103 protein-coding genes, 3 tRNA genes and 1 pseudogene (1 of these 107 running past the window's edge) are annotated in these 115343 nt (G+C 64.1%); 80 read left to right on the top strand and 27 right to left on the bottom strand.

The features are described from left to right. The 3 genes from ACIPUD_RS25940 to ACIPUD_RS25930 form a co-directional block, all read left to right on the top strand. A protein-coding gene (locus ACIPUD_RS25940; protein ID WP_018455119.1) for a GGDEF domain-containing protein crosses the window boundary here: on the top strand, positions 1-400 show its end. Its footprint begins 833 nt before the window's first position; the window shows 400 of its 1233 coding nt (coding positions 834-1233); its start codon lies beyond the left edge, outside the window; the stop codon is at positions 398-400. A gap of 57 nt (positions 401-457) precedes the next feature. After that, positions 458-694 carry a hypothetical protein gene (locus tag ACIPUD_RS25935; RefSeq protein ID WP_446481791.1) on the top strand — a complete coding sequence of 79 codons (237 nt, stop codon included), beginning with the start codon at positions 458-460 and terminating at the stop codon, positions 692-694. A 101-nt stretch (positions 695-795) separates the two neighbouring features. Beyond that, positions 796-1092, top strand: coding sequence for an antibiotic biosynthesis monooxygenase family protein (locus ACIPUD_RS25930; protein WP_018455117.1), 297 nt, complete (start codon positions 796-798; stop codon positions 1090-1092). A 6-nt stretch (positions 1093-1098) separates the two neighbouring features. Here ACIPUD_RS25930 and ACIPUD_RS25925 read toward each other — a convergent pair whose 3' ends face one another. Then, positions 1099-2235 (bottom strand): AI-2E family transporter, encoded by a 1137-nt coding sequence (locus ACIPUD_RS25925; RefSeq protein WP_039799329.1) that lies wholly within the window; start codon positions 2233-2235, stop codon positions 1099-1101. Between the two features lie 136 nt (positions 2236-2371). Here ACIPUD_RS25925 and ACIPUD_RS25920 point away from each other — a divergent pair, with 136 nt between their 5' ends. Both ACIPUD_RS25920 and ACIPUD_RS25915 read left to right on the top strand, forming a co-directional pair. Then, positions 2372-3076 (top strand): hypothetical protein, encoded by a 705-nt coding sequence (locus tag ACIPUD_RS25920; RefSeq protein ID WP_446481790.1) that lies wholly within the window; start codon positions 2372-2374, stop codon positions 3074-3076. 90 nt (positions 3077-3166) lie between these two features. Then, a complete protein-coding gene (locus ACIPUD_RS25915) occupies positions 3167-3940 on the top strand; it encodes a gamma-glutamyl-gamma-aminobutyrate hydrolase family protein (protein WP_018455114.1) in 774 nt (257 codons plus the stop codon). Positions 3941-4258: 318 nt separating this feature from the next. Here the strand turns inward: ACIPUD_RS25915 and glnA are convergent, their stop codons facing one another. Then, a complete protein-coding gene (glnA, locus tag ACIPUD_RS25910) occupies positions 4259-5668 on the bottom strand; it encodes a type I glutamate--ammonia ligase (protein WP_007603494.1) in 1410 nt (469 codons plus the stop codon). 149 nt (positions 5669-5817) lie between these two features. Further along, on the bottom strand, positions 5818-6156 hold the full coding sequence (locus ACIPUD_RS25905; RefSeq protein WP_007603495.1) for a P-II family nitrogen regulator: 339 nt from the start codon (positions 6154-6156) through the stop codon (positions 5818-5820). 381 nt (positions 6157-6537) lie between these two features. Here ACIPUD_RS25905 and ACIPUD_RS25900 point away from each other — a divergent pair, with 381 nt between their 5' ends. Further along, complete coding sequence (locus ACIPUD_RS25900) at positions 6538-8037, top strand: NAD(P)H-hydrate dehydratase (RefSeq protein WP_446481789.1); 1500 nt, start codon at positions 6538-6540, stop codon at positions 8035-8037. Beyond that, a complete protein-coding gene (locus ACIPUD_RS25895; RefSeq protein ID WP_085353367.1) occupies positions 8037-8477 on the top strand; it encodes a GNAT family N-acetyltransferase in 441 nt (146 codons plus the stop codon). Before ACIPUD_RS25900 ends, ACIPUD_RS25895 begins: the two co-directional genes overlap by 1 nt. Before the next feature lies 1 nt (position 8478). On the opposite strand, the gene ACIPUD_RS25890 is transcribed toward ACIPUD_RS25895, so the two are convergent. Next, entirely contained in the window at positions 8479-9783 is a 1305-nt protein-coding gene (locus ACIPUD_RS25890) for a multicopper oxidase family protein (RefSeq protein ID WP_446481788.1), read from the bottom strand. Positions 9784-9936: 153 nt separating this feature from the next. On the opposite strand from ACIPUD_RS25890, the gene ACIPUD_RS25885 reads away from it, so the two are divergent. From ACIPUD_RS25885 to ACIPUD_RS25850, 8 genes are all read left to right on the top strand, one after another. Then, positions 9937-10021, top strand: a tRNA-Leu gene (locus ACIPUD_RS25885). 173 nt (positions 10022-10194) lie between these two features. Beyond that, a complete protein-coding gene (tig, locus tag ACIPUD_RS25880) occupies positions 10195-11556 on the top strand; it encodes a trigger factor (RefSeq protein ID WP_085362115.1) in 1362 nt (453 codons plus the stop codon). A 331-nt stretch (positions 11557-11887) separates the two neighbouring features. Further along, entirely contained in the window at positions 11888-12523 is a 636-nt protein-coding gene (locus ACIPUD_RS25875) for an ATP-dependent Clp protease proteolytic subunit (RefSeq protein ID WP_007611005.1), read from the top strand. Between the two features lie 440 nt (positions 12524-12963). Further along, positions 12964-14235 carry an ATP-dependent Clp protease ATP-binding subunit ClpX gene (gene clpX, locus ACIPUD_RS25870; RefSeq protein ID WP_007603503.1) on the top strand — a complete coding sequence of 424 codons (1272 nt, stop codon included), beginning with the start codon at positions 12964-12966 and terminating at the stop codon, positions 14233-14235. Between the two features lie 321 nt (positions 14236-14556). Further along, positions 14557-16980, top strand: a complete 2424-nt coding sequence (gene lon / locus ACIPUD_RS25865) for an endopeptidase La (protein WP_018455109.1) — start codon at positions 14557-14559, stop codon at positions 16978-16980. 87 nt (positions 16981-17067) lie between these two features. Continuing rightward, positions 17068-17472, top strand: coding sequence for a GFA family protein (locus tag ACIPUD_RS25860; protein WP_018455108.1), 405 nt, complete (start codon positions 17068-17070; stop codon positions 17470-17472). A gap of 63 nt (positions 17473-17535) precedes the next feature. Next, positions 17536-17612, top strand: a tRNA-Val gene (locus ACIPUD_RS25855). A 128-nt stretch (positions 17613-17740) separates the two neighbouring features. Beyond that, the gene (locus tag ACIPUD_RS25850) at positions 17741-18601 is read left to right on the top strand and encodes a class I SAM-dependent methyltransferase (RefSeq protein ID WP_085353363.1); all 861 of its coding nucleotides are present in this window, start codon (positions 17741-17743) and stop codon (positions 18599-18601) included. Between the two features lie 127 nt (positions 18602-18728). Here ACIPUD_RS25850 and ACIPUD_RS25845 read toward each other — a convergent pair whose 3' ends face one another. The 6 genes from ACIPUD_RS25845 to ACIPUD_RS25820 form a co-directional block, all read right to left on the bottom strand. Further along, on the bottom strand, positions 18729-19691 hold the full coding sequence (locus ACIPUD_RS25845) for a cation diffusion facilitator family transporter (RefSeq protein WP_162496492.1): 963 nt from the start codon (positions 19689-19691) through the stop codon (positions 18729-18731). 2 nt (positions 19692-19693) lie between these two features. Beyond that, positions 19694-22912, bottom strand: a complete 3219-nt coding sequence (locus ACIPUD_RS25840; protein WP_247336876.1) for an efflux RND transporter permease subunit — start codon at positions 22910-22912, stop codon at positions 19694-19696. Continuing rightward, a complete protein-coding gene (gene ihpB, locus ACIPUD_RS25835; RefSeq protein ID WP_018455105.1) occupies positions 22905-23894 on the bottom strand; it encodes a divalent metal ion exporter adaptor subunit IhpB in 990 nt (329 codons plus the stop codon). Before ihpB ends, ACIPUD_RS25840 begins: the two co-directional genes overlap by 8 nt. Then, positions 23891-25165 carry a divalent metal ion exporter subunit IhpA gene (gene ihpA, locus ACIPUD_RS25830; protein ID WP_085353357.1) on the bottom strand — a complete coding sequence of 425 codons (1275 nt, stop codon included), beginning with the start codon at positions 25163-25165 and terminating at the stop codon, positions 23891-23893. The genes ihpB and ihpA overlap by 4 nt, the downstream gene beginning before the upstream one ends. A gap of 56 nt (positions 25166-25221) precedes the next feature. Continuing rightward, a complete protein-coding gene (locus tag ACIPUD_RS25825; protein ID WP_446481787.1) occupies positions 25222-25584 on the bottom strand; it encodes a hypothetical protein in 363 nt (120 codons plus the stop codon). A gap of 121 nt (positions 25585-25705) precedes the next feature. Further along, a complete protein-coding gene (locus ACIPUD_RS25820; protein WP_446481786.1) occupies positions 25706-25939 on the bottom strand; it encodes a hypothetical protein in 234 nt (77 codons plus the stop codon). Positions 25940-26289: 350 nt separating this feature from the next. Between ACIPUD_RS25820 and ACIPUD_RS25815 the strand changes: the two genes are divergently transcribed. Next, a complete protein-coding gene (locus ACIPUD_RS25815) occupies positions 26290-27183 on the top strand; it encodes a hypothetical protein (RefSeq protein ID WP_446481785.1) in 894 nt (297 codons plus the stop codon). Between the two features lie 59 nt (positions 27184-27242). Here ACIPUD_RS25815 and pepT read toward each other — a convergent pair whose 3' ends face one another. The 6 genes from pepT to ACIPUD_RS25785 form a co-directional block, all read right to left on the bottom strand. Then, positions 27243-28493, bottom strand: coding sequence for a peptidase T (gene pepT / locus ACIPUD_RS25810; RefSeq protein WP_446481784.1), 1251 nt, complete (start codon positions 28491-28493; stop codon positions 27243-27245). A 102-nt stretch (positions 28494-28595) separates the two neighbouring features. Then, on the bottom strand, positions 28596-28910 hold the full coding sequence (locus tag ACIPUD_RS25805) for an HU family DNA-binding protein (RefSeq protein ID WP_446481783.1): 315 nt from the start codon (positions 28908-28910) through the stop codon (positions 28596-28598). 193 nt (positions 28911-29103) lie between these two features. Beyond that, positions 29104-29180 (bottom strand) — tRNA-Asp (locus ACIPUD_RS25800). Between the two features lie 160 nt (positions 29181-29340). After that, a complete protein-coding gene (locus ACIPUD_RS25795) occupies positions 29341-29544 on the bottom strand; it encodes a hypothetical protein (protein ID WP_354209893.1) in 204 nt (67 codons plus the stop codon). Positions 29545-29685: 141 nt separating this feature from the next. After that, positions 29686-30981 carry a spinster family MFS transporter gene (locus tag ACIPUD_RS25790; protein WP_446481782.1) on the bottom strand — a complete coding sequence of 432 codons (1296 nt, stop codon included), beginning with the start codon at positions 30979-30981 and terminating at the stop codon, positions 29686-29688. A 60-nt stretch (positions 30982-31041) separates the two neighbouring features. Then, positions 31042-32232 carry an aromatic ring-hydroxylating dioxygenase subunit alpha gene (locus tag ACIPUD_RS25785; RefSeq protein ID WP_247375171.1) on the bottom strand — a complete coding sequence of 397 codons (1191 nt, stop codon included), beginning with the start codon at positions 32230-32232 and terminating at the stop codon, positions 31042-31044. Between the two features lie 180 nt (positions 32233-32412). Here ACIPUD_RS25785 and ACIPUD_RS25780 point away from each other — a divergent pair, with 180 nt between their 5' ends. The 29 genes from ACIPUD_RS25780 (at position 32413) to ACIPUD_RS25640 (ending at position 62100) form a co-directional block, all read left to right on the top strand. Beyond that, on the top strand, positions 32413-32928 hold the full coding sequence (locus tag ACIPUD_RS25780) for a MarR family winged helix-turn-helix transcriptional regulator (protein WP_018455095.1): 516 nt from the start codon (positions 32413-32415) through the stop codon (positions 32926-32928). Positions 32929-33127: 199 nt separating this feature from the next. Further along, on the top strand, positions 33128-35380 hold the full coding sequence (locus ACIPUD_RS25775) for a TonB-dependent siderophore receptor (RefSeq protein ID WP_446481847.1): 2253 nt from the start codon (positions 33128-33130) through the stop codon (positions 35378-35380). A 572-nt stretch (positions 35381-35952) separates the two neighbouring features. Continuing rightward, complete coding sequence (locus tag ACIPUD_RS25770; RefSeq protein WP_008136158.1) at positions 35953-36318, top strand: NADH-quinone oxidoreductase subunit A; 366 nt, start codon at positions 35953-35955, stop codon at positions 36316-36318. Further along, on the top strand, positions 36315-36896 hold the full coding sequence (locus ACIPUD_RS25765) for a NuoB/complex I 20 kDa subunit family protein (protein ID WP_026232875.1): 582 nt from the start codon (positions 36315-36317) through the stop codon (positions 36894-36896). The genes ACIPUD_RS25770 and ACIPUD_RS25765 overlap by 4 nt, the downstream gene beginning before the upstream one ends. Before the next feature lie 11 nt (positions 36897-36907). Next, positions 36908-37522 carry an NADH-quinone oxidoreductase subunit C gene (locus ACIPUD_RS25760; RefSeq protein ID WP_085384778.1) on the top strand — a complete coding sequence of 205 codons (615 nt, stop codon included), beginning with the start codon at positions 36908-36910 and terminating at the stop codon, positions 37520-37522. A 2-nt stretch (positions 37523-37524) separates the two neighbouring features. Next, positions 37525-38721, top strand: coding sequence for an NADH-quinone oxidoreductase subunit D (locus ACIPUD_RS25755; protein WP_007603549.1), 1197 nt, complete (start codon positions 37525-37527; stop codon positions 38719-38721). Continuing rightward, positions 38721-39683 (top strand): FkbM family methyltransferase, encoded by a 963-nt coding sequence (locus ACIPUD_RS25750; protein ID WP_162496315.1) that lies wholly within the window; start codon positions 38721-38723, stop codon positions 39681-39683. Before ACIPUD_RS25755 ends, ACIPUD_RS25750 begins: the two co-directional genes overlap by 1 nt. A 12-nt stretch (positions 39684-39695) precedes the next feature. Further along, positions 39696-40307, top strand: coding sequence for an NADH-quinone oxidoreductase subunit NuoE (gene nuoE, locus ACIPUD_RS25745; RefSeq protein WP_247370258.1), 612 nt, complete (start codon positions 39696-39698; stop codon positions 40305-40307). Continuing rightward, entirely contained in the window at positions 40307-40510 is a 204-nt protein-coding gene (locus tag ACIPUD_RS25740) for a hypothetical protein (protein WP_026232874.1), read from the top strand. Before nuoE ends, ACIPUD_RS25740 begins: the two co-directional genes overlap by 1 nt. A gap of 15 nt (positions 40511-40525) precedes the next feature. Beyond that, positions 40526-41851: an NADH-quinone oxidoreductase subunit NuoF gene (nuoF, locus tag ACIPUD_RS25735; protein WP_018455087.1), complete on the top strand. Its 1326-nt coding sequence runs from the start codon at positions 40526-40528 to the stop codon at positions 41849-41851. Positions 41852-41856: 5 nt separating this feature from the next. After that, positions 41857-43932 carry an NADH-quinone oxidoreductase subunit NuoG gene (nuoG, locus tag ACIPUD_RS25730; RefSeq protein ID WP_446481781.1) on the top strand — a complete coding sequence of 692 codons (2076 nt, stop codon included), beginning with the start codon at positions 41857-41859 and terminating at the stop codon, positions 43930-43932. A gap of 4 nt (positions 43933-43936) precedes the next feature. Continuing rightward, on the top strand, positions 43937-45004 hold the full coding sequence (gene nuoH, locus ACIPUD_RS25725) for an NADH-quinone oxidoreductase subunit NuoH (protein WP_018455085.1): 1068 nt from the start codon (positions 43937-43939) through the stop codon (positions 45002-45004). A gap of 14 nt (positions 45005-45018) precedes the next feature. Beyond that, on the top strand, positions 45019-45507 hold the full coding sequence (gene nuoI, locus ACIPUD_RS25720; RefSeq protein WP_026232873.1) for an NADH-quinone oxidoreductase subunit NuoI: 489 nt from the start codon (positions 45019-45021) through the stop codon (positions 45505-45507). 9 nt (positions 45508-45516) lie between these two features. Then, complete coding sequence (locus tag ACIPUD_RS25715; protein WP_018455084.1) at positions 45517-46155, top strand: NADH-quinone oxidoreductase subunit J; 639 nt, start codon at positions 45517-45519, stop codon at positions 46153-46155. Continuing rightward, complete coding sequence (gene nuoK, locus ACIPUD_RS25710; protein WP_007603558.1) at positions 46152-46460, top strand: NADH-quinone oxidoreductase subunit NuoK; 309 nt, start codon at positions 46152-46154, stop codon at positions 46458-46460. Before ACIPUD_RS25715 ends, nuoK begins: the two co-directional genes overlap by 4 nt. Before the next feature lie 61 nt (positions 46461-46521). After that, the gene (gene nuoL, locus ACIPUD_RS25705) at positions 46522-48621 is read left to right on the top strand and encodes an NADH-quinone oxidoreductase subunit L (RefSeq protein ID WP_247298475.1); all 2100 of its coding nucleotides are present in this window, start codon (positions 46522-46524) and stop codon (positions 48619-48621) included. Next, complete coding sequence (locus ACIPUD_RS25700) at positions 48622-50130, top strand: NADH-quinone oxidoreductase subunit M (protein ID WP_018455082.1); 1509 nt, start codon at positions 48622-48624, stop codon at positions 50128-50130. Between the two features lie 22 nt (positions 50131-50152). Continuing rightward, positions 50153-51589, top strand: coding sequence for an NADH-quinone oxidoreductase subunit NuoN (gene nuoN / locus ACIPUD_RS25695; protein ID WP_085353334.1), 1437 nt, complete (start codon positions 50153-50155; stop codon positions 51587-51589). A 1-nt stretch (position 51590) separates the two neighbouring features. Beyond that, positions 51591-52397 (top strand): biotin--[acetyl-CoA-carboxylase] ligase, encoded by an 807-nt coding sequence (locus ACIPUD_RS25690; RefSeq protein ID WP_085394843.1) that lies wholly within the window; start codon positions 51591-51593, stop codon positions 52395-52397. After that, positions 52397-54067 (top strand): ribonuclease J, encoded by a 1671-nt coding sequence (locus tag ACIPUD_RS25685; RefSeq protein ID WP_018455079.1) that lies wholly within the window; start codon positions 52397-52399, stop codon positions 54065-54067. The genes ACIPUD_RS25690 and ACIPUD_RS25685 overlap by 1 nt, the downstream gene beginning before the upstream one ends. Positions 54068-54079: 12 nt before the next feature. Beyond that, positions 54080-54484, top strand: a complete 405-nt coding sequence (gene mce / locus ACIPUD_RS25680) for a methylmalonyl-CoA epimerase (RefSeq protein ID WP_018455078.1) — start codon at positions 54080-54082, stop codon at positions 54482-54484. Positions 54485-54493: 9 nt separating this feature from the next. Next, positions 54494-54769 carry a DUF1467 family protein gene (locus ACIPUD_RS25675; protein WP_018455077.1) on the top strand — a complete coding sequence of 92 codons (276 nt, stop codon included), beginning with the start codon at positions 54494-54496 and terminating at the stop codon, positions 54767-54769. Positions 54770-54799: 30 nt separating this feature from the next. Then, positions 54800-55147, top strand: a complete 348-nt coding sequence (locus tag ACIPUD_RS25670; protein ID WP_446481780.1) for a hypothetical protein — start codon at positions 54800-54802, stop codon at positions 55145-55147. Positions 55148-55182: 35 nt separating this feature from the next. After that, on the top strand, positions 55183-56463 hold the full coding sequence (gene mtnK / locus ACIPUD_RS25665) for an S-methyl-5-thioribose kinase (RefSeq protein WP_446481779.1): 1281 nt from the start codon (positions 55183-55185) through the stop codon (positions 56461-56463). A gap of 133 nt (positions 56464-56596) precedes the next feature. After that, complete coding sequence (locus ACIPUD_RS25660; RefSeq protein ID WP_446481778.1) at positions 56597-58186, top strand: ABC transporter substrate-binding protein; 1590 nt, start codon at positions 56597-56599, stop codon at positions 58184-58186. Positions 58187-58246: 60 nt separating this feature from the next. After that, on the top strand, positions 58247-59170 hold the full coding sequence (locus ACIPUD_RS25655) for an ABC transporter permease (RefSeq protein ID WP_018455074.1): 924 nt from the start codon (positions 58247-58249) through the stop codon (positions 59168-59170). Beyond that, complete coding sequence (locus tag ACIPUD_RS25650) at positions 59167-59988, top strand: ABC transporter permease (protein WP_007603580.1); 822 nt, start codon at positions 59167-59169, stop codon at positions 59986-59988. Before ACIPUD_RS25655 ends, ACIPUD_RS25650 begins: the two co-directional genes overlap by 4 nt. Then, positions 59985-60965 carry an ABC transporter ATP-binding protein gene (locus ACIPUD_RS25645; protein WP_018455073.1) on the top strand — a complete coding sequence of 327 codons (981 nt, stop codon included), beginning with the start codon at positions 59985-59987 and terminating at the stop codon, positions 60963-60965. The genes ACIPUD_RS25650 and ACIPUD_RS25645 overlap by 4 nt, the downstream gene beginning before the upstream one ends. Continuing rightward, the gene (locus ACIPUD_RS25640; RefSeq protein ID WP_051112980.1) at positions 60958-62100 is read left to right on the top strand and encodes an ABC transporter ATP-binding protein; all 1143 of its coding nucleotides are present in this window, start codon (positions 60958-60960) and stop codon (positions 62098-62100) included. The genes ACIPUD_RS25645 and ACIPUD_RS25640 overlap by 8 nt, the downstream gene beginning before the upstream one ends. Here the strand turns inward: ACIPUD_RS25640 and ACIPUD_RS25635 are convergent. Continuing rightward, positions 62015-62638, bottom strand: a complete 624-nt coding sequence (locus ACIPUD_RS25635; protein WP_026232872.1) for a LysR family transcriptional regulator — start codon at positions 62636-62638, stop codon at positions 62015-62017. The two genes, ACIPUD_RS25640 and ACIPUD_RS25635, sit on opposite strands and share 86 nt — an antisense overlap. 129 nt (positions 62639-62767) lie before the next feature. Here ACIPUD_RS25635 and ACIPUD_RS25630 point away from each other — a divergent pair, with 129 nt between their 5' ends. Then, positions 62768-63160 (top strand): RidA family protein, encoded by a 393-nt coding sequence (locus ACIPUD_RS25630; RefSeq protein WP_026232871.1) that lies wholly within the window; start codon positions 62768-62770, stop codon positions 63158-63160. Positions 63161-63201: 41 nt separating this feature from the next. Continuing rightward, the gene (locus ACIPUD_RS25625; protein WP_204511342.1) at positions 63202-63906 is read left to right on the top strand and encodes an L-2-amino-thiazoline-4-carboxylic acid hydrolase; all 705 of its coding nucleotides are present in this window, start codon (positions 63202-63204) and stop codon (positions 63904-63906) included. Positions 63907-64232: 326 nt separating this feature from the next. Here the strand turns inward: ACIPUD_RS25625 and ACIPUD_RS25620 are convergent, their stop codons facing one another. The 4 genes from ACIPUD_RS25620 to ACIPUD_RS25605 all read right to left on the bottom strand — a co-directional run bounded on the left by ACIPUD_RS25620 (position 64233) and on the right by ACIPUD_RS25605 (position 68351). Next, entirely contained in the window at positions 64233-65261 is a 1029-nt protein-coding gene (locus ACIPUD_RS25620; protein ID WP_085353317.1) for an ABC transporter permease, read from the bottom strand. A 12-nt stretch (positions 65262-65273) separates the two neighbouring features. Beyond that, positions 65274-66776 carry a sugar ABC transporter ATP-binding protein gene (locus tag ACIPUD_RS25615; RefSeq protein ID WP_446481777.1) on the bottom strand — a complete coding sequence of 501 codons (1503 nt, stop codon included), beginning with the start codon at positions 66774-66776 and terminating at the stop codon, positions 65274-65276. A gap of 6 nt (positions 66777-66782) precedes the next feature. Further along, a complete protein-coding gene (locus ACIPUD_RS25610; protein WP_018455066.1) occupies positions 66783-67805 on the bottom strand; it encodes a sugar ABC transporter substrate-binding protein in 1023 nt (340 codons plus the stop codon). Positions 67806-67946: 141 nt separating this feature from the next. Continuing rightward, positions 67947-68351, bottom strand: a complete 405-nt coding sequence (locus ACIPUD_RS25605) for a globin (protein ID WP_446481776.1) — start codon at positions 68349-68351, stop codon at positions 67947-67949. Positions 68352-68827: 476 nt separating this feature from the next. On the opposite strand from ACIPUD_RS25605, the gene ACIPUD_RS25600 reads away from it, so the two are divergent. The 8 genes from ACIPUD_RS25600 to ACIPUD_RS25565 all read left to right on the top strand — a co-directional run bounded on the left by ACIPUD_RS25600 (position 68828) and on the right by ACIPUD_RS25565 (position 77801). Beyond that, entirely contained in the window at positions 68828-69202 is a 375-nt protein-coding gene (locus ACIPUD_RS25600; protein WP_085394838.1) for a DUF2946 family protein, read from the top strand. An 84-nt stretch (positions 69203-69286) separates the two neighbouring features. Then, the gene (locus tag ACIPUD_RS25595; RefSeq protein ID WP_446481775.1) at positions 69287-71494 is read left to right on the top strand and encodes a TonB-dependent receptor family protein; all 2208 of its coding nucleotides are present in this window, start codon (positions 69287-69289) and stop codon (positions 71492-71494) included. 122 nt (positions 71495-71616) lie between these two features. Continuing rightward, positions 71617-72135: a copper chaperone PCu(A)C gene (locus ACIPUD_RS25590; RefSeq protein WP_026232867.1), complete on the top strand. Its 519-nt coding sequence runs from the start codon at positions 71617-71619 to the stop codon at positions 72133-72135. A 32-nt stretch (positions 72136-72167) separates the two neighbouring features. After that, complete coding sequence (locus tag ACIPUD_RS25585; protein WP_018455060.1) at positions 72168-72686, top strand: YcnI family copper-binding membrane protein; 519 nt, start codon at positions 72168-72170, stop codon at positions 72684-72686. Further along, positions 72686-74248 carry a copper resistance CopC/CopD family protein gene (locus ACIPUD_RS25580; protein WP_446481774.1) on the top strand — a complete coding sequence of 521 codons (1563 nt, stop codon included), beginning with the start codon at positions 72686-72688 and terminating at the stop codon, positions 74246-74248. Before ACIPUD_RS25585 ends, ACIPUD_RS25580 begins: the two co-directional genes overlap by 1 nt. Before the next feature lie 153 nt (positions 74249-74401). After that, complete coding sequence (proS, locus tag ACIPUD_RS25575; protein ID WP_085353302.1) at positions 74402-75721, top strand: proline--tRNA ligase; 1320 nt, start codon at positions 74402-74404, stop codon at positions 75719-75721. Positions 75722-75811: 90 nt separating this feature from the next. Continuing rightward, the gene (locus ACIPUD_RS25570; RefSeq protein WP_007603606.1) at positions 75812-77092 is read left to right on the top strand and encodes a lipoprotein-releasing ABC transporter permease subunit; all 1281 of its coding nucleotides are present in this window, start codon (positions 75812-75814) and stop codon (positions 77090-77092) included. A gap of 7 nt (positions 77093-77099) precedes the next feature. After that, positions 77100-77801: an ABC transporter ATP-binding protein gene (locus ACIPUD_RS25565; RefSeq protein WP_018455056.1), complete on the top strand. Its 702-nt coding sequence runs from the start codon at positions 77100-77102 to the stop codon at positions 77799-77801. A 77-nt stretch (positions 77802-77878) separates the two neighbouring features. Here the strand turns inward: ACIPUD_RS25565 and ACIPUD_RS25560 are convergent, their stop codons facing one another. Next, positions 77879-78958, bottom strand: coding sequence for a zinc-binding dehydrogenase (locus ACIPUD_RS25560; RefSeq protein ID WP_446481773.1), 1080 nt, complete (start codon positions 78956-78958; stop codon positions 77879-77881). 107 nt (positions 78959-79065) lie between these two features. Here ACIPUD_RS25560 and ACIPUD_RS25555 point away from each other — a divergent pair, with 107 nt between their 5' ends. Continuing rightward, a complete protein-coding gene (locus ACIPUD_RS25555) occupies positions 79066-79839 on the top strand; it encodes a helix-turn-helix transcriptional regulator (protein WP_018455054.1) in 774 nt (257 codons plus the stop codon). 27 nt (positions 79840-79866) lie between these two features. Here ACIPUD_RS25555 and pdxR read toward each other — a convergent pair whose 3' ends face one another. Further along, the gene (gene pdxR / locus ACIPUD_RS25550) at positions 79867-81285 is read right to left on the bottom strand and encodes a MocR-like pyridoxine biosynthesis transcription factor PdxR (protein ID WP_085384787.1); all 1419 of its coding nucleotides are present in this window, start codon (positions 81283-81285) and stop codon (positions 79867-79869) included. 137 nt (positions 81286-81422) lie between these two features. On the opposite strand from pdxR, the gene ACIPUD_RS25545 reads away from it, so the two are divergent. Together ACIPUD_RS25545 and ACIPUD_RS25540 are read left to right on the top strand one after the other, a co-directional pair. Further along, complete coding sequence (locus ACIPUD_RS25545) at positions 81423-81884, top strand: carboxymuconolactone decarboxylase family protein (RefSeq protein WP_085353296.1); 462 nt, start codon at positions 81423-81425, stop codon at positions 81882-81884. Positions 81885-81974: 90 nt separating this feature from the next. After that, positions 81975-82613, top strand: a complete 639-nt coding sequence (locus tag ACIPUD_RS25540; protein WP_247370280.1) for an HD domain-containing protein — start codon at positions 81975-81977, stop codon at positions 82611-82613. Positions 82614-82648: 35 nt separating this feature from the next. Here the strand turns inward: ACIPUD_RS25540 and ACIPUD_RS25535 are convergent, their stop codons facing one another. Continuing rightward, positions 82649-83635, bottom strand: coding sequence for a hypothetical protein (locus ACIPUD_RS25535; RefSeq protein WP_247385798.1), 987 nt, complete (start codon positions 83633-83635; stop codon positions 82649-82651). A 605-nt stretch (positions 83636-84240) separates the two neighbouring features. Between ACIPUD_RS25535 and ACIPUD_RS25530 the strand changes: the two genes are divergently transcribed. Together ACIPUD_RS25530 and map are read left to right on the top strand one after the other, a co-directional pair. Continuing rightward, on the top strand, positions 84241-87390 hold the full coding sequence (locus tag ACIPUD_RS25530) for a GAF domain-containing protein (RefSeq protein WP_368507983.1): 3150 nt from the start codon (positions 84241-84243) through the stop codon (positions 87388-87390). Between the two features lie 78 nt (positions 87391-87468). Next, positions 87469-88218: a type I methionyl aminopeptidase gene (gene map, locus ACIPUD_RS25525; RefSeq protein WP_204511325.1), complete on the top strand. Its 750-nt coding sequence runs from the start codon at positions 87469-87471 to the stop codon at positions 88216-88218. A 147-nt stretch (positions 88219-88365) separates the two neighbouring features. Here the strand turns inward: map and ACIPUD_RS25520 are convergent, their stop codons facing one another. After that, on the bottom strand, positions 88366-88614 hold the full coding sequence (locus ACIPUD_RS25520) for a DUF3551 domain-containing protein (RefSeq protein WP_446481846.1): 249 nt from the start codon (positions 88612-88614) through the stop codon (positions 88366-88368). A 9-nt stretch (positions 88615-88623) separates the two neighbouring features. After that, positions 88624-88935, bottom strand: a pseudogene (locus tag ACIPUD_RS25515) (DUF3551 domain-containing protein); the annotation flags it as partial. Positions 88936-89187: 252 nt separating this feature from the next. Here ACIPUD_RS25515 and ACIPUD_RS25510 point away from each other — a divergent pair. From ACIPUD_RS25510 to fabZ, 16 genes are all read left to right on the top strand, one after another. Next, complete coding sequence (locus ACIPUD_RS25510) at positions 89188-89907, top strand: outer membrane protein (protein ID WP_446481772.1); 720 nt, start codon at positions 89188-89190, stop codon at positions 89905-89907. 454 nt (positions 89908-90361) lie between these two features. Continuing rightward, positions 90362-93859, top strand: a complete 3498-nt coding sequence (gene dnaE, locus ACIPUD_RS25505) for a DNA polymerase III subunit alpha (RefSeq protein WP_204511323.1) — start codon at positions 90362-90364, stop codon at positions 93857-93859. Between the two features lie 114 nt (positions 93860-93973). After that, positions 93974-94492, top strand: coding sequence for a hypothetical protein (locus tag ACIPUD_RS25500; protein ID WP_027518200.1), 519 nt, complete (start codon positions 93974-93976; stop codon positions 94490-94492). 112 nt (positions 94493-94604) lie between these two features. Then, a complete protein-coding gene (locus tag ACIPUD_RS25495; protein WP_085353578.1) occupies positions 94605-95345 on the top strand; it encodes a carbonic anhydrase in 741 nt (246 codons plus the stop codon). A 191-nt stretch (positions 95346-95536) separates the two neighbouring features. Further along, complete coding sequence (locus tag ACIPUD_RS25490; protein WP_446481771.1) at positions 95537-98011, top strand: caspase family protein; 2475 nt, start codon at positions 95537-95539, stop codon at positions 98009-98011. 219 nt (positions 98012-98230) lie between these two features. Beyond that, positions 98231-99220 (top strand): 30S ribosomal protein S2, encoded by a 990-nt coding sequence (locus ACIPUD_RS25485; RefSeq protein WP_007603625.1) that lies wholly within the window; start codon positions 98231-98233, stop codon positions 99218-99220. 131 nt (positions 99221-99351) lie between these two features. Beyond that, complete coding sequence (gene tsf / locus ACIPUD_RS25480) at positions 99352-100275, top strand: translation elongation factor Ts (protein WP_446481770.1); 924 nt, start codon at positions 99352-99354, stop codon at positions 100273-100275. 60 nt (positions 100276-100335) lie between these two features. Continuing rightward, positions 100336-101052 (top strand): UMP kinase, encoded by a 717-nt coding sequence (pyrH, locus tag ACIPUD_RS25475; RefSeq protein ID WP_018455040.1) that lies wholly within the window; start codon positions 100336-100338, stop codon positions 101050-101052. Positions 101053-101119: 67 nt separating this feature from the next. Next, entirely contained in the window at positions 101120-101683 is a 564-nt protein-coding gene (gene frr, locus ACIPUD_RS25470) for a ribosome recycling factor (protein WP_007603628.1), read from the top strand. A gap of 112 nt (positions 101684-101795) precedes the next feature. Continuing rightward, positions 101796-102554, top strand: coding sequence for an isoprenyl transferase (locus ACIPUD_RS25465; protein ID WP_085353284.1), 759 nt, complete (start codon positions 101796-101798; stop codon positions 102552-102554). Further along, positions 102551-103393 (top strand): phosphatidate cytidylyltransferase, encoded by an 843-nt coding sequence (locus tag ACIPUD_RS25460; protein ID WP_085353283.1) that lies wholly within the window; start codon positions 102551-102553, stop codon positions 103391-103393. Before ACIPUD_RS25465 ends, ACIPUD_RS25460 begins: the two co-directional genes overlap by 4 nt. Before the next feature lie 4 nt (positions 103394-103397). Continuing rightward, on the top strand, positions 103398-104621 hold the full coding sequence (gene dxr, locus ACIPUD_RS25455; RefSeq protein WP_247370284.1) for a 1-deoxy-D-xylulose-5-phosphate reductoisomerase: 1224 nt from the start codon (positions 103398-103400) through the stop codon (positions 104619-104621). Between the two features lie 44 nt (positions 104622-104665). Next, on the top strand, positions 104666-105817 hold the full coding sequence (rseP, locus tag ACIPUD_RS25450) for an RIP metalloprotease RseP (RefSeq protein ID WP_085353280.1): 1152 nt from the start codon (positions 104666-104668) through the stop codon (positions 105815-105817). 187 nt (positions 105818-106004) lie between these two features. Beyond that, positions 106005-108560 (top strand): outer membrane protein assembly factor BamA, encoded by a 2556-nt coding sequence (bamA, locus tag ACIPUD_RS25445; RefSeq protein ID WP_026232862.1) that lies wholly within the window; start codon positions 106005-106007, stop codon positions 108558-108560. A gap of 125 nt (positions 108561-108685) precedes the next feature. After that, positions 108686-109753 carry a UDP-3-O-(3-hydroxymyristoyl)glucosamine N-acyltransferase gene (lpxD, locus tag ACIPUD_RS25440; protein WP_085353279.1) on the top strand — a complete coding sequence of 356 codons (1068 nt, stop codon included), beginning with the start codon at positions 108686-108688 and terminating at the stop codon, positions 109751-109753. 41 nt (positions 109754-109794) lie between these two features. Continuing rightward, positions 109795-110211 (top strand): 3-hydroxyacyl-ACP dehydratase FabZ, encoded by a 417-nt coding sequence (gene fabZ / locus ACIPUD_RS25435; protein ID WP_050992707.1) that lies wholly within the window; start codon positions 109795-109797, stop codon positions 110209-110211. A gap of 6 nt (positions 110212-110217) precedes the next feature. On the opposite strand, the gene ACIPUD_RS25430 is transcribed toward fabZ, so the two are convergent. Then, on the bottom strand, positions 110218-110562 hold the full coding sequence (locus tag ACIPUD_RS25430) for a KTSC domain-containing protein (RefSeq protein ID WP_085353277.1): 345 nt from the start codon (positions 110560-110562) through the stop codon (positions 110218-110220). A 175-nt stretch (positions 110563-110737) separates the two neighbouring features. On the opposite strand from ACIPUD_RS25430, the gene lpxA reads away from it, so the two are divergent. From lpxA to ACIPUD_RS25410, 4 genes are all read left to right on the top strand, one after another. Continuing rightward, positions 110738-111529, top strand: coding sequence for an acyl-ACP--UDP-N-acetylglucosamine O-acyltransferase (gene lpxA, locus ACIPUD_RS25425; protein ID WP_446481769.1), 792 nt, complete (start codon positions 110738-110740; stop codon positions 111527-111529). A gap of 19 nt (positions 111530-111548) precedes the next feature. Beyond that, the gene (locus ACIPUD_RS25420) at positions 111549-112406 is read left to right on the top strand and encodes an LpxI family protein (protein WP_085384805.1); all 858 of its coding nucleotides are present in this window, start codon (positions 111549-111551) and stop codon (positions 112404-112406) included. Further along, on the top strand, positions 112403-113602 hold the full coding sequence (gene lpxB, locus ACIPUD_RS25415) for a lipid-A-disaccharide synthase (RefSeq protein ID WP_446481768.1): 1200 nt from the start codon (positions 112403-112405) through the stop codon (positions 113600-113602). Before ACIPUD_RS25420 ends, lpxB begins: the two co-directional genes overlap by 4 nt. A 240-nt stretch (positions 113603-113842) precedes the next feature. Continuing rightward, positions 113843-115198 (top strand): serine hydrolase domain-containing protein, encoded by a 1356-nt coding sequence (locus ACIPUD_RS25410; RefSeq protein WP_446481767.1) that lies wholly within the window; start codon positions 113843-113845, stop codon positions 115196-115198. The last annotated feature ends 145 nt before the right edge of the window (positions 115199-115343 follow it).

Genomic DNA, 115343 nt, shown 5'->3' with positions numbered 1-115343 from the left:
ACTGTTCTCGACCGTCGTCGTCAGCAATCTGCGCATCAGCGACATGTCGGGTCGCATCGGCGGCGAGGAGTTCGCCGCCCTCCTGCCGTGTTCGCTCGAGGAGGGCGTGCTGGTCGCTGAGCGCGTGCGCGAGGCCTTCGAGACCTCCGGCGTCGTCGTCGACGAGGGCCCGGTCGACACCACCGTCAGCATCGGCGTCGCCGGCGGTCCGGCCGGCACCGAGCTCGAAGTGCTGCTGGCCTCGGCCGACACCGCGCTCTACCAGGCCAAGCGCGGCGGCCGAAACCGCGTCGAGTCGGCGGAGGAGCTGCCACTGTCGCTGGAGAACTGGCGCCGCCAGAGCGCCGCGCGGATCGGCGTGCCCAACACGCAGTCCAAAGCGCAGCCGGCGACCGCCTAGGCAAAGGAGGCCTCGCGGTAATCCCCTGTTTACCATTCGATCCCTACCATTGCGGTCATGGAATCGATCCGTCGACGGAACCCGCAGACCGCCTTGATGTCGCTCGAAGCCGCGGCGACTTCGGCACGCGGCGGCTTCGCGTGCCTGTTCTCGACCGCGGACGAATACGAGAGCGCGCTGATCACCGAGCGCCGCGCCCAGGGGCGCTACACGCAAGGCCGCAATTACTGGCCGCTCGCGTTGTTCGCCGGTTGTGCGCTGATGGTGGTGGGCACCGTTCTGCTGCTCGCCTGAGTGATCTGCATTCTTGGACCGGGCAGGGCGCCGTTTCGGCGCCTTTTTCTTTGTCGCGGGCTGCGGTAGACACGCCCATCGAACAAAATGGGTGGAAACAGATGATCACCGAGATCGCGCAAATCGACGTCAAGCCGGGCAGCGAGAAGGATTTTGAGGCCGCCGTTGCCAAGGCGAAGGCCGCTTTCGGCCGCTCCAAGGGTTTTCACGGTTTCGAGCTGCACAAATCGATCGAGAAGCCGCAGCGCTATCGTCTGATGGTGAAGTGGGAGACGCTCGAGAACCACACCGTCGATTTTCGCGGCTCCGAGAATTTCACCGAATGGCGCGGCCTCGTCGGCCAGTATTTTGCGGCACCGCCTGAGGTGGAGCACACCGAAACCGTGCTCATCACCTGAGGCGGCTCAGGCCGCCTCCGCCAGAGGCGGCGCTTCATACGTCTTGAAATGGTCGATCACGACTTTGGCGATGGCGACCAGTGGCAGCGCCAGCGCCAGGCCCCAGATCCCGAACACGACGCCGAGCAGGATCTGGAACGCGAACAGCGTGGCCGGCGGAATGTCCAGTGCCTGCCGCTGCAGCAGGGGCGTCAGCACGTAGCTCTCCATGGCGTGGACGCCCATGAAGAGGAGAAACGCCGACAGCGCCGGAATCCATCCTGAGGCGAGGCTCGCCAGCACGACCACGACGCCGGCTATGATGGCGCCGACGGTCGGAATGAAGCCGAGCAGTCCCGCCTGAATCCCGAGAATGAAGGAGCCCGGGATGCCGATGATGAGAAGCCCGATCCAGGTTACCGCGCCGACCGCGAGCATGACGATCATCTGTGCGATCAGCCATCGTTCAAGTGTCTCGCTGACGCGGTCGATGATGACGGCCGTGCGCGCGCGATGTTTTGCAGGCGCGATGAACAGCAATCCCTCGCGATAGACGCTGGGTTGGGCGGCGAAGGCAACTCCCAGAAACAGCACGATGAAGATGTTTCCCACGCCGTGGATGGTGCCAAGCAGCAGCTTGAACGTCTGGCTCACGATCGCCCCGCCGCTGGAGGCAAGGGCGCCTGCGCCGGGTATTGCCCCGCGCGACGCCGTGCCGGCCGACGGCGTCGGCTCCGGTTGCGCGTCGGGAGACGAACCGGGTCCGGAGCTCCCGAAATCGAAGAAGCTGGTGTCGATGCCGTGATTGTCCAGGAATGATTTGACGTTGCCGATCTGGGATTTGATGGTTTTGCTGAGTCCCGCCGCCTGATCGGCGATGGTGGCGCCGCCGAGATATGCGATGCCCGCGAGCATCAGCGCGAGGGCCAAGCAGACGATCGCGAGCCGCAGCGTATGCGGAAGACGCGCGTGCCGGCCAAGCGCGTTGGTCAGCGCGTTGAGCCCAAGGCCCAGCAGCACCCCGGCGAAGATCAGGAGCAGGGTGGTCGCGAAGTACCAGGAGAACGCGAGCAGCACGGCGAACAGCACCACACCGATGCCGCCGACCGAAATGCCCCAAGCCAGATCAAAACGGGTCGGGGGTCGTTCATTCGGGAATGTGATCACGCAATGGCCTTTAGGTGGAACGGGGGGCACCCTTTCGACAAACACGCTTTTGATCAAGACCGCGTCAACGCGCTGGTTTGACGCTGCCGTATGAACGGTGCAGACCGACGAGGAGAGAACAGGTGGGGCGCGCTTGAGTTTCATCAGCAAATGGGTGGGTCTGCTCGGGCTTCTGGCCGTGCTCGTGATTGGCGACCAGATCCGGATCAATCGGCCCGGTCACAAATATCGCCTCGGGGTCGAGGTGACGACGCCTGACGGGATCAAGACCGGGTCGGGCATTCTGTCCGTCGTGCCCGATCGCGGCTATAGCCGGGGCGGCCGCACCACGATGCGCGGCGAGGCCGTGTTCGTCGACCTCGGCCGGGGAAAGAATGTGGTGGCATTGCTCGCGCATCAGCAGGGCGCGAAGCTCGATCTCGACGACATCAACTATGTCGCGCTCCGCGCTTATGGCGCTGCGCGAGGCAACCGCGTCTCGTTCAACGAGCTCAACCGGCAGACCGGCGTCGTCGCGGTGCAGGGCGACCTAATGCCCGTGCTGGTGAGCTTTGGCGATCCCCTGGACCCTACGACCGCGCGCCTTGTCGCCGGCGACCATGTGGAGGCGGTGCTGGGCGACGGTTACGCACTCCGTGGCCTTACCGCCGAAATAGTGCCCAACGGGCTTTGGCCGATCGATTTCGGTGGCGCGCTCGGGGAGCCCGTGACGCGCGGAATCGAGACGAAACTGCCCTGGTTGGCTGCGCCGGGCGACCCGGCGGCGACCGCGCTGAAGACCGCCGGCCTGCCCCTTGGCGGCGCGATCGTGGCCCGGGAGGCATTTGCGCGAAAATAGCATTGCCGTCCCGCGTACCCTTCTGTTGAATTTGTTCCACCCCAGGGGCATGTTTGGAGAATCGTCTTCGGCGAGAGGTCTGAACGGGAGATGAGAAAGCCGGTCGTCGGCGTGATCGGGAACGCCCATCGCGTTGAGAATCGATTTCAGGTCCAGATGGTCGGCGAGCGTAATCTGCGCGCCGTGGCCGAGGTTTCCGGCGGCCTGCCGGTGATGTTCGCGGGCTCGCCCGACATCACCGATATCGGCGCGCTGCTCGATACCGTCGACGGAATCGTGCTCACCGGCGCCCGCGCCAACGTCCATCCGACCCGTTTCAACGTCGATCCGTGTGAGGCGCACGAGCCCTACGACATCCACCGCGACGAGGTGGCGCTGGCGCTCTCGGTCGCCTGCGTTGCCCGCGGTATCCCGCTGTTCGGCATCTGCAGGGGCCTCCAGGAGATGAACGTCGCCTTCGGCGGCTCGCTGCATCCCGAGATCCGCGAAATCCCGGGCCGCATGAACCATCGCATGCCAAGGCTTGAGAATGGTGAGATCCATCCCGACCCGACAGTGGTGTTCGCCGATCGTCACGACGTCGATCTGACACCGGGCGGCGCGTTCGCGGAATTGCTCGGCTGTGACAAGATCAGGGTCAATTCGCTGCACGGCCAGGGCATCCTCGATCCCGGCAAGCGCGTGCTGATCGAGGGCATTGCCGAGGACGGCACCATCGAGGCGATCCGCATCGCGGAAGCCAAGACCTTTGCGCTCGGCGTGCAATGGCACGCCGAATACGACCCGCAGCACAATCCGATCAACCGAAAACTGTTCGAGGCGTTCGGTCAGGCCATGGTGGCGAAGCAGCGCGCGGCGGCGTAGCTGCGGGGCTGCGCCGAGGCCTATAAGGCTATCGATCGTTGCGACCGGCGGCGGAGGATTGGCGATTTTCGCAAACAGGCACGAGAACTAGTCTCCAGGATGGATTTCGCGGCGCTGAATGCATCCTGCGAATTACCAACAGCGCTCGCGATCTCTCGGGCGCAATAAACCAGATATCAAGAATTGATGCGCGCCAGTTTTCTCGATTCCGATTCGTTCTTTGAGAACGAAATGGAGTCAGACGCAGAACGAAACTCGATGACCACAAAAAAGGCGCCCCGAGGGGCGCCTTTCGTGCGTCGTGGTCGTTCGGGCCGCCTAGCCCGAATAGTACATCTCGAACTCGACCGGGTGCGGGGTCATTTCGAAGCGGGCGACTTCGGTCATCTTCAGCTCGATATAGGCGTCGATGAAATCGTCGTCGAACACGCCGCCGTTCTTCAGGAAGCCGCGGTCCTTGTCGAGGTTTTCGAGCGCCTCGCGCAAGCTGCCGCACACCGTCGGGATCTGCTTCAGCTCTTCCTTCGGCAGATCGTAGAGGTCCTTGTCCATCGCCGGACCCGGATCGATCTTGTTCTTGATGCCGTCGAGGCCAGCCATCAGCATCGCGGCGAAACCGAGATAGGGATTGGCGAGCGGATCGGGGAAGCGCACCTCGACACGCTTGGCCTTCGGCGAAGCAGTGTAGGGGATCCGGCAGGAGGCCGAGCGGTTGCGCGCGGAATAGGCGAGCAGCACGGGAGCCTCATAGCCCGGGACCAGACGCTTGTAGGAGTTGGTCGACGGATTGGTGAAGGCGTTGATCGCCTTGGCGTGCTTGATGATGCCGCCGATGTAGTGGAGGCAGGTCTCCGACAGGTCGGCGTATTTGTTGCCGGCGAACACCGGCTTGCCGTCCTTCCAGATCGACTGGTGCACGTGCATGCCCGAGCCGTTGTCGCCGAAGACCGGCTTCGGCATGAAGGTGGCGGTCTTGCCGTAGATGTGCGCGACCTGGTGGATGCAGTATTTGTAGATCTGCATGTGGTCGGCCATCAGCGTCAGCGTGTCGAACTTCATGCCGAGCTCGTGCTGGGCGGAGGCGACTTCGTGATGGTGCTTCTCGACCTTCACACCCATCTTGGCCATGGCGCCGAGCATCTCCGAGCGCATGTCCTGCACGGAATCCTGCGGCGGCACCGGGAAGTAGCCGCCCTTGGTGCGGACACGATGGCCGAGATTGCCGCCTTCATATTCGGTGTCGGAGTTGGTCGGCAGCTCCGAGGAGTCGAGGCGGAAGCCGGTGCTGTAGGGATTGGCGGAGAAGCGCACGTCGTCGAACACGAAGAATTCGGCTTCGGGGCCGACGAAGACGGTGTCGCCAACGCCCATCGACTTCACCATCGCCTCGGCCTTCTTGGCGATGCCGCGGGGATCGCGGTTGTAGGGCTCGCCGGTGGTCGGCTCGAGCACGTCGCAGGTGATGACCATGGTGGTCTCGGCGAAGAACGGATCGATCGTCGCGGTCACCGGATCGGGCATCAGGCACATGTCGGACTCGTTGATCGCCTTCCAGCCGGCGATCGATGAGCCGTCGAACATCGTGCCTTCGGCGAAAATGTCCTCATCGATCATGCTGATGTCGAAGGTGACGTGCTGCCACTTGCCGCGCGGATCGGTGAAGCGCAGGTCGACGTATTTGACGTCGTTGTCCTTGATCGATTTCAGGACGTCTTTGGCGGTCTTCATGCATACCCCTTTTGGCTCTGCGGGTCGGTTTCCAAACTTCGAGCGACCGTGTTCACGCTTCTTGAGGCGCGCGAGGCACAAACAAAATGAGGCCGCCGAAGCAGCCTATTTCTTGTCAGAATGTCGCAAAATGCGGGATAGCACCCGGCTCAGATAGCGTCCAGCCCGGATTCGCCGGTTCGGATGCGGATCGCCTCTTCGATGTTGGAGACGAAAATCTTGCCGTCGCCGATGCGCCCGGTTTGCGCGGCGCGGCGGATTGCGTCGATGGCGCGCTCTACCAGATCGTCGCCGATCACGATCTCGATCTTCACCTTGGGCAGGAAGTCGACGATGTATTCTGCGCCGCGGTACAGCTCGGCGTGACCCTTCTGCCGGCCGAAGCCCTTGGCTTCGGTGACGGTGATGCCCTGAAGGCCGACTTCCTGAAGCGCTTCCTTCACCTCGTCGAGCTTGAATGGCTTGATGATGGCTTCGATTTTCTTCACTGCGCGCCTCCCGGCCTTTCGAACAATAGCAACGTCTTCGTCAGGATGCGCTTTTCTTAACGCATGATCTTGTCTTCGCTATGCCGGGATCCCTGACCAATCCGGCAACAACGGCCGGCCACACCCTGATAAATGCCAGTGAGCACGACGAACCGAAGCGACTTCCGCGAAAGCAGGGTCTATGCCAAGTTGCAAATGCCCTGATTATTGGAGCGTTATCAGCCCTTTAACGTGCAGCTCTGATAGGTGGGCGCCGACCCGCACAAAATACCGCAGACTACGAAATAGGCAAACGGTTCAATATCTGTGCAGATCGTCGTTCCGCCGGATGGCCCGGTGCGGAACGTGCCTCTTGAAAAGGCTTTTGGACAGGGAAGTGGCATGGAAGTTCTGACCAACGCCGAAATGCAGCGCGCCGACCAGCTCAGCATTGCGGCAGGCACCCCCGGCTTCAAGCTGATGCTCAGCGCCGGTCAGGCGGTCGCCGAGGCCGCCCACGCGCTGGTGGAGGAGGGGCCAATCCTGATCGTGGCCGGCCCGGGCAACAACGGCGGGGACGGTTTTGTCGCAGCCGCCGAGCTCGCCGCGCAAGGCCGCGAGGTCTCGGTGATCCTGATGTGCGAGCGGGACCAGCTCCAGGGCGACGCGGCCTCGGCCGCGCGTGGTTGGAAACACCCGGTGCTCCCGTTCAACCCGCAGGCGATCGGGCGACCGGCGCTGATCATCGATGCGCTGTTCGGCGCGGGCCTCAGCCGTCCCGTCGAGGGCGAGGCGCGTGAGATGATCGAGGCGATCAACGCCAATGGTGCGCCGGTGCTCGCGGTCGACCTGCCGAGCGGCATCAACGGCACCAGCGCGGCCGTGCTGGGCGTGGCCGTGAACGCCGCCGAGACCATCACCTTCTTCCGCAAGAAGCCGGCGCATCTGCTGCTGCCGGGGCGCATGCATTGCGGTCACGTCCGCGTCGCCGACATCGGCATCGAGGCGCAGGTGCTGGACGAGATCGCGCCGCGGATTTTTGAGAACGATCCGGACTTCTGGGGCTCGGCCTTTCCGGTGCCGCGCATCGACGGCCATAAATACGCGCGAGGTCATGTGCTGGCGGTCTCGGGCGATGCGGCGGCGACCGGTGCGGCGCGGCTCGCCGCGCGCGGGGCGCTGCGCGCCGGCGCGGGCCTGGTGACTCTGGCCACGCCGCGTGATGCGCTGGCGATCAATGCGGCTGCGCTCACCGCGGTGATGGTTCACCCCGTCGATACCGCCATCGAGTTCGGCGAGCTGCTCGGCGACAAGCGTTACAACACCTGCATCATCGGCCCTGGCGCGGGCGTCGGCGAGCGCACCTGCGATCTCGTCCACACGGCGCTTACCTCCCAGCGGCGCCTGGTGCTCGACGCGGATGCGCTGACGAGCTTTGCCGCCAATCCCGAGCGCCTGTTCGAATCGATCAAGACGTCGCAGGACAAGGCGGTGGTGCTGACGCCGCACGAGGGCGAGTTCCCGCGGCTGTTCTCCGACATCAGCAATAAACATCCGGGGCGCTCGAAGATCGAGCGCGTGCGCGCCGCCGCCGAGCGCTCCGGCGCGGTCGTGCTGCTGAAGGGCGCCGACACCACGATTGCCGCGCCCGACGGCCGCGCCACCATCGCCGCCAACGCTCCGCCCTGGCTCGCCACCGCGGGTGCCGGCGACGTCCTCGCCGGCATCATCGCAGGCCTCCTTGCGCAGGGCGTCCCGGCGTTCGAAGCAGCCAGCATCGCGGTGTGGATGCATGGCGAAGCGGCGAGCGAGGCGGGGCCGGGCCTGATCGCGGAGGATCTCACCGAGACGCTGCCCGCCGTGCACCGACGGATCTATCATGCGCTGGGGATCGAGTACTAATGCTCAGGCCGCTCGCGCTCATCGATATGGGCGCGGCGGCGCAGGTTCACCGGGCTGCATTCGACCATGCGATGCCCTGGCTTGCTGGGCTGCATACGCCGGATGAGGACCGCTGGTTCTACCGCGAGCATGTCTTGGCGACGTGCCGCGTGTGGGGACGCTTCGATGCCGATGTACTGAGCGGAATCATCGCTGTCCGTGACGGCTGGGTCGAGCAGCTTTACGTGCTTCCTGCTGTTCAAGGGCGCGGCGTCGGCACCGAACTCCTCGATATCGCCAAGCAGGCCAGCGAACAGCTGGAGCTCTGGACCTTCCAGCGCAACGCGTTGGCGCGCCGCTTCTATGAAGCGCGCGGGTTCACGCTGATCGAGCAGACCAACGGGACCCGAAACGAGGAGAAAGAACCGGACGCTCGCTATCTTTGGACGCGTGGCCGATAGCTCACTCCACCTCGTACCAGCGCACCAGCCGCGGCGCGGCCCAGTCGGTGACGACGGATTCGATCAGCCACCGCCCGGGAGAGGCCGCAGCGAATGCGATGCGCTGGGTCTGGCCGGGTTCGATCGCGAGCGTGTCGAGCCAATAGGGCTTCCAGCCGTCGTCGAGCTTGTCGAGCAGGCGGAAATGGTGGCCGTGGAGATGGAAGACGGTTGCGACGGGGGCGGGGTTCTTGAGGGCCAACACGACGGTGCGGCCGGCCTTGGTGCGAAAGGCGGGGGCGGAGGACGTCGAGAAATTTGCGGCCCGTACCCACCCGGCGTCGGCTGCCCCGAGAGCGACATCGAATCGCAGGGCGCCCCTCAGATCGAGCCGGTCGGGCAGGTCATTCGGAGGGAGTGGCAAGAGCGGCAACGGCGGCGCGCGCCGGTCAAGCTTGCCGGAGACCGTCAGGCGGCCGACCTGGCGCGCCTCCTTGCCGTCATGCAGCAGGAATGGGGCCGATGTGGCCGCATCCACGAAGGCGTCGGCGCGTGCGCCGGGAGCCAGCACCAGCGCGCCGTTGCGAGCCGGGAACGGCTCAGCCGGCTGTCCGTCCAGGGCCACCACGTGGACCTCGTGACTTTCCAATTTGATCGCCAGAACAGAACGTTGCGAGCCGTTGATAAAGCGCAGCCGCAGCCGCTCATTTGCTGAAGCTGAAAGTTCGAATGAAGTCGTTCCGTTGATTGTATAGAGCGGGGATGTGTCCTTCGGGTCCCGGCCCGGGGCAAGTGCGGTCCCATCCGGCCGCAGCCGCCACTCCTCGATCAAGAGGACCACGTCGCGATCGGCGGCGACCGTGTTGGTCTCGGTGGCGATGATCGGAAGCGGGCGCGCGGGCTGCTTCAGGCCGTCCTCGAACAGCCGGAAGTCGGCCAACAGGGTTCCCGCGGTTGGCACTGAAATGATTGATGTTTCCGTCGCGTCCGGGGCCGTCGGTGCGCGACCCCGAAGCGGGTCGGCCGCGGCCGGGCCATTGAGGCCGTACCAAACTGGTGCAAGCGGCACAGGCAGGTCGTTGCGGAAGACCACCTCGCAGCGGTCGCCACGTTTGAGGCGGACATCCCCGAGATGGCTGACGGCGGCCAGCTCCCAGATGGGTGTAGCCGGCTGCCTCGACCTCAGAGCCAGCGTTGCCGGCCTTGCCTGAAGCGCGAGTTGGGCGGTCACGGCCGGGACTGCGCCGCCCGCCGTCAGCCCGGCCGCAGAGGCGCCAAATCCGGCCAAAACCTCGCGCCTCGTCAGGTCGAAGATCCGCGTTTTCATGGGCCGATCCGGACCACGCCGTGCTGGATAAGTCCAGCCGTCGTGCCTAGGTGAAGCCTGCCTCTATCGGGCCATTTTTTTGCTGCGAACAGGCGGGCACATGCTATAAGCCCGCCGCCCGCGGCATCGCGGCCGGTCTTGATGCAAATTTACGCGGGCGTGGCGGAACTGGTAGACGCGCTGGATTTAGGTTCCAGTGACGAAAGTTGTGGGGGTTCGAGTCCCTCCGCCCGCACCAAGCGCTTTCAGCGTTTGCACGGATTACGCGATCTGCTCCCGCGCGGATGTTTGTCCGCCGGAAGTCGGTCCGATGAACCACCGGCGTTGAGGCGTTCGCCTCGCGCCGGATCGATTAATGACAGCGTCCCGACGCATGCGCGCCGGGACCGAACGAGAAGAAGATTGGACACCATGCAGGTCACAGAAACCCTCTCGGAAGGTTTGAAGCGCGAGTTTAAGATCAGCGTTCCCGCGTCTGATCTCGACGCCAAGGCCGGTGCCAAGCTCGTCGACCTCAAGGACAAGGTTCGCATCAACGGCTTCCGTCCCGGCAAGGTGCCGGTCACGCACCTCAAGAAGGTCTATGGCCGCTCGGTGATGGCCGAGACCATCGACCAGACCATCCGCGACACCAACACTCAGCTGTTCTCCGAGCGCGGCTTCCGCCTGGCGACCGAACCGAAGATCACCATGCCGACCGAGCAGGCCGAGGTCGAGGAGCTGCTCAACGGCAAAACCGATCTGACCTACACGGTTGCGATCGAGGTGGTGCCGTCGATTGCGCTCGCCGACTTCAAGACCTTCGAGGTCGAAAAGCCCGTGGCCGAAGTCACCGACGCCGACGTCGACGAGGCGATCAAGCGCATCGCCGATTCGAACCGTGGCTATGCCGCGAAGGGCGAGGGCGCCAAGGCCGAATCGGGTGATCGCGTCACCGTCGCCTTTAAGGGCACCATCAACGGCGAAGCCTTCGAAGGCGGCGCCGGCGAGGGCATCCAGGTGGTGATCGGATCCAACACCTTCATCCCCGGCTTCGAAGAGCAGCTCATCGGCATCGCCGCCAACGAGACCCGCACGCTGAAGGTGGCGTTCCCCAAGAACTACATGAACGACAAGCTTGCCGGCCAGCCGGCCGAGTTCGAGACCACCGCGACGCTGATCGAGGCGCCGCAGGATCTCGCGATCGACGACGAGTTCGCGAAGACGCTCGGCCTGGAATCGCTGGACAAGCTGAAGGAAGCGGCGCGCGAGCGGCTGGTGGCCGAGTTCGCGACCGCGACCCGCCAGCGCGTCAAGCGCGCGCTGCTCGACCGCCTCGACGAGGCCCATCGCTTCGAGGCTCCGCCCTCGCTGGTCGACGAGGAGTTCAATCTGATGTGGAACTCGGTGAAGGCCGAGATGGACTCCGCCGGCAAGACCTTCGCCGACGAAGACACCACTGAAGACGCCGCCAAGGAAGAGTACCGCAAGATCGCCGATCGTCGCGTGCGGCTCGGCCTCGTGCTCTCGGAGATCGGCGAGAAGAACAAGATCTCCGTGACCGATGACGAGGTCGGCCGCGCCGTGATCGAGCGGGCGCGCTCGATGCCGGGCCGCGAGAAGGAGGTCTGGGACTATTACCGCAGCAACGCCCAAGCGTTGGCCCAGCTTCGTGCACCGATCTATGAGGACAAGGTCGTCGACTTCATCCTCGAGCTTGCCAAGGTGACCGAGAAGAAGGTCTCGCGCGACGATCTCTACAAGGACGACGAGGCGGAAAAGACCGCGGCCTGAGGGCTCCAGAAGAGCCTTTAGGAGAGCCTCCAGGATAGCCTTGCATTAAGGATGATCAGCGAAGAGGTCGAGCTAGCCAGGTGGCCGGCTGGGCCTCTTTGTACGAATCAGCTTCAACTGCCTCACGGATTAAGCCTTAATTCGCTCCGCACTTGTCAGGCGCGAATTGGGCTATATCTGTCGCTACGCCCTCTGCTTCTGCCAAGTGCCTCTACCAAGTTCTTCTGCCAAGTTCCTGCATCACGGGACGTCCATCGGCCTTCCGGCAGATCCAGCCCCGACTGGCAGCCGGGCCTGGCGATGTCCGCCTCTTCAAAACCCTAGGTGACTCATGCGCGATCCGGTTGAAACCTACATGAACCTCGTGCCCATGGTGGTCGAGCAGACCAACCGTGGCGAGCGCGCCTACGACATTTTCTCGCGCCTTCTGAAAGAGCGCATCATCTTCCTGACCGGGCCGGTCGAGGACGGCATGTCGACGCTGATCGTCGCGCAGCTGTTGTTCCTTGAGGCGGAAAATCCGAAGAAGGAAATCTCGATGTACATCAACTCGCCGGGCGGCGTGGTGACGTCGGGCCTCGCGATCTACGACACCATGCAGTTCATTCGTCCGCCGGTCTCGACGCTGTGCACCGGCCAGGCCGCCTCGATGGGCTCGCTGCTGCTCTGCGCCGGCGAGAAGGACATGCGCTTCTCGCTGCCGAACGCGCGCATCATGGTGCATCAGCCCTCCGGCGGCTTCCAGGGCCAGGCCACCGACATCATGCTGCACGCCCAGGAAATCCTGAACCTGAAGAAGCGGCTCAACGAGATCTACGTGAAGCACACCGGCCAGACCTACAAGGCGATCGAGGACGCGCTGGAACGCGACAAGTTCCTGACCGCGAGCGACGCCAAGGAGTTCGGCCTGGTCGACAGGGTGATCGACAAGCGCGCCGAGGAAACCGCGTCGCCGAAGACCCCGTAGCACTACTGTGCCGGCAATCCCTCTGGGACCGCGGGCACATCAGGGAGCGTTCACGTTAAGGACACGTGCGCGCGTCGCAAAACGCACTTTTGCGCCCTGCGACAGGCAGAAAGTTCCGCTTTCGTGCTTGTTTTTCGTGGCAATCCAGCAACGCCGGGGTGATTTCGATCACTTCGCCCGTGCCAAGACCGGAAATCACGGTATTGTCACGGGTAGCCGGCGACCCCCGATTAGCGAATTCTTGATAGTCGGGTGCCAGCATGGTTCGCTATGACTGATCGGCTATGATCGCGGGGAATCGAATGACCGCGATTCGCACGGCATGTAACGCGTAGGGTCTTTTTTGGTACGGAATTTGCTCTATTTGAAGGACTGTACCGGCTGTCGTGCCGGAATAGGGCGATCGAGCGGACGGGATCGAACCGCGGACGGAGACATGAATGAGTAAGGTCGGCACGAGCGACTCCAAGAACACGCTGTATTGCTCGTTCTGCGGCAAGAGCCAGCACGAAGTGCGCAAACTGATCGCGGGTCCCACGGTCTTCATTTGCGACGAGTGCGTTGAGCTCTGCATGGACATCATTCGCGAGGAGAACAAATCCTCGCTGGTGAAGTCGCGCGACGGGATTCCGACGCCGAAGGAAATCTGCAAGGTGCTGGACGATTACGTGATCGGCCAGAACCATGCGAAGAAGGTCCTCTCGGTCGCGGTGCACAATCACTACAAGCGCCTCAACCACCAGACCAAGCACAACGACGTCGAGCTTGCGAAGTCGAACATCCTGCTGATCGGTCCGACCGGCTCGGGCAAGACGCTGCTCGCGCAGACGCTCGCCCGCATCCTGGACGTGCCGTTCACGATGGCGGATGCGACGACGCTGACCGAAGCCGGCTATGTCGGCGAGGACGTCGAGAACATCATCCTGAAGCTGCTCCAGGCCGCCGACTACAATGTCGAGCGTGCCCAGCGCGGCATCGTCTACATCGACGAAATCGACAAGATCAGCCGCAAGTCCGACAATCCCTCGATCACGCGCGACGTGTCGGGTGAGGGCGTGCAGCAGGCGCTGCTCAAGATCATGGAAGGCACGGTGGCTTCGGTCCCGCCGCAGGGCGGCCGCAAGCATCCGCAGCAGGAGTTCCTGCAGGTGGACACCACCAATATCCTGTTCATCTGCGGTGGTGCGTTCTCGGGCCTCGAAAAGATCATCTCGGCACGCGGACGTTCGACCTCGATCGGTTTCGCCGCTCAGGTGCTCGCACCGGAAGACCGCCGCACCGGCGAAATCTTCCGTCATGTCGAGCCTGAGGATCTCCTGAAGTACGGCCTGATCCCGGAATTCGTCGGCCGTCTGCCCGTCGTGGCGACGCTGGAGGATCTGGACGAGGCTTCGCTCAAGAAGATCCTGGTCGAGCCGAAGAACGCGCTGGTGAAGCAGTACCAGCGGCTGTTCGAGATGGAGAACATCGAGCTGACCTTCGCCGACGAGGCGCTTGGCGCGGTTGCCCGCAGGGCGATCGAGCGCAAGACCGGTGCGCGGGGGCTGCGTTCAATCCTCGAGGCGATCCTGCTCGAGACCATGTTCGACCTGCCGGGCCTCGAAGGTGTGGAAGAAGTCGTGATTTCCCGCGAAGTCGTGGAAGGAACGGCGCGTCCGCTCTACATCTACGCCGATCGGTCCGATCGCGCCGTCGAGAACGCCAGCGCCTGATTTCGGCGCTGGAACGCTCCAATCGTCTCCTCAAGCAGGGGCTGCGGAAAGTATCTCCGCAGCCGGTGTTGCGTCGCTTATTGCGTGCGTAAGCGCCTGATGGCGCGCGTCTTTCAATGACTTGACACCCCCCGGGTCGATAGCCACCTAATGTCGGCGGCGAGTAAAAATTCTCTTCAAGATTCGCCTCAGTTCCGATTCGGCAAGCCGGTCCAACCTCAAAAGGAGCGATCGGTATTGCGGGTCACCTCGGCACCTTGTGGCGGTTGCGCATGAGCATGGCGGGCTGCGTGCAAGGGGGCAAAGCAAAAGGAAAAGGCCATGACCAATCCAAAACCCAGGCCAACCATCGTCCATGGCGAAACGCACGCCTATCCCGTGCTGCCCCTGCGCGACATCGTCGTCTTCCCGCACATGATCGTTCCGCTCTTCGTCGGCCGCGAGAAGTCGATCCGCGCGCTCGAAGAGGTGATGAAGAACGACGCGCTGATCATGCTCGCGACCCAGAAGAACGCGTCCGACGATGATCCGGCACCCGATTCCATTTACGAGACCGGTACGCTTGCCAGCGTGCTCCAGCTCTTGAAGCTTCCCGACGGCACTGTGAAGGTGCTGGTCGAAGGGCTCGAGCGGGCGCGCGTGCAGAAGTACACCGATCGCGCCGACTATTACGAAGCGACCGCGATTGCGCTCGCCGATACCGATGCGAAGTCGGTCGAGGCGGAGGCCATGGCGCGCTCCGTCGTGTCCGACTTCGAGAGCTACGTGAAGCTCAACAAGAAGATCTCGGCCGAGGTCGTCGGCGTCGTGCAGGCGATCACCGATTTTGCCAAGCTCGCCGACACCGTCGCCTCGCATCTCGCCGTCAAGATCGCGGATCGCCAGGGCATCCTGGAGACGCTGTCGGTCACGCAGCGCCTGGAGAAGGTGCTGGGCCTGATGGAGAGCGAGATCTCGGTGCTCCAGGTCGAGAAGCGCATCCGCTCGCGCGTCAAGCGCCAGATGGAGAAGACCCAGCGCGAGTACTATCTCAACGAGCAGATGAAGGCGATCCAGAAGGAGCTCGGCGACGACGACGGTCGCGACGAGCTCGCCGATCTCGAAGAGAAGATCTCCAAGACCAAGCTCTCCAAGGAAGCGCGCGAGAAGGCGCAGCATGAATTGAAGAAGCTGCGCCAGATGTCGCCGATGTCCGCGGAAGCGACCGTCGTGCGCAACTATCTGGATTGGCTGCTGTCGATTCCGTGGAACAAGAAGTCCAAGGTGAAGAAGGATCTGGAAGCCGCGCAGGCGGTTCTGGATGCGGATCACTACGGGCTGGAGAAGGTCAAGGACCGCATCGTCGAGTATCTCGCCGTACAGTCGCGCGCCAACAAGCTGACGGGCCCGATCCTGTGCCTCGTCGGCCCTCCCGGCGTCGGCAAGACCTCGCTCGGCAAGTCGATCGCGAAGGCGACGGGGCGTGAATTCGTGCGCGTCTCGCTCGGTGGCGTGCGCGACGAGGCCGAGATCCGCGGGCACCGCCGCACCTATATCGGCTCGATGCCGGGCAAGATCATCCAGTCGATGCGGAAGGCGAAGTCGTCCAATCCGCTGTTCCTGCTGGACGAGATCGACAAGATGGGCGCCGATTTCCGCGGCGATCCGTCCTCGGCGCTGCTCGAGGTCCTCGACCCCGAGCAGAACGCGACCTTCAACGACCACTATCTCGAGGTCGACTACGATCTGTCCAACGTGATGTTCATCACGACCGCGAATACGCTCAATATTCCGGGACCGCTGATGGACCGCATGGAGATCATCCGGATCGCGGGCTACACCGAGAACGAGAAGGTCGAGATCGCGCGCAAGCACTTGATCCCGACCGCGGTGTCCAAGCACGGCCTGGACTCCAAGGAGTTCTCGATCGACGACGACGCGCTGCTGCTTCTGATCCGCCGCTACACCCGCGAAGCGGGCGTGCGCAATTTGGAGCGTGAGCTCTCCACACTCGCCCGCAAGGCGGTGAAGGAGCTGATGATTTCCAAGAAGAAGTCGGTCAAGATCACCGAGAAGACTCTCGAAGAGCTTCTGGGCGTGCCGAAGTACCGCTACGGTGAGATCGAGAGCGAGCCGCAGGTCGGCATCGTCACCGGCCTTGCCTGGACCGATGTCGGCGGCGAGTTGCTGACGATCGAAGGCGTCATGATGCCCGGCAAGGGCAAGATGACGGTCACGGGCAATCTGCGTGACGTGATGAAGGAATCGATCTCGGCGGCGGCGTCCTATGTCCGCTCGCGCGCGATCGTCTACGGCATCGAGCCGCCGCTGTTCGACCGGCGCGACATCCACGTGCACGTGCCGGAAGGCGCGACGCCGAAGGACGGTCCGTCGGCGGGCGTGGCGATGGCCACCGCGATCATCTCGGTCATGACCGGCATCCCGGTCCGCCACGATGTCGCGATGACCGGCGAAATCACGCTGCGCGGCCGCGTGCTGCCGATCGGCGGCCTGAAGGAGAAGCTGCTGGCTGCTGCCCGCGGCGGCATCAAGACGGTGCTGATTCCTGAGGACAACGCCAAGGATCTCACGGAGATTTCCGATGCGATCAAGGGCGGCATGGAGATCATCCCGGTCTCGCGCCTCGACGACGTCGTCGCCAAGGCGCTGGTCAAGAAGCCAGTGCCGATCGTCTGGGAAGAGGACACCAAGGTGACGGTGAAGCCGGACGGCGACGAAGCCGCCGGCGGCCTGACCGCTCACTGAGATCGCAGCTCGAAAAAGATGATAAAACGGCGCCTTCGGGCGCCGTTTTTTTGTGGGGCATTTTGTTTTGGGCAGCGGATGACGACAATGCACATCGACGGGCAATGCCATTGCGGCGAGATTACCTTTGAAGCCGAGATCGACCCGGAGACGGTGTCGGTCTGCCACTGCACCGATTGCCAGACACTGACCGGCTCGCCCTTCCGGGTGACGGCCGTCTGTTCGGGCGCCGAAGTCCGCCTGACTGCCGGCACGCCCAGGATCTACGGCAAGCGCGGCGACAACGGCCGGATGCGCTTCCAGCACTTTTGCGCCGACTGCGGTTCCCCGCTGTTCACGAGCGGCGACGGCGACCAGGAGGACGATTGGGGCATCCGCTGGGGCAGCATCCGCCAGCGCGACAAATTGCGGCCCGTCAGGCAGATCTGGTGCCAGTCGGCGGCGGTGTGGATCGACGCGGTGCCGCTGCTGCCGGGCCGGCCACAGGATTGAGGCCCTGGAATTGGCGTTCCGCGCTTGCCCGTTCGGGGCCGGTAGGGATAAAGAAGCGGCGAGGGGCGGTTAGCTCAGCTGGTTAGAGCATCTCGTTTACACCGAGAGGGTCGGGAGTTCGAATCTCTCACCGCCCACCAGCCTTTGCTCGCTTCGCGAGCTTCGGCTCGGCGAGCCAGCCTCACACGTTATTGGCGCGAAGCGAACGAAGGCTGCCGCGCCGAAGCCGATAGGCGCAGGCGGGCGATACCGAGCCACAGAGGCCCTGATGCAACAACCAAGCGGACACGAGCAGAACGCCGATCAGATCGCCTACTGGAATGGCCCCAGCGGGCAGCGCTGGGCCGATCGCCATGCGGCGCAGGAGAGCCTGCTGGGACCCATTGCCGACGTGCTGATCGCCCGCGCCAGGCCGAAGCCGGGCGAGCGCGTCCTCGACATCGGCTGTGGCTCCGGTGCGACGACGTTCGCGTTCGCGAAGGCTGTCGCGCCTGATGGCTTTGCGCTCGGGCTCGACGTCTCCGAGCCGATGCTGTCGCAGGCGCGCGCGTTTGCGCCAAAAGGCCTGCCGCTCGATTTCGTGCTGGCCGATGCGACGGTGCATCCGTTCGAGCCGGCGAGCTTTGACCTGCTGGCCTCGCGGTTCGGCGTGATGTTCTTCGCCGATCCCATCGCGTCTTTCACCAATCTCCGCCGCGCGCTGAAGCCGACGGGACGGTTGGCGTTTGCCTGCTGGCGCGAGCCGAAGGAAAATCCGTGGATGATGGCGCCGCTTATGGCGGTCTACAAGCACGTTCCCAAGATGCCGCCGGTCGGGCCGGAGGAGCCGGGCCCGTTCGCCTTCGCCTCCGAAGAGCGCGTGACGCGCATCCTGAAAGGCGCGGGCTTCGTCGACGTCGCGATGGAGCCGCACAATCTCGCGATGGACGTCGCGATTGGCGGCGGGCTCGATGCCGCGGTCGAAGGCTCGCTCCAGATCGGCCCGGCGAGCCGCGCGCTGCAAGGGCATCCGCCGGAGACCTATGCCGCGGCAAAAGCCTCGATCCGCGAGACGCTCGCGCCGTTCCTGAAGGGTCAGAGCGTGGCGCTCCAGGGCGCGATCTGGATCGTGACGGCGAAGGCGGCGTAGGCGTCGCTCTGTCCCCATCATTGCGAGCGCAGCGAAGCAATCCAGACCGTTCTCCGCGGAGGCAGTCTGGATTGCTTCGTCGCTTCGCTCCTCGCAATGACGATGGGGACGCAGCAACGCAACTACCTCACACCACGTCATCCGGCGCCAGCGCGCAGCCATTGTCCGGATGCGTCTCGATCTGAAGCGTGGTGTGGCCGATGCGGTGGGAGCGCTTCAGCATCTGCGCCGTCTCCATCAGGAAGGCATCGCCGGCGCCGGTGGGCATGACGAGGTGGCAGGTCAGCGCCGTCTCGGTGGTCGAGATCGGCCAGACGTGGAGATCGTGGATCGCAGTGACGCCGGGCCGCTCCAGCAGAAGGATCTTGATCGCGGCAATGTCGGTGCCCCTGGGCGCCGCCGCCATCGACATGTCGATGGAGCCACGGAGCAGGCTGGTGGTGCTCCAGAGGATGGTGGCGCAGATGACGAGGCTGGTGACGGGATCGAGCCAGAGCCAGCCGGTCCAGATGATCAGCGCCGCCGAGATGACGACGCCGAGCGAGACCGCGGCGTCGGCCGCCATGTGCAGATAGGCGCCTTCGATGTTGATGTCGTCCTTGCGACCGCGCGCGAACAACATGGCGGTAAAACCGTTGATGAGGATGCCGATGCCGGCGACCACCATCACGGTGATGCCGGCGACCGGCTCCGGCTCCCGCAGGCGCAAAATCGCTTCCCAGCCGATCGCGCCGGTTGCGACCAGCAGGAACACCGCGTTCGCCAGCGCCGCCAGGATGGTGGAGGCGCGCAGGCCATAGGTGAAGCGGCCGCTGGGCGCGCGCCGCGCCGCGATCGACGCGCACCAGGCCACGACCAGGCCGAGCACGTCGCTAAGATTATGGCCGGCATCCGCAAGCAGAGCCGTGGAGTTGCCGATATAGCCGTAGACGGCCTCCGCCGCGACCAGCGCGGTGTTGAGTGAGATGCCGATTGCGAACGCCTTGCCGAAACTGGCGGGCGCATGGGCATGGGCGTGGCCACCATGATCGTGATCATGGCCGTGGCTATGATCATCGTGATGATGGCCGTGATGGTCGTGGCTGCCCACCTCTATCGCTCCCTGGACGCTGCCAAATCAGGCGCCATTGTAGGCGTTTCGGCAGCCCCGTCACGGCGGAACAGCACGTAGAGCGCCGGCAGCACCAGCAGCGTCAGCACGGTTGAGGAGATGATACCGCCGATCACCACAGTCGCGAGCGGCCGCTGCACCTCGGCGCCGGCCCCGGTGGCAAGAGCCATCGGCACGAAGCCGAGGGACGCGACCAGCGCCGTCATCAGCACCGGACGCAGGCGTGTCAGCGCGCCCTCGCGCACCGCGTCGGTAACGGGTTGGCCCTCGCTGCGCAGCCGCTCGATGAAGGCGATGATGACGAGCCCGTTGAGGACAGCGACGCCCGACAGTGCGATGAAGCCGACGCCGGCGCTGATGGACAGCGGAATACCGCGCAGCAGCAGCGCCATGACGCCGCCGGTCAGTGCCAGCGGCACGCCGGAGAACACGAGCGCCGCATCAGCCGCCGATCCCATGCCCATGAACAGCAGCAGGAAGACCAGCAGCAGCGCCAACGGCACCACGAGCGTCAGCCGCTTGGTGGCGGAGACCAATTGCTCGAACTGTCCGCCCCAGCCGATCCAGTAGCCCGGCGGCAGCTTGACCTTCTCCGCGACGGCTGCCTCGGCCTCGGTGACGAAGGAGCCGAGATCGCGCGCGCGGACATTGGCGGTGACCACAATGCGCCGCTTGCCGTTCTCGCGGCTGATCTGGTTCGGGCCAGGCGTCGCTTCGACGGTTGCGACCGACGACAGCGGCACATAGCGCATCTGGGCAAGGGGAGGGGCGGGCAATGCGGTCCGGATTGGCGCGCCGATTGCTGCTTCCTCACCCGGCGGCAGCGGGATCGGGATCGCCCGGATGACCTCGAGATCGCCGCGCAGATGTTCCGGCAGGCGCACGACGATGTCGAAGCGGCGGTCGCCCTCGAACAGCTTGCCGGCCGACTTGCCGCCGACCGCGATCTCGACGATGCCCTGCACCTCGCTGATGCTGAGCCCATACCGGGCGAGCGCCTGGCGGTCGAGGCGGACGGTGAGGATCGGCAGGCCCGAGACCTGCTCGATCTTGACGTCGCTGGCGCCGCGGATGCCGCGGATCGCGGCTTCGACCTGTTTTGCCGCGCCTTGCAGGATCTCGAGGTCGTCGCCGAAGATCTTGACGCCGACGTCGCTTCGCACGCCGGAGATCAACTCGTTGACGCGGAACTGGATCGGCTGGGAGATCTCATAGGCGCTGCCGGGGATGTCGTCAGCGGCACGGGCGATGGCCTCGATCACCTCGGCCTTGGAGCTGCCAGGGTCGGGCCATCCGGCGCGCGGCTTCAGCATGATGTAGCCGTCGGTCTGTGCCGGCGACATCGGGTCGGTTGCGATCTCGGCGGTGCCGATGCGGGTGAAGAACTCCTTCACCTCCGGAATCTGCTTGACGCGCTTTTCCAGCGCCTTTTGCAGGTCCAGCGACTGGGTCAGGCTGGTGCCGGGAATCCGGATCGAGGCCAGCGCGACGTCGCCTTCGTCCAGGCTCGGGATGAACTCGCCGCCCATGCGCGCGGCGGCAACGCAGCTTGCGACCACGATGATGGCGGCCATGATTGCGACGCCGAGGCGATGGTCGATCGCCAGCCGGAGCACGGGGAGATAGGCGCGCTTCGCCAGCCGCATGAACAGGTTTTCGTGTTCGGACACCTTGCCGGTGACGAAGATGGCAACCGCCGCCGGCACGAAGGTGATGGAGAACAGCACCGCGGCACCCAGCGCCATCAGCACCGTCAGGGCCATCGGCGTGAACATCTTGCCCTCGACGCCGGTCAGCGTCAGCACCGGCAGGTAGACCACTGCGATGATCAGCGTTCCGAACAGGCTCGGCTTGATCACCTCGCTCGACCCACTCCGGATCGCGCGCAGCCGTTCGGAGATCGTGAGCAGGCCGCCTTTCTCGCGCTGGACCTCGGCCAGCATGCGCAGGCAGTTCTCGACGATGATCACGGCGCCGTCGACGATGATGCCGAAATCGATTGCACCCAGGCTCATCAGGTTCGCGCTGACCTTGGTCTCGACCATGCCGGTGACCGTCATGGCCATGGACAGCGGAATGACGCAAGCCACCACCAGCGCGGCGCGGATGTTGCCGAGGATCAGGAACAGCACGGCCACGACCAGGGCCGCGCCTTCCAGCAGATTGCTCTCGACGGTGCGGATGGTGGCTTCGACCAGATCGGTGCGGTCGTAGACGGTCCGCGTCACGACGCCGTCGGGCAGCGATTTGGCGATATCCTCCAGCCGGGCCGCGACACGGCGCGCCACGGTGCGGCTGTTCTCGCCGATCAAAAGCATGGCGGTGCCGAGCACGGTTTCCTCGCCATCGCGCGTTGCGGCTCCCGTGCGCAAATCGCGGCCTTCGGTGACGGTCGCGATATCCCTGATCCTGACGGGATTGCCGCCGCGCGAGCCGATGACGATGTCCCTGATTTCGCCGACATTGCCGACCTGGCCCGGCGAGCGAACCAGATATTGCTCGCCGTTGCGCTCGATATAGCCGGCGCCGACATCGGCATTGTTGGCGGCGAGCGCCGTCATGACGTCGCGAAAGCCGAGCCGGTAGGCCATCAGCTTGCCGGGATCGGGGAGCACATGGAATTGCCGCTCGAAGCCGCCGATGGTGTTGACCTCGATCACCCCCGGCACGTTGCGAAGCTGCGGCTTGATGATCCAGTCCTGCACGGTGCGCAAGTCGGTCAGCGAATAGTCGTGGCCGCCTTGCGTCTTCGCGCCCGCCTTGGCCTCGACGGTGTACATGAAGATTTCGCCGAGCCCGGTCGAGACCGGTCCCATCGCGACCTCGACGCCGGCCGGAAGCTGGTCCTTCACCTGCTGGATCCGTTCGCCGACGAGCTGGCGGGCAAAATAGATGTCGGTGCCGTCCTTGAAGACGACGGTCACCTGACTCAGGCCGTAGCGCGACAGCGAGCGCGTGTAGTCGAGCTTGGGCAGCCCGCCCATCGCGGTCTCGACCGGGAAGGTGATGCGCTGCTCGGTTTCCAGCGGCGAATAGCCGGGGGCGCGGGTGTTGATCTGGACCTGGACGTTGGTGATGTCAGGCACGGCGTCGATCGGAAGGCGTTGGAAATTCCACGCTCCGAAAGCGACGGCGCCGAGCGCGAGCAGCAGGACCAGCCAGCGCTGCTGCAGCGAGACCGCGATGAGACGCTCAATCATGCTCGGCCTCGCCCTTGCCCATCTCCGCCTTCACGACGAAGCTGTTTTCCGCGACGTAATGCTCGCCGGCCGATAGACCGGCCTTGATCTCGACATGGCGCGGGTCGGAATCGCCAAGCTCCACCGGGCGCGCCTCGATCTTGTCGCCGTCCTCACGAACGAACACGATAGTCCTGTTCTCCAGCGTCTGGATCGCGCTTTTGCGCACCGCGACCGCGACGTTGCGGGCGGCGAGGATCAGCCGTGCCGTGACAAACAGGCCGGGACGCAAGCGCCCGTCCCGATTTGGCAGCACCACGCGCGCCAGCGCCGTCTGGGTCTCGCTCGAGCCGATCGGGGCCATGTAGGCGATCGTGCCCTTGATCTCGCCGCGGCCGTCGTCGGGATCGATCAGCACCTCGTCGTTGAGACGAACGCGCCGCAGATCCTGGCGATAGATCGACAGATCGACCCAGATAGTGGAGAGGTCGGCGACGACGAAGGCGGGCTTCTGCTCGGAGGCGTATTCGCCGAGCGAAATCTGCCGCTCGATGACGGTGCCGGCAAGCGGCGCCTTGAGCTCGTAGACGGTGAGACTCTGGTTGCTCTCGATCGCGGCGAGCAGATCGTCCTTGCCGACCTCGTCGCCGATGCGCTTCTGGATCGATTTGGCAACGCCGGGAAAGCGCGGCGTCACCTGCACCACGGCTTCCTGGTTGGCGCGCAGGATGCCGTTGAAGGCGAGCGTGTCGGTCAGCGTGACGCTCCCGGCTTCCGCCAGCGTCACGCCGGCGGCGGCAAGCTTGACGTCGGAGATGCGGATCCGGTCGGCACCGTGCTCGTCCTGCTCGACATGGTCGTTCGGCTTCTCCGGCTTCTTGTCCGCGGCGTGTTCGGCATGCTCGACCCTGGCCGGGCCGAGCAGGGAATAGCCGTAAGCGCCAAGTGCGACGCCAAGTGCGGCGGCAACGAATGCGACGAGGATGGTGGAGGACGTCTTCATCGTGCGCTCTCCCGCGCCAGCGTAAAGGGATTGCCGACGAGCCCTTCGATGGTCGCCACCCCCGCGTGGAAATTCTGCAGCGCCTCCTGCTCGCGCAGCCGCGCCTGGGTGACGCTGGCCTGGGCATCGAGCACTTCGAGCAGGCTGAAGCGGCCCTGGCCGTAGCCTTGCGCGATGGCGTCCGAGGCTTCGGTGGCCTTGGGAATGGCGCTCTCGCGCAGCACCGCGAGCTCGCGCAGCGAGCCCTGCAGCGAGTCGTAGGCGCGGCCGGCGACCACGATCAGCGTGTTGCGGTTGGCCTCGCGCTCGGCCTTGGTCTTGGCGAGGCTTTCCTGGGCCGAAAGGATATTGCCCTGGTTCTGGTCGAACACGGGGATCGGCACCGAGACGGTGAGGCGCGCCGCGTCGTCATTGGTCTCGTTGAAATGGCGCCAGCCGGCGGCGATCCGCACGTCGGGATAGGGCCTTAGCCGCGCCAGCAACAGCTCGGCGTTGCGCTGGGCATAGATCGCGGTCCAGCGCACCAGCTGCGGATTGGCATCGATCGCGGCGACGACCGACTGGAACGTCGGCGGCCGGCCCATGGTGTCGAGCCGTCCGGAGACCTCGCCGAATTTCGGTGCCGCGTCGCCCATCAAGACCGCAAGCTCGCGCCGGGCGCTGGCCAGCGTCGCCTTGAAGCGCTCGCGGTCGGCCTTCACCAGTGCGGACGCCACCTCCGCACGGCCGGTCTCGGCCGGCGAGGAGGCGCCGGCCTCGACGCGTCGGCGCAAAAGCGGCGTCAGCCGGTCGATGGCGGTGATCTGCTCGTCGAGGATCTGGATGCGCCGCTGTGCGCCGAGCACGCTGAGGAAGGCGATCGCGGTCTCCGACAGCACCTCCAGCCTGACGGCTTTGCGCTGGATCGCGGCGACCTCGATGCCGGCGACGCCAGCTGCAATCCGCGCGTCGCGCTTGCCGAACAGCTCGAAGGCCTGGCTGATCTGGAGCGTGGTCTCGGCCGATCGTGTGCCGCGATAGATGCCGGACCCGAACGAATTGTCCTGTTCGTAGGTCAGTTCCGGATTGAGAAGCGCACCTGCCTGGATGCGCTGGCCCGTGGCGATGCCGACATCGCGCTCCGCCGCGGTCAGCCGCGGGCTCGCGGCCAGCGCGCGCGAAAGCGCGCTCCGCATCGTCAGAGTCTGGGCGTGAGATGGCGCAAGCGCCGATCCGGCAATCAGACACGCTGCCGCGCACGCCAGGCGCGCGGCCATTCCCCTGAAAAACATGAAACCGACCTGTGAGGATGAACCGAATGGACGCTCGTGGCGCCCGACCAATCCGTTCAGGCCATATGTTTGGGAGGCGGGGAGTCGGTGTCGGGAACAATGCCGGCGAGCCGGGGTGCGCGTTGCGGGCGCGATGCGGACACGAGCCCGATCGATGCGTCCGGTGGCGCCGGCTGCGCCACCGTCACCGAGAAGCAGCCATGGCAATGATGCCCGCCGATGGCCTTGTGGTCGTTGTGATCTCCCGAACCGTCAAGGACGGCGCTGATCTCCGACCCGCCACCGGGCGTGGTGACGTCGATGTCGTGCAGGCCATGCAGCGCTCCCGCGAGCAGGTAGACAACCGCGATCAGCACAGACAGCAGCCCGCGCCAATTGCGCGGCCGACATGATCCTGAGGGCTGGCGGTTCGCGAGCACGATTTCACTCTAGTTGCGGTCTGTGTCCGGCCTAGCATGGGGGCGGGAACAGTGTCGACCCGCAACATTGTTACGTCCCCTGGAACAATTGCCGCAGCGATTGCGAAGATGACAGCGCTTCTCATTGGCGCGTGATCAAGCTCAGCTGAACATCGGCTGCCGCACCACGTGCTGCGTCCGCTATATTGCCAGCCTCGCCGGCTTCGACCGTCACGACGGCGCGACAGCCGGCTTCCATGGCCCGTTCCAGCCATTTGATGGCTTCATCGATCCACTGGTCGTGGTGCTCGGGATCGGCGATCGCCTTTTCCCGGAATGCATCTGCCTGATGTAGGCACGCCGTTCTGCGATCCACGCGGCTCTCCCGATCCGGAGGTTCCGCCCCGATCGCATCCTTGATGATCGGAGAGCCGGCGTCGTTAACATAGGACAGGAACCGCCGCCCAAAGAAAGCCCCAGCCGGGACTGACCGGCTGAGGCTTTCGTGCTCACAAACTTCATCCTTGGGACTTGGACAGATAATCCGCAGCGCGCCGGTTCGTTCCCGCAGGCTCGGTCCAGTTTGGAACGTTCTTTCTTCGTTGTGATTAGCGACGAGGAGAAATTGAGGAGGACGGACCATGGACGGATTGATTTATCTCATCGGCTTGATCGTGGTGGTCATGGCGATCCTGTCGTTCTTCGGCCTGCGCTGAGAGAGCGGCGATGACCATGGAAACTCTCATACGGGAAGACATCGTGGAAGGCGGCGGCGTCGCTGCCGATGAAAGGCGCATCATCCAGTGGAGCTCGGTGATCGCAGGCGCTTTGGCTGCCGGCGCAATGTCGTTCATCCTGGTCGGCTTTGGAGTCGCCGTCGGCCTGGGCGTCAGTTCAGCCTCGCCGACATGGCGCGATGCATCGGCGGCGCTGGCTTTGCTGTCGGGGCTGTATCTGATCATCCAGGCGATTATCAGCTTCGGCTTCGGCGGCTATATCGCCGGCCGGACCACGCGACCAGCCCCGGCGGTCACAACGATCGAAGACGAGGGCGAACGGCGGGACGGGCTGCATGGCCTGATGTCCTGGGCGCTCGCCGTGCTGCTTGGTGCCGCTCTGCTCGCGATGCTCGGCGCAGCTGCGATTGACCGCTCGCCGATGCGCAGTTCGGCGAGCAATACCTCCTCCGCCGAGCCTCTGTTGAGCTACGAGCTGGATAAGCTGTTTCGCACAGCGCGGCGGCCCCCCAACACCGACCTCAGGGAACCTCGTGCCGAAGCGGGACGCATCCTGATGACGTCGTCGAGCCACAGCGGCGTCAGCACCGATGACCGGGCCTACCTCGTGCAGCAGGTGGCCGCGTTGACGGGACTTGCAGCACCCGACTCGGAGCGACGGGTCGACACGCTGATCGCGGATTCAAAGACGGCCATCAATCGGGCGCGGCGTAACTCCATCATCGTCGCCTTCTCCGTTGCGGCAGCAACCCTGATCGGCGCTGCGGTGGCCTGGGCTGCGGCTGTTGCCGGTGGCCGGCATCGCGACGGCGCGCCGCTCCCGAACTGGATGGCGAGCTCCAACCGCTTCCATCGCTCTCCGCGTGCGATGCGGGTGCCGTAACGTGCAGGACGGACGATGGCCGGGAGCGATCCCGGCCATATTGCCTTTTGACGAGAGGCCTAAGCCTTCTCCTCCCAGATCATGGCGAGATGGACGATCGTCTGCACCGCCTTCTCCATGTCCTGCCGGCTGACCCATTCGAGCCGGGAGTGAAATGCGTGCTCGCCGGCGAAGATGTTGGGGCAGGGCAGTCCCATGAAGGACAGGCGGGAGCCGTCGGTGCCGCCGCGGATCGCGGTGCGCATCGGGCGCAGGCCGGCGCGGCGGATCGCTTCGATGGCGTATTCAAGAATGTGCGGGTGGCGATCGATCACCTGCTTCATGTTGCGGTACTGCTCCCGCACCTTGAATGTGTAAGTCGAGCGCGGAAAATCCTTCATCACGTCCTTGACGATGTTCTCGAGCAGGATCTCCTTCTCCTTCAGCCCTTCCTCGGTGAAGTCGCGCACAATGAAGGAGAGCGTAGCCTGCTCCAGCGCACCCTCGATCCCGATCGGATGCAGAAAACCCTGCTTGCCTGATGTCGTCTCGGGCGAGCAGCCTTCCCGGGGCAGGCGCTCGACGATGGCGGCGGCGATCTTGATGGCGTGCTCCATCTTTCCCTTGGCATAGCCGGGATGGGCGCTGACGCCGTTGATGGTGATGGTGGCGCCGTCCGCCGAGAAGGTCTCGTCCTCGACGCTACCCGCGCTCTCGCCGTCCATGGTGTAGCCGAAATCAGCGCCGAGCTTCTTGATGTCGACATTGTCGACGCCGCGGCCGATCTCCTCGTCCGGCGTGAACAGGATCTTGATGGTGCCGTGCTTCACTTGCGGGTTGTTGATGAAGAAATGCGCGGCATCCATGATCTCAGCCACGCCGGCCTTGTTGTCGGCACCGAGCAGCGTGGTGCCGTCGGTGGTGATGATGTCGTTGCCGATCTGGTTCTTCAGCGCCGGATGCTCGGCGAAGCGGATCACCTGGCTGGTATCGCCCGGCAGCGTGATGTCGCCGCCGCGATAGTTCTTCACCATCTGCGGCTTGACGTCGTTGCCGGTGACGTCGGGCGAAGTGTCCATGTGCGAGCAGAAGCAGATCACGGGCACCTTCTTGGTCGTGTTCGCCGGGATCGTTCCATAGACGTAGCCGTAATCATCGAGATGAGCGTCCTCGACGCCCATCTCCCTGAGCTCGGCGGCGAGCACATGGCCGAGATCTTTCTGTTTCTCGGTCGATGGCGAGGCCGGGGATTCCGGATCGGATTGGGTGTCGATGGTGACGTAGCGCAGGAAGCGCTCGGTCACGGTATGCGAAAAGGTGAGGGAGGACATTTCTGGTCAAACCGCCGGGTCAGGGGAGAGAGGCGGTATACCAGAAAAGCAGGGTGCGGTGAGGCCGGAGGAGGCTGATCAGGCTTAACGAAACGTGAGTGGTCAGATCGCCTCTTTCAGTTCCTTGACGGGGCGGAAGGTGACCTTCTTGCTGGCTTTGATGTGGATGGGCTCGCCGGTGGCGGGATTGCGGCCGGTGCGGGCGGCGCGCTTGCGGACCTGGAGGATGCCAAGGCCGACGATGCGGACGCGGTCGCCCTTCTTCAGGTGCTTGGTGATGAGTTCGACCATGTCGGTCAGAACGGCCTCGGCGCGCTTCTTCGACAGGTCCTGGCTCTCCGCAATGTCGGCGGCGAGGTGCTTGAGCGTGATGGTGGCGGGCGCGGCAGGCTTCTTCGTGGAATCCTTCTTAGCCATATCTGGCCTCCTCAATCACAGGGGCCCCGGAAAAGGCGGTAAAGGGTGGGGATCCCTCCAAGTCCTGCAAGGCCTAGACGATTCGGGCTTCGGCTGACTATGGCGCAAGTTCTCGACGGATGCCGGCGATCGCCGTCACAGCCGCGAAAGGCGTGTAGAAGTTTGTTCTAAGGCTATGAAGGAATTGCCAAAATGGCGCGAGAGACGGGGCTCGAACCCGCGACCTCCGGCGTGACAGGCCGGCGCTCTAACCAACTGAGCTACTCCCGCGTGGTTCGCTGACAGCGCGCGGAACGAGGGGGGACTTAAAGGCGGGGCTGGGTGAAGTCAAGGATGTTGCGCTTCACCGGCAGGTCTCGGCTAAGCATTGCTCTGGAAAACGAAAAAGGCCGCCAGGCGGCGGCCTCTGTCAGCCCCGAGCGGGGCGGTGTCAGCGGATCTCCGACATCCCTGCGCTCGTCACCACCACCGGCTTCCCGGCCTTGATCACATGGGCGGACTGGGCGGTCTGGCTGTAATCGGCATTGGTGCGGGCTGCGATCCCGAAGCCGGCCACTGTAATTCCGGCAACCAGCGCCACCACCACGATCTTCAGGTGGGTCGCACGATCAGCAGAGTGGATAGAGTGGTTCATCTGAGCCTCCCGACGGGCTTTGCCGCCGTCTATGGCTCGTCTTGTAAAGACCGTCTGTTTCCGGATGGTTTCGCGGGTTCCGCAAAATGGTTTCATTAATGCGCCCGGTTGGTTTCGCCGGGCTTGCGGCCTGTACCGGCGTCAGGCGGCCGCCCGGCCGATATCGTCCCGGATCGAGCGCGCCGCCCAGACGAACAGGAGTGCCCCCAGCGTGGTCGTGACCGCCGCCGAGAGCAGGGAATAGCGCACCGCGTCGGCGCCGTAAGCGCCCTTCAGGGCATCGTTGACCACGCCCACGGCGAGCGGGCCGAGGCCCTGGCCGAAGCAGGTGGCAGTGAGCGCGATCAGGGCGGAGGCCAGCGCCCGCATGCTCGGCTTGGCGACCGTCTGCGCGATCGCGAAGATCGGTCCGAGATGGAAGCCGACCAGGAACGAGGTCAGCGCCAGCGTGGCCACCATCAGCGCAAAGTCCTGCGTCAGCATGCACAGCGCGAACACCGGGCCGGCAAGGCCCGAGGTGATGGCGGGCGCCCACAGCTTCCAGCGGTCGTCGCGGCGGCTGATCTGCGCCACCACGAAGCCGCCGAGCAGGGTGCCGGCCATGCCGGCGAGCCCCTTGAAGGTGCCGGCATAGGTGCCGATCTCGGCGCTCGACAGATGGTGCACGCGCGCCAGGAACGGCGGGATCCACGCCGCGGTCGCATAGTTCGTGTAAGTCGTGAGACAGAAGCCGATCAGCACGATGATGAAGCTTCGCTGCGAGGCCAGGAAGCGCAGCGTCGGCCCGAGCGGCTCGGGCACGAAATTCTCCTGCATGGCGCCGCGCTTCGGCTCGGAGATCGTCAGCCACAGGACAATAGCAAGCAGGATGCCGGGCAGGCCCGCAACGTAGAACGCCATCCGCCAGCCATAGTGCTGGTTGACGTACCCGCCCACGAAATAGCCGAGGAATACGCCGAGATAGGTGCCGACGGCGTAGATGCCGAGCGCGCGCGGACGCTCGTTCTTGGCGAAGAGGTCGGCGACGATCGATTGCGAGGCGGGCGAGCCTGCGGATTCGCCGATGCCGACGCCGATCCTCGCCAGCGCCAGCGAAGTGACGCTCGAAGCGGCGCCGCACAATGCCGTCATCGCGCTCCAGAACGCGAAGGCGGCGGCGACGATGTTGCGCCGGTTGAGCCGGTCGGCGACGCGCGCGATGGGGATGCCGAGCAGGGAGTAGAACAGCACGAAGCCGAAGCCCGCGAGCAGGCCCATCATGGTATCGCTGAGCTGAAACTCCTTCTTGATCGGCTCGATCAGCACGTTGAAGATCGTGCGGTCGAGGAAGTTCAGCGCGTAGATGATCGTGAGCAGGCCTAGCACGTAATAGCGCCGCGCCGAGGGTTTTGCCGTCGCGGCCGTTTGCACCGACATTTGTGACGTCACATCGACCATCGCTTCCCCCAATTAGTCTTTGTTATCGTTGTCGGTCCAGCCCTGATTGGGGCTGGCAGGTCAGCCTTCGCGGATGTAATTCCCCGCTTCGAATTCGACGGGAGGCGCGCTTGCATCGAACGAGATTCCGATCGGATCGCGGCCTGCTTCCATCGCCTCGAGCTGGTCGCTCAGCATGCGTCGGATCATGAGGATGCCGCGGTCGCTCTGGCCGAAATGCTCCTCGGAATGGATGGTCTGCGGTCCTTGGCCGACCTGGGCTTCGTAATCGCCCGGAAATCGCTGATGTTCTTCTTCGGTCATGTCCCACCAGAATTTGCCGTTGAATTTCGAGCGCATGCGACCGATGTCGCCGGCGTTCTTGACGCGGCCGGCGACGTAGATGCGGAACGAGGTGTCGTCGATCGGCAGCGTCCAGCCGATCGACTCGACGCGGGCGAATTGCGCCACGCGCGGGTTTGGCACAACGCGCAAGGTGGGGAGCGCCGCCTCGGTGACGCGGTAAAACACCTTGCCGTCATCCTGCTTGCGGATCGAGCGCACGGCGATCCCGCGCGGCGTCTTGTCGAACGTCACCTCCGGCATCGATGCCATCATGTTGGTGAATTGCGGACCCGAGAACGAGCCGTGCAGCACCGGCACGTGGTAGGGATCGACCACGTTCTCGAAATGCTGGAGCCAGTTGCAGGGGATGATCGCGGGACCACCGCCGCCGATCGAGGAATCGTCGGCGTCGACGAACTCGCCGTCGTCCATGGTCTCCAGGCACTCATAGGCCGGCAGCACCGGGCGTTTCTCGGCCGGGCCCAGATAGGCGAAGATGAGCCCGTAGCGCTCCTCGACGGGATACCAGGGCTGGCGCACCTTGTCCTTGAACTGGCCGCCATCGGGCTCGCAGGGCTGCTCCAGGCAATGGCCCTCGGTGTCGAACTTCCAGCCGTGATAACAGCAGCGGATGCCGTCCTCCTCGACCTTGCCATAATAGAGCGTGGTGCCGCGGTGGCAGCAGCGGGCGTGCAGCAGGCCGGCGCGGCCGTGCTTGTCGCGGAACAGCACTAGATCCTCGCCGAGCGCGCGGACCTTCTTCGGAGTGTCGGTTGCGTCTCTGATGAGCCCGACCGGATGCCAGTAGCGGCGGAGCAGTTCGCCCATCGGCGTGCCGCGCATGACCGACGTGAGCTCGGTGCGGGTGTGCGCCGGCTTCATCGCATAGGCCGTGCCGAGATCGCGATCCCGCTGCGTGATGGTCATGCTGGTCCTCCCGCAATCGGCCGTACCGGCCGGGCTTTTTTGATGCTTTGTACCAAGTGAAGATTAGATCGATGACAATGTCAACGATTTCCAAATGCCTCTTAATCGCATTCGGATCAGGCTGGGGAGGTCGCGCTACCAAGACTTGGCACGCCGCGGCTTTCTTGGCAGAGGTGGACCATGAGCCAGACATCAGGCAGGGACGGGCGCACATCGTCCGATGCGGACGAAAGTCAGTCGCTGGCGCCGATCACCGTCATGCTGTCGTCGCGGCTGATGGTGCTGGCCAATTTGCTCAAGCGCGGCGCCATCCTGCGCTACAAGCGTCTCGCCGGATTGTCATCGGTCGAGTTCGGCCTGGTCGCCTCGCTTGGCCGGCGGCCGCCGATGAGCGTGGCGCGGCTCGCGGAAGCCGTCGGCCAGGACAAGGGGCAGATCAGCCGCGCGCTTGCGGAACTCGTGTCGCGCAAGCTGATCGCGAAATCGGCGAACCCGAAGGACAGCCGCGAGGTGCTGGTCTCGCTGACCGCAACGGGCCTCGCGGCGCATGATGCGATCGTCGCCGGTGCGCAGGAGCGCAATCGGCGTTTGCGCGAACATTTGAGCGAAGCCGAGTTCGAGACGCTGCTGCAGCAGGTCGATCAATTGACGGCAATCGCCGCCGAGATGCTCGAGAGCGAGAAGATTTCGCGCTGACGTTTCGGCGATCCGGGAACATGTTGGATCGCTTCCAAGACCCTTTCCAAGACTCTTTCTAAGACTCCTTCTAAGAGGCTTTCAATTAGGGAATTCGCGCGCGCTGCCCTAAGCGTCACCGCAAGCGCATGCCGTCATGGGCCGACAGCATGTGCCATCAGAACACGCAGTTTTGGGGTTGCGCGTGAACAGTCTTGGAATGCTGCGATCGGCCATGTTGGCGACCGCATCCGCTTGGGTTTTGCTGCCGCAGGCATCGCTTGCACAATCTCCTGCGCAGATGATTGGCGCGCAGAACATTCCGTCGGTGACCGTCGCCGCGCCGGAAGCGCGCCGACGAGCCATCTCCGTGCAGCGCCGTGCGCCGCGATCGTCCCAGCAGACCGCCAACCGAAACAGGCCGCAGCCGCCGCGCAATGTCGGTTTCGTCGAGACCCCGCTCGGCCCGGTGCACGGCTACGTCGCCGGCCGCAGCTCGTCCGGCACCAAGACCAACACGCCGATCATGGAGACGCCGCAGGCGGTGTCGGTGATCGGCGCGGAGCAGATTCGCGACCAGAAGGCGAACAAGCTCGACGAGGTCCTGCGCTATACTGCTGGAGTCCGCGCCGGGACCTTCGGCGCGGACACGCGCAACGACTGGTGGCTGATCCGCGGCTTTAAGTCCGACGACGTCGGACTGTTTCTCGACGGCATGCAGCTGTTCTACACCTCCTATGCGAGCTGGAAGCTCCAGACGCCCAACATGGAGCGCGTCGAGGTGCTGCGCGGTCCATCGGCCGTGCTCTATGGCGGATCGAGCCCGAGCGGCATCGTCAACGTCATCAGCAAGATGCCGCCGGCGGAGCCCGTCCGTTTCATCGAGACCGGCGTCAACAATTTCGGCAACGCCTATGTCGGCTTCGATGTTGGCGGTCCGGTCGCAACGAGCCACGAGAACGGCAAGCTGTTCTACCGCGTCGTCGGTCAGGTCCAGAACGGCCCCACGCAGGTCAATTTCACGCCGGACAACAACTACTTCATCGCGCCGTCGGTGACCTGGAAGCCGGACGCCGACACGAGGTTCACGGTACTGGCTTCAGCTTCCCGGCAGGAAACCCGTGGCATCAACTTCCTGCCCTATGAGGGCACGGTGATCAACGCTCGGTTCGGCAAGATCCCGACCAGCTTTTTCGCTGGCGATCCCAGCGTCGACAAGTTCACGCGCGAGCAGGAGATGCTGGGCTATCAGTTCGAGCGCAATCTCGCCGACGATTTGACGTTCCGGCAGAATGCGCGCTTTGCCCATGTCGATGTGACCTATCGCGGCTATGTCGGCAATAATTGGGCTGACATCAACACGGCCAGTCTCGGTCGCTATAATTGGTATGCGAAGAACACCGCCAACCAGGCCAATCTCGACAATCAGCTGGAGTACCGCTTCAACACCGGCGCGGTGCGGCATACGATGCTGTTCGGGGTCGATTTGAAGGGCTACCAGATCGACGATTATCAGGCTTTCAACTTCGGCACCGTCCCTTCGATCAACGTCTTCAATCCCGCCTACGGGTTTGACATTCCGTTGACGGGCGCACCGTTCCGCAACTTCCAGATCACGCAGAAGCAGGCCGGCACCTATCTTCAGGACCAGATGAAGCTCGGCAACTTCACGCTGGTGCTGAGCGGCCGCAACGATTGGGTCGAGACGACGCAGGCTGCCCGTGATACCGGCGCCACGCTTGCCAGCCGCGACGACAGCAGGTTCAGCGGGCGCGCCGGGCTGATCTACAATTTCGACAACGGCATCGCGCCCTATGTGTCCTACGCCACGAGCTACAATCCGATCATCGGCCTCAACGCGCAAAACCAGCTGTTCCTGCCGGAGACCGGCCAACAGACGGAAATCGGCGTGAAGGTCGCGCCGCGGGGATTTGACGGCTACTTCACCGCTTCGGTGTTCGACTTGAAACGTCAGCATGTGGCAACGACCGATCCTGTCGTCACGACCTTGCAGAACCAGACCGGCGAGGTGACCTCGCGCGGCATCGAGCTCGAAGCGGTGGCGAACGCCACGCGTGAGCTGAAGCTGATCGGCTCGTTCACGGCCTACCATTTGTTCAACAGCAGGGATCTGGACCCGTCTTTGGTCGGCAAGACCCCGACCAACACGCCTGAGCTCCTGGTGTCCGGCTGGGCGGACTACACCTTCAAGGACGGGCCACTCGCGGGGTTCGGCTTCGGCGGCGGTCTCCGCTATATCGGTTCGTCGTGGGCGGATACCGCCAATACCCTCGAGGTTCCCGCGGTCGTGCTCGGCGATCTCGCGTTCCACTATGAATGGCAGAACTGGCGCACCGCGCTGAACGTGATCAACCTGACCGACAAGATCTACGTCGCGAGCTGCGCGGCGGCGTCATCCTGCTTCTACGGCGACCGCCGGCGCGTCACCGCCAGCGTCTCCTACAAATGGTGAGGCAAATGACGAGAACAGGCGAGGGAAGGCCATCGTGAGAGCCTGACCGGCCCGTCGCCGGCTTCCACCACGAGATCGATGAGCTCGCGGGCCATGCCCCCCGGCCCGAAGCTCATGCGAGTGCGGCGCGCGACGACCCAGCCATGTCGCCGCCGCGCTCGCCACCCATTTTCCGCTGCGGCGAAGTGGGCGCCTCCTGCCCGACACATTCGCCAGACGAGCCCAGGTCCGATCGTGATGCATGGCTCCCGGGTCGCTCGCCCGATAATGGGCGCGCTTGGCCTCGTTATAATCTGGACTTTGCAGCGTCGCGGCCTAGATAAAGTGAGCCTTCCCAACCACGGACGTCACGGCCCAGCGCGTGTGGACTGATCGGGGCGCCCTTGCTGGGGCTGTCGATCTGCTCCATACCAGCCGCGGGGTGATTCCGGGATTTCCACCGTTCTGAGGGCGACAAAGGGCCTAAAAAGAGCGTGTCTTGCGCCCATTGGTGCACTGCGCTAAGGCTCAGAACAATTCCAAACTGGACGAATCCGTGGCTGTCCCGAGGCTGCGGGAAAAAGGGCTCGTCAATGAGCGGCATTCTGCAGAACTATCTTCCACTCGTCGTCTTCATAGGGGTAGCGGGCCTCATTGGCCTGGTGCTGCTGATCGCGCCGTTCATCGTGGCGTTCCAGCAGCCGGACCCGGAAAAGCTGTCGGCGTATGAGTGCGGTTTCAACGCCTTCGACGACGCCCGCATGAAGTTCGACGTCCGCTTCTATCTCGTCGCCATCCTCTTCATCATCTTCGACCTCGAGGTGGCGTTCCTGTTTCCCTGGGCGGTGGCGTTCGGCAAGCTTGGCGCGACCGGCTTCTGGTCCATGGTGGTGTTCCTCGCCGTGCTGACGGTCGGGTTCGCCTATGAATGGAAGAAAGGCGCACTGGAATGGGATTGACCCCTACGTCGTCCGCCGGTCCGGTTCTCGCGCCGGCCCCCAAGGGCATCCTGGACCCGTCGACCGGCAAGCCGGTCGGGGCCAATGATCCGTTCTTCCTCGAGGTCAATTCGGAACTGTCCGACAAGGGCTTCTTCGTGGCCGCGACCGACGACCTCATCACCTGGGCGCGCACCGGCTCGCTGATGTGGATGACCTTCGGTCTCGCCTGCTGCGCGGTCGAGATGATGCAGGTCTCGATGCCGCGCTACGACGTCGAGCGCTTCGGCTTCGCGCCGCGCGCTTCACCGCGTCAGTCGGACGTGATGATCGTCGCGGGGACCCTGACCAACAAGATGGCGCCTGCGTTGCGCAAGGTCTACGACCAGATGCCCGAGCCGCGCTACGTCATCTCGATGGGCTCCTGCGCCAACGGCGGCGGCTATTATCACTATTCCTACTCGGTCGTGCGCGGTTGCGACCGCATCGTGCCGATCGACATCTATGTGCCGGGCTGCCCGCCCACGGCGGAAGCGCTGCTCTACGGCGTGCTGCTGCTGCAGAAGAAGATCCGCCGCACCGGCACAATCGAACGCTAAGGTTTTACGTCATGGACGACGCCAAGCTCGACGCCCTGGGGCAGACGATCGTTAGCGCCCTTCCGGGCGCCGCCATCGGTCATTCGGTGGCCTTCAACCAACTCACGGTGGATGTCGAGGTCAGCAAAATCGTCGAGGTGGTCAAGTACCTCCGCGACGACCCGAGCTGCCGCTTCATCAACTTCACCGACATCACGGCCGCGGATTATCCGTCGCGCGAAAAACGCTTCGACGTGATCTATCACTTCCTGTCACCGACCTTGAACGCGCGGATCCGGCTCAAGGCCCAGGCGGACGAGACCACGCAGGTGCCGTCGCTGATCGAGGTGTTTCCCGGCGCCGACTGGTTCGAGCGCGAGGCCTATGACCTCTATGGCGTGATCTTCGTCGGTCATCCCGACATGCGCCGCCTCCTGACCGATTACGGCTTCGAGGGTCATCCGCTGCGCAAGGATTTCCCGACCACCGGCTTCCTCGAGGTCCGCTACGACGACCAGGAGAAGCGGGTGGTGTACGAGCCGGTCAGGCTCAACCAGGAATTCCGCAAGTTCGACTTTTTGTCCCCGTGGGAGGGCGCCGACTATCCGGTCCTTCCGGGCGATGAAAAAGCGGGGCCGAAGGTCTGATCATGAACGAGCAACCCGAACAGCTTCGCAACTTTACGATCAACTTCGGACCGCAGCATCCGGCTGCGCACGGCGTGCTGCGCCTGGTGCTGGAGCTTGACGGCGAAGTCGTCGCCCGCGTCGATCCGCATATCGGTCTGCTGCATCGCGGCACCGAAAAGCTGATCGAGCAGAAGACCTATCTGCAGGCGATCCCTTATTTCGACCGCCTCGACTACGTCGCGCCGATGAACCAGGAGCACGCCTTCTGCATGGCTGCAGAAAAGCTGCTCGGCATCGAGGTGCCGCGCCGCGCGCAGCTGATCCGCGTGCTCTATTGCGAGATCGGCCGCATCCTGTCGCATTTGCTCAACGTCACCACGCAGGCGATGGACGTCGGCGCGCTGACCCCGCCGCTGTGGGGCTTTGAAGAGCGCGAAAAGCTGATGGTGTTCTACGAGCGCGCCTCCGGCAGTCGCATGCACGCAGCCTATTTCCGCGTCGGCGGCGTGCATCAGGACCTGCCGCAGAAGCTGGTCGACGACATCGACGCCTGGTGCGATCCGTTCCTGAAAGTGGTCGAAGATCTCGACCGGCTGCTCACCGCCAACCGCATCTTCAAGCAGCGCAACGTCGACATCGGCGTCGTGTCGCTGAAGGAAGCTTGGGAGTGGGGCTTCTCGGGCGTGATGGTGCGCGGCTCGGGCGCGGCGTGGGATCTGCGCAAGTCGCAGCCCTATGAATGCTACGCCGAGATGGATTTCGATATCCCGATCGGCAAGAACGGCGACTGCTATGACCGCTATCTGATCCGCATGGAAGAGATGCGCCAGTCCGTGCGCATCATGAAGCAGTGCATCCAGAAGCTGAACGCGGCCGACGGGAAGGGTCCCGTCGTCGTCGAGGACAACAAGGTCGCGCCGCCGCGCCGTGGCGAGATGAAGCGCTCGATGGAAGCGCTGATCCACCACTTCAAGCTCTACACCGAAGGCGTCCACGTGCCCGCCGGCGAGGTCTACGCCGCGGTCGAGGCGCCGAAGGGCGAGTTCGGCGTCTTTCTGATCTCGGACGGCACCAACAAGCCCTACAAGTGCAAGATCCGCGCGCCCGGCTTTGCGCATCTGCAGGCGATGGACCACATCTGCCGCGGTCATCTGCTCGCCGACGTCTCGGCGATCCTCGGCTCGCTCGACATCGTGTTCGGAGAGGTCGATCGGTGATGGCGCAGGCGCCGATCCAGTTTGACCGTGCCTCGGGGGCCCTTGAAGGGGCCAACCTGTGGGAGCGGACGGCTGCCTTGGCGCTGGTGACGGGATCGAAGATCTCGTCGCACTTCTCGCATATGGGCTACATCGCCTGCGCCAATCTGCTGCGCAAGACGCTGCCCGAGCGCAACATCGCGATCAAGCTCAACCCCGACGCCGTGTTCGAATTTCCCTACGGCGACGGCTATTGGAGCAAGCTGCTCAACCGCTCCTACAATTACGAGGACGAGCTGGAGCTGTTGTTCGCCGATTCCATCGACGTCGACTACACGCTGCTCGATTGCGGCGCGAATTACGGCTATTGGTCGGTGCTGGTGTCGAGCAAGCCGTTCGGCTCGCACAAGGCGATCGCGATCGAGCCGTCGGGGCAGAACTATCCGAAGCTTGACAACAACGCCCGCATTAACGCCAGCCGCTTCGAGACCATGAAATGCGCGATCGGCGCGGCCCGTGGCACCGCGCGTCTGTCAGGCACCAAGCACGAGGCCTTCAGCATCGCCGGCGATGCGTCGGCGGGCGGCGAGGACGTGCCGGTCATTGCGCTCGACAATCTGATCGACGACGGCAAGATCGCAGGCACCGGCAAGTACCTGATCAAGCTCGACGTCGAGGGCGTCGAGATCGAGGCGATCAAGGGCGGCGCCCGGCTGCTCCAGGCCGACAGCGTCGTCATGTGCGAGGAGCACGGCAGCGACCGTTCGCACGCGGTTTCGCGCTACATCCTCGAACACACCCCGCTGAAGCTGATCGTCTACGATCCCAGCACCCGACGTATGGAAACGGTGACCGAGCTGTCGATCCTCGACCGCATCAAGGTCTCCACCCACGTCGGCTACAATGTTTTCGGCACCGCAAGCGCATTCTGGCAGGACAGGATCAATGCCCTGAATGCGAAAACAGCGCGCCGCGTGCAGTGAGAGATTGAAGAGATGTCCGTTCGCCGATTAGCATCGAAGGAAGTCCAGCCCGCGAGCTTTGCGTTCACGGAGGAGAACCTCGCGTTCGCCAAGCAGCAGATCGCGAAATATCCGGCCGGACGCCAGGCTTCGGCCGTCATCGCCATCCTCTGGCGGGCGCAGGAGCAGCACGACGGCTGGGTCTCGGAAGCCGCGATCCGCGTCATCGCCGACATGCTCGACATGCCCTATATCCGCGTGCTCGAGGTCGCGACCTTCTACACGATGTTCCAGCTCGCCCCGGTCGGCAAGAAGGCCCACGTCCAGGTCTGCGGCACCACGCCGTGTCGCCTGCGCGGCGCTGAGGATCTGATCCACGTCTGCGAGCACCGCATTCATCACGAGCCCTTCCATCTCTCCAAGGACGGCAATTTCAGCTGGGAAGAGGTGGAGTGCCTCGGTGCCTGCGTGAATGCGCCGATGGTGCTGATCGGCAAGGACACATATGAGGATCTGACGAAGGAAAGCTTCGGCAAGGTGCTCGATGGCTTTGCCTCGGGCAATCCGCCCAAGCCCGGTCCGCAGAACGGCCGCCAGTTCTCGGCGCCGACCGGTGGGCCGACCACGCTGAAGGAAATCACCTGATGCGTGATCTCTCACCGCCAGTTGAAGGGAGCAGTGTTGTGAAGAAGTGGGGCTTCGTCGCAATGCATTCCGCCGTGGCGGCCACATTCATTTTCCTGCTTCAGCGCTTCGCACTGAACGCGTCGCTGGAATCCAGTCTGCTCTGGGCGCTGACCTTCGCCGTCTGCGCCGCCGGGCTTGCCTACAAGCAAGCCAACCGTTGATCGGAAAGCACTGACATGCTCGAGGACAAGGACCGCATCTTCAAGAACCTCTACGGCCTCCACGATTGGGGCCTCGAGGGCGCGCGGCGCCGCGGCGCCTGGGATGGTACGAAGAACATCATCGACAAGGGCCGTGACTGGATCATCAACGAGATGAAGGCGTCGGGGCTGCGCGGCCGCGGTGGCGCCGGCTTCCCGACCGGCCTGAAATGGTCGTTTATGCCGAAGGAGTCGACCGACGGAAGGCCGAGCTATCTCGTCGTCAATGCCGACGAATCCGAGCCCGGCACCTGCAAGGATCGCGAGATCATGCGGCACGATCCGCATCTCCTGATCGAGGGCTGCCTGATCGCGAGCTGCGCGATGAACGCGCATGCCTGCTACATCTATGTCCGCGGCGAGTTCATCCGCGAGCGCGAGCATCTCCAGGCGGCGATCGACCAGGCCTATGAGGCCAAGCTGGTCGGCAAGGACAACGTCAACGGCTGGCCCTTCGACATCTACGTCGCCCACGGCGCCGGCGCCTACATCTGCGGCGAGGAAACCGCGCTGCTCGAGAGCCTCGAAGGCAAGAAGGGCCAGCCGCGCCTGAAGCCGCCGTTCCCGGCCAATGTCGGCCTGTACGGCTGCCCGACCACCGTCAACAATGTCGAGTCGATCGCGGTTGCGCCCGACATCCTGCGCCGTGGCGCGGCATGGTTCGCCGGCATCGGTCGTCCGAACAATGTCGGCACCAAGCTGTTCTGCATCTCCGGCCATGTCGAGCGGCCCTGCAACGTCGAAGAGGCCATGGGCATTCCGTTCCGTGAGCTGATCGAGAAGCATTGCGGCGGCATCCGCGGTGGTTGGGACAACCTCAAGGCCGTGATCCCCGGCGGCTCCTCCGTGCGCATGGTGCCGGCCGAGCAGATCATCGACACGCCGATGGATTTCGACAGCTTGAGCAAGCTGCGCTCGGGTCTCGGCACCGCGGCCGTGATCGTGATGGACAAGTCGACCGATTTGATCCGCGCCATCGCCCGCATCTCCTATTTCTACAAGCATGAGAGCTGCGGCCAGTGCACGCCGTGCCGCGAAGGCACCGGCTGGATGTGGCGCGTCTTGACCCGCATGGCCGAAGGCCGCGCCCACAAGCGCGAGATCGACATGCTGCTGGAAGTCACCAAGCAGGTCGAAGGTCACACCATCTGCGCGCTCGGCGATGCGGCGGCGTGGCCGATCCAGGGCCTGATCGCGCATTTCCGTCACGAGATCGAAGCGCGCATCGACCAATATTCGCACAAGTCCGACATCGACGATATCGGCGTCCGCGATCCCGTGAACATGGTCGCGGCGGAGTAGAGAGAATGACCAAGCTCATCATCGACGGTAAAGAGATCGATGTCCCCGCCGAATACACGCTGCTCCAGGCGTGCGAAGCGGCCGGCGCCGAGATTCCGCGCTTCTGCTATCATGAGCGGCTGTCGATCGCCGGCAATTGCCGGATGTGCCTCGTCGAGGTGAAGGGCGGCCCGAAGCCGGTCGCGAGCTGCGCCTGGGGCGTGCGCGATTGCCGTCCAGGCCCCAAGGGCGAGCCGCCGGAAATCTCCACCCGTTCGCCGATGGTGAAGAAGGCGCGCGAAGGCGTGATGGAATTCCTTCTGATCAACCATCCGCTGGATTGCCCGATCTGCGATCAGGGCGGCGAGTGCGACCTCCAGGACCAGGCGATGGGCTACGGTGTCGACACCAGCCGCTTCGCCGAGAACAAGCGCGCGGTCGAGGACAAATATCTCGGCGCGCTGGTCAAGACCTCGATGAACCGCTGCATCCAGTGCACCCGCTGCGTCCGCTTCTCGGCGGAAGTGGCCGGCGCCCCCGAAATGGGTGCGACCGGCCGCGGCGAGGACATGGAGATCACGACCTATCTCGAGCACGCGCTGACCTCGGAATTGCAAGGCAATCTCGTCGACATCTGCCCGGTCGGCGCGCTGACCTCGAAGCCCTATGCTTTCGCCGCGCGCCCGTGGGAGCTCGGCAAGACCCAGTCGATCGACGTGATGGACGGCGTGGGATCCGCGATCCGCGTCGACACCCGCGGCCGCGAAGTGATGCGTATCCTGCCGCGCATCAACGAGGCCGTGAACGAGGAGTGGATCTCCGACAAGACCCGTCACGTCGTCGACGGCCTGCGCACCCAGCGCCTCGACCGGCCCTATATCCGCGAAGCCGGCAAGCTGCGCGCGGCGAGCTGGCCCGAGGCCTTTGCCGCGATCGCCGCGAAAGCGGCCCGCACCGACGGCAAGCGCACCGGCGCGATCGCGGGCGACCTCGCCGGCGTCGAAGAGATGTTCGCGCTGAAGGATCTGCTGGCCAAATACGGCTCGGCCAATCTGGCGGTGCAGGGCGGCGACGCCTTCGATCCCGCGCTCGGCCGCGGCTCCTACATCTTCAATCCGACGCTCGCCGGCGTGGAGCAGGCCGATGCGCTGCTCATCATCGGCGCCAATCCGCGGAAAGAAGCGGCCGTGTTCAACGCCCGCATCCGCAAGCGCTGGCGCGCCGGCGGCTTCAAGGTCGGCGTGATCGGCGCCAAGCCCGACCTCACGTACGACTATGATCACCTCGGCGCGGGCACCGACACGCTGGGTGAGCTCGCGGCCGGCAAGCACTCCTTCATGGACGTGCTGAAGAACGCCAAGAACCCGATCATCCTGGTCGGTGCTGGCGCCGCCTCGCGCCACGACGGCGCCGCCATTCTCGCAGCCGCGGCCAAGCTCGCACTCGACGTCGGCGCGCTCAAGGACGGCTGGAACGGCTTCGGCGTCCTGCACGAGAGCGCCTCGCGCGTCGGCGCTCTCGATATCGGCTTTGTCGCTGGTCAGGGCGGGCTGAATGCGGCGCAGATGACGACGTTCGGGACGCTCGATCTGCTGTTCCTGCTCGGCGCCGACGACATCAAGCCGTCGGACGGCACCTTCGTCGTCTATATCGGCACCCACGGCGACCGCGGCGCCCATCGGGCCGACGTGATCCTGCCAGCAGCCGCCTATACCGAGAAGTCCGCGATCTACGTCAACACCGAAGGCCGCGTGCAAATGACCGGACGCGCCGCATTCCCGCCGGGCGAGGCCCGCGAGGACTGGGCGATTGTCCGCGCGCTGTCGGAGGCGCTCGGCAAGAAGCTCGGCTATGACTCGCTTTCGGCCCTGCGCCAGGCGATCTTCAAGGCCGTGCCGCATCTGATGCGTCTCGACCAGATCGAGCCCGGCTCGGCCGACCAGATCAAGAAGCTCGCGGGGAAGGGCGGCACGACGGAGAAGGCCCCGTTCAAGCCGCTTGTCGAGGACTTCTATTTGACCAACCCAATCGCGCGTGCGTCCGCCGTGATGGCGGAATGTTCGCGGCTTGCCTCCGGGCAGATGCTGACCGCAGCGGAGTGAGCCGATGGAATTCTTCGAAAGCGCATTCTGGACCGGGTTCCTCTGGCCGCTGATCATCATGATCGCGCAGAGCGTCCTGGTGCTGGTCGTTCTGCTGGTGGCGATCGCCTACATCCTGCTCGCCGACCGCAAGATCTGGGCGGCGGTGCAGATCCGCCGCGGCCCGAACGTGGTTGGTCCCTGGGGCCTGCTGCAATCCTTCGCCGACCTCCTGAAGTTCGTGCTGAAGGAGCCGATCATCCCGTCCGGCGCCAACAAGGGCGTGTTTCTTCTTGCTCCCTTGGTCTCGTGCGTGCTCGCGCTCGCGGCCTGGGCGGTGATCCCTACCAATCTCGGCTGGGTGATCTCCGACATCAACGTCGGCGTTCTCTTCATCTTCGCGATCTCGTCGCTGTCGATCTACGGCATCATCATGGCCGGCTGGTCGTCGAACTCGAAATATCCGTTCCTCGCGGCGCTGCGCTCGGCGGCGCAGATGGTGTCCTACGAGGTCTCGATCGGCTTCGTCATCATCACGGTGCTGCTCTGCGCCGGCACGCTGAACCTCTCGGCCGTGGTCGAGGCGCAGCATGTCCGCGGCCTCGCCAGCCTGATCGGGCTGCCGCAGCTCACCATCCTGAACTGGTACGTCTGGCCGCTGTTCCCGATGTTCGTGATCTTCTACGTCTCGGCGCTGGCTGAAACCAACCGCCCGCCGTTCGACCTCGTCGAAGCAGAATCCGAGCTCGTCGCCGGCTTCATGGTCGAGTACGGCTCGACGCCGTATCTTCTGTTCATGCTCGGCGAGTATGTCGCGATTGCCACGATGTGCGCGATGGCGACGATCCTGTTTCTCGGAGGCTGGCTGCCGCCGGTGGACCTGCCGCCCTTCAACTGGGTGCCGGGGATCATCTGGTTCTCGCTGAAACTGTTCTTCATGTTCTTCCTGTTCGCGATGGCCAAGGCGATCGTGCCGCGCTACCGCTACGATCAACTGATGCGCCTCGGCTGGAAAGTGTTCCTGCCGTTGTCGCTGGCGATGGTGATCGTGGTGGCCGGTGTGCTGCACTTCGCCGACATCGCGCCGAAGTGAGGGCCGTCATGGGTATCAACATCAACGCCACTGCACGCTCGCTTCTGCTGTCGGAATTCGTCTCGGCGTTCTTCCTCGCCATGCGCTATTTCTTCCAGCCGAAGCCGACGCTGAACTATCCCTTCGAGAAGGGCCCGATCTCCCCGCGCTTCCGCGGCGAGCATGCGCTGCGCCGCTATCCGAACGGAGAAGAGCGCTGCATCGCCTGCAAGCTGTGCGAAGCGGTTTGCCCGGCCCAGGCCATCACCATCGAGGCCGGTCCGCGCCGCAACGACGGCACCCGCCGCACCGTGCGCTACGACATCGACATGGTGAAGTGCATCTATTGCGGCCTCTGCCAGGAAGCCTGTCCGGTCGACGCCATCGTCGAAGGTCCGAACTTCGAGTTCGCGACCGAGACCCGCGAGGAACTGTTCTATGACAAGGCCAAGCTGCTCGCCAATGGCGACCGCTGGGAACGCGAGATCGCGAAAGCGATCGAACTCGACGCGCCGTACCGGTGAGATGAGAGCATGATCCTTCCCGCGCTGTTCTTCTATCTGTTCGCCGGCGTCTGTGTCGCCTCGGCGGTGATGGTGATTGTCTCGCGCAATCCCGTGCACTCGGTGCTGTACCTGATCCTGGCCTTCGTCAACGCCTCCGGTCTGTTCGTGTTGATGGGCGCCGAATTCCTCGCGATGATCCTGATCGTCGTCTATGTCGGTGCGGTCGCGGTCCTGTTCCTCTTCGTGATCATGATGCTCGACGTCGACTTCCTCGAGCTGCGCGAGGGCTTCATCGAATACCTGCCGGTCGGCCTCGTGATCGGCGGCATCTTCCTGTTCGAGCTGCTGCTCACGGTCGGCTTCTGGGTCATCAACCCCGGCGTCGCCAAGACGATCACGGCGGCGATCCCGACCAACGTCTCCAATACCGAGGCGCTCGGCCTGGTGCTCTATACCAAGTACATCCACTACTTCCAGCTCTCGGGCATGGTGCTGCTGGTCGCGATGATCGGCGCCATCGTGCTGACGCTGCGGCACAAGGCGAGCGTCAAGCGGCAGGACATCAACATTCAGAACGCGCGCACGCCCGAAATAGCGATGGCGATACGCAAGGTGGCGCCGGGGCAGGGGCTCCAGGACTCTGACGCGGCGGAGTGGGTGAAATGACGATCGGGCTCGGACACTATCTTGCGGTCGGCGCGATCCTGTTCACGCTCGGGATCCTCGGCATCTTCCTGAACCGCAAGAACATCATCGTCATCCTGATGTCGATCGAGCTGATCCTGCTCGCGGTCAACGTCAACCTCGTGGCGTTCTCGACCTTCCTCGGCGACATCGTCGGGCAGGTCTTCGCGCTCCTGGTGCTCACCGTCGCGGCCGCTGAAGCCGCGATCGGTCTCGCCATCCTGGTGGTCTATTTCCGCAACCGCGGCTCGATCGCGGTTGAGGACGTCAATCTGATGAAGGGCTGATCGCATGATCCGGAAAAGTGGACACCGGTTTTCCGACCAGATCATGCGGAAAGAGTAAATCATGGTCCAGGCAATCGTCTTCCTGCCTCTGCTGGGCGCCATTCTGGCTGGCCTGATCGCGCTGTTCGGCGCGCATGCCCGCAACCCCTCGGGCGACACGGTCGAGCATCACGATGATCACGGTCATGGCGCGCACGCCCATGCGTCGGACACGATCAACGAGGATGCGTCGGTCGTCCACGAGACTCATCACGAACCCGGAGATGGCCACGACGACCACCACGTCTCCGAGCCGCCCGCGGCGGGCTCGCGCGCTGCCGAGCTGATCACCACGGCGTTGCTGTTCGTGTCGGCGGCGCTGTCCTGGATGACGCTGGTCGATGTCGGCTTCATGCACCACGACATGCGCATTCCGCTGCTGCCGTGGATCCTCTCCGGTGATCTCCAGGTCTACTGGACGCTGCGGGTCGACACGCTCACCGCCGTGATGCTGGTGGTCGTGACCACCGTGTCCTCGCTCGTGCACCTCTATTCCATCGGCTACATGGACGAGGATCCGAACCGGCCGCGCTTCTTCGGCTATCTCTCGCTGTTCACCTTCGCCATGCTGATGCTGGTGACCGCCGACAACCTCGTGCAGCTGTTCTTCGGCTGGGAAGGCGTGGGTCTGGCAAGCTACCTCCTGATCGGTTTCTGGTACCAGAAGCCGTCGGCGAACGCCGCCGCCATCAAGGCCTTCGTGGTCAACCGTGTCGGCGATTTCGGCTTCGCGCTCGGCATCTTCGCGATCTTCCTGCTGGCCGGCTCGACCGATTTCGAGACCATCTTCCACGCTGCGCCCGGGTTGACCGGCAAGACCATCGACTTCCTCGGCTGGCACGCCGACGCGCTGACCCTGACCTGCCTGCTGCTGTTCATGGGCGCGATGGGCAAATCGGCGCAGTTCCTGCTGCACACCTGGCTGCCGGACGCGATGGAAGGCCCGACCCCGGTGTCGGCGCTGATCCACGCCGCGACCATGGTCACCGCCGGCGTCTTCATGGTGGCGCGCCTGTCGCCGCTGTTCGAACTCGCGCCGAACGCGCAGGCCGTCGTGATGTTCTTCGGCGCCACTACGGCGTTCTTCGCGGCGACCATTGGCCTGGTCCAGAACGACATCAAGCGCATCGTCGCTTACTCGACCTGTTCGCAGCTCGGCTACATGTTCGTGGCGATGGGAGCAGGGGCCTATTCGGTAGGCATGTTCCATTTGTTCACGCACGCCTTCTTCAAGGCGCTGTTGTTCTTGGGCTCCGGCTCGGTGATCTACGCGATGCATCACGAGCAGGACATCCGCAACATGGGCGGCCTGTGGCGCAAGATCCCCTACACCTACGCGGTGATGGTGGTCGGCACGCTCGCGCTCACGGGATTCCCGCTGACCGCGGGCTATTTCTCCAAGGACGCGATCATCGAGTCCGCCTACGCCTCGCACAATCCGTTCGCGATGTACGGCTTCCTGATGACGGTCGTCGCGGCCGGCCTGACCTCGTTCTACTCGTGGCGCCTCATCTTCAAGACCTTCCACGGCGAGCCGCATGACGAGCACCACTACGAGGCCGCGCATGAAGCGCCGATCTGGATGCTGATCCCGATCGGTGTGCTTGCGGTCGGCTCCATCCTGGCCGGCTTCCCGTTCAAGGAGCTGTTCGCCGGTCACGGCATCGAGGAGTTCTTCCGCGAGTCCGTGAAGATGAACCCGCATATCATCGAGGAGATGCACCACATTCCCGAGACCATCGCCTTCCTGCCGACGGTGATGATGGTGCTGGGCTTCCTGGTGTCATACCTGTTCTACATCCGCCGGCCTTATCTGCCGGTCGAGCTCGCGAACACGCAGCCAATGCTGTACAAGTTCCTGCTCAACAAATGGTACTTCGACGAGCTCTACGACATCATCTTCGTCCGTCCGGCGAAGTGGATTGGCTATCAGCTCTGGAAGAAGGGTGACGGCTTCATCATCGACGGTCTCGGCCCCGATGGCGTCTCAGCCCGCGTGCTGGACGTCACCCGCAACGTCGTGAAAATCCAGACCGGCTATCTCTACCACTACGCGTTCGCCATGCTGATCGGTGCCGCCGGCCTGATCACCTGGTTCATGTTCGGCTTTGGAGGCCAGTAAATGACGACCTGGCCAATTCTATCCGTCACGACGTTCCTGCCGCTGGTCGGCGCGCTGATCGTCTATCTCAGCCGTGGCGACGACGAGGCGGCCCGGCGCAACTCGCGCTGGATCGCGCTGTGGACCACGCTGATCACCTTCGCTGTGTCGGTGATCCTGGTCATGCGGTTCGATGCGTCGAGCGCCGACTTCCAGTTCGTCGAGAAGGCGAACTGGCTTGCCACCGGCATCACCTACCACATGGGCGTGGACGGCATCTCGTTGCCGCTGGTGATCCTGACCACCGCCATCATGCCGTTTTGCATCATCGCGAGCTGGAAGGCGATTACCAACCGCGTCCGCGAATACATGATGGCGTTCCTGATCCTGGAAACGCTGATGATCGGCACCTTCTCGGCGCTCGATCTCGTGCTGTTCTACCTGTTCTTCGAAGGCGGCCTGATCCCGATGTTCCTGATCATCGGCGTCTGGGGCGGTCCGCGCCGGGTCTATGCATCTTTCAAGTTCTTCCTCTACACGCTGCTCGGCTCGGTGCTGATGCTGCTCGCGATCATGGCGCTGTACTGGAACGGCGGCACCACCGACATCCCGACCCTGATGCACACCGCCGTGCCGCGCTCGCTGCAGACCTGGGCGTGGCTCGCCTTCTTCGCCTCGTTCGCGGTGAAGATGCCGATGTGGCCGGTGCACACCTGGCTCCCCGACGCCCACGTCGAGGCGCCGACCGCAGGCTCGGTGGTCCTGGCCGCGATCCTTCTGAAGATGGGCGGCTACGGCTTCCTGCGCTTCTCGCTGCCGATGTTCCCGCTGGCTTCGCACGACTTCGCGCCGCTGGTCTTCACGCTTTCGGCCATCGCCATCATCTACACCTCGTTGGTGGCGCTGATGCAGGAGGACATGAAGAAGCTGATTGCGTACTCCTCGGTGGCGCATATGGGCTTCGTCACCATGGGCATTTTCGCCGGTACCATGCAGGGTGTCGCCGGCGGCGTGTTCCAGATGATCTCGCACGGCATCGTCTCCGGCGCGCTGTTCCTCTGCGTCGGCATCGTCTACGACCGCATGCACACCCGTGAGATCGCGGCCTATGGCGGCCTCGTCAACCGGATGCCGCTCTACGCGCTGACCTTCATGGTCTTCACCATGGCCAATGTCGGCCTGCCCGGCACCTCCGGCTTCGTCGGCGAGTTCATGACGCTGCTCGGTACCTTCAAGGTCTCGATCCCGACCGCGTTCTTCGCCACCTTCGGCGTGATCCTGTCGGCCTGCTACGCGCTGTGGCTCTACCGCAAGGTCGTGTTCGGGGCGCTGGTCAAGCCGTCGCTGGCGAGCATGAAGGATCTCACCTTCCGGGAGGGCTTGACGCTGTTCCCGCTGATCGCGCTGACGATCCTGTTCGGCATCTATCCGAAGCCGGTGCTCGACATGTCGGCGGCCTCGGTCCAGCAACTCGTCAACAATTACAACACCGCTGTGACGGCCGTGAAGGCCGCCGCACTGCTCCAGTGAGCGGGCAGGTCAGGATATCGCCATGAGCTTTGAGACTGCAGGTTATCAACTGGCGCCGGTGCTGCCCGAGCTCGTGCTCGCGGTCGGGGCGATGGCACTCCTGATGCTCGGCGCCTATCGCGGGCAGGAGACCACCAAGACGGTCACGACGCTTGCGGTGCTGCTCCTGATCGTTGTCGGCGTGCTCGAATACATGCTGCCCGCGGGCAAGCACGTGACCTTCGGCGGCAGCTTCATCGTCGATGATTTTGCCCGCTTCATGAAGATCCTGGCCCTGATCGGCTCGGCGGTGACGCTGGTGCTGTCGACCGAGTTCCTGTCGGATCCGTCGCGCCGCATCTTCGAATATGCGATCCTGGTGCTGCTCTCGACGCTCGGCATGATGGTGCTGATCTCGGCCGGCGATCTGATCTCGCTTTATCTCGGCCTCGAATTGATGTCGCTGGCGCTCTACGTTGTCGCGGCCTCGAACCGCGACAACGCCAAGTCGACCGAAGCCGGCCTGAAGTACTTCGTGCTCGGCGCGCTGTCCTCGGGCATGCTGCTCTACGGCTCCTCGCTGATCTACGGCTTCACGGGCACGGTGGCCTTCACCGGCATCGCGGCGGCCGCGACGATCTCGAATGTCGGCCTGGTGTTCGGCCTGGTGTTCCTGCTCGCCGGCCTCTGCTTCAAGGTCTCGGCGGTGCCGTTCCACATGTGGACACCCGACGTCTACGAGGGCGCACCGACGCCTGTGACGGCCTTCTTCGCCTCGGCCCCGAAAGTGGCCGCGCTCGCGGTCTTCACCCGCGTCACGCTGACCGCATTCCCGGGCATCGTCTCGCAGTGGCAGCAGATCCTGGTGTTCGTGTCGATCGCCTCGATGGCGCTGGGCTCGTTCGCCGCGATCGGCCAGAGCAACATCAAGCGCCTGATGGCCTATTCCTCGATCGGCCATATGGGCTTTGCCCTGGTCGGTCTTGCCGCAGGCACGGTCGAGGGCGCGCAGGGCGTGTTGATGTACATCGTGATCTATGTCGCGATGACGCTGGGCTCCTTCGCCATCATCCTGGCCATGAAGCGGAACGGCCAGCCGGTGGAGCAGATCAGCGATTTCGCAGGTCTCTCTCGGACCAATCCGCTGCTCGCCTTCATGTTCGCGATGCTGCTGTTCTCGCTCGCCGGCATCCCGCCGCTCGCCGGCTTCTTCGCCAAATGGTACGTCTTCGTCGCCGCCATCAAGGCGAACCTGTTCACGCTCGCCGTGATCGGCGTGCTCTCCAGCGTGGTCGGCGCCTACTACTATCTCAGCATCGTCAAGACGATGTATTTCGACGAGCCGGCCGGGCAGGTCGATCCGGTGCGCGTCGAAGTCAAGACGGTGCTGGCGGTCGCGGGCCTGTTCAACATTCTGTTCGCCCTGTTCGCGGGCCCGGTGGTGAGCGTCGCCTCCGCCGCCGCCAAGTCGCTGTTCTAGGATGGCATTCGCGCTCGGTCCTCGTGCGGCGTCGGCGGGCTACAAGCTCGCAGCTTTCGAACGGACCGGCTCGACCAATACCGAGGCGATCGAGCACGCGAGGCGCGGCGAACGCGGCCCGATGTGGTTCGTGACGTCGGAGCAGACCGCCGGCCGCGGCCGCCGCCAGCGCCCCTGGATCGCACCAAAGGGCAACCTTGCAGCCAGCGTCCTCGAAGTCCTGGACGTTGCCCCTTCCGTCGCCGCGACGATCGGCTTTGCGGCCGGGCTGGCCGAGGAGGCCGCCCTGGAGAAGGTCAGCCTGGAGGCTGCACTGCGCCTCGGCGAGGGCCGTCCCCGCTACGCCCTGAAATGGCCGAACGACGTGCTGGCCGGCGGCAAGAAGCTGGTCGGCATCGGCCTGGAGGCCGAAGCCATCGGCGACCGTCTTGCCATCGTCGTCGGCATCGGCACCAACGTCGTCGCCGCGCCCGAGGGTACGCCGACGCCTGCGGTGTCGCTGGCCGCGCTCGGCGTCCAGATCAGTGCGGAGGAGTTGTTCTCGGCGCTCTCCGATGCCTGGGTGGAATTCCGCGGTATCTGGGACAATGGCCGTGGCTTTGCCGAAATTCGCAAATTGTGGCTGGAGCGCGCCGCCGGCCTCGGCGAGCGGGTCGCGATCCACACGGGAGTGATGACGCTGGACGGCATTTTTGACACGATCGACGACACCGGCTGCCTGATCGTCCGCACCGCGGAGGGCCGGCGCGTGCCGGTCGCCGCGGGCGAGGTGTTCTTCGGCACGGCCGCCTCCGTGGGAGCTGCGTGATGGCGAAGCCGGAAGAACTGGTATTTGCACCGCTCGGCGGGGTCGGCGAGATCGGCATGAATTTGTCGATCTACGGCCTCGGCAACCGCCAGCAGCGCGCCTGGCTGGCGATCGATCTCGGCGTCTCCTTCGGCGACGAGGAGCATCTGCCGGGCATCGACCTGATCATGCCCGACGTCAGCTTCCTGGAGAAGGAACGCAAGAATCTGATGGGGCTGGTGCTGACCCACGCCCATGAGGATCATTTCGGCGCCATCATCGACCTTTGGCCGAAGCTGAAATGTCCGATCTACGCGACGCAGTTCAGCGCCGCGCTGTTCGAGGCCAAGTGCGCCGCCGAGCGCAATGCGCCCAAGATCCCGGTGACGGTGGTGCCGTCGGGCGGGCGCGTCGATATCGGCCCGTTCAACGTCGAGTTCATCCCGGTCGCGCATTCGATTCCGGAGTCGCATGCGCTCGCGATTCACACCGAAGTCGGCACGGTGCTGCACACCGGCGACTGGAAGATCGATCCGACCCCGATCATCGGCCGCCCGACCGACGAAAAGCGGCTGCGGGAGCTCGGCGATGCGGGCCTGCTCGCCCTGATCGGTGATTCCACCAACGCCGTGCGCGACGGCCGCTCACCCTCGGAGGCCGAGGTTGCGAGCTCCATCACCGAGCTCGTCAAGGCCGCCAAGGGCCGCGTCGCGGTCACGACCTTTGCCTCCAATGTCGCGCGCCTCAAGGCCGTCGCCATCGCTGCGAAGGCCGCCGACCGTGAGGTCGTCGTGGTCGGCCGCGCCATGGAACGCGTGGTGCAGGTCGCGCGCGAGACCGGCTATCTCGACGGCGTGCAGAGTTTCCGCTCCGCCGAGGTCTACGGTCATCTGCCGCAGGACAAGGTGCTGGCGCTCTGCACCGGCAGCCAGGGCGAGCCGCGTGCCGCGCTGGCGCGCATCGCCAATGACGACCATCCCGAGATCACGCTCAACCGTGGCGACAGCGTCATCTTCTCCTCGCGCACCATTCCCGGCAACGAGAAGGCGGTCGGGGCCATCATCAATGGCCTGGTCTTGCAGGGCGTGGAGGTCATCACCGACCGCGACCAGCTGGTCCATGTCTCCGGTCATCCCCGCCGCGACGAATTGCGCGACATGATCGCCTGGACCAGGCCGCAGCTCCTGATCCCCGTCCATGGCGAGGCCCTGCACCTGAATGAGCACGCCAAGCTCGCGCGTGCCGCCGGCGTGCCGCGCGTGCTGGTCTGCCGCAACGGCGATCTCGTCAAGCTCGGCCCCGGCGATCCCGGCATCATTGGGCAAGTGCCTGCGGGCCGTCTCTACAAGGACGGCACGATTCTGGAGGACTCCAAGTCCCGCGCGGTGGGCGAGCGGCGCCGCATGGCCTTCTCCGGCTGCGCCTTTGTCGCCATCGCCATGACGGAGCAGGGCGAGCTTGCCGACGATCCCGCGGTCGAACTCGTCGGTATCCCCGAGAAGAACAAAGCGGGCGAGCCCTTCGACGACCTCGTCTTCGACGCCGTGGTCTCCACCGTCGAGGGCCTGCCGAAGGCGCGCCGTCGCGACCCGGATGCGCTGGCGGAGTCGGTGCGACGCGCTGTCCGCTCCGTGATCAACGAACATTGGGGCAAAAAGCCCCCCTGTCTGGTACATGTGCTGACAGTGTAACGGGAGAGAAACATGCTGGGCCGGCTCAACCATGTCGCGATCGCGACCAAGGACGCCGTCAAGGCCGCCAAAATCTATGGCACCGCATTCGGGGCCCAGATCTCGGAGGCCGTCGCGCTGCCCGAGCATGGCGTCACCACGGTGTTCGCGACGCTGCCCAACACCAAGATCGAGTTCATCGAGCCGCTCGGCGAGGCCTCGCCGATCGCAAAGTTCCTGGACCGCAACGCCGACGGCGGCATCCACCACGTCTGCTACGAGGTGGTCGACATCATCGCCTCGCGCGACACGCTGGTGAAGGAGGGGGCAAGGGTGCTCGGCGACGGCGTGCCGAAGATCGGCGCCCACGGCAAGCCGGTGCTGTTCCTGCACCCGAAGGATTTTTCCGGCGCGCTGGTCGAAATCGAGCAGGCATAGGCCGAAGCCATGGCCATCCAGATCTCAACCGCGATCGCGATCTACTTCGTCATCTGGTGGGTCGCGCTGTTCCTGACGCTGCCGTTTGGCGTGCGCAGCCAGCACGAGGACGGCGTCGGAGTGCCGGGCAGCGACCCCGGTGCGCCGATCCTGACACGGATGGGGGGCAAGCTGATCTGGACCACCATCATCTCGGCGGTCATCTACGGGATCGCCATGGTCGCCTATCACGCCGGCTATTTGTCGATCGAGCGCCTGTCGAAATTGATGGGCATGCCGTTTTAGGATTTCGTGGTTGGCTTGGTTGGGGGAAGAATGACTTTTCAGCGGATCGTCGTCGCGCTTCTGGTGCTTATCGTCGCCGGTCTCGGTGCCATCGGCTATTTCGAGTGGAAGATGGCCGTGCAGGTGCGCACCCTGAAGGCGTTCGTCGAGGGCTATGTCTTCAATGAGGCCGTGATCGCCTGCGAGCAGGCCAAGAGCTCGACACCGTTCAAATGGAACGGCGGCAAGAGCACCGCGGTGATCGGCCTGAACTCGGTCAAAACAGACAAATACACCGTCAGCGCCAGCTACACGCTGGTGGCGGACAGCGTCTATTGTGAGTACGATCCGATCAAAAGAAAGGCCGAGATCGGCTCGAGCTTCCTGGAGCGGGAGTAACGATTCGGCCATGCCAAGCATGGGATGGGATCGTCATGGCGCAGGGGCAGGGGGACTACCGGATTTTGCATGAGGCGGCGTTGCGGGACTATCTCGCGGGCGTTGCGGATCTCGCCGCGACCCTCGGCGGCGAGCCGGCCTCCTGGTCGATCACCGAAGTCGGCGACGGCAATCTCAATCTCGTTTTCATCGTCAAGGGCGGCCGCGGCGGCGTCGCCGTGAAGCAGGCGCTGCCCTATGTCCGCTTGGTCGGCGAGAGCTGGCCGCTGCCGCTGTCCCGGGCGCATTACGAATATCTCGCTTTGTCGCGGCAGGCTGAGCTCGCGCCCGGCCTCGTGCCGGCGCTGCTGCATCACAAGGAGGCCCTGGCGCTGACGGTGATGGAGCTGCTCGAGCCCCACATCATCATGCGCAAGGGGATGGTTGCGGGGACTCGGTATCCGCGCTTTGTCGATGACATCACCACCTTCATGGCGCGGACATTGTTCTTCACCTCCGACCTCGCGGTGTCGGCGGCCGAGAAGAAGCAGGGCATCGCAGCTTTCGCCGGCAACCATTCGCTGTGCAAGATCACCGAGGATCTGATCTTCACCGATCCTTACCGAGTCGCCGAGCAGAACCGCTGGACCGCGCCATATCTCGATGCGCTCGCCGCAGAGCTGCGCGAGGATATGGACCTCCACGTCGCGATCTCCCGGTTGAAGCTGAAGTTCATGGCGAGCCCCGAGGCGCTGCTCCACGGCGACCTGCACACCGGCTCGATCATGGTCACGGGCGGCGAGACGCGGGTGATCGACCCCGAATTCGCGTTCTACGGCCCGATGGGTTTCGATGTCGGCGCCGTGCTGGCCAACCTCCTGATGGCCTATTTTGCCTCCGCCGGGCATGAGCGCACGCCGGGCGAACGGCGTGCTTTCGAGGCCTGGGTGCTGGAGACGGTGGAAACGGTCTGGAACGATTTTGCGCGAAAGTTCCTCGAGCTCTGGCGCGCTGGCGCCGCAGGCGATGCCTATCCCGCCTCACTGTTCGCCGGCGAGACAGGCGCGGCACGGCTGGAAGCCGAGCGGCAGGCCTACATGCAGCGGCTGTTCGCGGACACGGTCGGCTTCGCCGCGGCAAAAACCATCCGCCGCATCTTCGGCCTCGCCCACAATATCGACTTCGAGCTGATCGAGGATCCGCGCCGGCGCGCGATCAGCGAAGCACGCGCCGTCAGGCTGGCAAGGGCGATGATGCTCGAGGCGGGGGCATTTCCGACCATTGCGGACGTTACCGCTGCAGCGCGAAAATTGCGCGACTGGCAGCCGGAGTTCTAGCGGGCTTCTGCGCAAATCGGTGGGGCCCGCGCGCGACGCTCGCATACGTCACCCCCTTCAAGGTGCTTGCGCTCGACGTGCCGTGGATGGTCAACTCTCGGACCAGAGCACGGCTTGCGTTGTCGGAGGGACCATGATGTTCAGGATAGTGGCGATCGTCGCGGGTTTGGGGCTGGCGCTGGCGGCCTCGGCGGAGGCCCAGACGCCGCGCAAGGGCGGAACCATCCGCATGACCGCGCCTTATGGCTCGAGCTTCACCAGCCTGGACATTCTTACCACGCAACGCGCCCAGGACGAGATCTACGCCAAGGCCCTGCACCGGTCGCTCTACATCTGGAATTCCACGGAAGGCAAGCCTGTTCTGGAGCTCGCCAAGGAGGACGTCGTCTCGGGCGGAGGTCTCGTCCACACCTTCAAGCTGCGCGACGACGCCTATTTCCACAACGGCCGCAAGATGACGGCCGACGACATCATCTGGACCTACAACCGCATCATGGACGGCACCAAGGCTTATCCCGGTGCGCGCTATGTCCGCGTGATCGAGGGCGCGGCGGCGGTCGAGAAGGGCCAGGCCAAGGAGATCTCCGGCCTGAAGAAAGTCGACGACTTTACCATCGAGATGAAGCTGACCGAGAAGGTCGATCCAGGTTTCTACTTCTGGAACGCGATCACGTCGATCTATCCCGCCGACGAGGCCGCCAAGGAGAGCTTTCTCCAAAAGCCGATCGGCCTTGGGCCCTTCAAATTCGTCGAGCACGTGCCGGGATCGCGCATCGTGCTGGAGCGATGGGACCGGTTCTACAAGCCCGGCAAGCCCTACGCTAACAAGATCATCGTGTCGGTCATGGGCGAGGCCGCGGCACGCGATGTCGCCTTCCGCAACAAGGAGATCGACACCTCGGTGCTGGGACCGGCGCAATATGTCGCCTATCAGAACGACGCCGACCTCAAGGGCACGGTCGTGGAAGTCGCCGAGGTCTTTACCCGCTACATGGGGATGAATCCCGCGTTCAAGCCGTTCGCCGACAAGCGGGTCCGGCAGGCGATCAACTACGCGATCGACACCGACCTGATCATCAACAAGCTGGTCAAGGGCAAGGCCTACCGGGCCACCAGCTGGCTGCCGCTCACCTCTACCGCCTACGACAAGGCCATGAAGCCCTACGCCTTCGATCCCGCCAAGGCCAAGCAGCTGCTCGCCGACGCCGGCTATCCCTCAGGCTTCGAATTCGAATGGACCACCAGCCAGAACGAGAGCTGGGGTCTGCCGATCGTCTCGGCCGTGATCCCGATGCTGGACAGGGTGGGCATCAAGGCCAAGGTCAAGCAGGTCGAGACCGCGGTGCTGGCGGAGGTGGTTCGCAGCGGCGACTACCAGGCCTTTGTCTATTCGCAGGCGACCGGACCCGATCCGCAGGCCGCCCTCAAATGCTTCCACTCATCGACACCGCAGTCGGCCTGCAACTACATGAACTTCAAGAATGCCGAGTTCGACAAGCTGATCGACGAGGCCGGGCAGTCCGATGACGCTGCAAAGCGTACCCAGCTGCTGCAGAAGGCCAATGCTGTTCTCTACGAAGAGGCGCCGGTCTGGTTCTTCAACTACAACAAGGCGGTCATGGCCGTGCAGCCGTGGCTCAAGGGGGTTCAGCTGAATGCGACCGAACTGACCCATCAGAACGTCGAAGACCTCTGGGTCGACGAGACCTCGCCCGCGAAGTGACACGCGCTCTCGCGCTCCCTCCGTCGCCATGAACGACGGAGGGAGAGAGGAAAAGTGCCGATGCTCTCCTTCCTGTTCCGCCGCCTGCTGCAGACCATTCCGACCGTGCTCGCAGTGGTGGCTCTGGTGTTCGTGCTGTTCAGCGTCGTTCCCGGCAGCATCGTCTCGTCGATGAGCGACGATGCCGATCCGCAGGTCGAGCTGCGCATGAAGAAGCAGCTCGGGCTCGACGATCCCGTCTATGTCCGCTTCGGAGCCTACATCGCCAAGCTTGCGACGGGTGATTTCGGAACGTCGTTCCGGACGCGCGAGCCTGTGACGTTCATGATCGCCAAGCGGATATGGCCGACGCTCCAGCTCATCTTCACCGCCATGGCGTTTTCCGTCGTGATCGGTGTTCCCCTGGGTTTCATCGCCGCGCTGAAGCCGGGGGGTATCGTCGACACGCTGGCCATGGTCGTGGCGGTATCAGGCCTTTCGATCGCCAAATTCTGGCTCGGACTGGTGCTGATGTACTTGTTCGCGTTGAAGCTCGGCTGGCTGCCGAGTTTCGGCTATGGCGATGGCGGACTGAAATATCTGATCCTCCCGGCCGTGACGCTCGGCGTCTCGCCGATGGCGCTGTTCGCGCGGACGACACGCGCCGCGGTCCTCGAGATCATGACCGCGGATTTCGTCCGCACCGCGCGCTCCAAGGGCATGAGCGAGACCCGAGTCGTGAAGTGGCATGTGATGCGCAACGCGCTTGTCATCATTCTCACCACCGTCGGCCTGCAGTTCGGCGGGCTGATGGGGCAGGCGGTCGTGGTCGAGAAACTGTACTCCTGGCCGGGCATCGGCTCGCTGCTGGTCGACAGTGTCCTGCAGCGCGACATTCCGGCCGTCCAGGGCTCCATTCTTGTCGTGGTGCTGTCCTTTCTCGCTATCAATCTGCTGATCGACGTGCTCTACGGCGTGATCGATCCCAGGATCAGATACGCATGAAGCTCCGCGCCAATCTCATCATCGGTGGCGCGCTGTTCGCGCTTGCGATCCTGGTCGGCCTGCTCGCGCCATGGCTGGCGCATACCGATCCTGTCCTGGACGCCAATCTGCTCAACGCCGAAGAGCCTCCGAGCTGGACCTGGTGGTTCGGCACCGACGACCAGGGCCGCGACATCTATTCCCGCGTCGTCTATGGCGCGCGGGTTTCGCTGACGGTCGGCATCGTCTCGCAGCTCATCAATAGCGTCATCGGCGTCGCGTTGGGCCTGAGCGCCGGCTATTGGGGCGGCTGGTGGGACGATGTCGTCAACGGCCTGACCAATCTCATGCTCGCGATCCCCTCGCTGATCTTCGCGTTGGCCATCATGGCGGTGCTCGGTCCCGGCCTGACCAGCCTGCTGATCGCACTCGGCTTGACCAACTGGTCCTTCACGTGCCGGATCGCGCGGGCCTCGGCGCTGTCGCTGAGGAGCCAGGGCTATGTGCAGGCCGCGACCGTGCTCGGCTACGGCGATCTCCGCATCATGATCACGCAGCTGCTGCCGAACATGCTAGGGCCGATCGTCGTCATCGGCACGCTCGGCATGGGCAGCGCGGTCTTGTCCGAAGCCGCGTTGTCGTTCCTCGGCCTCGGCGTCCGCCCGCCGTTTCCGAGCTGGGGCAGCATGTTGTCGGATGCCCGCGATCAGATCACGACCGCGCCGTGGCTCTCGGTGTTTCCCGGCCTTGCGATCTTCCTGACGGTGCTCGGCCTCAATCTGCTCGGTGACGGCCTGCGCGACATTCTCGATCCGCAATCGCGGAGCCGGCGCACATGACCCGCACGCCGCTGATCGAAGTCGAGGATTTGCGTATCGATCTCGACGATGGATCGCGGCGCGTTGCGGCGGCCGAGGGCATTTCATTCCGCATCGATCGCGGCGAGACGTTCGGCCTTGTCGGCGAATCCGGCTGCGGCAAAAGCATCACGGCGCTGGCCTTGATCGGCCTGTTGCGGCAGCCGTTGTCGATCGGCGGCGGTGTCATCCGGTTTGAGGGACGGGAGATCCAGCACCTTTCAGCCGCCAGGCAACGGGATCTGCGCGGCAATCGCATCGCCATGATCTTCCAGGAGCCGATGACGGCGCTCAACCCGGTCTCGCCGGTGGGCCGGCAGATCGCCGAGATGTTCGTGCTGCACAAGGGCAAGAGCTGGCGGGAAGCCGATAGACTGGCGGTCGAGGCGCTGGCGAGCGTGCGCGTTCCCGCCCCGGAGCGGCGCGTGAAGGATTACCCGCACCAGCTGTCCGGCGGCATGCGCCAGCGCGTGATGATCGCCATCGCGCTCGCTTGCGGTCCGGATCTCCTGATCGCCGACGAGCCGACCACGGCGCTCGACGTGACCGTGCAAGCCGAAATCATCGAGCTGATGCGGAATCTGTGTGCCGAGCGGGGAACCGCAATCCTGATGATCAGCCACGATCTGGGGCTGGTCGCCAATGTCTGCCGCCGCGTGGCCGTGATGTATGCCGGCCGCATCGTCGAGGAGCGCGGCTCGGCCGATATTTTCCGGGCACCCTCGCACCCCTATACGCGAGGCCTGGTTGCCTCGCTGCCGCGGCTCGGCAGTCGCGCAGCGCTTGGCCGCACCCGCCTGACGGAGATCGCGGGTGTGGTCCCGGCCATCACGAATTTCCCCAACGGCTGCCGGTTCAATCCGCGTTGCGCGCAGGCGACCGATATTTGCCGGACCACCCCGCCGGAAGCGGATTTGCTGGACGCCGGCGGCCTGGTCAGGTGTCACCACCATGCATGAGCCGCAAGCTAGTTTGGTTGAAACACGGCCGGACGACGATGTCATTCTCAGCGTCAGAGATCTCGCGGTCCATTTTCCGCTCGGAGGCGGCCTGCTCGGGCGCGGCCGGCGGCTGCTCCGTGCCGTTGACGGCGTCGATCTCACCCTGAAGCGGGGCGAATGCCTCGGCCTCGTCGGCGAGTCCGGCTCCGGCAAGTCGACGGTCGCATTGTCGATCCTTGGCCTCGTGACCCCGACGCGCGGCCGCATCGTGCTGGACGGACAGGACGTGACCAACCGACCATCCGGCGATCGGAAGGCGCTGGCCCGCATCGTGCAGATCGTGTTTCAGGATCCCTACGCCTCGCTCAATCCGCGCCAGACCGTTCGCCGCACGCTGGAAGATCCCCTGCGCGTGCATGGCGTCACGGCCAAGAGCGAGATCGAGGACCGCGTCGCGAAGATGCTGCGGCATGTGGGCCTGCGGCCGGAGCAGGCCGACCGCTACCCGCATGAATTCTCAGGCGGCCAGCGCCAGCGCATCGGCATTGCGCGTGCGCTGATCCTCAATCCGAAGATCGTCATCTGCGATGAACCGGTCTCGGCGCTCGACGTCTCGATCCGCGCCCAGATCATCAATCTGCTGCTGGAATTGAAGGAAACGCTCGGCCTCTCCTACATCATGATCAGCCACGATCTCGGCGTCGTCGAACACATGAGCGACAAGGTCGCCGTGATGTATCTCGGCCGCATCGTCGAGAACGGCCACTGGCGCGAGATCTTCGAACGGCCCGCGCACCCCTATACGCAAGCCCTGATCGCCGCCATCCCCGATCCCTTGCGCCATGCGCCGCTGGCGACGACAGGGGGCGACCTTCCCAACCCGCTCAATCCGCCGAACGGATGCGCATTCAGCCCGCGATGCCGGTATGCGGAGGCTGTGTGTCGGCGCGAGCCGGGGCCTGTGCTTGAAACGCGGGCGGACGGGCACGCGGTGAGGTGTTGGCGAAGTGACGAAATTGGTGCAGCGAGCGTCGCTCTATCTCCGTTACCCTCCGTGCCGGTCGAGCCTATCGTCTGCCACCAACCAGACGAGGGCGGCGATTCGCTATCGAGTTCTCCGCCGGCAGCGCACGCAGCCACGCGCGAAAACTGACGATCTCCGGACAATCCGCGGTGCCTTCAGGCGAAACCAGCCAATCACCCAAACCCGATCCCTGATCGATCCGGTCGCAGCGATAGCCGGGATGGTGGCCGAGGCCGCGGGCGAGCAACAGGTCGACCTTGCCTTCGACCAATTCGTGCAGGCCGGCCGGGTGCAGCACCCGCAAGCCGATCTCCGCATGCGTGCTGCGAAACGCCGCAAGGTCGAGGCGGCGGAGGTCGAAGCCGCCATGGATGCCCAATTGCAGCAGCACCGCACCTGCCGGTTTCAATTGCGAGGTCGCCTCCGCAATGTGGCGAAAGCCTTCGGAGACGCCGGGCAGATAGGCCTGACCGGCGACGGTGAGGACGAGCTGCTTATGCAGCCGCTCGAAGAGCTGCACGCCGAGGCGCGCCTCCAGCGCCTTCACCTGCTGCCCCACGGCGGCGGGCGTCACGTGCAGCTCGTGTGCGGCCAGTTTGAAGCTGAGATGCCGCGCGGCGGCCTCGAAGGCGCGCAGCGCGTTGAGTGGGGGAAGGGCGTAGGTCATCGGGCTCCATTTTGACACTGATGGGCTGTGGCCTTGCAATAGATTTTCTTGCGCTGAACCGCAGCAATGATGCTTTGCGGAGCGGTGATGGCGCCGGATACGGTCCGACCCGCAATCCGGAGAAACCTCGTGCCCCCAGCTCACCTCGTCAGCCACAATCCCGCAACAGTCCATGCGCCTGCCGGCGGCTACTGCATGGGACTTGAATTGACGCAGTATCGCCGCCTGTTGTTCATCAGCGGCCAGGTGCCGGAGAGACTCGACGGCACCGTGCCCGAAGGTTTCGAGGCGCAGTGCGAGCAGGCCTGGCGCAATTTGATCGAGGTGCTTGCTGCCGCCGGCCTTGGCATCGCGCATCTGGTCAAGGTCACCACGTTCCTGACTGACCGCAATCAACTCGTGACCAACCGCTCCATTCGTCGCGCGATGCTGGGCGAACACCAGCCTGCGCTGACGGTCGTGATCGTCGAGACCGTCGACAGCAAATGGCTGCTGGAGATCGAGGCGATCGCCGCGGAGTGAACCAGCCGACTTTGCAATGAGCCAATCATATCGGGTGTCCCATGGCTGAGATCATCCATCCGTTTTACGAAGCGCATCGCGGTGCAATGGAGGCCGCCATGCGCGATCGGCTCGATTTGGCCGAAGCGATGTTGCGTGAGTGCGCGCAACTTTCCGAGATCGACGAGATCAGGCGCGAGGTGATGGACGAGTTCGAAATCGTGCTCACCCAAATGCCCTATGTCGGCGGCGCGGCAAGCCGCATGAGCGATTTCTTCATGCGTCTGATGGGTTTTATGGCCATCAGCCGGGTGCTGCGGCGCCACGGCGTGCCGGTGCCTGTGATCGGCGAGATCGAGCGGGAAACCTACAAGGCGCAATTGCTCACCGCGCCTGAAGCGGAGCGTCTCGCCTCAGGGCGTCAATTCATGTCGCCGGAGAACCAGGCCTTGCTGCGCGAGCAGGCGGCAAGAAGCGCGACTGAAAGCCATCAGACCGAATTTCCGGAAGATTTCGTCTACGATTTCGTCGAGCCTGATACGGGTGACAGTTTTGAGTTCGGCATCAACTACAAGGCTTGCGGCTTCTGCAAACTCGCGGCGCGCCATGGCGACAAGGACATTTTGCCGAACATCTGCGGGCTCGATTTCGTTGCCTACGCAGCGCGAGGCATCCGGCTGGAAAGGACACAGACGTTAGCGGGCGGTGCGAGCCACTGCAATTTCCGGTTCTCGCGGCTTGCGCCGGATGAGAAAGCGGAGAGCTAAGCCGCGTTCTCATGCTCCGCGATCGAGGTGAGGCTGGATTGCCCCTGCTGTCACGTCGTCATTGCGAGCGCAGCGAAGCAATCCAGAATCTTTCCGCGGCGGCAGCCTGGATTGCTTCGCTGCGCTCGCAATGACGGAGTTTGGGGAGCGACCCTGAGCCCATCCGCGCCCGCTGCCACGATGACATCCTGCTCCTGTTTTGCCCGACGAGTCAAATGCCGCCACGGTCGCAGCTACACAATTTCGGGTTTTTGTAAGTCGTTGAATTCCCTCACAGTCTCTACTGTGCATGGGGTTGTTTTCGCGCTTTTTGTTTTGAGGGGCGGCTATTCCACCGCTTTCTCCCTCAGCCGCTGCGCATAAACATTGATCACCAGCGCTGCCAGCAGGATCAGGCCGCGGATCAGGATTTTCAGGAAGCTGTCGATGTTGACGTGGTCGAGGCCGTTGTTGAGAACACCGAGAACGAAGAGACCGACGATGGTGTTGCCGATGCCGCCGCGGCCGCCGAACAGGCTGGTGCCGCCGACGACGACGGCAGCGATGGAGTCGAGTAGATAGGTGTCGAACTCGTTCTGCTGCGCGCTGCCGAAATGAGCGACACCGAGCATGCCGCCGATCCCGGAGCACACCGCCGAAATGACCATCACCGCGCCAAGGATGAGCTTGACGTTAAGGCCGGAATATTCGGCCGCCTCGCGGTTGCCGCCGACCATGTAGACGTAGCGGCCGAAGCGCGTGTAGGTCAGCACCAGATGTCCCAAGAGGAGCATGATCGCGGCGACGATGACGATCCATGGGATGCCGCCGATCGATCCGGAGCCGAGCGTGGTGATCACGCCGGGCACCTTGTAGGCGATCTGGCCCCGCACCAGCAGCGCCGAGATGCCGGCCGCGATCTGCATCATCGCCAAGGTCATGATGAAGGAGGGGATGCCGATCACGGTCAGTCCCAGCGCATTGACGAGGCCGAGAAACGCGCACAGCAAAATGGCCAGCAGGATCGCTGCGGCCCCGGGCAGGGGAATGTTGGGAATGTTGACGTAGGATTCCTGGAGCGTGAAGTAGGCGACCGCGATTCCGGTGACGTTGGCGATGCTGGCGATCGAGAGGTCGATCTCCGCGCAGAGGATCACGAAGGTGAGGCCGACGGCGATGATGCCTGTGACGGAGACCTGCGTCAGGATGTTGCCGAGATTGTCCAGCGTCGCGAACGACGGACTGGCCAGCGCGAAGAAGCCGGACAGGAAGATCAGCGTCAGGAACGGGGCGATGTTGCGCATCTGCGAGCGCAGGAAGGGCGCAAGCCCTCGCGTCCGCTGCCCCGCCGCCAAAGCCGTGTCACTGCTTGCCATGGTGCTTCTCCGTCACGCCGCTTCCAGCAGGCGGTCCTTGCTGACCGGCTCGTTCTTGAATTCGCGCACCAATGCGCCGCGCTTGAGCACCAGGATGCGGTCGGCCAGCGACAGCACCGTTTCCGGCTCGGTCGACAGCACGATGATCGCGAGCCCCCTGGCGCGGAGATCACGGACGATGTTGATGACGTCGTTCTTGGCGCCGACATCCATGCCGCGAGTGGGCTCGCAGAGCACCAGCAGTTTTGGCGGATAGGTCAGCCATTTCGCCAGCGCGACTTTCTGTTGGTTGCCGCCGGAGAGCATGCCGAGATCGAGGCCGACCACGGGCGGCCTGATCTGGAGCTGCTCGACCTGGCGCTTTGCGATGTCGCGCTCCTGCGCCGGCTTGAGCAGCAACGCCGAGATGCGATCGAGGATGCTGATCGAGATGTTCTTGTAAACCGGCTCCTGGTGAAACAGCATCGCGCGCCGGCTCTCCGGCACCAGCGCCACCCCGGCGCGCCGCGCCGCCGCCGTGCTCGCGAAGGTCTTGGGCTTGCCCTCGACAGCGAGCGTGCCGCCGTCCGGCTTCAGCTTGCCGAACAAGATGCGCGACAGCTCCTGCTGGCCGCAGCCCATGAAGCCGTAGATGCCGAGCACTTCGCCGGCGCGCGCCTCGAAGGAGATGTCCTTCAGGCTGCGGGCCAGCGACAGCTGGTCGACCCTTAGGACAACCGAGCTGTCGCTCGGTTGGGGCAGCATCAAATCGTCGCTGTAGCTGTGCTCGAGCGCTTCGCCGCCGCGGCCGATCATGGCCTCGATCAGCTCGCCCTTGTTGGTCGCGGCACTTGCCGTCTCCGCGACCTTCCGCCCGTTGCGGAACACGGTGACCGTGTCGGACACGCGCAAGATGTCCTCGATGAAATGCGAGATGAAGACGATCGCCGTGCCTTCCTCGCGCAGGCGCCGCAGGGTCGCGAACAATCGCTCGACCTCGGGCGGAGAGAGGGCGGACGTCGGCTCGTCCAGGATGACGATGCGCGCGCCGGAGAACAGCACGCGCGCGATCTCGATCAGCTGCTGCAGCCCAATCGGGAGGTCGCCGAGCCTGCTCATCGGATCGACGTCGATGCCGAAGCGGGCGAGCTGCTCGCCGGCCTCCCGCGCCATCCGCCGCCATTGCACGAGGCCGAGGGCGTTGGTCGGCTGGTTGCCCAGAAACACGTTCTCCGCAACCGTGAGGTCGGGCGCGACGGAGAGCTCCTGGTGCACCATGGCGATGCCGGCGCTGTGGGCATCGCGGGCCGACCGGAAATGCATCTCCTGTCCGTCGATCAGGAAGCGGCCGGAGAATTCGGTGTGCACGCCGGCGATGATCTTCATCAGCGTGCTTTTTCCCGCGCCGTTCTCGCCGACGAGACCATGGATCTCGCCGGGTGAAAGCGCGAAGTCGACACCACGAAGCGCCTCGACGCCGCCGAAGCTCTTCGTGATGCCCTGCAGTTCCAGAATGGGTGAACGATCCTCTCGCATGGAGGCTCAGATCAGGAAATGATCCTGCATCCACTGCATGCCGGCGGCGTTGGCCTTGGTCACGACCGGACCGTCGGTGACGACGTTCTTCGGGATGCCCTGTCCGCTCTTTTCGCCGCCGGCCACGGCGGAGACGCCCGCAATGATGGCGCCGCCATGAATGCGGCAGGACGGATTGCGCACGGTGGCGAACATGCGGCCTTCGCTGACCGCCTGGATCGCCGGCGGCATCGCATCCACACCGCCGATCAGGATGTTGGTGCGGCCCCGCGCCTTCATGATGTTGGCGGCGGCGAGCGCCATGTCGTCATTGTGGAAGAACGCCGCGTCGATCTGCGGATACTTCGTCAGGTAGGTTTCCCAGAGACGCGCGGTCTTCGACACATCCCAGTCGGCCGGCTGGGTGTCGAGCACCTCGATCCCAGGGAATTGCTTCACGACGTTGTTGAAGCCCTTGGCGCGGCCCTGCGCGCCGGTGTGGCCGAGGGCTCCTTGCGTCATGATGATCTTGCCCTTGCCGCCCATGGCGTTGCACAGCGCCTGCGTCACCGAGGCGCCCATGAACTCGTTATCGGGGGCGAGGAAGGAGTGGACGTTGATCTGGTCGAGCGGCGCAATCAGCGTGTCCATGTCGATCACGGGCGTGCCGGCGTCGATCATCTTCTGCACCGGCTGGGTGAGCGTGCCGATGCCAAAAGCCTGGATCGCGACGAAGTCCCATTTCTGCGAGGCCATGTTGTCGATCGCCGCGCGCTGCTTCACGGCATCGAGCTGGCCGTCGAACCAGGTGACCTCGACATTGAACAGCTTGCCCCAGAATTCCGCGGCCTGCTTGCCCTGCGCGCACCAGGTCGCCTGGAGGCCCGCGTTGGAGAACGCCGCCTTCAGCGGCTTCTCGCTTCGTCCGACTTCGGCTGCAAGGGCGGGGTTTATGCCTATGCTGCCGAGGATGGCAGTCGCGGCGCCGGCGGTTGCTGCCGCCTGAAGAAGATCGCGCCTCGTCGTCGAGAAATCTTTCGTCCCGGACATCGCTCGCTCCCATACAATTCTATCTCGGCGCGTCATTGATTGCGCGACCGATGTTCGAAAGTGTCTCACAAGAGTTGGTACCACTCAATCCGCAATCAACGGCGGGGTCGCCGCGAGCCCGTGTTGGTGCAGCGCAAAGCGTCAGGCCGGGGCGCCGGCGAACGCGTCGATCTCGATGAGCAATCGGTCCCATGCCTGCGCCATGTCCGGCGACCATTCATCGCGGAGAAGATCGCGCAGCGTATCCCTGATGACGGTGAAGAAGGCGATGAACAGCTCGCGCGGCGTGCCGTAGCCATCGTGCGATACGACCTCGCATGTGATCAGCCGGAATTGCCCGCGGCGATCACCGGCGAAGTCGAGAATGGCCTCGATCGTGAGAGCCAGCATCGATCCCATCACGAGTTCGCTGCCTTGGGTGCGGAACATCGCCCGCGTTTCGGGATGCTGTTCGAACAGCCGTTGATAGACGTGTGGCGTGAGATCGGTGCAGCGCGAGGCTGCAAGTTCAAAGCTCTGTTCGATCGGATTGGGAGGAGCATTCATCGGTGCTTTAGCCCCGCAGACAAAAAAAGAGCGGGGCCCTAGCCCCGCTCGAAAATTGTGTCGACCCTATTATCCCCGATTCTAAGATTTGATCTTGATTGGCGGGGCGACGCTGCATTTTGCGCGTCAGGGGCTCCTCCCGAGACTTGGACCACCAGACTTCGACCTCGCGGCCAGCCTGAGCAAAAGGATGCTAGATCAACTTTTCTCACTTGTCATCATTTTCGGCAACGAATGTTCAAAATTCGAGCAATTGACGAAATGATCGGACGGCCGGCCGCATAAGTGTATGACAAATATAAGAAATCTGTGGATGGGCCAGGTCTCGACTGCCTCAAATCCCGGAGGTCCCCTCCCTTGGGCCGGCCGGACCACAGTTTCCGGGGAATTTGCGCGGGACCAAGAAGGCGGCGGAACCGGGCTCGACTTGGCCATCCGCCGGTGTTTAGTTAGTAGACGAACAAACGGTTCGGCGGATGCGCGCACGGCTGCAAAAATTCCTACCTCTGGTCCTGCTTGCCCTAGTTATGCAGGTGCTGGCGCCGATTGCCGCCTGTCTGGCGGCCGGCCAGGCCGTGGCCGATCCGCTGTCCGCCGCCGTCATCTGCCACAGCGCAGGCGAGCAAGGCGGGCTGAACGATCCGGCGGGTACGCCGGTCGCACATGCCGGTACGTGTGCCCTCTGTTGCCTGGCGCAGGTGGGCGCGTCGCCCGATTCGCCGCCGCACGCCGCACTCTCCGTTCCCTTGCGCCACGCCCAGCGCGTGGTGTGGCACGCGGCGGAGGCATTCGCCGGCGCGGCCCATAAGGGTACAAACGCCCAGGCGCGCGCCCCGCCTCAATTTTCCTGACGACTCTCGTGATCGCCGCGGTCCGCCGCAGGCGATTGATGCTGTCGAATGGCCGGAGAGAAAGCCCGGCGTCAGGAATGCCCCATGTTACGTTGTCATGCCCGCCTTGGCGTGAGCGTCGTTGCCATTCAGGCCGCGCTGCTTGCGTCGTCGAGCGGAGCCTTTGCCCAAGACAGCAGCGCAGTGCTGCCGCCGATCACGGTTGAGGCGCCTCACCAGAAGCGTACGCCGGCGGTCCGACCGCCACGCAATTCTGCGCGATCGGCCCGCATCACCCGAAGCCTGCGAACGACCCCATCACCGCAGGAAACCGTGAGCGACCAGAGTGCAGGGGCTCCGGGTGCCCTGACGGTTCTGACTGCTCAACAAGCGCTGGCGGAAATTGACCAGACTCCGGGCGGCGTGGCGCTCGTCTCGGCCGATGCCTACAGGAACTCGACGCCGTCCAACACGATCAAGGATGTTCTGGATTACGTGCCCGGCGTGTACGCCCAGCCCAAATGGGGCGACGACACCCGTCTTTCGATTCGCGGATCCGGCCTGTCGCGCAATTTTCATCTGCGCGGCGTGCAGCTCTATATGGACGGCATTCCGATCAACACCGCGGATGGCTATGGCGATTTCCAGGAGATTGATCCGAGCGCCTACAAATATGTCGAAGTCTTCAAGGGCGGCAATGCGCTTCAGTTTGGCGCCAATTCGCTGGGGGGCGCGATCAACTTTGTGACCCCGACTGGCCGCGACTCGTTTCCGAACGGTGTATCCTTCGATGTCGGAGGATTCGGCTACAAACGACTTCAGGCGAACGCGGGAGGCGTCAACGGGCGGTGGGATGGTTTCGTGACCGCTTCCGCGCAGGCCGCAGACGGATTTCGCGATCACAGCTTCGGCTCGAGCAACCGTTTGAGCGGTAATGTGGGCTATCAGTTCTCCGCGGATGTCGAGACACGGTTCTACCTCAATGCCAACGAGGTGCGGCAGCGAATTCCGGGTACCGTGACCAAGACGTCCGCTTTGACCGATCCGGAAGCTGCTGCACCGGCGAATGTTGCGATGGATCAGCAGCGCAATATCGACACTGTCAGGCTCGCCAACAAAACCACCGTTCGTTTCGATGACACCAAAGTCGAATTCGGCGCCTTTGGCGTCGATCGGCATTTGATGCATCCGATTTTCCAGTGGCTGGACTACCGTTACAAGGACTACGGCGGATTCGCGAAGATCACGGATGACCGCACCATTGGCGGCTTCCGCAACAGGTTGGTCGCGGGCGTCCAGGTGCTGAACGGCAGCATCGACAACCAGCAGTTCGCCAACATCGGCGGGAGGAAGGGCGCTCTGCTTTCTTCCTCGATCGATCGGTCGGAGAACACCTCCGCCTATATCGAAGACAGCTTCTACGTCCTTCCAAATCTTGCATTGATCGGCGGCACGCAATTTCTGTACGCGACCCGTAATCGGCAGGATCGTTTCCTCAGCGACGGGGATCAATCGGGGGCGACGCGCTTTAATCTCTGGTCGCCGAAAAGCGGTCTGTTGTGGCAAATCGATCCGGCTTGGCAGGCCTTCGCCAATGTCTCGCGGAGTGCCGAGGTGCCGAGCTTCGGCGAAAGCGCGATCGGTCTCGGCATTCCGACGATCCCGTTCACCAGCATCCGCCCGCAGATTGCGACCACGTACGAAATCGGGACTCGCATGAAGCGATCTGATTATGCCTGGGAACTGACGGCCTACCGGGCCAACATTCGCGACGAATTGCAATGCCTCTATAGTGCTTTCGGCAATTGCAATGTGACCAATGCCGACCGCACCATCCATCAGGGCGTCGAGGCCGGCGCGGGCGCAGCCATCTTTCGTGACATCTTCGTCAATGGCCCGGCGCCGGACAAGATCTGGCTAAATGTCGCCTATTCCTTCAACGACTTCCGCTTCGACAAAGATCCGATCTTCGGAAACAATCGATTGCCGGGAGCCCCAACTCACTATTTGCGCACGGAGCTTCTCTACAAGCACCCTACCGGTTTCTATGTTGGACCCAACGTAGAATGGGTGCCACAGGCCTACTTCGTCGACAGCATGAACACGCTGACGACAGAGCCTTACGCCCTGTTGGGATTGAAAGCCGGATTCGACAATGGCGGCCCGATGTCTGCCTACATCGAGGGGCGCAATCTCACCAACAAGACCTACATAGCCAGCGCCAGCATCATCGATCGAGCGACGGCGACGTCAGCATTGTTTGAGCCGGGTACTGGAAGAGCAGTATACGCTGGAATGAGGTATCGATGGTGACGCTCTATGCTCGGCTCCGCGGCAGGCCCGCATTCCGAATGCCGATGCTGACGGCGGCGGAAAGTGATCGCAAGAATGCAGGGCCATTCTTGGCCCGATCAATCGAGAAAGAGGCAATCAACATGAAGAATATCGGACGAACTCTCCTTGCGATTTCAGTGTTGCTGACCGCCTGTGCCGTCGCGCAGGCCGAGGACATCAAGGCCGGCGATCTCGTCATCTCGCAACCGTGGAGCCGGGCGACGCCGGGCGGCGCCAAGGTCGCCGGCGGCTATCTCACCATCGAGAACAAGGGCACAGTGGCCGACAAGCTGGTCAGCGTTTCCGCGGATATCGCGGGGAAGGCCGAGGTTCACGAGATGGCGATGGAGAACGGCGTGATGAAGATGCGCCTGCTCGACAAGGGCCTGGTGATCGATCCCGGCAAGACGGTGAAGTTCGCCCCCGGCGGCTACCACCTCATGCTCCAGGAGCTGAAGGGCCCCTTCAAGCAGGGCGACAAGGTGCCAGTGACGCTTCAGTTCGAGAAGGCCGGCAAGGTCGCCGTTTCCCTCGACGTCCAGGGCGTCGGCGCGCAGGCGCCCGGCGACAGTGGGCACATGATGAAGAAAATGCCTGATCATTCTGGAATGAAGATGTGACGAGCATGATCTGGACCTTTGGGAGATCCAATATGTCGAAGCGAACCTGGCTGATTGTTCTGAGCGTATTTGCGGCAACGCCAGCGACTGCGCACGTCTTCCTCGAAGGCAAGCAGGCAACCGTGGGGGGATCGTACAAGGCCGTCTTCGCTGTCCCGCACGGTTGCGCCGGCTCGCCCACGGTGAAAATCCGGGTGCAGATCCCGGAAGGCGTGATCGCGGTGAAACCGATGCCGAAGGCGGGCTGGAGTGTTGACGTGGTCGAGGGCAAATATGCCAGCGAATACGACTATCACGGCAACAAGCTTTCGTCCGGCGTCAAGGAGGTGACCTGGTCCGGCGGTAAGCTGCCGGACAAGAACTATGACGAGTTCGTCATGCACACGGCCCTGACCGACACGCTCAAACCGAACACAATCCTGTACTTCCCCGTCGTCCAGGAATGCGAGACCGGCGTCAGCCGCTGGATCGAGATCCCCGCGGAGGGGGCAGGGCATTCGCACGAGGGCAAGTCACCGGCGCCGGGCGTAAAACTTCTGCCAAAACCCTGATGCGCCTGCTCGCCGCGCTGGCGACGCTGCTTCTCGTTGTCGGCTTCGCGACCGGCGCCTCGGCGCACGCGGCGCTCGTCGCGGTCGAGCCGGCGAGCGGCAGCATGCTCGCGAGCGCGCCGAAGGCGGTGGAGTTGCGCTTCAATGAGACAGTGACGCCGGGCGCGATCCGGCTGATCGACGGCGCGGGCAGGGCGCGGGATGATGTGCGCGTCAACGCATCGGGCGAGACCATCTCGGTCGCGATGCCGATGGACATGCCGCAGGGCACGGCGGTCGTCAGCTATCGCGTGATCTCGCAGGACGGCCATCCCGTTACGGGATCGGTGATCTTCTCTATCGGCACGCCGACGGGGACGCAACCTCCCGCAAACGCCGATCGCGGATTGAACGTGCTGATCTGGCTGGCGCGGGTCGGTCTCTATCTTGGCCTGTTCGTCGGCGTCGGCGGCGTTTTCTTTGCACGCTGGGTTGCGTGGTCGATGACCGGCATAACCATTCCGTGCGTGGCGCTTGCCATCGGCGTCCCGAGCGCGGTGGCGTCCCTTGGTGTGTTGGGGCTGGATCTCCTCGGGCTACCGTTGTCGGCTCTCGCGACGATGGCTCCCTGGAAAGTGGCATTCGGGACCAGCGCGGGCCCCGCCTTGCTCGTGGCCGTCGCTGCAATGCTGTTCGCATTGCTGGCGCTAGGCAGCGCGTGGTGCGCGCGCGCTCTGGCCATTATTGCCTTCGTCGGCGTCGGCTTGTCGCTGGCAATGACCGGGCACGCCGCTACGGCACCGCCCGAACTGTTGACCCGGCCGGCGATCTTTCTCCATGGTCTTGGTGTTGCCTTCTGGATTGGAGCCCTCGCACCGCTGGTCGCCCTGTTATCGAAGCGGCCCGCCGTGGCATTGCCTGTCGTGAACCGCTTTTCTCGCCTCGCCGCGCCGGTCGTTGGTGTTCTCGCATTGACCGGCCTCGCGCTCGCCATCGTCCAGCTTGAGAATCCGTCTGCATTGGTCGAGACCCGCTACGGGCTCATCCTCTCGATCAAGCTCGCGCTGGTCCTCGTGCTGTTGGCGCTTGCCGCGCTCAACCGCTTCCGCCTGACCCCGGCGCTGGCGGGAGATCACAAGGCTGCGCCGGCCCTGAAGCGCTCGATCGTGATCGAATGCGCCATCGCGCTAGGCATCTTCGCCGTCGTTGCCGGCTGGCGCTTCACGCCGCCGCCGCGAACGATCGTTCCGGAGACGCCGCTGGCGATCCACATCCACACCGACAGGGCGATGTTTCAGGTCCTGGTCTCGCCGGGTAAGGCGGGTGTCGACGACTTCGTGCTGCAGCTCATCACTGGCGAGGGGGCGGTTCTCGAGGCCAAGGAGGTGACGCTGACGCTGAGCCTGCCCGAACGCGGCATCGAGCCGATGGAGCGGAACGCCTCGCTCGGGCCGGACCGCTACTGGCACGTGCGCAAGGTCGAGCTGCCCTTTGCGGGCCGCTGGCATGTGCGGATCGACGCGCTGGTGAGCGATTTCGAGAAGATCACGCTGGAGGACGAGCTTGAGGTGGCGGCGCCCTGAATCGGGCTCTTCGGCACATCACGTCGAATCTGAAGTCGACGGAAAAATGACAGGAATTCCGCTGTGTTAGCGGGTTTTCCTCATTCCCGGTCTTGTGTTTTGGCTCCCAATCCGGTTTCACTGCGAGTCATCACTGATTCCTCGAGTATTGCCATGCGGTTGTCGCGGTTCTTTCTGCCCATTCTGAAGGAAAATCCGAAAGAGGCGGAGATCGTCTCGCATCGGCTGATGCTGCGTGCCGGCATGATCCGGCAGGAGGCCGCCGGCATCTATGCCTGGCTGCCGCTCGGTTTCCGCGTGCTCAAGAAGATCGAGCAGATCGTGCGCGAGGAGCAGGACCGCTCTGGCGCGCTGGAACTGTTGATGCCGACGCTGCAGCTTGCCGACCTCTGGCGCGAGAGCGGCCGCTACGATGCCTATGGCCCCGAGATGCTGCGCATCGCCGACCGGCACAAGCGTGAGCTGCTGTATGGCCCGACCAACGAGGAAATGATCACCGAGATCTTCCGCGCCTATGTGAAGTCCTACAAGAGCCTGCCGCTGAATCTCTATCATATTCAATGGAAATTCCGCGACGAGCAGCGTCCGCGCTTCGGCGTGATGCGCGGCCGCGAGTTCCTGATGAAGGACGCCTATTCATTCGACCTCAACGAGGCCGCGGCGCGCGTCGCCTACAACAAGATGTTCGTCGCGTATTTGCGCACCTTCGCGCGGATGGGGCTGAAGGCGATCCCGATGCGCGCCGAGACCGGCCCGATCGGCGGCGATCTCAGTCATGAGTTCATTGTGCTGGCCGAGACCGGCGAATCCGGCGTGTTCATCAATCGCGACGTGCTGGACCTGCCGGTGCCGGGCGAGGACGTCGACTATGAGAGCGATTTGACGCCGATCATCAAGCAATGGACCTCGGTCTATGCGGCGACGGAAGACGTTCACGACGCCGCGCGCTTCGAGCAGGAAGTGCCCGCGGACAAGCGGGTGAACACCCGCGGTATCGAGGTCGGGCAGATCTTCTATTTCGGCACGAAGTATTCCGAGGCGATGAAGGCGCTGGTGGCAGGCCCCGACGGTGTCGACGTGCCGATCCACGGCGGCTCCTACGGCGTCGGCGTCTCGCGCCTGCTCGGCGCCATTATCGAGGCCTGCCATGACGATGCCGGCATCAAATGGCCGGAGGCCGTTGCCCCGTTCCGCGTGTCGATTCTCAACCTCAAGCAGGGCGATGCCGCGGTCGATGCGGCCTGCGAGAAGCTCTATGCGGAGCTGTCCGCCAAGTGCGTCGACGTGCTCTACGACGACACCGACCAGCGCGCCGGAGCCAAATTCGCCGCCGCCGACCTGATCGGCATTCCGTGGCAGATCATGATCGGGCCGAAAGGGCTCGCCGACGGCAACGTCGAGCTCAAGCGGCGAAGTGACGGCGCCCGCGAGATCATGTCGCCTGCGGACGCGGTCGCAAGACTTGTGGGCTGATAAGGCTGGTCGGCTGAATATTGTTCATCGCCCGAGATCGCGGCCGCCAATCCGGCCACATTTGACCCCGAATCATGGGACTATCGAGCGATGGATGAGACCATGACCGAAACTGTTCAAACCGCGCCTTTTGCGCCATTCGAGTGGATGCTGTCGGCGCGTTACTTACGGGCGCGCCGCAAGGAGGGATTCATCTCGGTCATCGCCGGGTTCTCCTTCCTCGGGATCATGCTGGGCGTGGCGACGCTGATCATCGTCATGGCCGTCATGAACGGCTTCCGCAAGGAGTTGCTCGACAAGATCCTCGGGCTCAACGGCCACATCCTGGTCCAGCCGCTGGAATCGCCGCTGACCGACTGGAAGGACGTCGCCGACCGCCTCAGTCAGGTCCAGGGCATTCGGCTCGCAGCGCCCGTGGTGGATGGCCAGGCGCTGGCGTCATCGCCGTGGAACGCCTCCGGCGTCCTGGTGCGCGGCATCCGCTCCGACGACCTCAACAACCTCACCTCGATCGCCAAGAACATCAAGCAGGGCTCGCTCGAGGGCTTCGATGACGGGCAGGGGGTCGCGATCGGCCGGCGCCTCGCTGACCAGCTGTCGCTGCACGCCGGCGACAGCATCACGCTGGTGGCGCCTAAGGGCGCGGTCACGCCGATGGGCACGACACCGCGCATCAAGCCGTACAAGATCGCCGCGGTGTTCGAGATCGGCATGTCCGAGTATGATCTCGGCTTCGTGTTCATGCCGCTCGCGGAGGCGCAGGCCTATTTCAACCGCAGCAACGACGTCACCTCGATCGAGGTCTTCACCACCAATCCGGATCAGATCGTCGCGTTCCGCCAGGCCGTGACGGAGGCGGCGGGCCGGCCGGTGTTTCTGGTGGACTGGCGGCAGCGCAACTCGACCTTCTTCAACGCGCTCCAGGTCGAACGCAACGTGATGTTCCTGATCCTCACCATGATCGTGCTGGTCGCCGCGCTCAACATCGTTTCCGGCCTGATCATGCTGGTGAAGGACAAGGGCAGCGACATCGCGATCCTGCGGACCATGGGGGCCTCGCAAGGCTCGATCATGCGCATCTTCCTGATCACGGGCGCCTCGATCGGCGTGGTCGGTACGATGGTCGGCTTCATCGTCGGGCTGGTGATCTGCCTGAACATCGAATCGATCAGGCAATTCCTGTCCTGGCTGACCAGCACCGAACTGTTTTCGCCAGAGCTATATTTCCTGTCGAAGCTGCCCGCCGAGATCGACATCGGCGAGACCTCGGCCGTCGTGATCATGGCGCTGACGCTGTCGTTCCTGGCGACGCTGTATCCGTCCTGGCGCGCCGCGCGCCTCGATCCCGTCGAAGCGCTGCGGTACGAGTGAGGGGCTGATGGAGCAGCAGGGGGCGGAAGATGTACCGGTCATTTATCTCCACGAGATAAAGCGACAGTACTTGCAGGGCGAGGTGCCGCTGACGATCCTCGACGGCGCCAAGCTCGCGCTGTGGGCGGGCCAGTCCGTCGCGCTGGTGGCGCCGTCAGGCTCGGGCAAGTCGACGCTGCTGCACATTGCGGGTCTGTTGGAAGCGCCCGATTCCGGCGAGGTCTACGTCAATGGCGCGCCGACCTCGCAACTGCCCGACATCGAGCGCACCCAGCTTCGCCGCACCGATATCGGCTTCGTCTACCAGTCCCACCGGCTGTTGCCGGAGTTCTCGGCGCTGGAGAACGTCATGCTGCCGCAGATGATCCGCGGCCTCAAGAAATCCGAGAGCGTCAAGCGCGCCAAGGAGATCCTTGGCTATCTCGGCCTCGGCGAGCGCATCACGCACCGTCCGTCCGAGCTGTCGGGCGGCGAGCAGCAGCGCGTTGCAATCGCGCGCGCGGTGGCCAATGCTCCGCGGGTGCTGTTTGCGGACGAGCCGACCGGCAATCTCGATCCGCACACCGCTGACCACGTCTTCCAGGCCCTGATGCAGCTCGTCAAGGCGACCAAGGTCTCGATGCTAATCGCGACCCACAACATGGAGCTCGCCGGCCGGATGGACCGCCGCGTGTCGCTGTCGAACGGCCAGGTGGTCGAGCTCGAGTAAAAACCGCGAAAACAACCCCATGCACAGTAGCCAAGTGCTTGGGCGCACTGACGAAAAAAATGGTGCTCCCGGGAGGTTCAAGGCCGGATCACCGTCAATTTGAACGGCCCGCCATTGGCTGCGGCATGGGCTACCGCCTCATTGGCGTGGTCGAGGTCGAAGGCCGTGGCCTCGTACTCCTCCAGCCTCAGCAGTCCCGCGCGCACCAGCGCGATCAGGCGGCTTGCCGCATCCGGCGGATACATCCAGACGCCGTGGATGCTGATGCAGTTGCGCATGATCCAGGGGTAGGGCAGCTCGAGGCCAGCGCCGCCGGCCATGCCGACGCCACCCATCAGCACGACGCGGCCATTGGGGCGCACCGTCATGATCGCCGCGCGCACCACATTCGTGCTCACCGAGGGCGGCATGATGTCGAGCACGCAGTCGATCGGCCCGGGCGCCGCACGCTTCATGCTCTCGCGGTCGTCATCCTCGTTGCCGGAGAGTTTGACCGGCTTCACGCGATCGCCGAAACGGCGGACGAGGTCGGCCAAGATCTTGTCGTTGCGGCCGGGCGCGACCACGCAGGCCGCGCCCATCGCGAGCGCGACCGAGACGGCTGCGCTGCCGAAATTGCCGGTGGCCCCGCTCACCAGCACGGTCTCGCCGGGCTGAAGGCTGGCGGCGAGAAAGCCGCCATAGGGCACCAGCAGCGTCCCCAGCGCGCACCATCGCGTGGCGTCCTCCGACGCGATCGTGCCAAGCCGTTTGACGTTCTCCGTCGGCACCCGCATCTGCTCGGCGAACGAGCCATGGCGAAAATGCTGTTGCAGGCGCATGGCGCCGGCACCGGGGGCAGTGAGTCCTTGCAGGGCAATGTCGGGCGCTGCGGCGTCGTCGCGCGAGCGCACCGTCGGGTCGCAGAACACCCAGTCGCCAACGCTGAGCTTGGTTGCGTCCGGGCCGATGGCGCGCACCCGGCCGATGCCGCCTGGCCCCGGGATGATCGGCAGGTCGAAGGCATAGTTGCGTGCCCCGCTGAAGACCTCGTTCATGTAGGACAGCACCCGCGTTGCGATGACGTCCACGATGACCTCGCCCGTGCCGAGCACAGGGTCCGCGGCTTCCTCAATCGCAAGCGGCGATCCAAATGATTTCAATACGGCAGCTTTCATGATCTCACCTCAAAGTGGGTTGAAGCCCATATGCGCCGCCTTTCCAGGCCCAGGAAGGCCTGGTATTATCCTAGTATTCCCCAAGCCCTCCATCGAGGCACGTCACCATGGCCGACCCACGCCGCGTCGAATTCGGCGACTTCCTCAGGTCCCGCCGCGAAAAGCTGTCGCCGAAGACGGTCGGGCTTCCCGCGGGCCGGCGGCGTCGCACGGCGGGCCTGCGCCGCGAAGAGGTGGCGCAGCTCGCCGGTATCGGCGTCGACTGGTACATCCGCCTCGAGCAGGGCCGCACCGTCAGCCCCTCGGTCACCACCGTGGATGCGCTGGCGCGAGCGTTGCGCCTCAGCAAGACCGAGCACGCCCATCTCAAGGCACTTGCGCGCGACGGCGATAGGCGCGCGTTCACGCGCGAGATCGTGCCGCCCCCCGTTCGGCGGATGATCGAGAGCCTGGCGCAGCCGGCCTATGTCACGGGGCGGCGCTGGGACGTGCTGGCCTGGAACGCGGCGGCCGAGGAGATCTTCGGGTTCGGACAATTGCCCGAGCAGGACCGCAACACGCTGCTGCTGGTCATGACGAACAAGCAGACGCGAAAATTCTACGGTGCCGGCTGGGCTGACATCGCCAAGAGCATGGTCGCGATGTTTCGCGCCACTCACGACGTCTGGGCCGGCGATCCCGCCTTTACGGAATTGCTGACGCGGCTGCGCCAGGGCAGTCCGGAATTCGTCAAATGGTGGGAGGCGCACGAGATCCGCAGCACTGCCGCGGGCCTCAAGATCATGAACCATCCGACCAAGGGCGTGCTCCGGTTCGAGCACACGAGCTTTCAGGCCAATGACGATCCGGCGCTGAAGCTCGTGATCTACACGCCGGTGTAGATTGCGGAAACATGGGGTCGAAGCTCGTCACGTATGACGGTCGATGATCTGAAGGAGCCGATCGCAGGACGCCTCGATCCTCTTGTGGGGAGATGTGGCGACGCCCAGCAACAGGCCGGATCGCGCCGAGGCCGCGGACGCATGCCATAGCGACAGGGGCGTGGGCGCCAACCCAAACGATGCTGCTTCCCTCGCGATCGCGACGTCGGAGGTTCCGTCCGGCAGTCTCAGGACCGCGGCCAATCCGGCGATCGCAACGTCCTTCGCAACGTCCTTGGCGCGTGCCTTCAAATATTTCAGCAGCGCATCGCCTTGCGCGGCATAGGCCCGCTTCGTGCGTCGAAGATGCCGCAGATAGTGGCCGTCGCGGATGAATTCGGCGGTTGCGAGCTGTACGGAGGGCCCGGGCGCCGGAGCGAGGCATGCCGCTACCTCGGCAAAACGGGATGCCAGAGAGGCGGGTGCAACGACGAAGCCCAGCCGCAAGGCAGGAGTCAGGGTCTTGCTGAACGACCCGATGTGAATCACGCGCCCGAAACGATCGAGAGAGGCGAGCGCCGGTGTGGCCCGCCCTCTCAGCTGAAGCTCGCTCAGATAGTCGTCCTCGATCACCCACACCCCTTCCTGGGCTGCCCAGTCGAGAAGACATGAACGTCTTGCCAGCGACAAGGTGGAGCCAAGCGGTGCCTGCTGTCCTGGCGTCACGACCACCAACGCAGCATCAGGAGCGTGTTTCAGGCCGTAACGGACGTCAATGCCGTCTACATCAACCGGGATCGGCCTGATCGACAACCTTGCAAGCTCAAGGCCGTGTCTTGTGAAGGGGAAGCCCGGGTCCTCCATCCAGACCTTCTTCTGCTCGAGGCCGAGAACCCGCAGTGCCAGTCCGAGGCCGCTGCTGAAGCCGCCGGTGATGATGATCTGCGACGGTGCACATTCGATCCCCCGCGCCAGCGCGAGATATGCCGCAATGTCGCGCCTCAATTCCAGCTCGCCGCGGGGATCCCGATAAATGGCCGGTGCGCTGGTTTCCGCGCGCACCGCCCGCGTGCGCATCCTCGAGAAGAGCTTGGCGGGAAAGGTCTCGTGAGCGGGCACACCCATTTGGAAAACGGCCGGTCCCGCAGTGAGCTCCTGGTACATCTCCATGAACGAGCCGGGGTGGGGAGCGGCTTCCTGCCGAGGGGTAAAGGCGGGTCGATCCGCAACACGCGTTCCGGTCGCGCGCGACGCGACGATCAGTTGCGCAGAGGAAAGTTTTTCGTAGGCCGATCGCACGGTGCCGCGCGCCACGCCCAGCTGAGCCGCCAAATCCTGCCATGAGGGCAGACGAGCTCCCGGAGCCAGCACGCCGCTCTCGATGGCAGCTCCGATACCTCTGCGGATTTGTTCTGCCAATGGCGTCTTCGCAGATCGATCGAGCTCCAGCTGCAGCGGTTTGACCATGCCCCCGTGGTACACGATTTTCGTCCATTCTTGGTGCTTTTTTGTAGACCAGGGCGGGGCCATTTATCGGGCAGGGAAGTACATGGCGGAAGTACATGGCGACAGCCGCCGAACAGAACCGATCATGGAGTATGAAAATGGCTAAGCGTCTCGACTACGACCGCATTGCACCCGCAGGCATGAAAGCGCTCGGCGGCGTTTACGGCTATGTCATGCAGAGCAATCTTCCTGCAACGCTCGTCACTCTGGTTTATCTGCGCATTTCGCAGATCAACAATTGCGCCTACTGCCTCGACATGCACACGCGCGATCTGCTGAAGAGCGGACAGAAGATCGAAAAGATCGCGCTGGTGCAGGCCTGGGCGGAAGGCGGTCATCTCTTCGACGAGCGGGAGCGTGCCGCCCTCGCATGGGCTGAAACGGTGACCCGTGTGGCCGACACCGGCATCCCGGATCAAGCTTACGAGGCTGCCCGCGCCGTCTTCGAGGAGCGCGAGCTCGTCGATCTCACCATCGCGATCGGCCTGATGAATGCGTACAATCGCATGGCAATCAGCTTCCGAAATACGCCACAGGCCGCGAAAGAGATGGCAGCCTGACCCCGGTGCCGGACGGCAAGAGGGTAAACACATGCCATCGACTGCGACGGCATGTCCTGAGATATCGGCGATTCAAGGCAGGAGCTTGAAATGACCATCGCAATTTCCGGCGTGAAGATTCCCGACAGCAAGATCGCACGGGAGGCCGCCGAGCTGGTGCGCCAGTACGAAAACGACATGTTGTTCAACCACTCGGTCCGCGTCTTTGTGTTCGGCGCGATCAAGGGACATCGGCAAAATCTGAAATTCGATTCCGAGCTGCTCTACATCGCGGCGCTGTTCCATGATCTCGGGCTTGTCGACCATTACCATACACAGACCAAGCGATTTGAAGTTGATGGCGCCGATGCCGCCCGCGAATTTCTGAGGGGGCACGGCATCGACGAGCCAAAAGCCGATCTGGTTTGGGAGGCGATCGCGTTACATACGACGCCCGGAATTCCACAATACATGCGGCCGGACATCGCTCTCACGAATGCGGGTGTGTTGGTCGACGTCGTGGGGATTGGCTATGACGAGTACTCGCCAGAGCAGCGCGACCAGGTGACCACCGCATTTCCGCGCGGTGATTTCAAGAACGAATTCCTTCAGGTACAAACCTGCTCGGCCTTGAAGAAGCCGCAGACCACGTTCGGGACTGTCAATTTCGATTACATCGAAGATCACGACCCCACATTTCACAAGCCGAACGCATGCACGCGCATCCGCAACACTCCCTGGCGGAGCTGACCTTCGGCGCGATGTTCGAGTTTCGCCACGTTGACTCATGGCGACGGTGCGGCCGGGGGCGTTACGCTGGCGTTCGGCTGCTGAATGGCCGGCCACGGGCTCTTCGGAGCCGGCGTCGCCGCCGCGCATGACGCCGCAAGCTGCGGCCACACTGACGTCAGGCCCGTCAAGTCGATGTCGAATTTCGTGATGTCCGCCTTGTCGTCGGGTAACAGCGTGGTTTCGCGGACATGGAGGGAGCGGGACGCCAGTATCGCCTTGAGCATGTCCGGATCGATGCTGCCACGCCAGACTTCGTATTTTCCGGTCCGCAACGCAGACCCTCCGGCCGCGTTGTCCGGAGCGGCGTCCGCCGTCACCAGGATGGTGGTCTTGCCGACGGCCGTCTCGTCGATCTCGCGCGCGAATGTCAACGGCACGCGCTTTCCGCTTTCGCAGGACAGACGCCATTCCATAGGCCGGAACGAAGCGCCGTTCTCCTTCAGCATCGCGAACTTGCGGGCGAAGGGGCGCGCTTCCTTTTCCAGTTTCCACGCCGTTTCGGCAAGCGAACGCGTGTCGATGCCGAAACGATAGAGCTCGGCGCGCGTCAGCAGGTGCAGGTTTTCGAACTTCACCGTCCGGATCAGATCGTCTAGCTCGCGGCTGATCCCCATCGCCGCGATGAACGCAGCGCGATCGCGATCGGCCCTGGCCATCCGGCGCTGCCTGTATTCCGCGACCGCCGCCGGAGGCGGATGCCCGTGAAAGGCAAGGACCAGCCTGGAATTATGGACCGCCAGCGCGGCGTCGGGGGCGACCTCGCGCGATGTCGCTCCGAGAAACAGGTAGCCGCAGGCCGAGTTGCACATCGCATGGTAAGTGGTGAGTTCGGCTTCCACCTCGCCGCCGGTATTTTTTATTTTCAGGCACGCGGCGTCCACCTGCGTGCCCGCGGCGCACGCCGTCGCGATGGTCCGGCCAACCCGACCGATCGCCTTGCGGCTGCGCAACAACCGCCCGATGACATAGGACTGCTCCACGTTTCCGCCCGGTGAATAGAGGTAGATCGGACGCTGCGTGTCCTTGACGCCGGCAAGGAAGCGGCGAATGCGCGGCGCAGCGTCCTGGTCGATATCGCCCTCGATGGCGATCCAGCGGTCGCAGCCCGGTCCGCAGGCGTCTGGTGGTCCCTTGGCAAGATAGATCGTCAGCCTGGATGCAAATCCAGTCTTCTCGGCCGGCGTCCCTTCGGCGTGCAATGCGCCAGGAAGCATCAGCGAGGCCAGGACAAGCAGACTACGGGCGAGCATGAAACGACGGGGACCACCCGCAGTGAAAAGCAGAGATCGATGTTACACGATGATCCGCGCAGCCACAACTTGCGGTGGCGCATCCGCACGGGTCTGTCCGCGACGGCTGGATTGGCAATCTGGCGGCGATGTGGGAGCAGGCAGAACAGCATCTCCCGAGGGGACGGTGACGACAGGAACCTAAATGCCATCATGCGGTTATCGCGCAGACAATTTGCGCGACCCGGCTGCATCACTCAGAAAGTCAGGCGGGCTACCTGTGGTCGAAGCGAACAGCAGCGGGACGATCAAGCAGTAGCTCCTCGTGGAGCTAGGAACGTGGCAGGGGAAGACCAATGACGACAGCGACCGGGATCCGCTCGGCCGATCGCAATTCCGTCTTAGCCACACTCGGCGACTTCATCCGAGAGATCAGCAATCCCGACGATCTCGCCTATGCTGCGGCGGAACTGCTCGGCCGCAGCCTGAACGTCAGCCGGGCGGGCTATGGCACGGTCGACACCTCAGCCGAGACCATCACCATTGTCCGCGACTGGAACGCACCGGGCATCCTGAGCCTCGCAGGCGTGCTGCGCTTCCGCGACTATGGCAGCTACATCGAAGATCTCAAGCGGGGCGAGACCGTCATCTGTGCCGATGCTGAAAAAGACCCTCGCGTCGGCGATCGTGCCGAGGCTCTCGAGGCGATCTCTGCGCGTGCGCTCGTCAACATGCCGATCTCGGAGGCCGATGGGGTCGTGGCGCTGCTGTATTTGAACAATGCCGGGCCGCGCGAATGGAGCCCCGAAGAGCTGGAGCTCATTCGCGATGTTGCCGAGCGTACGCGCACGGCCGTTGAGCGTCGCCGTGCTGAGACGGCCGTGCGGGAGAACGAAGCCCGGCTGCTTTTCCTGGACGCACTCAACAAGGAGACGGCCAGGACCCGCGATGCCGACGGCGTGATGGCGGTGACGACCAGGATGCTTGGCGAGCATCTCGAGGTATCGAGCTGTGCCTATGCCGATATGGATCCCGACCAGGACGGCTTCACCATACGCGGGGATTGGGCGGCGCCGGGCGCGGTGCATATCCTTGGTCACTACAGCCTGGCTGACTTCGGGAAGAAGGCGGTGCGAGAGCTCGGCGCCGGCAGGCCCCTGATCATCAATGACAATTTGAAGGAGCTTGCGCCTGAGGAAGCCGCCACTTTCCAGAACATCGGGATCGGTTCGACGATTTGCATGCCCTTGGTCAAAGAAGGGCAACTCACCGCCTTGATGGCGATCCATCACCGGGGCCCGCACCAGTGGACGCCGCGCGAACTCGCCTTGCTCACCGAAGTGACCGAACGGTCGTGGGCCCACATCGAGCGCGTCCGATCGGAACAGGCGGCGCGGGAGGCCGCCGAACGACTGACGCTTGCAAACAAGGCGGCTGGTATCGGCACCTGGGACTACGACCCGGTCAACAACGTTCTTCGATGGGATAGCCGCTGCAAGGAGGTGTTCGGTTTATCGCCGGACGCCGAAGTCAGCTATGAAGGGTCGTTCCTGAAGGGCCTTCATCCCGAAGACAGGCAGCGCGCCCACGAGGCCGTCTCCGCGGCGCTGACGCCGCACGCGCCGGCAAACTACAACATGGAATACCGGACCATTGGCATCGAGGATGGGGTCGAACGCTGGATCGCCGCGACCGGTCAAGCCATCTTTGCCAACGGCCAAGCTGTTCGGTTCATCGGAACGGTTCTGGATATCACCGCGCAAAAGAAAACCGAGCGTCATCTCAGAATACTCAATGATACCGGGGCCTCGGTCTCTCGCGAACGCGACCTCGACAAGATCGTCCAGATCGTGACGGATGCCGGCGTCGGACTCACCGGTGCTCAATTCGGCGCCTTTTTCTACAACGTTCTGGCGCCGGATGGCGGCAGCTACATGCTGTATTCGCTGTCTGGTGCGCCGCGATCCGCGTTTGAAAACTTTCCGATGCCGCGTAACACAGCCGTCTTTGGCCCGACCTTCGAGGGCTCCGGCGTGGTGAGGTCCGACGATATCCTGCGGGACCCCCGCTATGGCAAGAACGCGCCGCGGAAAGGCATGCCCGAGGGCCATCTTCCGGTCCGATCCTACCTGGCGGTCCCTGTGATCTCGCGCACCGGCGAAGTTTTCGGCGGACTTTTCTTCGGTCACGCCGAGACGGGTAAATTCCAAGCCGAGCAGGAGTCCGCGTTGCTTGGTATTGCGGGCCATGCCGCCACCGCTATCGACAACGCCCAGCTCTTGACCCGGCTCGAGGCGCTCAACGCCGGATTGGAGCAACGTGTTGCCGACGAAATTGCCGAGCGCATGAAGGCCGAAGAGCAATTGCGGCAATCCCAGAAGATGGAAGCCGTCGGGCAGTTGACCGGCGGCATTGCCCACGACTTCAACAATATGCTGGCCGTGATTCTCGGCAGCCTGAATCTTGCCAAGCGGCGGCTCGGCAGGGGAGAGGTCAGCATAGACCGCTTCATCGAGGGCGCCATCGACGGTGCAAATCGCGCAGCCACGTTGACGCAGAGGCTGCTCGCGTTCTCGCGCCAACAGCCGCTCGCGCCTGAGGTCGTGGACATCAACAAGATGGTCGGCGGGATGAGCGAGTTGCTCGAGCGCTCGCTGGGCGAGCTGATCCGCCTCGAGACGGTGCTGGCGGCTGGCCTCTGGCGGGTCAAGGCAGACCCGGCCCAGCTGGAAAGCGCGATGATCAACCTCGCGGTCAATGCGCGCGATGCCATGCCGAAGGGCGGCAGGCTGACAGTAGAAACCAGCAACGTCTCGATAGACCGAAAATATGCTCGCGAGTATGCACTCGCACCCGGGCAGTACGTTCTCGTGGCCGTGACGGACAACGGCACGGGAATTCCGGCCGACGTGCTGGGCAAGGTGTTCGATCCGTTTTTCACGACCAAGGTCGTGGGCAGGGGCACCGGTCTCGGCCTCAGTCAGGTCTACGGTTTCGTGCGGCAGTCGGGCGGCCATGTCAAAATTTACTCGGAAGTCGATGTTGGCACGACCGTGAAGATCTACCTTCCACGCTTCGCCGGCGAGGAGGCGGGCTCAGCTCTGTCACAGGAAGAAATACCCGCCGGTGCAAGCCATCAGAACGAAACCATTCTCGTCGTGGAAGACGACGAGCGCGTCCGCAACATTTCGTCCGAAAGCCTGCGCGAACTTGGCTACAACGTCATCGAGGCAGCCAGCGCCAAAGAGGCGATCAGGACGATCGAAAATGGTTTCGTTCCAGATCTGCTGTTCACGGATGTCGTCATGCCCGACATGACCGGCGCCGAGCTGGCGGCCGAGCTGTCGAAACGATACCCGGCGCTGAAAGTGCTGTTCACCACCGGCTACACGCGCAATGCAATCGTTCACAATGGCGTGCTCGATGCCGGCAAGCATCTGCTTCCCAAGCCCTTCTCTATCGAAGACCTGGCTGCCAAAGTCCGCACCTTGCTCGACGAGATCTGAACGCGTTTTGGAAACGATCTCTTCCGTTTGCAAGCTGCCTTCACAAGGGCTATGTCCCGGCTTTCGGAAGAGCATGACATGACAATCTCGGATGACAACGACCTCGCGCGCCTGAAGGAGATCGGGCGCATTGTCGCCAATACCCTGGAGGCAATGGGAAAGGCGCTCGAGCCGGGCATGTCCACCTCCGAGCTCGACCAGATCGGGCGAACGCTGCTGGAGGCCGCCGGTGCACGTTCGGCTCCGGAGCTGGCCTACGACTTTCCGGGCGCAACCTGCATCAGCGTGAACGAGGAGATCGCTCATGGCATCCCCGGCGATCGGCGGATCGCGCGCGGGGACCTCGTGAACATCGACGTGTCAGCCGAGAAGAACGGCTTCTTTGCGGATACGGGAGCCTCATTCGCCGTTCCACCCGCAACCCGCGCGGTCGAACGTCTTTGCAGGGACGGCCGGCGGGCGATGTGGACGGGCCTGCAGCAGGTCGGAGCCGGCAAACCGATTGCCGGTATCGGTCAGGCCATCGGGACCTTTGCGCGGAAGAACGGTTACAGCCTGGTCAGGAACCTTGCCAGTCACGGCGTCGGCCTGTCGCTCCACCAGGAGCCGACGGAGATCGCAACGTGGCCCGACCGCTCCGAACGCCGCATCATGAGCGAAGGCCTCGTGTTCACCGTCGAGCCGTTCCTGTCCCTTGGCGCGGAATGGGCAGAGGATGGCGATGATCCATGGACGCTCTACAGCAGCCCCGAGGCGCCGACCGTTCAATACGAGCACACCGTGATCGCCACGCGAAGCGGACCGTTGATCGTTACGATGGCTGGTTAAGGAGGCTCCTCAAGCCACCGGATCTCGGGCAGCATCCGAACGGGTTCGATCATCCAGAGCCAGCGGCGGCGCCGGTCTCGCCGACCAGATTGCCGAGCGTGGCGTCGGAAGCTCAACGCAAGGCGGGCCGCATATCGAAGTCCCGATTTAATTGACGCGCCGCGAGTGGCGAGGGGGCTTCTTCTGCGCAAAATACGGGTTCGCCACGCACGTCGCTGACCGACCGAGGGCTAAAAATCTGCACTGCTCGAGAGAGGTGTAGCGGCAATCGAAATAGCCGACGGGACCGTAGATCTGCATGCAGACCGCATAGCTCGGATCGTAGGTCTGCGCGTGCGCAGGCGCGCCGGCGAGCAGCAGGCCGATCGCGAGGAGCGCGAAGCGAGCGCGACGCATCTCAGCGCGCAAATAGTAACCGGGCGAATAACCCGGCACCTGCGCGCGCGGCCTGTTCTGATACGCGTAGGGATCGTCGCTCTGGCCTGCGAAATACGGGTTCGCGATGCAGGTGAGGGCGCGGCCCGACGAACTCGCCTGGCACTGCGCGTAAGTGTCGAACGTGCAATTGCTCAGCCCCGGCCATTCATCGCCGGTGAGGCAGAAGGCATGGTGGGTCCCGAACGCGCGCGCAGGCACGCTTGCGCTAAGCGTGAAACCAAATGTGGCGAGGGCGAGCGAAAATGTGGCGACAATGGGGAGAGCAATTCGTCTGCGCATTCGATTCTCCAATCACGCGAACGTGCGCGCGACGTTGTTACGCGCGCATGCTGCGTATGTCGTGTAGTCGACAATGGAACTCATGAAAACTCTTGTTTCAAAGGGTTTCCCGCGCGCGCTGGTAAATCTTCATTAATGAAGCGCGATCCTTTGGCGCGAACTGTGGCGTCGAGGTTACAGCAATTCTGTCGAGCGCTGCTATGACGACGCTACGGCCCGGGGGCCTAACGACGAAACTGGAACGGGAATCAAATGAACAAGAATCTGTTGCTTGCTGCTGTGAGCTTTGTCGCGCTCGGCGCGACCGCACCGGCGGTGGCTGCTGACCTCGCTGCGCGGCCTTACACCAAGGCGCCGGCGATGGTCGCCGCGATCTACGACTGGAGCGGCTTCTACATCGGCGTCAACGGCGGCGGCGGTTCCGCCCATTCGACTTGGGATCTCGTCGGCGGTGGCCGCGAGGGTTCGCACGATGCGACCGGCGGCACGGTCGGCGGCCAGATCGGCTACCGCATGCAGTCGGGCCAGTGGGTGTTCGGTATCGAAGGTCAGGGCAACTGGGCTGACTTCTCGGGCGACAACGTCAGCGCGCTGTTCGCGACGCGCAACCGCTCCAAGATCGACTCGTTCGGTCTGATCACCGGTCAGATCGGCTACGCCTGGAACAACGTCCTCCTTTACGCCAAGGGCGGTGCGGCTGTCGCCGGCAGCAAGTATGAAGTCTCGACCCTTGGCGGCGCGCTGCTGTCCTCGAACGATCAGACCCGTTGGGGTGGCACGATCGGTGCCGGCCTCGAGTACGGTTTCGCCCCGAACTGGTCGGTTGGCGTCGAGTACAACCACATCTTCCTGCAGGACAAGAACGTCACGTTCGCAGGCCTGGTTGGCACCGATCGCATCCGCCAGGACGTCGACATGGGCCTCGTTCGCTTGAACTACAAGTTCGGCGGCCCGAGCCTCGGCCGTTACTGAGTAAAGACTGCTATCGATCGCTCGACTTCGAGCGGTTGGCGAAAGCCCCGGCCATCGGCCGGGGCTTTTTTGTTGCTTAAATTCAGCGGGTTAACCATTCTGTTTGGAGATGGTCGAGATGGCTTGACTCCTGAGAACGAAATGAGAACAATGTTCTTCATACGTTCTCACCATGGAGTAAGCCATGTTCAGGATTTTCGTTGAAGAGGCCGCCGCGTTGGCGTCGATCGCGCTGTTTGTCGGGATGATTGCGATCTGGGCCCAGGTGCTCCCGCAGCTCTAGGCGCGGGCCTAGGTTGGGGAAAAGCAGGACGACGCGGCCGATCGGCCGCTCCGGCGTGGACTCTGGCACCATGACGCCCCACCATTATGAGGCGAGTCGGCCGGGCGAGTGCAGGATGCCTCCGGTGCCGGTGACCGCTCCATCTCATCTGCAAGAGGCCGTCACGCGACCATGCCGAGCGCCGGATTTGTCCACCTTCACGTTCACTCGGCCTATTCGCTGCTCAAGGGCTCGATCAAGATCGCCAAGCTCGCCGAGCTAGCGAAGAAAGACCATCAGCCGGCGCTGGCGTTGACCGACACCGACAACATGTTCGGTGCGCTGGAGTTCTCCGACAAGATGGCGGGCTCCGGGATCCAGCCGATCGTGGGCTGCGAGATCGCGATCGAGTTCGGCGACCAGGATCCCAATGCGCGCAACGTGCTGCTGCCCTCGCGCGTGGTGCTGCTGGCCGCGCAGGAGCGCGGCTATCGCAGCCTGATGCGGCTGAACTCGCGCGCGTTCCTGGAGACGCCCGACACTCATGCTCCCCACATCAAGTTCGACTGGCTCGAAGGCGAGACCGAAGGTCTGATCGCGCTGACGGGCGGTCCGGACGGACCGATCTCGCTGGCGCTTGCCGGCGGTTATACCGAGCTCGCGGCGGCGCGCTGCGAGCGTCTGGCCAGCCTGTTCGGAGACCGTCTCTACATCGAATTGCAGCGCCACAACATCGAGAAGGAGCGGCGGGTCGAAAGCAGCCTGATTGACATCGCCTACACCAAGGGCCTGCCGCTGGTTGCGACCAACGAGCCGTATTTCGCCACGACCGACGATTATGAAGCCCATGACGCGCTGCTCTGCATCGCCGGCGGGCGGCTGATCGCGGAGACCGAGCGCGAGCAGCTCACGCCCGATCACCGCTTCAAGACCCGCGCCGAGATGGCGGTGCTGTTCGCCGACATTCCGGAGGCGCTGGCCTCGACGGTGGAGATCGCCGAGCGCTGCTCGTTCCGGCCGATGACGCGCAAGCCGATCCTGCCGTTCTTCACGGTCGGCGCTGCCGCAAGCTCCGATGCCGCCGCAGTCGAGGCGGCCGAATTGAAGCGGCAGGCGGAGGAGGGGCTCGCCAACCGCCTGCGCGTGCACGGCCTCTCGCAAGGCACGACGGAAGAAGATTACAACGCGCGGCTTGCGTTCGAGCTCGACGTCATCATGCGCATGAAATACGCGGGCTACTTTCTGATCGTCTCCGACTTCATCAAATGGGCAAAGGGCCAGGGCATCCCGGTCGGGCCGGGCCGCGGCTCCGGCGCAGGCTCGCTGGTGGCGTGGGCGCTGACCATCACCGACCTCGACCCGATCAAGTTCGGCCTGCTGTTCGAGCGCTTCCTCAATCCGGAACGCGTCTCGATGCCGGACTTCGACATCGACTTCTGCCAGGATCGCCGCGGCGAGGTGATCAGGTACGTCCAGGAGCGCTACGGTCGCGACCAGGTCGCGCAGATCATCACCTTCGGGACGCTGCAGGCGCGCGGCGTGCTGCGCGACGTCGGCCGCGTGCTGCAGATGCCCTATGGCCAGGTCGACAAGCTCACAAAACTCGTGCCGCAGAATCCGGCCGCGCCGGTGACGCTGGCCGCCGCGATCGAGAGCGAGCCAAAACTCCAGGCGTTCCGCGACGAGGATCCGGTGGTGGCGCGCGCCTTCGACATCGCGCAGCGCCTCGAAGGCCTGACCCGTCACGCCTCGACGCATGCGGCCGGCATCGTGATCGGCGATCGGCCGCTGAGCGAACTCGTGCCGATGTATCGCGATCCCAAATCCGACATGCCGGTGACCCAGTTCAACATGAAATGGGTCGAGCCCGCGGGCCTCGTGAAGTTCGACTTCCTCGGCCTGAAAACGCTGACCGTACTCGACGTCGCGTGCAAACTGCTCAAGCCGCGCAACATCCACGTCGATCTCGCGACGCTGCCGATCGACGATGCCGAAAGCTACCAGATGCTGGCGCGCGGCGAGGTGGTCGGCGTGTTCCAGGTTGAAAGCCAGGGCATGCGGCGCGCGCTGGTCGACATGCGCCCCGACCGTTTCGAGGACATCATCGCGCTGGTCGCGCTCTATCGACCGGGTCCGATGGCGAACATCCCGACCTATTGCGCGCGCAAGCACGGCGACGAGGAGCCGGAATATCTCCACCCCGTGCTGGAGCCGATTCTCAAGGAGACCTTCGGCGTCATCATCTACCAGGAACAGGTGATGCAGATCGCGCAGGTGATGTCGGGCTATTCGCTTGGCGACGCCGACCTGCTGCGCCGCGCCATGGGCAAGAAGATCCGCGCCGAGATGGAGAAGCAGCGCGAGATCTTCGTCGCAGGCGCAGTGAAGAACGGCGTGCCGAAGGGGCAGGCCGATACCATCTTCGAGCTGCTGGCGAAATTCGCCGACTACGGCTTCAACAAGAGCCACGCGGCGGCCTATGCGCTGGTGTCCTACCACACCGCCTACATGAAGGCGCATTACCCGGTGGAGTTCATCGCCGCGTCGATGACGCTTGATCTCAACAATACCGACAAGCTGTCCGAATTCCGCGCCGAGGCGCAGCGCCTCGGCATCAAGGTCGAGCCGCCCAATGTCAACCGTTCCGGCGCGACTTTCGAGGTCGGCGACAAGACCATCTACTACGCGCTCGCGGCGCTGAAGGGCGTCGGTATTGCGGCCGTCGAGCAGATCATCGCGGAGCGGACCAAAAACGGCTTGTTCACCTCGCTCGCCGACTTTGCCGCGCGGGTGTCGCCGCGCGCGATCAACAAGCGCATCATCGAAAGCCTCGCCGCCGCGGGCGCCTTCGACACGCTGGAGCCGAACAGGGCGCGGGTCTTCGCCGGCGCCGACTCGATTCTCGCCGCGTGCCAGCGGGCGAACGAAGCTGCAACCATCGGCCAGAACGACATGTTCGGCAGCTCGGCCGACGCGCCGACCATCATGCTGCCGCAGATCGAGCCCTGGTTGCCGGCCGAGCGGCTGCGCCGCGAATATGACGCGATCGGCTTCTTCCTGTCGGGACATCCGCTCGACGATTACGCCACCGTGCTGAAGCGGCTGCGCGTGCAGTCCTGGGCCGAGTTCTCCCGCGCGGTGAAGACCGGCGCCACCGCCGGCAAGGTCGCGGCCACCGTGGTGTCGCGCATGGAGCGGCGGACCAAGACCGGCAACAAGATGGGCATCATGGGGCTCTCTGATCCCACGGGTCACTTTGAGGCGGTGCTGTTCTCCGAAGGCCTCGCGCAATATCGCGACGTCCTGGAACCGGGCGCCGCGGTGCTGCTCCAGCTCGGCGCCGAGCTCCAGGGCGAGGACGTCCGCGCGCGCGTGCTGCACGCCGAGCCGCTGGACGAGGCCGCGGCCAAGACGCAGAAGGGCCTGCGCATCTTCGTGCGCGACACCAAGCCGCTGGAATCGATCGCCAAGCGTCTCGCCGGCCCCGACATGGCGAACGGCGCCGCGCCGAAGGTCGGCAGTCCGGGCATCGCGCCCCGCTCCAACGGCGACGGCGAGGTCTCGCTGGTCATGATGCTCGACCTCGAAACCGAGGTCGAGATGAAGCTGCCCGGCCGCTTCAAGGTCTCGCCGCAGATCGCCGGCGCCATCAAGGCGGTCGCCGGTGTGGTGGACGTGCAGCAGCTCTAGCAACGCGCACGGTGTTGCAGGCGGCTGTATGTCTTGCGCGGGACATGCGGCGGCCCTGTTGCAACCTTTCGCTGTTTTCGGTTAGCATGCACTCGGGGAAAATTTGGGGGCGTGATGCTATTGCGTGGGCTGGTATTGCTCGTGGCTGCGGCACTGCTGTGCGGCTGTGAGACGGCGAGGAGCGGGCTTGGATATTCGGAGACGGTACGAAAGCTGGGTCCGCCGAAAGCCGGGCAGGCCCGCGTCGTCGTGTTTCGCGAGAAGGGCTTCGGCGGCATCGGCGATCCGGACTGGGAATTTTCCCTCGACGGTACGCCGATCAAGGGTCTGAAGACCGGGACATATGTCTATGTCGATCGCCCGGCAGGCCAGCACCAGTTCGTAGCAGAGGAGGCGGCGCTCGGCGTCACGCGCGTGGACTTTTCGGCTCAGTCCGGCCAGACCGTGTTCTTCGTAGCGCGCTTCAGTCAGCGCAAGAGCGCCATGATCGCGAATGCGAGCACGGGGGTGCTGGGCTGGGGTCTCACGCTTGCGATGACGTCCGGCTATAAAAATCAGGGACCGCTGGATTTCCTGCCCTTGGATGAACCGGCCGCCAGGACGACGATCGCAGAGCTTCGGTTGGCAGAATAGCCTCCGCGCGAAATTCGAGCTCCGCCCGCACCGTCATTTGTGGTGTCGTCACAGCGTTGCGGCTATGATCGCCGTGAGGCCGTTCGTCCATCGCGCCGGGAGGGAACGTGACATGTGCGACAAGTGCAATGAATCCCCACATGAGAGGATCGCGCCGTCGCGACGATCCGCGATGTTGTTGGGTGCCTCGGCGCTCGGCCTCGCCCTGACCGGCAGAGCCTTCGCCAAAGAGACCAAGGCGCCGCCCAAGCCGCAGAACGTGCTGTCGCCCGACGCATCATTGAAGCGCCTGACGGAAGGCAATGCCCGCTATGTCGACGGTGTGTCGCGGCGGCACGATTTCAAGCACGAGCGCGAGGCGTTGGTCGGCGGACAGAATCCGTTCGCGGCCGTACTGAGCTGTGCCGATTCGCGCATCGCGCCGGAATATGCCTTCGACACTGGCCGCGGCGATCTGTTCGTTTGCCGCGTCGCCGGAAATTTTGCCGGCACCGAAACCATCGCCAGCATGGAATACGCGGTGGCCGTGCTGAATGCGCCGCTGATCCTCGTGCTCGGCCATGACGCTTGCGGCGCGGTCGATGCGACGCTGAAGGCGATCAAGGACAACAAGCCGCCGCCGGGCCATATTCCATCGCTGGTCGATGCGATCACGCCTGCAGCGAAGGCTGCGATGCAGCAGGGTGGGGACGTCCTCGACAAGGCGATCCGGCAGAACGTCATCGACAACGTCGCGAAGCTGAAGTCGGCAGCGCCGATCCTCAATGCGGCCGTGGAGCAGGGCAAGCTGAAGGTCGTCGGCGGCATCTATCGGCTCACGACGGGAACGGTCGACCTGATCGCGCAGGTCTGACGAGACGAACCGGCTCGCGCCGGTTCGTTGTCGCGAGGCTGACGCAGGCGCCCTGGCGTTGGTGCCGGGCGCCATGCCGCCGCCTCAATCCAAGCCTTCGTTATTTGGAAGCCTTTCGTTCAAGTGTCATTCAGCTCGCCACGCGTCTGATGCGTGGCGGCATCTCAACAACAAAAACGGGCAAGCAAGTCATGCGTGGGACGCTCCGAGCCTTCATTTGCCTTCTCCTGCCAATCGCGGTCCTTGCCGCGGGCGCGCCGGATCCGGCGCGTGCACAGCAGCAGGAAAAGCGTATGGCGCTCGTGGTCGGCAACGGCGCCTATGCCAAGTCGCCGCTGGCGACGACGGCAAACGATGCCGGCCTGATCGCGCAGACGCTGCAGGCGGCGGGCTTCGACGTCGTCGGCGCCCGCGATCTCGACGGCGACACGCTGCGCAAGAGCTTTCGCGATTTCATCCAGAAGGCGCAGGCCTCCGGACCGGGCACCGTCGCGATGGTCTACCTCGCCGGCTATGGCGTGCAACTTGCCGGTGAGAACTACTTCATCCCGGTCGATTCCAACATCACCCGCGACACCGACATTCCGACCGAAGGCCTGCGCATCGGCGACTATCTCCGCCAGCTCGCCTCCGTTCCGCTCAAGGCCAACATCGTCGTGCTCGACGCTGCGCGGGCGCAGCCCTTCGTGGAGGGCGGCCAGCAGATCGCGAGCGGACTTGCGCTGGTCGAGCCCGACGCCAACATGCTGGTCGCGTTCAACGCCGCGCCCGGCACGGTGGCGCCCGAGGAGCCTGGACCTTACGGCATCTATGCGCAGTCGCTGGCGGAGATGATCCGCACCGGCGGCCTACCGCTGCCTGAGGTGTTCGACCGCGTTCGCCTGCGCGTCAACGAGGCCAGCAAGGGCGCGCAAGTGCCCTGGAACGAGCAGAAGATATCGGCGCAATTCTCGTTCTTCGAGCGCGGACCTGACGCGCCGCCGCCTGAGGCCGCACCCGACCAAGTCGCCGCGATGCGCAACAAGCCGATCCGCGATCTCGGCGTGCAGGATGCCTATGCCGCCGCGCTCACGCGCGACACGCTGCCGGCCTACGAAGAGTTTCTCTCCGCCTATCCCGGCGACCCGCTGTCGAAGCGCGTGATGGTGATCGTCGCGGCGCGCCGCGAGGCCATCACCTGGCGGCGGACCTATCGGACCGACACGCCGGAGGCCTATTGGTCGTATCTGCGTCGCTATCCGCGCGGTCCGCATGCGGCGGATGCGCGCCGGCGCTTGGCGATTCTCACCGCGCCGGCCGAGCCGCCGCCGAGCTTCGCGATGATCGACTACGACGTGCCGCCACCGCCGCCGGAGGAGGTGGTCTATGTCGAGCGTCCCGTGCTGTATTTCAGCGATCCGGATTTTGGCTTTGCGCCGCCACCGCCGCCGCCGGTCTATTATCTGCCACCGCCGCCGCCGGATTTCGTCGTGCTGTCGCCGCCGATGCCGGTGGTCGGCCTGTTCGTGCTGCCGCAGCCGATGTTCGTGCCAATTCCTGTGTTCGTCAGGCCGCCGGTCTATGTCGCACCGCCCCCGAACAACATCATCTATCAGAACATCCATAACAGGACGGTCATCAACACGGTGATCAACCAGCCGCCGGCACCGCCGGCGGGTGCGGGTGCCGGAGCGGGCAATCTCGCGCCAGCCATTGCCGGGCGCACCAATCCGGCTGGTCCCGCCATGCCGCAGGCGGTCGTGCAGCGCGCCGCCCTGATTCAGCAGGGCAAGGCGCCGATGCCGCCGAGCGCGACGATGCAGCCGACGGCGAGGCCAGGAATGCCTCCGGCCAGGCCGGCCAATGCCGCACCGACCGGTACGCCACCTACGACTCCACCTGCCAGTCCGCTTGCCACGCCACCGGCCAAGCTGCCCCAAGCCAACACCCTGCCGGTTCCCGGCACCCATGGCGGTCCACCTGTACCGCCAGCGGGAGCCGGGCCACTGCCGGGCGGCAGACCCGGGCTGCCCACGGCCACTGCTCCCGGCACACCGCCGCCGACCCATCCGGGAGGGCCTGCGGGAGCGCCGACGACTGCTGCTCCCGGCACCACGCCGCCGGGTCATCCCGGTGCGCCGACCGCCGCCGCGCCGGCGACTGCGCCCACGGCGACAAACCCGGCCGCTGTGCCCGGCCAACCGCCGAAGCCGCCGGTGGCCCAGGCCCCGCCCGGGACCGGGACCGGGCCTGGGGACCATGGCAAGTCCGCGACCCGCGAGCCGGCTGGTTCGCCGCCTGCTGCCCGCACGCCTCCTGGCGCAGTTGGACGACCGGTCACGCCGCCGCCCTCGGCGGCGCGGGAGCCGATCAGGCCGCAGCATCAGCCGACCGCAGCTCCCGCCCAGGCTGCCCGGCCGTCGGCGCCACCACCGCGGTCTCAGGCCGTGGCGCGGCCGGCGCCTCCGCCTCCGCCGCGTGTTGCGCCGCCGCCACCGCCACGGGCGGCTCCACCCGTGGCGGTTGCTCGACCGGCGCCGCCGCCGGTCGCCCGGCCGGCGCCACCTCCGCCGCCCCGGATGGCCGTCGCGCCACCGCCGCCGCCGCGCCCGGCAGCACCTCCACCGCGTCCTCCGGCTCCGCCGCCGGCGGCAAAGAAGTGCCCGCCGAACCAGCCCAGATGCTAGGCAGGGGCTAGGCCGGAGCGATCTTTACGGAAGGGGGCCTCTTGCGGGCGAAAGCCGCCCCGAAAGGCCCTTATTTCCTTGCTTCTGGCCGAAATCGCGCTATACACCGCGCCATCTCACACGGAAGCATGGCTCACAAGGCCGTCCGGTGGCAGCCGGGGCGACAACGCTCTGTCCTGCTCACACGCTTCCGGAGGAACCAACCGGAGAATTAGAACGATGGCACTACCCGATTTCACTATGCGTCAGCTCCTCGAAGCCGGCGTGCACTTTGGTCACCAGTCTCACCGCTGGAATCCGAAAATGGCGCCGTTCATTTTCGGCGCCCGCAACAACATCCACATCGTCGACCTCGCGCAGACCGTGCCGTTGCTGCACAACGCCTTGCAGGCGGTCAGCGACACCGTCGCCAAGGGCGGCCGCATCCTGTTCGTCGGCACCAAGCGCCAGGCGCAGGACGGCGTTGCCGACGCGGCCAAGCGCTGCGCTCAGTACTTCGTCAATTCGCGCTGGCTCGGCGGCACGCTGACCAACTGGAAGACGATCTCGGGCTCGATCAAGCGCCTGCGTCATCTCGACGACGTGCTCGCCGGCGGCGATGCCTCCTCCTACACCAAGAAGGAGCGCCTGACCCTTCAGCGCGAGCGCGACAAGCTCGACCGCTCGCTCGGCGGCATCAAGGACATGGGCGGTCTGCCCGACCTGATCTTCGTGATCGACACCAACAAGGAAGACATCGCGATCCAGGAAGCCCAGCGGCTCAACATTCCGGTCGCGGCGATCGTCGACACCAATTCGGATCCGAAGGGCATCACTTATGTGGTGCCGGGAAATGACGACGCCGGCCGCGCGATTGCGCTCTATTGCGATCTGATCGCGCGCGCAGCGATTGACGGCATTTCACGCGCCCAAGGCGATTCCGGAATCGACGTCGGTGCTTCGGTTCGGCCGGTCGCAGAAGAGCTGCCCGCCACGAGCGGCTTCCAAGGCCTTGCCGGCCCGCGCGGCACGTCCGACGACCTCAAGAAGCTCCCGGGCGTGTCGGGCGCGATCGAGAAGAAGTTCAACGATCTCGGCATCTTCCACTTCTGGCAGCTGGCTGAGCTCGATCACGATACCGCGCACAAGATCGGCGAAGAAGTCGGCCTGCCGAGCCGCGCGGACGCCTGGGTGGCCAAGGCCAAGGCGCTGACCGCGGAAGCGGAATAGTCAAAAAGAGCGATGGGTTGGCCGGACAAGCTCCGGCCACCATTTCAGTTGACGCGAATTCCTGAGATGGACCGCGGCGAGGCGATCTGGCCGCGCCGCGGCAAACCGGCAGGCAAAAAGGATTTTGAACGATGGCAACGATCACAGCTGCGATGGTCAAGGACCTGCGCGAGTCGACCGGCGCAGGCATGATGGACTGCAAGGCCGCGCTGACCGAAAACGACGGCAACATGGAAGCGGCGCAGGATTGGCTGCGCAAGAAGGGCCTGTCGAAGGCCGCCAAGAAGTCGGGCCGCGTCGCCGCCGAGGGTCTGATCGGCGCGCTCACCAAGGGCAACAAGGGCGTCGTGGTCGAAGTCAATTCCGAGACTGACTTCGTCGCGCGCAACGGCCAGTTCCAGGGCCTCGTCAAGAGGATCGCCCAGGTCGCATTCAACACCGGCGCCGATGTCGACAAGATCAAGGCCGCCAAGGTCGGCGACGTCACGATCGAAACTGCGATCAATGACGCAATCGCCACCATCGGCGAGAACATGACGCTGCGCCGCGCAGCTTCGCTCGAGGTCAGCCAGGGCGTGGTGTCGAGCTACGTCCATGGCGCGGTGGTCGAGGGCGCCGGCAAGATGGGCGTGATCGTGGCACTGGAATCCCCCGGCAAGGCCGACGAGCTCGCAACGCTTGGCCGCCAGATCGCGATGCATGTCGCGGCCGCCAACCCGCTGGCGCTGGATCCGTCCGGTCTCGATCCGGCGGTCGTCAAGCGCGAGAAGGACGTGCTCGCCGACAAATATCGCCAGCAGGGCAAGCCCGAGAACGTGATCGAGAAGATCGTCGAGTCCGGCCTGAAGACCTATTACAAGGAAGTTTGCCTGCTCGAGCAGGCCTTCATCCACGACACCGGGAAGTCGGTGGCGCAGGCGGTGAAGGAAGCCGAAGGCAAGGTCGGCGGCGCGGTGAAAATCGCGGGCTTTGTGCGCTATGCTCTCGGTGAGGGAATCGAGAAGCAGGAAAGCGACTTCGCGGCCGAGGTCGCGGCGGCCAGCGGCAAGAAGTAAGCGCCGGAACGTTCCTTCCGGCGTGCCGCCGGAAGCGGCGCCCGGACAAGGAAAGTGCTCATGACTGATCCGGTCTATCGTCGCGTCGTGATCAAGCTGTCCGGCGAATATCTCGCGGGACCGCAGGGTTTTGGCATCGATCAACCGACCATCGACCGGGTCGCCGACGATCTGATCGCCGCTCGCCACCTCGGCACCGAAGTCGCCGTCGTCATCGGCGGGGGCAATCTCTTTCGCGGCGTCGAGGTCTCCTCGCGCGGCGTGTCGCGCCCGACCGGTGATACCATGGGCATGCTCGCGACGATGATGAACTGCCTCGCGCTCGAGGCCACGATCGAGCGCAAGGGCACGCCTGCGCGCACGCTGTCGGCCTTCGTCATGCCCGAGATTTCCGAGCTGTTCACCCGCACCGCGGCACATAAATACCTCGCCGAGGGCCGGATCGTGCTGCTCGGCGGCGGAACCGGTAATCCGTTCTTCACCACGGACACGACCGCGGTGCTGCGCGCAGCCGAGATCGGCGCCCAGGCGGTTCTGAAGGCGACCAATGTCGACGGTGTCTACTCGGCCGACCCGAAGAAAGACCCGACGGCGACGCGATTCGACCGTCTGACGCATTCGCAGGCGATCGAGGGCGGCTACAAGGTGATGGATGCGACCGCCTTCGCGCTTGCCCGCGAGACGTCGCTGCCTATCATCGTGTTCTCGATCGCGGAGCCGGGCTCGATCGGTGCTGTACTGCGTGGCGGCGGCCACGGAACCATTGTCGCCGGCTGACGGCTTGTCGTTGCACCCTCAGAGAAGGGGTGCGGAGAGGTCGCCGGGATTTTGAAGGAGAAACGTGATGGCCACGGACAATTTCGATCTCAACGAAGTCAAGCGCCGCATGCAGGGCGCGATCCAGTCGCTCAAGCACGAGCTTGGCGGCCTGCGCACCGGTCGCGCCTCCGCCTCGATGCTCGATCCGGTGCAGGTCGACGCCTATGGCAGCCACATGCCGCTGAACCAGCTCGCCACCGTCAGCGTGCCGGAGCCGCGCCTGATTTCGGTGCAGGTCTGGGACAAGTCGATGGTCAAGGCGGTGGAGAAGGCGATCGTCGATTCCAATCTCGGCCTGTCGCCGGCGACTGAAGGCCAGGTTCTGCGCCTGCGCATCCCCGAACTCAATGAGGAGCGTCGCAAGGAGCTCGTCAAGGTCGCGCACAAATACGCGGAAGCCGCCAAGGTCGCTGCGCGCCACGTCCGCCGCGACGGTCTCGACGTTCTCAAGAAGCTCGAGAAGAATCACGAGATGTCCGAGGACGATCAGAAGCGCCACGCCGACGAGGTGCAGAAGGCGACCGACGGCACGATCTCCGAGATCGACCAGTTGCTGGCCGCCAAGGAAAAAGAAATCCTCACCGTCTAAAGCACGATGGATCGCGCTCTAGGTTATTGTTCGCGCATGATTTACGGAAAACCGCTTCGCACTTTGCGCTAACGCGGCCCTTCGGGTCCGGATCATGCTTTAAGGCAGCCTCATGTCCAACGCCGCCGCGCCCGCAACGGAAGGACCAGAACGGTCCGATGCGCCTGCGCATGTCGCCATCATCATGGATGGCAACGGACGTTGGGCGGCCGCGCGCGGCTTGCCACGGGCGGAGGGCCATCGCCGCGGCGTGGAGGCCCTGCGTCGCGTGGTTCGGGCGTCGCATGAACTTGGCATCCGCTATCTCACCATCTTCTCCTTCAGCTCGGAAAACTGGTCGCGTCCGGCGAGCGAGATCGGCGATCTGTTCGGCCTGTTGCGCCGCTTCATCCGCAACGATCTGGCGAGCTTGCATCGCGACGGCGTCAAGGTACGCATCATCGGCGAGCGGGATGGGCTGGAGGGCGACATCTGCGCACTTCTCAATGAGGCGGAGGAACTGACGCGCGATAACACGCGCCTCACGCTCGTCGTCGCATTCAATTACGGCTCCCGGCAGGAGATCGCGAAGGCGGCGCAGAAGCTCGCGCGCGAAGTCGCCGAGGGCCGGCGCAATCCTGACACGATCGATGCCGAGACACTGGGGGCGCATCTCGACGCGCCCGACATTCCCGATCCCGATCTCATCATCCGCACCAGTGGCGAGCAGCGCCTGTCCAACTTCCTGATGTGGCAGGCCGCCTATAGCGAGCTTGTCTTCGTGCCGATTCACTGGCCCGATTTCGACAAGGCGGCGCTGGAAGGCGCAATCGCCGAATTCGCCAGGCGCGAGCGCCGTTTCGGCGGCCTGGTCGCGAAAACCGCCTCGTGAGCGAGCCCAACTCCGCACCGGCCGGCTCTCAGCCTGCCCCGAGCAATCTCGTGATGCGAATCCTCGCGGCGCTGGTGCTGGCGCCGCTCGCCATTGCGCTCGCTTATGCCGGCGGCTGGCTGTGGGCGCTTCTCGTCACCCTGGTGTCGATCGGACTGTTCGCGGAATGGCTGATGGTGGTTGGCGCAGGCTCGACCGCGCTGACCGGGGCGGGGACGATCGTCATCGCCACGATGGGCTTGTGCGTTGCCTTCGGCGCGCTGAAGACCGCAATCATCACCGGCCTGATTGGCGGGGCGGTCGTGACGGTGATCGCGCGGGGCAAGTTCGTCTGGGCGGCCTCCGGATTTGCCTATGCGTCGGCGGCGCTACTCGCCTCGATCCTGCTGCGGAAGGATTTCGTGAACGGCTTCGCCGCGCTGATGTTCGTGCTGCTCGTGGTGTGGGCGACCGATATCGGCGGCTATTTCGCCGGCCGCGGCATCGGCGGACCGAAGCTGTGGCCGCGCGTGAGCCCGAAGAAGACCTGGTCAGGGGCGCTCGGCGGCTTTGCCGCGAGCCTTTTGGTCGCGGTCGCCTTTGCCGCTTGCGGGGTTGGAAAGATAGTTCCATTGCTGCTCGTCAGCGCGGTCCTCTCAATCGTGTCGGCCTGCGGCGATCTGTTCGAATCCGCGGTCAAGCGGCGCTTCGACGTCAAGGATTCCAGTCACTTAATTCCTGGCCACGGCGGGCTATTGGACCGTCTGGACGGTTTTGTCGCCGCCATCCTGGTGGCATGGATTATCGGCTTCCTCCGCCATGGTGTGCATAGCGCCGGAAGCGGTCTTATGGTTTGGTGAAGATATGAGCGCGGTTCCATTGCGTAACAACAAGGCTGCGGCATCGAGCGTCCGCAGCGTCACGGTTCTCGGCGCCACCGGCTCGATCGGCGACAGCACGATGGATCTGCTGCGCGCCTCTCCCGAGCGCTACCGTGTCGAGGCGCTAACGGCGAACAGCAATGTCGAGGCGCTGGCAAAGCTCGCGAAGGAGTTTTCCGCGCGCTTCGTTGCGATCGCCGACACCTCCAAGTTTGCCGAACTCAGGGCTGCGCTCGCGGGCACCGGCACCGAATGCGGCGCCGGTGAAAGCGCGGTGATCGAGGCCGGCGCGCGTCCGGCCGATTGGGTGATGGCCGCCGTGAGTGGCGCGGCCGGGCTGAAGCCGGCACTGGCGGCGGTCGATCGCGGCGCGCATGTCGCGCTCGCCAACAAGGAATGTCTCGTCTGCGCTGGTGATTTCTTCATGCAGCGCGCGGCGAAAGCGGGCGCCTGCATCCTGCCTGCGGATTCCGAGCACAATGCGCTGTTCCAGGCGCTCGCCTCGGGCAATCGCGACGAGCTCGTCCGTGTCATCATCACGGCCTCCGGCGGCCCCTTCCGCACCTGGAAGCCTGCCGACATCGAGCAGGCGACACTCGCGCAAGCCCTGAAGCATCCGAACTGGAGCATGGGCCAGAAGATCACGATCGATTCCGCCTCGATGATGAACAAGGGGCTCGAGGTGATCGAGGCCTCCTATCTGTTCGCGCTCTCGCCCGACGAGATCGACGTCCTCGTTCATCCGCAGTCGATCATCCACGGCATGGTTGAGTTCTCCGATTGCTCGGTCGTGGCCCAGCTCGGCTCACCCGACATGCGCACGCCGATCGCGCATTGCCTCGGCTGGCCCGACCGTATCAAGGGTCCGGCCGCCAAGCTCGATCTGGCCAAGATCGGCCAGTTGACCTTCGAGGCGCCAGATTTCGAGCGCTTCCCCGGGCTGCGCCTGGCCTTCGATTCTCTCCGGACCGGGAAGGGGGCGACCACGGTCTACAACGCCGCCAACGAGGTCGCGGTCGCCGCCTTCATCGCCGGCAAGATCCGGTTCGGGGCGATTGCCAGGCTGGTGGAGGAGACGCTGGATGACTGGGTCCGCAGCGGGAACCAGGCGCCGCTGACGTCAGCGGACGATGCAATCGCTGTTGACCATGTTGCGCGAAATAGGGCTGCCGCCCTATTGCCTCAAATTGCCTTAAAGGCATCCTAGATGGTTCGGGGCCAGCGCCTTGCGGCACTGGATGAGGGAATTCGATGATCGACTTTTTCGTCCATAGTTTCAATACGTTGAGCCATGGGCTCCTTGGGTACGCGGTTCCCTTCCTGTTCGTCCTGACCATCGTCGTGTTCTTCCATGAGCTCGGCCATTTCCTGGTCGCGCGCTGGGCAGGCGTTCGCGTGTTAACTTTTTCGCTCGGTTTCGGACCTGAGCTGGTCGGTTTCAACGACCGCCATGGCACCCGGTGGAAGATCTCGGCGATCCCGCTCGGCGGCTACGTCAAGTTCTTCGGCGACGAGAGCGAGGCTTCGACGCCGTCGTCCGAGAAGCTCGCGGCCATGACGGCCGAGGAGCGCGCCGGCAGCTTCCATCACAAGAAGGTCGGCCCGCGCGCCGCCATCGTTGCCGCCGGACCGATCGCCAATTTCATCCTGGGCGCGCTGATCTTCGCCGGCATGGCGCTGTATTACGGCAAGCCGAGCACGATTGCGCGCGTCGACGGTGTCGTCGCCGATGGCGCTGCGGCGGCAGCCGGCTTCAAGATCGGCGACGTCGTCGTCCAGATCGACGGCAAGCCGATCGAAAGCTTTGCCGACATGCAGCGCATGGTTGCGATGAATGCTGGTTCGCCGCTTGCCTTCCAGGTCAAGCGCGACGGTTCCATCGTGTCGCTGACCGCGACGCCGGCGCTGCTCGAGCGCAAGGATCCCTTCGGCAACAGCCACCGTCTCGGCGTGCTCGGCGTCGAACACAAGTCTCAGGCCGGGGAGGCCTCGACGTCGCCGGTCGGCGTCGGCGAAGCGCTCAAGATCGGGGTGGAGCAGGTCTGGTTCATCATCACCAGCACCTTCAAGTTCCTGGGCTCGTTGTTCGTCGGGAACGGCAATCCGAACGAGGTCAGCGGCGTGCTCGGCATTGCCAAGATGTCGGGGCAGGCGGCCAGCGCCGGGTTCCAGTTCGTGATCAACCTCTGCGCGGTGCTGTCGGTGTCGATCGGCCTGCTGAATCTGTTCCCGATCCCACTGCTCGATGGCGGTCACCTTATGTTCTATGCGGCGGAGGTCGCCCGTGGTCGGCCCCTGTCCGAGCGGACCCAGGAGATGGGGTTCCGAATCGGGCTTGGCTTGGTGCTGATGTTGATGGTGTTTGCGACCTATAACGACATCCTGCGAATGGCCGCATCCTGATAGGGGCTTTTTTGTGGCGTTGCCCGGGCGTTGCTCTTGGGCAACGTCTTGGAATGAAAATGAAATTACGGCGCGCTCGACCGTTTGCGGCGTCGGTGAAATTGTCTACAAGCGGCTTGAACTTGGGGAATCTCCAGACCGGCGTTGGGGTTGGGTCTGGTACGGAATGATAAGGGCGCGTTGCGCAATGAAGTTTGGACTGCGACTCCGGGGGGGCTTGCTCGCAACCCTGATCATGTTCGGCGCGCCGGTGCTTGCCCCGGTTGGGGCTGCCTTTGTGTCTTCGTCTGCGCTTGCTCAGACCGTGCAGTCGATTTCCGTCGAAGGAAATCGCCGGGTCGAGGTGGAGACGATCCGCTCCTACTTCAAGCCGGGTCCCGGCGGTCGCCTGGATCAGGGTGCCATCGACGATGGCCTCAAGGCGTTGATCGAGACCGGCCTGTTCCAGGACGTCAGGATCAACCGCGGGGCCGGTGGCCAGATCGTCGTCTCCGTGGTGGAAAACCCGGTGATCGGCCGCATTGCCTTCGAGGGCAACAAGAAGATCAAGGACGAGCAGCTCACCGGTGAAGTCCAGTCCAAGGCGCGCGGCACCTTCTCCCGCGCCATGGTGCAGTCCGACACCCTGCGAATCGCAGAAATCTATCGCCGCTCCGGCCGTTACGACGTTCGCGTCACGCCTGAAATCATCGAGCAGCCGAACAACCGCGTCGATCTCGTCTTCACGGTCGAGGAGGGCGCCAAGACCGGCGTCAAGTCGATCGAGTTCGTCGGCAACAACGCGTACTCGTCCTACCGCCTGCGCGACGTCATCAAGACGCACGAATCCAACCTGCTGAGCTTCCTCGCCAGCAGCGACATCTACGATCCCGATCGGGTCGAGGCCGACCGCGACCTGATCCGCCGCTTCTATCTCAAGAACGGTTTCGCCGACGTCCAGGTCGTCGCCGCGCTCACCGAATACGATCCGGAGAAGAAGGGTTTCAACGTTACCTTCAAGATCGAGGAGGGCTCGCAATACCGGGTCGGCTCGATCGACTTCCGCTCCAGCATTCCCAACTTCGATCCCACCTCGATGCGCAACTATTCGCGCGTCAATGTCGGCTCGCTCTACAACGTCGAATCGGTCGAGAAGTCGGTCGAGGAGATGCAGATCGAGGCCTCGCGTCGCGGTTACGCCTTCGCCGTGGTCCGTCCCGGCGGCGACCGCAATTTCGAGGCGCACACCGTGTCGGTCGTGTTCAACATCGACGAGGGTCCGCGCACCTATATCGAGCGCATCAACCTTCGCGGCAACACCCGCACGCGCGACTACGTGATCCGTCGCGAGTTCGACGTCTCCGAGGGCGATGCCTACAACCGCGCGCTGGTCGACCGTGCCGAGCGCCGCTTGAAGAACCTCGACTATTTCAAGAGCGTGAAGATCACGACGGAGCCCGGCTCGTCGAGCGACCGCGTGATCCTGCTCGTGGACATGGAAGAGAAATCGACCGGCGACTTCTCGGTCTCGGGTGGTTATTCCACCACCGACGGCGCGCTGGCCGAAGTCTCGGTTTCCGAACGCAATTTGCTCGGCCGCGGCCTGTTCGCCAAGGCGGCGGTGACCTACGGCCAGTATGCCCGCGGCTACTCGCTGTCGTTCGTCGAACCCTATCTGCTCGACTACCGGGTCGCGCTGGGTCTCGACCTCTATCAGCGTGAGCAGAGGTCCAACAGCTACATCTCCTACGGCACCAAGACGCTCGGCTTCTCGCCGCGCCTCGGTTTCTCCCTGCGTGAAGATCTGTCGCTGCAGGTGCGCTACTCGATCTACCGGCAGGAAATCACGCTGCCGTCGTACCTCGCGAACTGTAACAACAACCAGTTCCTTGCCGACGGTGTCACTCCGAATCCGGCATTCAATCCAAGCCCGGCTTTCTCCGCGGCGAGTGGTATTCCTCTGGCTCCCTCGACCAACGGCCTCGGCTGCTACAGCGACGGCGAGGCCTCGCTGCCGGTCCGCAAGGAGCTTGCCAACGGCAAGACCCTGACCTCGGCGCTCGGCTACACGCTGACCTACAACACGCTCGACAACAACAAGAACCCCACCGACGGTCTGCTGGTCGATTTCCGGCAGGACTTCGCCGGCGTCGGCGGCGACGTCTCCTATCTGAAGACTGTGGTTGACGCGAAGTACTACACTCCGCTGGTCTCCGATATCGTCGGTCTCGTTCGCCTCCAGGGCGGCATGCTGAACAAGATGGGCAGCGATCTGCGCATGCTCGATCATTTCCAGATGGGCCCGAACCTCGTCCGCGGCTTTGCCCCGAACGGCATCGGACCGCGCGATTTGAACCCCTTCGGTACGCAGGACGCGCTTGGCGGCACCAAGTATTGGGGTGCTTCGCTCGAATTGCAGATGCCGTTCTGGTTCCTGCCGAAGGAAGTGGGTCTGAAGGGCGCCGTCTACGCCGACGCCGGCGGACTGTTCGACTATCAGGGACCGACGACGTGGTCGGTGACCAACGAACTGACCACGACCAAGAATTCGAGCTGCACGCCGTCGACCGTCAATCCCGCTTCGGCTGGAACCTGCACCGGCCTGGTGTATGACAATGGCAATGCGGTCCGGTCGTCGGTCGGCGTCGGCTTGATCTGGGCCTCGCCGTTCGGTCCGCTGCGCTTCGACTACGCCGTGCCGCTGACCAAGGGCAAGAACGACCGTACGCAGGAGTTCCGGTTCGGCGGCGGCACCTCGTTCTAATTCGAACAGCACGGCACGATCCGGACCACCGGAGCCGGTTTCCGAAAGGGATCGTGCCAATCCAGGAGATGAGGCATGATGCGGCTTGGCCGCTTCATGCCGAAGCCGGACCGCGACGGGGTGGAATGGCGCAGCCGACCTTCTTCACACAGCCGCCCGCCTCAGCGCTGGCTGACATCGCCACGCTGACCAAGGCGGAGTTGGTCGATCCCGCCAGGGGCGGCCAAATCATCAGGGGTCTTGCTTCGCTCGACGAAGCCGGCCCGATGCACCTGACGTTCTTCGACAATCTCAAATATGCCGATGAGCTCAAGGCGACCAAGGCCGGTGCTTGCCTGGTGAGCCCACGCTTCGAGGCGCGGGTGCCCGCGCATGTCGCCGTGCTGCGGGCGCCACAGCCGTTCCGCGCCTTCGTCAGGATCGCGCGGGAGTGGCATGGCGACGCGCTCCGGCCGCAATCCTGGACCGGCAACGACGGCATCGCGCCGTCGGCCATCATCGACCCCACCGCCAGGCTCGAGGACGGCGTGATCGTCGATCCCTTGGCCGTGATCGGCCCTGACGTGGAGATCGGCAGCGGCACGGTGATCGGTGTGGGGGCCGTGATCGGCCCCGGCGTCAAGATCGGCCGGGACTGCAATGTCGGCGCACGCACCGCCATCCAGTGCGCGCTGATCGGCAACGACGTGCTGATCCACCCCGGTTGTTCGATCGGCCAGGACGGCTACGGCTTCATCTTCTTCGGCCCCGAGGGCCATCTGAAGGTGCCCCAGACCGGCCGCGTGCTGATTCAGAACAACGTGGAGGTCGGCGCCGGCACCACCATCGATCGGGGCTCCTTGCGCGACACCGTGATCGGGGAAGGGACCAAAATCGACAATCAGGTCCAGATCGGCCACAATGTGACCATTGGCCGGCACTGCCTGCTGGCAGCCCAGATCGGCCTTGCCGGCAGCCTCACCCTCGGCGACAACGTGGCGCTGGGAGCGAAGGTGGGCATCAACAATCACGTCAAGATCGGGGATGGAGCTCAGGTGACTGCCATGAGCGGCGTCAAGGACGACGTTCCTCCCAACGGACGTTGGGGTGGTTTTTTCGCCAAGCCGACCAGGCAGTGGTTCAAGGAAATTTTGGCGGTCGAGCGCTTGGCGCGCGACAGCAAGGCCGATCCGAAGCAGGAGGAACGGGAGTGACGGACGAAGCACCGGTCAGGTTCGAGCTTGTGGACATCAACATGATCCTGCAAACGCTCCCGCACCGTTTTCCGATGCTGCTGATCGATCGCGTGATCAACATCCGCACCGATTACAGCGGCATCGGCATCAAGAATGTCACCTTCAACGAACCGCCGTTCCAGGGCCACTTTCCCGATCGCCCGGTCTATCCCGGCGTCATGATGATCGAAGCGATGGCGCAGACCGCGGGTGTGATCGGCATCAAGTCGGTCGAAGGCACCGAGAAGCCGCGCGCGGTCTATTTCCTCACCATCGACAAGTGCAAGTTCCGCAAGCCTGTGCTGCCCGGCGATACCATCGAATACCACATGCGCTCGATCGGCCGCCGCAAGGCCATGTGGTGGTTTCACGGCGACGCCAAGGTCAACGGCCAGGTGGTTGCGGAGGCCGACGTCGGCGCCATGCTGACCGACTGAGCGGGATCAACTTCTCTGGATGCGCTCGCGCGCAGGACACGCGTACCGGCCGCCGCTGACCTCGCGCTTGATGTTCTGGTTGAAGAACTGTCCCATGGACGGTGCGCCCAGCAGGCGCTCGACCGTGTCGACCGGTACGCCGCAATAGCGGTCATAAACGCCTTCAACGGCCACGACGAGGGCCTGCTGCGCACGGTCGTAACAGACCCGCTGAAGCACCGTGCTGCGGCTGATGTCGCGGCACTCGAACGTCGCGAGGTCGATGGGGCGGTGTTCGGCGGTCTCGATCGTCTCGGAGACGATCGGCGCCGCGGCGAACTGTGCGAGGAGAAGTGCCAGGGCCCTGACCACGATACCTGAAGCTCCGCGTGAACTTGTTGATGACCCGGGAAGGCTGCCTCATCCGGCACTTGAAACACGGAGAGATCATACGTCACTGGACAGATCGGGCATAGTCGCGCTAACCAGCGGAAAACCGAGCGACTTCAACACCTAATCAGACCTTCTTGATGAGTCAGATTGCTTGATGAGTAAGATTGACCCCACCGCACGGATCGCGGACGGCGCCGTGATCGGCGAGGGCACCGAGATCGGCCCCTTCTGCATCATCGGCCCGCATGTCGCGATCGGCAATAACTGCAAGCTGATCGGACAGGTCACCGTCATCGGCCACACCTCGATCGGAGATGGCTGCGTGATCTCGCCGTTCGCGGTGCTGGGCGGGGCGCCCCAGGATCTCAGCTACAAGGGCGAGCCCACGAAGCTTGAGATCGGCTCGGGCTGCACCATCCGCGAAGGTGCGACCATGAATGTCGGCACCATCAAGGGCGGTGGCCTGACGCGCGTCGGCAACGACGGCTATTTCATGAACAACAGTCATGTCGGGCATGACTGCATGGTCGGCAACAACGTGATCTTCGCAACCTCGGCGACGCTCGGCGGCCATTGCGAGATCGGTGACGCCGTCTATATCGGCGGCCTGTCCGCAGTGCATCAGTTCACCCGCATCGGCCCCTATGTGATGGTTGGCGGTGTCTGCGGCGTGCGCGACGACGTCATCCCGTATGGGCTGGTCAACGGCCAATATGCGGTGCTCGAAGGCCTCAATCTGATCGGCATGAAGCGGCGCAAGTTCACCAAGCAGCGGCTTGCGACCGTGCGCGCGTTCTACCAGAAACTCTTCCATGGCCCCGCTACCTTTGCCGAACGCCTGGAGGCGGCGCGGCCGCTCGCCGGTGGAGATCCGGCGATCGGGGAAATCCTCGACTTCATCGGCAAGGGCAAGCGCCCGCTCTGTCTTCCCGCCATCGCGAAGTGATGATGGAATGGCCCCGGGCATGACATCGGCGGCTTCGGAAATTTCATCGCCGGTCGGCGTCGTCGCTGGCGGCGGCGCGATGCCGTTCGCGGTTGCCGACTCGCTCGCCGCCCGCGGCATCACGCCGGTGTTGTTTCCCCTTCGGGGAGCCTGCGATCCCGCGCGGGTAGAGAAATTCCGTCATCGCTGGATCTCGGTCGGCCAGCTCGGCCGCGCCATGCGGCTGTTTCGCGAGGAGGGCTGCCGCGACCTGATTTTCATCGGCACGCTGGTGCGACCTTCGCTCTCGGAGGTCCGGGTCGACTTCACGACGCTTCGGCTGCTCGGCAATGTCATCCGCGCCTTCCGCGGCGGCGACGATCATTTGTTGTCCGGCGTCGGGCGCATTCTCGAGCAGGGCGGCTTTCGGATGGTCGGCATCAAGGATGTCGCGCCCGATCTGCTGATGCCCGAGGGCTGCATCAGCCGCGCCTGGCCGAGCGACACCGGCAAGACCGACATCGAGCGCGGACGCGCGGTGCTGACCGCCCTCGGTCCGTTCGACATCGGCCAGGCCGCGGTCGTGATCGACGGCCATGTGGTGGCGGTCGAGGATATCGAGGGCACCGATGCACTGCTCGCGCGCGTGGCACGGCTGCGCGAAGAGGGCCGCATCCGCGCCGCCACCGGGCGGGGCGTGCTGGTGAAGGTCCCAAAGAGCGGGCAGGATCTGCGCTTCGACCTGCCGACGATCGGCCCGCGCACCCTCGAGGGCGTCGCCGCCGCAGGGCTGGCCGGGATCGCCGTCGTTGCCGGCAACACCATCGCCGCCGAGCCGCAGGCAATGATCGCACTCGCCGACGCAAAATATCTCTTCGTCATCGGCCTGCCGGCGTGATGCAGGGTCGCGATCCCAAGCGCAAGATCTTCCTGATCGCCACGGAGGAATCCGGCGACCGGCTCGGCAGCGCCTTGATGAAGGTGCTGCGCCAGCGCCTCGGCGACGGCGTGCAGTTCGTGGGCGTCGGCGGCCACACCATGGCGCGCCAGGGGCTCGAGACGCTGTTTCCGATCGAGCAGCTCTCGATCGTCGGCTTCGCCGCGGTCGTGCAGCAATTGCCGAAGATCCTGCGGCTGATCCGCGAGACCGCGGAGGCCGTGACCGAAGCCGCGCCGGACGCGCTCGTCATCATCGACAGCCCCGATTTCACCCACCGTGTCGCCCGCCGCGTGCGGACGCGCAATCCGGCGATCCCGATCGTCGACTACGTCTCGCCACAGCTCTGGGCCTGGCGGCCGGGACGGGCGCGGACCATGCTCGGCTATGTCGACCATGTGCTCGGCCTGTTGCCATTCGAGCCGGAGGAATACCGCAAGCTCGGCGGGCCGCCATGCAGCTATGTCGGCCATCCCCTGATCGAGCAATTGCCCTCGCTGCGGCCGAACGCGGAGGAGCAGGCGCGCCGCGACGGCGAGCCGCCGGTCTTGCTGGTGTTGCCCGGCAGCCGCCGCAGCGAGATCAGGCACCATCTCGACGTGTTCGGCGCGACGCTCGGCCGATTGCAGACCGAAGGCCGCGCGTTCGAGCTGATGCTGCCGACCATGCCGCATCTCGAAACCACCATCCGCGAAGGCATCGCGAACTGGCTGGTCAAGCCTCAAATCGTGGTCGGCGAGAACGAGAAGCGCGCTGCCTTCCGCATCGCGCGCGCGGCACTGGCAAAATCCGGCACGGTGACGCTGGAGCTCGCGCTATCGGGCATTCCGATGGTGACGGCCTATCGCGTCGGCGCGATCGAAGCCTTCATCCTGCGCCGCGCGATCCGTGTCTCCTCGGTAATCCTCGCCAATCTCGTGATCGGCAAGGATGTCATCCCGGAGTTCCTGCAGGAAGACTGCACGCCGGAGAAGCTGGCGCCCGCGCTCTCGGAGCTTCTGACCGATTCACCGCTGCGCCGGCAGCAGGTGGAAGCATTCGCCCAGCTCGATACGATCATGTCGACAGGTAACAAGTCGCCGAGCGTGCTCGCAGCCGACATCGTGCTGGCGACGATACGCAAGGGTAGGCGGGCAGGCTTGGACGTGTACTCATAAACGTTGGCTTGCCAGCGCAAAGCGGAAGCCTCCCACCTAGAGCGCGATCGGCGGCTTGTGACCCAGAGCAGACCTCGCGTCGATTTGCATCTCTCATCGTCTCGGTAAGACTGCCAACATCCTCGGTCCACCAAACAACCACGGCAAACCGGGATGTCAGGTGCATGTCAGGATCTGCGCGCAATATTTTGTGCGCTCGCCTAGGTGCGGCCTCCTGATTGGATTTACCTAAAGGGACGCATGCGTCTTGCTCTAAAAATGTTCAGATTTCTTGTCGCGATCTTGCTTCTTGGGATTTTAGGGTTCGCTGGCTGGCTGACCTTCAGCCCACCCAATGGACTAGTGTCCGCCTCGGCTTATGCGGCAAAAATGGTTTGCTCGAATGTGTTCATTGCCGAACGTGATGCGGATGCGGTGATCAAAACCGACCTCGCGTTAACACATCCACGCATTGTCGAACGTCTGAAGATCAACGTCGACACCGCCAACCAGCGTGTCGAGGCGGCATATCGAGGCCTGTTCGCCAAACGCTACGCCCAATATGAGGAAGGACGTGGTTGTACGCTGGTGTCTAAGGACGAAATCCCCGACCGTGCCGAGCCGCCCTCACTGCCCGGAAAGCCTAGTGCGCTCTGGCCGGTCGGCGAGAGTGCTCAATTGTCTGACGACAAACACTTACTGGCGACGCTGAACGATCCGGCTCTCCAGGGGCCGGGCATGCGCGCGATCGTCGTGGTCCAGGACGGGCGCATCATCGGAGAAACCTACGGCGAAGGCTTCAACGCTTCGACGCCCCTCCAGGGCTGGTCGATGACGAAGACCGTGAACGCCGCCTTGGCCGGCATGGCGATCAGGGACGGAAAGCTTTCGCTGGACCGAAAAAATCTGTTTCCGCAGTGGGCTGGCGACGCGCGCGCGGACATCTCGGTGGCCGATTTGATGGCCATGACAAGCGGATTGAAATGGAGCGAGGACGGTGACTCTGCCGACCCCGACGGGTTAGAAAATCTCGCACATGATGCGGCGGCTTTCGCGCGGGACCGTCCGCTTGTCGCCCCGCCTGGAACGCAGTTCAACTATTCCGGGGGTTCGTCTGTCCTGTTCGCCCGGGTCTGGCAGAACGCGGTTGGAGCGGACGCGCGAGCGTATCCGCAGGAGCGATTGTTCAAGCCTTTGGGCATGACCAGCGCTGTTCTTGAGGCTGACCCTTCAGGCACATTCCTTGGCGAAGCCTTTCTCTTCGCCAATGCGCATGATTGGGCGCGCTTCGGCGAATTCCTGCGCATGAACGGAGAGTGGAACGGTGCTCAGCTTTTGCCGCCGGGCTTTGTCGATTACATGCGCTCGCCTGTGCCAGCGTCCGATGAGGGACATGGCCCGGTCTACGGTCGCGGACAGCTTTGGTTGGGGCCGGGCCAGGGATTCCGACTCCCTACCGACACGTTCATGTTGCAAGGGCACCTGCGCCAGGTGATTGCGATCATCCCCTCGCGTAAACTGGTGATCCTGCGTATGGGTCTCACGCGGGAAGATATCGGGTACAGCGTCGCGAAGCTACTGTACGCGATTGTGGCGGCGCGCCGATCGAATGAATGAGCGATTACTTCCGCTTGTGGCCGATTTTGTTGCAAAAGTCGGTTGAGACAAGTCACGAACCGTGATTCCGTTGTGTTGACGCGAATCTCGGCGAGGTCGATCCATGATGGGCCGTCTGAAGAGTGACCAAGGTCAACTGTTCTAC

This window comes from Bradyrhizobium sp. CAR08 (genome assembly GCF_052871955.1).
The sequence above is the reverse complement of the archived record's forward strand: the minus strand, read 5'-3'. Positions and strand labels throughout refer to the sequence as shown.

Coding starts and splice junctions, on each gene's coding strand:
- ACIPUD_RS25935 (WP_446481791.1), top strand. CDS start 458: ATGGAATCGATCCGTCGACGGAACCCGCAGACCGCCTTGATGTCGCTC.
- ACIPUD_RS25930 (WP_018455117.1), top strand. CDS start 796: ATGATCACCGAGATCGCGCAAATCGACGTCAAGCCGGGCAGCGAGAAG.
- ACIPUD_RS25915 (WP_018455114.1), top strand. CDS start 3,167: ATGAGAAAGCCGGTCGTCGGCGTGATCGGGAACGCCCATCGCGTTGAG.
- glnA (WP_007603494.1), bottom strand. CDS start 5,668: ATGAAGACCGCCAAAGACGTCCTGAAATCGATCAAGGACAACGACGTC.
- ACIPUD_RS25900 (WP_446481789.1), top strand. CDS start 6,538: ATGGAAGTTCTGACCAACGCCGAAATGCAGCGCGCCGACCAGCTCAGC.
- ACIPUD_RS25895 (WP_085353367.1), top strand. CDS start 8,037: ATGCTCAGGCCGCTCGCGCTCATCGATATGGGCGCGGCGGCGCAGGTT.
- ACIPUD_RS25890 (WP_446481788.1), bottom strand. CDS start 9,783: ATGAAAACGCGGATCTTCGACCTGACGAGGCGCGAGGTTTTGGCCGGA.
- tig (WP_085362115.1), top strand. CDS start 10,195: ATGCAGGTCACAGAAACCCTCTCGGAAGGTTTGAAGCGCGAGTTTAAG.
- ACIPUD_RS25875 (WP_007611005.1), top strand. CDS start 11,888: ATGCGCGATCCGGTTGAAACCTACATGAACCTCGTGCCCATGGTGGTC.
- clpX (WP_007603503.1), top strand. CDS start 12,964: ATGAGTAAGGTCGGCACGAGCGACTCCAAGAACACGCTGTATTGCTCG.
- lon (WP_018455109.1), top strand. CDS start 14,557: ATGACCAATCCAAAACCCAGGCCAACCATCGTCCATGGCGAAACGCAC.
- ACIPUD_RS25860 (WP_018455108.1), top strand. CDS start 17,068: ATGCACATCGACGGGCAATGCCATTGCGGCGAGATTACCTTTGAAGCC.
- ACIPUD_RS25850 (WP_085353363.1), top strand. CDS start 17,741: ATGCAACAACCAAGCGGACACGAGCAGAACGCCGATCAGATCGCCTAC.
- ACIPUD_RS25840 (WP_247336876.1), bottom strand. CDS start 22,912: ATGATTGAGCGTCTCATCGCGGTCTCGCTGCAGCAGCGCTGGCTGGTC.
- ihpB (WP_018455105.1), bottom strand. CDS start 23,894: ATGAAGACGTCCTCCACCATCCTCGTCGCATTCGTTGCCGCCGCACTT.
- ihpA (WP_085353357.1), bottom strand. CDS start 25,165: ATGTTTTTCAGGGGAATGGCCGCGCGCCTGGCGTGCGCGGCAGCGTGT.
- ACIPUD_RS25815 (WP_446481785.1), top strand. CDS start 26,290: ATGACCATGGAAACTCTCATACGGGAAGACATCGTGGAAGGCGGCGGC.
- pepT (WP_446481784.1), bottom strand. CDS start 28,493: ATGTCCTCCCTCACCTTTTCGCATACCGTGACCGAGCGCTTCCTGCGC.
- ACIPUD_RS25805 (WP_446481783.1), bottom strand. CDS start 28,910: ATGGCTAAGAAGGATTCCACGAAGAAGCCTGCCGCGCCCGCCACCATC.
- ACIPUD_RS25795 (WP_354209893.1), bottom strand. CDS start 29,544: ATGAACCACTCTATCCACTCTGCTGATCGTGCGACCCACCTGAAGATC.
- ACIPUD_RS25790 (WP_446481782.1), bottom strand. CDS start 30,981: ATGGTCGATGTGACGTCACAAATGTCGGTGCAAACGGCCGCGACGGCA.
- ACIPUD_RS25785 (WP_247375171.1), bottom strand. CDS start 32,232: ATGACCATCACGCAGCGGGATCGCGATCTCGGCACGGCCTATGCGATG.
- ACIPUD_RS25780 (WP_018455095.1), top strand. CDS start 32,413: ATGAGCCAGACATCAGGCAGGGACGGGCGCACATCGTCCGATGCGGAC.
- ACIPUD_RS25775 (WP_446481847.1), top strand. CDS start 33,128: ATGCTGCGATCGGCCATGTTGGCGACCGCATCCGCTTGGGTTTTGCTG.
- ACIPUD_RS25770 (WP_008136158.1), top strand. CDS start 35,953: ATGAGCGGCATTCTGCAGAACTATCTTCCACTCGTCGTCTTCATAGGG.
- ACIPUD_RS25760 (WP_085384778.1), top strand. CDS start 36,908: ATGGACGACGCCAAGCTCGACGCCCTGGGGCAGACGATCGTTAGCGCC.
- ACIPUD_RS25755 (WP_007603549.1), top strand. CDS start 37,525: ATGAACGAGCAACCCGAACAGCTTCGCAACTTTACGATCAACTTCGGA.
- ACIPUD_RS25750 (WP_162496315.1), top strand. CDS start 38,721: ATGGCGCAGGCGCCGATCCAGTTTGACCGTGCCTCGGGGGCCCTTGAA.
- nuoE (WP_247370258.1), top strand. CDS start 39,696: ATGTCCGTTCGCCGATTAGCATCGAAGGAAGTCCAGCCCGCGAGCTTT.
- ACIPUD_RS25740 (WP_026232874.1), top strand. CDS start 40,307: ATGCGTGATCTCTCACCGCCAGTTGAAGGGAGCAGTGTTGTGAAGAAG.
- nuoF (WP_018455087.1), top strand. CDS start 40,526: ATGCTCGAGGACAAGGACCGCATCTTCAAGAACCTCTACGGCCTCCAC.
- nuoG (WP_446481781.1), top strand. CDS start 41,857: ATGACCAAGCTCATCATCGACGGTAAAGAGATCGATGTCCCCGCCGAA.
- nuoH (WP_018455085.1), top strand. CDS start 43,937: ATGGAATTCTTCGAAAGCGCATTCTGGACCGGGTTCCTCTGGCCGCTG.
- ACIPUD_RS25715 (WP_018455084.1), top strand. CDS start 45,517: ATGATCCTTCCCGCGCTGTTCTTCTATCTGTTCGCCGGCGTCTGTGTC.
- nuoK (WP_007603558.1), top strand. CDS start 46,152: ATGACGATCGGGCTCGGACACTATCTTGCGGTCGGCGCGATCCTGTTC.
- nuoL (WP_247298475.1), top strand. CDS start 46,522: ATGGTCCAGGCAATCGTCTTCCTGCCTCTGCTGGGCGCCATTCTGGCT.
- ACIPUD_RS25700 (WP_018455082.1), top strand. CDS start 48,622: ATGACGACCTGGCCAATTCTATCCGTCACGACGTTCCTGCCGCTGGTC.
- nuoN (WP_085353334.1), top strand. CDS start 50,153: ATGAGCTTTGAGACTGCAGGTTATCAACTGGCGCCGGTGCTGCCCGAG.
- ACIPUD_RS25690 (WP_085394843.1), top strand. CDS start 51,591: ATGGCATTCGCGCTCGGTCCTCGTGCGGCGTCGGCGGGCTACAAGCTC.
- ACIPUD_RS25685 (WP_018455079.1), top strand. CDS start 52,397: ATGGCGAAGCCGGAAGAACTGGTATTTGCACCGCTCGGCGGGGTCGGC.
- mce (WP_018455078.1), top strand. CDS start 54,080: ATGCTGGGCCGGCTCAACCATGTCGCGATCGCGACCAAGGACGCCGTC.
- ACIPUD_RS25675 (WP_018455077.1), top strand. CDS start 54,494: ATGGCCATCCAGATCTCAACCGCGATCGCGATCTACTTCGTCATCTGG.
- ACIPUD_RS25670 (WP_446481780.1), top strand. CDS start 54,800: ATGACTTTTCAGCGGATCGTCGTCGCGCTTCTGGTGCTTATCGTCGCC.
- mtnK (WP_446481779.1), top strand. CDS start 55,183: ATGGCGCAGGGGCAGGGGGACTACCGGATTTTGCATGAGGCGGCGTTG.
- ACIPUD_RS25660 (WP_446481778.1), top strand. CDS start 56,597: ATGATGTTCAGGATAGTGGCGATCGTCGCGGGTTTGGGGCTGGCGCTG.
- ACIPUD_RS25655 (WP_018455074.1), top strand. CDS start 58,247: ATGCTCTCCTTCCTGTTCCGCCGCCTGCTGCAGACCATTCCGACCGTG.
- ACIPUD_RS25650 (WP_007603580.1), top strand. CDS start 59,167: ATGAAGCTCCGCGCCAATCTCATCATCGGTGGCGCGCTGTTCGCGCTT.
- ACIPUD_RS25645 (WP_018455073.1), top strand. CDS start 59,985: ATGACCCGCACGCCGCTGATCGAAGTCGAGGATTTGCGTATCGATCTC.
- ACIPUD_RS25640 (WP_051112980.1), top strand. CDS start 60,958: ATGCATGAGCCGCAAGCTAGTTTGGTTGAAACACGGCCGGACGACGAT.
- ACIPUD_RS25635 (WP_026232872.1), bottom strand. CDS start 62,638: ATGACCTACGCCCTTCCCCCACTCAACGCGCTGCGCGCCTTCGAGGCC.
- ACIPUD_RS25625 (WP_204511342.1), top strand. CDS start 63,202: ATGGCTGAGATCATCCATCCGTTTTACGAAGCGCATCGCGGTGCAATG.
- ACIPUD_RS25620 (WP_085353317.1), bottom strand. CDS start 65,261: ATGGCAAGCAGTGACACGGCTTTGGCGGCGGGGCAGCGGACGCGAGGG.
- ACIPUD_RS25615 (WP_446481777.1), bottom strand. CDS start 66,776: ATGCGAGAGGATCGTTCACCCATTCTGGAACTGCAGGGCATCACGAAG.
- ACIPUD_RS25610 (WP_018455066.1), bottom strand. CDS start 67,805: ATGTCCGGGACGAAAGATTTCTCGACGACGAGGCGCGATCTTCTTCAG.
- ACIPUD_RS25605 (WP_446481776.1), bottom strand. CDS start 68,351: ATGAATGCTCCTCCCAATCCGATCGAACAGAGCTTTGAACTTGCAGCC.
- ACIPUD_RS25600 (WP_085394838.1), top strand. CDS start 68,828: ATGCGCGCACGGCTGCAAAAATTCCTACCTCTGGTCCTGCTTGCCCTA.
- ACIPUD_RS25595 (WP_446481775.1), top strand. CDS start 69,287: ATGTTACGTTGTCATGCCCGCCTTGGCGTGAGCGTCGTTGCCATTCAG.
- ACIPUD_RS25590 (WP_026232867.1), top strand. CDS start 71,617: ATGAAGAATATCGGACGAACTCTCCTTGCGATTTCAGTGTTGCTGACC.
- ACIPUD_RS25585 (WP_018455060.1), top strand. CDS start 72,168: ATGTCGAAGCGAACCTGGCTGATTGTTCTGAGCGTATTTGCGGCAACG.
- ACIPUD_RS25580 (WP_446481774.1), top strand. CDS start 72,686: ATGCGCCTGCTCGCCGCGCTGGCGACGCTGCTTCTCGTTGTCGGCTTC.
- proS (WP_085353302.1), top strand. CDS start 74,402: ATGCGGTTGTCGCGGTTCTTTCTGCCCATTCTGAAGGAAAATCCGAAA.
- ACIPUD_RS25570 (WP_007603606.1), top strand. CDS start 75,812: ATGGATGAGACCATGACCGAAACTGTTCAAACCGCGCCTTTTGCGCCA.
- ACIPUD_RS25565 (WP_018455056.1), top strand. CDS start 77,100: ATGGAGCAGCAGGGGGCGGAAGATGTACCGGTCATTTATCTCCACGAG.
- ACIPUD_RS25560 (WP_446481773.1), bottom strand. CDS start 78,958: ATGAAAGCTGCCGTATTGAAATCATTTGGATCGCCGCTTGCGATTGAG.
- ACIPUD_RS25555 (WP_018455054.1), top strand. CDS start 79,066: ATGGCCGACCCACGCCGCGTCGAATTCGGCGACTTCCTCAGGTCCCGC.
- pdxR (WP_085384787.1), bottom strand. CDS start 81,285: ATGGTCAAACCGCTGCAGCTGGAGCTCGATCGATCTGCGAAGACGCCA.
- ACIPUD_RS25545 (WP_085353296.1), top strand. CDS start 81,423: ATGGCTAAGCGTCTCGACTACGACCGCATTGCACCCGCAGGCATGAAA.
- ACIPUD_RS25540 (WP_247370280.1), top strand. CDS start 81,975: ATGACCATCGCAATTTCCGGCGTGAAGATTCCCGACAGCAAGATCGCA.
- ACIPUD_RS25530 (WP_368507983.1), top strand. CDS start 84,241: ATGACGACAGCGACCGGGATCCGCTCGGCCGATCGCAATTCCGTCTTA.
- map (WP_204511325.1), top strand. CDS start 87,469: ATGACAATCTCGGATGACAACGACCTCGCGCGCCTGAAGGAGATCGGG.
- ACIPUD_RS25520 (WP_446481846.1), bottom strand. CDS start 88,614: ATGCGTCGCGCTCGCTTCGCGCTCCTCGCGATCGGCCTGCTGCTCGCC.
- ACIPUD_RS25510 (WP_446481772.1), top strand. CDS start 89,188: ATGAACAAGAATCTGTTGCTTGCTGCTGTGAGCTTTGTCGCGCTCGGC.
- dnaE (WP_204511323.1), top strand. CDS start 90,362: ATGCCGAGCGCCGGATTTGTCCACCTTCACGTTCACTCGGCCTATTCG.
- ACIPUD_RS25500 (WP_027518200.1), top strand. CDS start 93,974: ATGCTATTGCGTGGGCTGGTATTGCTCGTGGCTGCGGCACTGCTGTGC.
- ACIPUD_RS25495 (WP_085353578.1), top strand. CDS start 94,605: ATGTGCGACAAGTGCAATGAATCCCCACATGAGAGGATCGCGCCGTCG.
- ACIPUD_RS25490 (WP_446481771.1), top strand. CDS start 95,537: ATGCGTGGGACGCTCCGAGCCTTCATTTGCCTTCTCCTGCCAATCGCG.
- ACIPUD_RS25485 (WP_007603625.1), top strand. CDS start 98,231: ATGGCACTACCCGATTTCACTATGCGTCAGCTCCTCGAAGCCGGCGTG.
- tsf (WP_446481770.1), top strand. CDS start 99,352: ATGGCAACGATCACAGCTGCGATGGTCAAGGACCTGCGCGAGTCGACC.
- pyrH (WP_018455040.1), top strand. CDS start 100,336: ATGACTGATCCGGTCTATCGTCGCGTCGTGATCAAGCTGTCCGGCGAA.
- frr (WP_007603628.1), top strand. CDS start 101,120: ATGGCCACGGACAATTTCGATCTCAACGAAGTCAAGCGCCGCATGCAG.
- ACIPUD_RS25465 (WP_085353284.1), top strand. CDS start 101,796: ATGTCCAACGCCGCCGCGCCCGCAACGGAAGGACCAGAACGGTCCGAT.
- dxr (WP_247370284.1), top strand. CDS start 103,398: ATGAGCGCGGTTCCATTGCGTAACAACAAGGCTGCGGCATCGAGCGTC.
- rseP (WP_085353280.1), top strand. CDS start 104,666: ATGATCGACTTTTTCGTCCATAGTTTCAATACGTTGAGCCATGGGCTC.
- bamA (WP_026232862.1), top strand. CDS start 106,005: ATGAAGTTTGGACTGCGACTCCGGGGGGGCTTGCTCGCAACCCTGATC.
- lpxD (WP_085353279.1), top strand. CDS start 108,686: ATGGCGCAGCCGACCTTCTTCACACAGCCGCCCGCCTCAGCGCTGGCT.
- fabZ (WP_050992707.1), top strand. CDS start 109,795: ATGATCCTGCAAACGCTCCCGCACCGTTTTCCGATGCTGCTGATCGAT.
- lpxA (WP_446481769.1), top strand. CDS start 110,738: ATGAGTAAGATTGACCCCACCGCACGGATCGCGGACGGCGCCGTGATC.
- ACIPUD_RS25420 (WP_085384805.1), top strand. CDS start 111,549: ATGACATCGGCGGCTTCGGAAATTTCATCGCCGGTCGGCGTCGTCGCT.
- ACIPUD_RS25410 (WP_446481767.1), top strand. CDS start 113,843: ATGCGTCTTGCTCTAAAAATGTTCAGATTTCTTGTCGCGATCTTGCTT.